This window comes from Winogradskyella aurantiaca, assembly GCF_003362725.1.
GTDB lineage: Bacteria > Bacteroidota > Bacteroidia > Flavobacteriales > Flavobacteriaceae > Winogradskyella_A > Winogradskyella_A aurantiaca.
Genome location: NZ_QKTV01000002.1, coordinates 173014 through 288356, shown reverse-complemented (window position 1 = coordinate 288356; position 115343 = coordinate 173014). Strand labels below are relative to the sequence as shown.

Genomic DNA, 115343 nt, shown 5'->3' with positions numbered 1-115343 from the left:
AATGAGGTTCAGGAAGTTTACCGTCTTCAAGGGGTGAAAATTAATGATAAGCACTTTGAGGTTGTTGTGAGACAAATGATGCGTAAAGTTCGAATTATAGATTCGGGTGATACTATTTTCTTAGAAAACCAATTGGTGCACAAATCTGATTTCATTGAGGAGAATGATAAGATATTTGGAATGAAGGTAGTTACTGAAGCCGGTGATTCTGAAACACTTAAGTCAGGTCAGATTGTATCATCACGTCAATTAAGAGATGAGAATTCTATTTTGAAACGTGAGGATAAGCAAGTAGTTGAGGCGCGCGATGCGCAACCTGCTACGGCCACTCCAATCCTTCAAGGTATTACTAGAGCATCACTTCAAACCAAATCGTTTATTTCAGCAGCATCTTTCCAAGAAACTACCAAGGTGTTGAATGAGGCAGCGGTTAATGGTAAAATTGACACACTAGAAGGTCTTAAAGAGAATGTTATTGTTGGTCATAAGATTCCAGCAGGAACAGGTGTTAGAGATTACGATAATATCATCGTAGGTTCTAAACAAGAGTTTGAGGAAATGATGAAGGCCAAGGAAGAAATGAATTTTAATTAAAGAGATTCGACTTTTAAATATATGAATCCCGAGACCATGTCTCGGGATTTCTTTTTTAACTTAGTCTTTTCAGAAATATATCCTAATAGAAAATGTCAGACGATCAAAATAAACCAAAGAAAGCTCAAATTAATATTGAATTAGATGAACAAGTAGCAGAGGGTACTTATTCAAATCTTGCTATAATCAATCATTCAGTTTCTGAATTTGTAGTTGATTTTGTCAATATTATGCCGGGTGCACCCAAGAGCAAGGTGAAATCAAGAATCATTTTGACCCCGCAGCACGCAAAACGTTTCCTTAAAGCATTGGGAGAGAACGTAAAGCGTTTTGAAAAAATGCATGGTGAAATCAAAGATTACGAGCAACCGCCAATTCCTTTAAATTTTGGCCCGACAGGTCAAGCATAATTGAGGTAGATGTGTTGCGAGAAATAGTTTTGTCGAGCAACCGTCAATTCCTTTAAATTTTGGCCCGACAGGTCAAGCATAATTGAGGTAGATGTGTTGCGAGAAATAGTTTAGCGAGCAACCACAAATCCCTTGAAATTTGGAGCTACAGATTAGGCCTTGGTAACGTTTCTAAGCAACATCTCTATCATGCAACAAATATTTAAGTGCTCCAGAGGGACACTTATTAATCTGTTCAATAATTTTGGATGTTTCGGCAGCTTCCAGATTAATCCAGGGTATGACAGACGTTCTAAATACGTCTGCTAATTGCTTTGCACATTTACCGCTATTCATACAGCATTTAGGACTATAAGTAACGGTTATTTTTTTGTTACTGTAGGAGTTGGTATTTGGTTTCATGATATGACGATTTGGGGTTCATCAGTTTCATAATTATATGACTAAGATAATTAAACATCGATAAAATAACAAATAATATCGATGAAATACATTATTAACGAAATTATTGGAATTCTGATGTTAAGTGAAAAGTGAGACTAGGATACTTTTGTTCACTCATTTGTAAAGAAAATTGTGAATCTGCAAGAAATACCAATTGGCCAGCTTTATCTTGAGCTAAGTAGCGCTGCTTAACGCGCTTAAATTCTTTGAATTCCTCACTGTTTTCATCTTCAGCTTCTACCCATGCGGCCTTGTATACATTTAAGTTTTCGTAGGTGCATTTGGCTCCGTATTCATGTTCCAATCGGTATTGTATAACTTCATATTGCAGGGCTCCAACTGTTCCAATTACCTTTCTTCCATTCATTTCTAGGGTGAAAAGTTGTGCAACTCCTTCATCCATTAGTTGGTCTATACCTTTGTATAACTGTTTCGATTTCAGTGGATCGGCGTTGTTGATATATCTAAAATGTTCTGGTGAAAAACTGGGAATACCTTTATAATGAAGAATTTCACCCTCTGTTAGGGTATCACCAATTTTAAAATTTCCCGTATCATGTAGACCAACTATATCGCCAGGATAAGAGGTCTCAACGATTTGTTTCTTTTCGGCAAAAAAGGCGTTAGGGCTCGAGAATTTTAATTTTTTGTTGTTGCGTACGTGCAAATATGGGACATTGCGTTTAAACTCACCAGATACAATTTTGACAAAAGCCAAGCGGTCTCTGTGATTGGGATCCATGTTGGCATGAATTTTAAATACAAATCCTGTGAATTTACTTTCTGTCGGCTCTACCAAACGTTCTTCGCTTTGTTTAGGTCTCGGTGACGGTGCTATATTAATGAAACAATCAAGTAATTCTCTAACTCCAAAATTATTTAAAGCTGAACCAAAGAATACAGGTTGTAATTCACCATTGGAATAGGCTACTTTATCAAATTCTGGGTAAATTCCAGATACCAATTCAATTTCTTCTCTAAGAGTGTTCGCAGAAGATTCCCCTATTAACTCATCTAATTCAGGATCTTCTAAATCTGATATTTCAATAGTTTCCTCTATATCCCTCTTGCTATCACCAGTAAATAAATTAATGTTCTTCTCCCATAGGTTATAAATACCCTTAAAGTCATAACCCATACCTATAGGAAAGCTCAAGGGAGACACCTTAAGACCTAATTTTTGTTCAACTTCATCAAGTAGATCAAAGGCGTCTTTACCTTCACGATCAAGTTTGTTGATGAAAACAATCATGGGAATGTTTCGCATACGGCAAACTTGTACAAGTTTCTCCGTTTGCTCTTCAACTCCCTTAGCAACGTCTATTACAACAATAACACTATCTACAGCTGTAAGGGTTCTAAACGTGTCTTCAGCAAAATCTTTGTGACCCGGAGTGTCCAGGATATTAATCTTGTTACCTCTATATTCAAATGCTAATACAGAGGTTGCTACAGAAATCCCACGTTGACGCTCAATTTCCATGAAATCACTCGTGGCGCCTTTTTTTATTTTGTTGCTTTTTACAGCACCTGCTTCTTGAATGGCCCCACCGAATAGTAGTAATTTTTCAGTAAGGGTTGTTTTTCCAGCATCAGGATGGGATACAATTCCGAAGGTTCGTCTTCTGTTGATTTCAGCCGTGAAACTCATAATTTTAATTAAGGTGCAAAAATATTATTTTATTAGGCTCATGACAGATTTTTCAAATCAATTTATGTTGATTTCCTTCGAATTTTAAGGGTTTTTAAGATTATGGAGTAAGTTTTTAAAAATTAACGATGTAATTTCGCTTCATGGAAAAAGAAATGGTAATTCTAGTTGATGAGAATGATATACAACTAGGGTTAATGGAAAAAATTGAAGCTCATGAAAAGGCTTTATTACATAGAGCGTTTTCAGTCTTTATTTTCAATGATAAGGGTGAGTTAATGTTGCAACAACGGGCACTGCACAAGTACCATTCTCCTGGTCTATGGACCAATACATGTTGCTCACACCAAAGAGATGGGGAATCTAATATTGAAGCAGGTAAACGGAGACTGCAGGAGGAAATGGGATTTACAGTAGAACTTACCGAAACAACATCTTTCATTTATAAGGCGCCTTTTGATAATGGTCTTACTGAACATGAGTATGACCATGTCATGTTGGGTAATTACAATGATGAGCCGGAAATTAATCTTGATGAGGTGGCTAGTTGGAAATGGATGCCTTTGCCAGAAGTCAAAGATGATATTGCCTTAAATCCACATCTCTATACAGAATGGTTTAAGATCATTTTCGAGAAGTTTTACGCAAAATTGAACCAATCAGCATGAGAGTTACAGTTCACAGAAAAGCACATTTTAACGCCGCACACAGATTATACCGTAAAGACTGGGATTTTGAAAAGAATGATGCGGTTTTTGGTAAATGCAACAATCCTAGTTTCCACGGCCATAATTACGAGCTGATAGCCAGTGTTACTGGTGAAATAGACCCTGAGACTGGTTATGTTATTGATGTTAAAATATTGAAGGATATTATTAAATCTGAGGTTGAAGATGCTCTGGATCATAAGAACCTTAATATTGACGTGCCTGAATTTGCAAATTTAAACCCCACTGCTGAAAATATTGCGGTTGTTATTTATAATAAAATCAAAGCTAAACTCGATTCAAAGTTTCATTTAGAAATCACACTTTATGAAACTCCGCGTAACTTTGTAACTTATTCAGGAAATTAATTCATGAGTTTTATAAACTATCCGATTAAGTTTCACCCAATTTTAAAACCAAAAATTTGGGGAGGCAACAAGCTTAGAACAGTCTTAAATAAACCAACCTTTACCAATAATATTGGCGAGAGTTGGGAATTGAGTGGAGTAAACGGTGATATCTCAGTCATAGCAAATGGACCCTATGCAGGACAATTGTTAACGGAATTACTTGATTCGTATGGGACTCAAACTTTGGGAGATCGTCTCTACTCACAATTCGGAAATCAGTTTCCGTTATTAATAAAATTTATCGATGCAAAAGAGGATCTGAGCATTCAACTGCACCCCAATGATGAATTGGCAGCTCAACGTCATGATTCGTTTGGTAAGACAGAGATGTGGTATGTAATGCAAGCTGACCACAATTCAAATTTAATTGTTGGATTCAAAGATAAGATTGACTCGGCTACCTATTTAAGGCATTTAGAAGACAAGACACTTACAGATATCATGAATTTTGAACCTGTTGAGCCAGGAGATACCTATTTTATTGAAGTAGGCCGTGTACATGCCATTGGTGCTGGGGTTATGCTGGCTGAAATTCAGCAAACTAGTGATATAACCTACAGGGTTTATGATTGGGATAGGGTAGATGACCATGGGCAAGCTCGAGAATTGCATAATGATTTGGCCATAGAGGCCATTGATTTTGATATGCCTAATGATTTTAAGGTTAACTATGAGACCCATACTAATCATACTAATTCCATGGTGGAATGCCCTTACTTTAAGACTAGTGTCATTCCATTACAAGGAACAGTGACTAAAGAAAACACCTTTGATTCCTTTCTTATATACATATGTGTTGCTGGAGAAGCCTCTGTCTCTGTTAATGGATATACTGAAGTTATTAATACAGGAGAAACCCTCTTAGTCCCGGCAAATGCCGTTGAAATTGTATTACAATCTCAGAATGCAAGACTCCTAGAGGTATATGTTTAGGTAATAAAATTTCACTTTTAGAAGTAGCTAATTTTGTTACATTTGTTTAAACAAAATATGTAGTTATGGCAAACAGAAGAGACTTAAAAAGAGATATCAATAATGTGCTTGGCGATATACTAGATGCGGTCGTATTATTAGAACTGGATAAAAAACCATCAAAAGAAAGTGAAGCCATCTATGACGATGCCATTGCCACATTTGATGAATTAATATCTAAGGTTAGTGCCAAAGACGTAGATAATAAAAAAGCTCATTTTAAGGCTATCAGTGCCGAGCTTGAAGAAAAAGGGCAGGCCTTAATTGATCGCTTAAATAAAATCGCTTAGAGGTGGTTTATTGATCGGCGACGGCCGCATCTAAAGCAGTTTTAAGTTGCTTACCATAAAAAGAATTCTTAATAGGATTTTCAAGGTTATTATAAATGCTGTCTATATACCTTATGTTAGTGTTTGGGATTTCATACATCGCTAGATAAGGTGCTACTTCAGAATCTTTGTGCAATAGAGCAAAATTTATAGTATAAGCATATTTGCGTTTAAATAAACGATCACTTTGAACTTGTAAGGAATCAACCTTTATAGAGTCTTTATCTTTTTGTGCCAGAAATGTTTCCTGAATTAAGTCAAGGTTAGCATTATTGAAATTGGCCATCATATCTAAATATTCATCTAGTATTTCTTGCTGCTTTGAACCAGTAATTGTGGCTTCAAAACTAAAATTGTCTAGAGATGAGGTGAGGTACATCTCACCCTTATCGGCAAAAAATGGTACATAATTCTCCTCTCCATCATTCTTAAAGAGTTTCAAGTACAATACTCTAGGTTCCTCCAGGTTGGTTTGCAACAGAAATTCGGGTTGCCCCTTAACCTCCATTGAATCTAATGTTATTATGGAGGAGTCACCATCTTTCTGAAGATAAACCACCCCCTTTTTAAGACCTGATATTTGACCTTTTAAAACAAAGTTAGATTTTGGTTCTTCATTACAGGACCATAGAACAATTGCAAATGCTAAAGAAGTTAGAAATCTATTTTTATACGACATTAATTTCAAGCTTGAATAATTGACGGCAAATATCAACTTTTAATATTGGAAAAACTAGCCTCCAGCGGCTAATTGCATTAAGATTGTACAGCCAATGGCTGCTATGGTTCCAACAGCATAACCTAGAACTGCCAATAAAACTCCTACGGTCGCCAACGATGGATGAAATGCCGATGCAACCACCGGAGCAGACGCCGCTCCACCAACATTAGCCTGACTTCCTACAGCCAAAAAGAAGTAAGGAGCCTTGATTATTTTGGCAACTAGAATAAGTAGCAGTGCGTGAATACTCATCCATATAATTCCTACCGCAATTAAACCAGGAGATTCAAAAACGGATCTTATATCGATTTTCATACCTATGGTTGCCACTAAAATGTAGATAAAAACGCTACCAAATTTACTAGCTCCTGCACCTTCATAATTTCTGATCTTAGTATAAGATAAAAGAATGGCAATTATAGTAGCAATACTGATCATCCAGAAAAACTGGGATCCTAAGAATGTAAGCATGTTACGCACTTGAGCTGAGTCTATTGTGGATACCTTTGCTTCAAAAAACGGGCCTAAATAGGTAGCTCCAAGATGTGCCAGACTAACAGAGCCGAACGCAATAGCAGCTAAAATCATTAAGTCTGTCAAACTAGGATTACGCTTTACACTTTCAGAAAAAGAGGATACTTTATCTTTTAATTCTTCAATTGACGAGGTGTCACCTTTTAGCCATTTATTAATTGCTGTACGCCTTCCAATTCCAATTAGAATAATGGCCATCCAAACATTAGCTACAAATATGTCAACAAAAACCATTTTACCATATTCTGCTTGATTGTAGCCATAAATTTCAAGCATAGCTGTTTGATTGGCACCACCACCAATCCAACTTCCAGCCAGAGTAGATAGCCCTCGCCAGACCGCATCAGGACCAACTCCACCAACCACCTCAGGAGCTATCATTGAAACTAATAGGATGGCAATTGGTCCACCAATAACAATTCCTAAGGTTCCTGTGAAAAACATGATTAAAGCCTTCCAGCCTAAGTTAAATACTGCCTTTAAATCGATGCTTAGAGTCATAAGAACTAAAGCAGCTGGTAGAAGGTACCTGCTGGCTACATAGTATAGATTAGAACTGTGTTCTGTAACTTCACCACTTTCTGAAACTGATGTCCATTCTGCGGCTATTAAGCCAGAGGTAGTTAATAATGCGGGTACCATGTAGGCCATAAATAGACCTGGAATTATCTTATAAAATTTACCCCAAAATCCCGTTTTAATAGATTCTGTGTAAAAAACAAGACCTAACGCCAGCATTAAAAGTCCAAAAATTATAGCATCATTGGTAAAGAGTGGTTGGGTGTTCATAAATGTAAATTTCAAGCAAAATACGAAAATCTCTAACTAAAAAAAGTGCCCCCTTAGGCACTTTAATTCAGTCATCGTTTTTTTTTGATTTGGGCTCCCGCTTATGCGTTTTAAGACTTTTCATTAGCATCCATTCAATTTGACCATTGGTACTCCTAAATTCATCCGCCGCCCATTTTTCAATGGCTTTTAGCATGTCTTCATTTATTCTTAGCGCAAATGCTTTTTTCTTTGCCATAATCCTTTACTTATCAATAAATTCCACCAAGGTGGTAACTAATTCTGAAGAAAGAGGAAAGTTTTCCTGGCTGTAGGAGCTTAAATTATCCGAATCTTTCTCGATAGTTTTTAATACATGATTCATATTCTTAATAATTATCAATTGGGATTGGGGATTACCATGGTGAATGTTTTTGGCATCCGAAATCTCAACCTGAATATCTTTATCTCCATTCAAAATCAAAATGGGGCACTCTACTCTCTGTATCTCAATTGAGGGATCAAAAGCCATGTAGGACTTTAAAAAGCTGAAGTTTGCTGGTGCAAATATACTGGCAAGCATAGGGTTAACCTGATCGATAGTTCCTGTCTCTTTTAATTCTTCAAAATGTGATTTGGCTATTAGACCAAATTGCTCATTTTGATTGCTTATCTGACGAACAATGGTTTTATTGACTGGTTCTCCAATACCCGCAAGGGATACATATTTATCAATAACATTATTATAGGCCAACATGCCAACCAAAGAACCTTGGCTATGTCCAATTAATACTATCTGATTAAAACGAGAATCGTTTTTAAAGTTGTCAATGGCGACTAGGGCATCATCGACTAGCATTTCAAAGTTAAAGTCATCAACAAACAAGGGTATATTACTTTGGGTAACATTGCGTTTGTCGTAACTGTAAAAGGCAATCTGCTTACTATTTAAGCTGTCCCTAAGCTGCTTTATGTAATTGGCTTTTACTCCTTGTGCTAATTGATTCCCATTTCTATCTGGGTTTCCAGATCCTTGAATAAAAATTACGAGAGGCTGCTTGTTTTTTTCAGAAGAATAGGTAAGTGTACCAGGTAGTTGAATACTGTCATTGTACAAAACTAATTCTTCTGAAATAATTTGCTCCTGACCATAGGCCAAGTACAATGTTAAATGAATGATTAAGAAGGATAAATACTTCATCACTTGATTTTGTTTTGATAAATTATAATTACAATGGGAAGTAGAATACTTCCGCCTAACACAGTAAATAGAAAACCAGTTCCTAAACTGCTTTGATTACTTGCGGCACCAGCTAGAATATGATAGTTGATATACGCAAACATGAGTACACATAAAAAATTTACCACACGTAAAACGGTTACCCCAAATCGGTATTGTCTTGTTGCATTTTCTTCGGTTATTGTTACCATGTAGTTATGCAAATGGGGATAACGTGTTAGGGCCAATAAGCCTATATACATAACTGTTGTGGTTATTGGGATAAAGAATAGAAAAGCTTTTGAACTAAATCCATCGGCTTCCCCAGCGGCATTAAAATGCGAAGGTACTCTATCTGGAAGTCCACCAAATTCAATAATCAAATGTGTCCAAATAAATACAATGAGTGCTATCGATAAACATTCAATAATGATATCGAATGGTGTATAGGGTACTGAATGTTTGGGCCTATTGCTGTGAAACATCCTACCGGTTCTTATCGCGTTCAAAAATAACCATTGAAGAATTTGGAACAATATGTTTAACTACCCATCCTTCTCTAGCATATTGATTCAGGAAGTCTTCATACTTGGTAATTCTATTTCTCAATCCAAGTTTTGGCATTACTACTTTATACTCTTTCATTTTTATAGTTGTTTTTGATTTAATGGCTTAAAGTTCCTGTGTTAACAACAGGAGCAGCCTCTTTATCTCCACAAAGTACTACCATAAGATTGCTTACCATTGCAGCCTTGCGTTCTTCATCAAGATCAACAATGTCGTTTTTATTCAGTTCTGCAATGGCCATCTCAACCATACTCACAGCACCTTCAACAATTTTATGTCTGGCGGCAACAATAGCCGTAGCTTGCTGGCGCTTAAGCATGGCATTGGCTATTTCCTGGGCATATGCCAAATAACCTATTCGCGCTTCTAAAACCTCGATACCAGCAATGGATAGGCGTTCGTCGATTTCTTTTTCAAGTGCCTCAGAAACCTCATTGACACTTGATCGTAAAGTGATGTCTTCGTCATGTCCTTCATCAGCGAAGTTATCGTAAGGATACATACTGGCGAGCTTGCGAACAGCGGCATCGGTTTGAACACGAACAAAATTTTCATAGTTGTCGACATCAAAAGCTGCTTTGTAAGTGTTTTGGACACGCCATACAAGAATTGTAGAGATCATGACAGGATTCCCCAGTTTGTCATTGACCTTTAAACGTTCACTGTCAAAATTACTAGCACGTAAAGAGATTTTCTTCTTTGTATAAAAAGGATTAACCCAATAAAAACCATTTTTTTTAATGGTTCCGACGTATTTACCAAATAGTAAAAGTACTCTTGAGCCATTTGGTTGCACCATGACAAACCCAAATAGTATAACAAGAGAAATGAATATACTTAGAGCGGGCCAAGGGGTTTTTATAGTTACAATAGTTACTATGCTCCCAATAAACAGTATTAAAAATACAAACAGCATTAAGTAACCATTTGCTGGAACAATTATTTTTTCTTCTTTCATGATCTGATTAATTAAGTGATATTAAAATGATATCATAAAGATATAAAAATAAATTGATTTTACAAAATTTACTACCTTACATAAGTTTGGCACACAAATTGCTTAGGTTATGGTGTAATGTCGTAGTGTTAATTGTTTAAACCTGTTATCTTCTATAAGACATTACAATTGGTTGGTTAGTTAGTAAAAAAAGCATCTCGAATGAGATGCTTTTTTTTATGCTTTGAAATTTGAGAAACGCTATTTTATAAAAGCACTTATTGCTTCTATTAGTCCCTCAGAAATCTTGAAACTGGTATCGTTATAGGATTTATAATTTTCCAATTCATCACCAGCAATATCAACTAAGACATGATTCATATTTTTTATAGTTGCAAGGTCACTGTTATTGTTTGCTCTATGCAATTCTTCCGCTTCCGCTCTTGGAATCTGTAAATCTTTTAAACCTTGTATTATGAGAGTCTTAGTTTCTATAGTTTTGATGACTTCTGTTGGTGTATAAGCCATCCAACTAATAAGAAATGGTTGGGTTTCTATATTAAATGCCGCCGCCAAAGCCTGAGGATAATTATTGGTTGTTTTTCCTGTTTTAAGTTGCGCTATCACCGCTTCCGTGGCAGCAGTGTATTCAGGAATGGATTTGCTAACCTGATCAATTATGGTCTCTCCAATATTTTTAGCAGGGCCATTTAAAGAAATGAATCCTTCTATATCTGGATCCAATGCTAGCATACCAACTAAAGATCCCTGACTATGACCAATGACATAAATATGTTCAAATTGGTTCATATTTTTTACGTAGCTAATGGCATCTTTAGCATCCGTTATAAAATCATCAAAGCTAGTATCATTGTCTATGATACCAGATTGTAGTTGCTTTACAGTTCGCTTGTCATAACGTAAACTAGAGATGGAGAGATCAGCTAACCTAATTGCCAGCTTCTTTAAATAATTATTTTTTGAAAAATTTTGATTGCCATTCCGATCGATAGGCCCAGATCCCCCTATTAGTATAGCAATAGAGGCAGATCCTGGAACAGTAATGACTGTACCATCAACCTGAATATTAATAGTTACATCCTGGCTTGTATAATTTTGCCCTGTTAATGAACTGGAAATTAGTAGAAAGAATAAACAACTAAATTGCAATTTGGTCATATGAAAAATTAAGTACTACTAGGTTGTAAAATGAGATCTTAAAATTACCTATTTATTTGGATTTTTAGTTTAGATCGCATCGCTTTTAAATTGCATTTTATCGTTTAAATGCAGCTTTTCATCTTAAAATGTTAAAATAAAGTGTATTTCATCGATTAAATAAGTTTTTAAACGTCATAATTAAAACGCAATTCTATATTTGTCATGTACTAAAATTTAGTTTTTAGTTCAATGGATTAATTAATTAATATTTGCATTATGTTGTTGTTTAGAGACCCTGAATCTACATCATAATAAAAAAGCAAATGAGGAAAGCCGGGATTGAGGGATCCCGGTTTTCTGTTTTTATATTAACGTCCTAAAGGTTAGATTTATTCTCGGTTTAATAATCCTTTTTGTCTTGGCTATTTGATGCACCCAATAATGCTGCATCTCTCCACCCATTAGCAACAAACTACCGTGATCAAGTAGCAATTTATGGCGCTGTTCTTTTATGGTTCTATGCTTGAAATGAAACGGACGTTCAGCTCCCAAACTTAAAGATGCTATAACAGGATTTCTTCCCAATTCTTTTTCGTTATCCGCATGCCATCCATTGCTATCAGAACCATTGCGATAAAGGTTAAGAAGTAGTGTATTAAACTTATGATTAGTAAAGTGATTCACCTTTAACATTAGATTCTTTAATTCGTGAGTTAAAGGATTCGGATGCATGGTAATATTCGAATAGGAATAGGGTTGATCATTTATTGAATAAAGGGCTGTTAATCTTGGTTGTGGATAGGTTTTTCCAAAAACAGTGATGTCATCATGCTGCCAGTTGGTTTGATTAAATAGCACTTCATAAAGAGAATCGGCTTCAGGTTTATTTAAGAAGGACGGAATGTAAGTCAATTGTGCGTTAGGCAAATTGAATTCTTGGTTCTCGTTTTTAAATAGCATTTTATTTTTTTACTAATTTAGAGATAAGTCATGAGAAATAGATTAAGCGTTATTTTCATTGTTTTAGTTGGTTGGTTGTTATCGTCACAACAGCAGAAGCCTACTGAATTTGTTTTGGTTTCCAAACAAATACCATCATTAAAGATAGAATTACGCTATTATTCTACTAATAATTTCATCGGTGATACCATAGATGGGTACCGCGCTAATAAGTTGTTTTTAACCCAAAAAGCGACAGACCAATTAAGAAAAGTACAAGATCATCTGAATAAACAAGGGTATGGTCTCAAGGTTTTTGATGGCTATAGGCCTCAAATAGCGGTGGACCATTTTGTACGATGGGCAAGAGATTTCAATGATACTTTACAAAAGGCTGATTATTATCCAGAGGTCCTTAAACAACACTTGTTCAAAGAAGGCTACATTGCTTCCAAGTCAGGGCATAGTAGAGGCAGCACCGTAGATCTTACTATTATCAATCTTTCATCAAACGAGGAACTAGATATGGGCAGTCCGTTTGATTTTTTTGGTCCAATATCCGGGTTAGACAATCAAAATCTCAGTGAAGAACAGAAGGCCAATCGAACATTATTAAAGGAAACTATGAATCGTTTTGGATTTAGAAGTTATAACAAGGAATGGTGGCATTTTACTGTGAGAGACGAACCGTTTACAGAACGATACTTTAACTTTCCAATTGAATAATTGCTAATCAATCCCTAAAGGTCTTTAAAGTCACTCCAATGCCATAATTAGCAAATCCTTTATCTAATAGCCTGGATTCAATACCATAATTGGGGACAAAGGCTTTCCATTGGTTACCATTAATAAAGGCTCTTTTAGTAAAGGTTCTGTAATCTGGCCATTCATCTGTAAATGGTAGTAATGGTCTAAAATTGGTGGGTATTTTTACCATACCATTGCGCCCTTTGATTTCCTTATACTTCTTATTGGGCAAGAGTTTTCCTTTTTTGTCGGCGTAACCTAAAACCTGAAAGCCTACAAATAAGCCATTGTCAGGTAGTATAAGGTTCAAGTTATCTACATCCAATTCATAATAATCTCCATGAGTTTCAGTGATAAGAATTACAATGGTTTCACTGGTCATTCTTTTCCCAGGCAGGCCTTCCTCATTTCTATAAAACTGAACTTTATAGAGTGTGGAAAATTTAGGTCCTGTTGATGAATTTCGAGACTTGTTACGATATTGTGCTTCAAGAGCAATGGGAAATTGTACCTTAAACAGTTGTTGATCTTTAGTTTCTTGTTTAGGAACAAAAACGGCAATTTCAGATTCTATGGTGGGCAACCAACATTGATCATAAACGTCATGAATAACCGGTTTGTGTTTGATAATTTTAAATTTTCGCTTGTCTGGGACTGAAATAATTACCTCATCTAACTGGTCTGCTTCAATTTGAAGTTTGATGATTTTGGGGATGCCATTAGTACTCAACTGTATTGATTTATAACCTAATGCAGAAATAAACAGACTGTCTACATCTGGATAAAGTTTCTTGGTAAAAACAAACATTCCCTCGTCATCTGCAAAAAGACCATTGCCATCTCCAAATGAGACTGTAGCATAGGAAACAGGGTTTTTAGTCTCTGAATCCTGAATAATAATTTGACTGTGGGATAGGGAAGTGGTAAAAAGGATTAGAAATATCCAGGGCCGCATGGTGCATGATTTAGACATAAATATAATTCAAAAGAAAACGCCCATTGCAAGAATGGGCGTTGAATTAAGTAATTGAGTTAGGGTGGTTAGTCCTTATCAAGGTTTTTGGTCATGTTAAACCCTACAAAAAGTCCTGCTCCTGCCATAAGGAATATTGTTCCTGGATAGGCAACTTCATCGTCGACACCTAAGCCATATTCCAAAATAGACGCGATAAAAATCCCAGCTCCAATCCCCATTAATAATAGGGCAAAGTTTAAAATAAAAACTTTCCAAAAAGGCGCGGTATGCATTTTACCCTTAACGAAAATACTGGCATCGGCTCCTTTTTCTATAAGGGCCAGGCGCTCCTTATTTCGGGTTGAGAAGTATAAGTATACAATCCCGAAAATAGCGGCAAACATTGTGATTGGTATTAAAATTTCTTCATCCATAATTTCTATTCGTTTTATTGATTATTTTTAATTGTTTGTTGCTTATGACGAAGCATTTCGAATTGAGGTTACACTTTTCAAAAAATATTTTTTTCTTGTAACCTAAATAGAACAATTGTCGTCTTACCAATAGAATGACCACCAACGAAGAAGCATTATTAGTAGCTAGCATATTAAAGGGTAATACCGCCGACTATGCAAAATTGGTAGACCAGTACAAGGATTTGGTCTATACATTGGCCATACGCATGCTTAAAAATAGAGAAGAAGCAGAAGAAGTGTCACAAGATGTATTTATAAAGATATTCAAGTCTCTGGCTTCGTTTAAAGGAGATTCCAAACTGTCAACCTGGGTATACAGAGTTACTTATAATTGTTGTTTGGATCAGATTAAAAAGAATAAAAAGCACTTAAACGATGTGCCTGTAGATGCGTATAATTACAATAAAATTGATACCATAGATAATGCCCTTGAAGGCTTAATAAAAGAAGAGAAGCAACAATTGATTAGATCCTGTGTAAATAGGTTGCCAGAGGAGAGTAGTGCGATTATTACGCTTTTTTACTTTGATGAATTATCTCTAGATGAAATCTCAGGTATCACTGGAATCGAATCAAATACAGTGAAGGTGAAACTATTTAGAGCTAGAAAAAAGCTCGCAAAAATAATGGAGCAGTATATGATTCCTAAAAACAATTTGAATTATGGAACATGATAATGAGAAATTAGATGCTATGCTCGAGCGTTTAATGCGTGATGAAGCATTGGAGTCCCCATCTGTAAATTTTACAGATAAGGTAATGGATAAGGTATATGCAATTGAAACCTCTACAGTGACGGCTTATAAACCCTTAATTTCTAAACGTGTTTGGTTGTTAATTGTGTTGTCATTTACATTCCTCGTGGCCTTTGTAATGTTAAATAATGGTTCAGCGGATGGCCAATGGCTGTCTAGTTTTGAATTGCCACGACCTGAGTTTACACTTTTTGACAATATCAACTTCCAACTCTCTGGAACTTTTAAATACGCAGTGCTATTTCTTGCAATAATGATTGGCGTTCAAATGACGGTGATTAAATCATACTTTGGAAGACGATTAACCTATTAGTCATTGTAATACCAAAAAGGAATACTTCTTAGTGTAGAAATTATAGTATCACTATTTCTTATACGTTTTCTCATAATGTTGAGCATATGTTTGCCCTGAGAGATTTTACTTGTTGGAACATATGTTTCAAAACCAAGCTGTTTCTGGACGTTATGCCCCATGATAAATTCAGCAGGAATATTAAGTGTATCAATGCGCACACTGTAAATGGAATTGAAAGTTTCTAAATATTGCCTTCTTTGACGACCAATTTCCCCCCAATCCATATCTACAAAGGCCATTGAGGTTATTCCACGACCATCCTCTTCTGGCTTTAGATCTGGGCTAAATCGAAATACATTATTTTCAATACTATCATCAAAGTTTATAAATACCTTAATATAGGGCTCAGTAATAATCTTTGAATGAATAGATGCCGTTTCAGTTAATTCATCTTTTTCAATCAATTGGTCCTCATAATCACGTGGATTACCATAGTACTGGCTTGAGTTAAATCCTAATTGATCATCAAAATAATTAGACTTTTTATCTACTATAGAACTTGCAAAAAGTAACAGGAAAAACAAGGGTAAAAAGAAAAAGCTAATGCGTCTTCCAAACTTGTTGTCTAAAAAGTTGTAAACAAGTGGTCTGTATAGAAAGGAGAGTGTAAGAAAGCTGAACACCCAGTAAACTGGGAAATAAATCCTGCTAATCCATTTTTTACGTTTTAACCATCCTTGTGTAATAAAATCAATGAAGGTTAATAACATACCAATGGCTACAAAAACTAATAGTGGTACACCAATTGAAAGCCTCCAACTCTCCTGAATATTGTCGTTGTCTATTATGTAATTTGAAATAAGAACAATAGCCAGAATACAAAACGTTAGGGCCAGAAAATAAAAGATTAGTAAAAATGAAATGGCAAATATGATGCTACAATAATTCTCAAGAGTAGCAATGTACTTATCAAAAGAGCCAATTTTTTTACTGAGATACTTGGTGAATTTTGGACTATATCTCAACTCATCATAATCAATATCACCAGAGACATAGCGAAGTCCAAGAGCACCAATCCACAAGCCTCTTAAAACCACATGAAGTAATAAATTAAAAATGAGAATAGCGCAGGATACGATGGCTACCGTGAAGAAGATGACTTCGTAGATATTTTCTTCGTTTTCCGCCGTTTCAACACCTATTCTTAGCTCGCTAAAAGCAGATACCAACCCAAAAATGGCAAAACCAGAGATAATTAATTCCAATTGCCAGCTCTCCTCCTGAAGCTTTTGTAGTAATTTTTTAAAGGCTGGATTTTTATACGCGTCGCTCATAAAATTTAAAAATATGAAAAAAAATAAGCCACTTAAAAACTAAGTGGCCTATATATATTTAATCTTCAGCTTCTTCGAGATTTACCAAATTATCATCGGGAATCCTATCAATCATTTTATTGTAAGGATCAATACCAGCCTTTAGTGGTTTATCATTTACCACATAGGTGAATTTAGATTTTCCTGGTTTTACCCATTGCTTTTCAATGAGAATAGGAGTTTTGGTTGTCATGCCTAAATCATTCTGACCATCCTCTCCAAAGATGGCAATGTCCAAGTAATTGGCATTAGTGGGTTCTTCCAATAATTTACCGTTTCCGTCAAAATAGCGTTTAATACTCTCTACTTCCAAGGATACTTCGTAAGTACCATCATCTAATTCTTTATAGGTGGCATTTTCAACTTTATTAGAATACAGTGTAATATTCTCAAAACTATCTTCTAAATAGTAACGCAATGAATCAGGTGTAACCTCATTGATGTGTCTGTACCATTCCGTTGTTGTTGTAAATGGTGGTTTGGGTCTAAAGGCCGCTGAATCAATGTAGCGTTTAAAAGCTGTATTCAAATTCTCTTCCCCAATAAGATCTTGAAGGCCATACATGATTAATCCTCCTTTTCGATACCAGACATAACTTTGGGTATCATTATCCAGAAGAGTTTTCTCAAATTTACTTTCACCAGCTCGCCCGGTTAAATATCTGTCAAGTTCTCGCTTTAAAAAGTCTTGCATGGCATCTATGCCATATTCTTTCTTCATAACCATTAAAGACGAATACTCAGCCATTGACTCAGAAATTTGATTAGATCCACGAGTAGCCGAAGGTGTTATTTGATGACCCCACCATTGATGCGCTACCTCATGAGAGGTTACCATAAAAATATAGTCTAGGTCATTAGGGTCACTAAAATCTCCTACCCATCCAAAACTCTCGGCAAAGGGTACCGTATTTGGGAACGATTGAGCAAAAGTTGAATATCTAGGAAACTCAATGATGCGCATTTGACGGTATTGGTAAGGTCCGTAGTACTCAGTAAAGTAGTCCAATGATTTTTGAACTCCATTGACCAACCGATCAATGTTGTATTTGTGACTTGGGTGATGGAAAATTTCAATATTAACCTGTTCTCCGTCTTTTCCAGTCCATAATTCACGATGAACATCGTAACGGGCCGAAGACACATTATAGAAGAAATCCAATTCTCCTTCCATTTTATAATGATAATACTTTCGTCCGTTTTCTTCCCATTCCTTTTGAAGATAACCAGGCATAATAGCTAATTGATCGGGTGCTGTACTAACCACACCCTCAAAGGTGATGTAGTCCGCATCGTCATTAAACAATAAGTTACTAAGGCCCCACTCATCTTGTTGGTCAGGTAACTGGTAGTCTTTTACAGGTAGTTCATATTCCCTTCGGTCCTGATCACTGCTTAATTCCCCTTGGGCACTGTAGCCAAAAGAAGGGAAAAAACCGTCATTGAAAAAGGTGCCATTGTATACTATGGAGGAACCACTGCCTTCATTAGGGAAGCCTTTAAATCCACCCCATACCGTCATCTCGAGCATGACTGTATCCTGCGGTTGTAGGGCCTCATTAAAAGCGTAGATTTCATAACCAAACTTATCATGACGTTTCCCAAGTTCAAGTTCCTGTCCATCAACAGTCAATGATTTAAGCTCTTTGTGAAAACTATTGGGTGCACCCCAATTTAGATGCAAGGAGTCTATTACCTCATTAGATTTATTGACCAGTTGCATTTTGGTGGTGACTGTAGTCGAGCGCTCCTCTGGCATAAGATCGGCCTTTACATAGACGTCTACAACTTTTGGCTGCGCAATCCTATCATATTGTCCTAAGGTCTTCTCATATTCTGCCTGACCTGCAGTTCCTTGATCTACGGTAGCATATTTATTAAGTGTCTTAGTGTTGTAATTAATGTAGAATCCAGAACCAACAAACACAGCTATACATATCACCAGGAGTAATACAGTAGAGGTAACTAGGCGTCCTCTGGCGATTTGAAAACGTGACTTTCTACCAGAGTCGGTACCACGTTTCCAAAATAAGAACCCAATAAAAGTTAAAAATGCACCACAGGCCAACCAGTACGTTCTGAACCAAAATAGTGATTCTCCAAAATGGCCAAATCCATTCATATCAGATATGGTATATCCTGGTGAATAGCCATACAGATATAGATTGTTATTGACATCTGCCAGGCTGTTTAGTCCAAAGAGAAATACCCATATGGCAATGGCTAAAACGTGCCCTGGAAATTTTTTAGTCACTATGGAGTGGACAAAGAATGCCAACATTATAAAGATGATGTATCTCGGGAACTCGATGAGGTAGAGGTCTGTAAAGTACATACCAAACTCAAAGTTGAAATAGCCCTTCATAACTTGATTTAAGACTCCACTAATGAGTACCATATTCACCAGGAAGAAACTCACAATCACTAAGGCCAAGAATTTAGAGCCATAGATAATTCCGTTTGGAATTGGGAGGGAGCCAAAAATTTGATCGTACCTAACACCGCGCTCTCTATGTAATACCTCTCCGGTCATAAATACAATTAGGATAAATATGAGAATGACATATGTAAAGTCTTTTACTTCCAGCATATAATAGGTCATAGGTAAAGACGGAGTACCGTAAACCGGGAAGCCAAACCAGGCATCGAAGAACAAAAAGGCGACTGCCGCAAGGAATATGGCTCTGAAAAAATTATCTCGTGTAATATTCTTAACTTCCAGAAGCGCTAGATTCCACAATAGCTTAAAGTTTAAAGCACCTGAGAATACCTTTTGAACTTTAGGTATGGCGATACTGGCCGGATCAACATCCTCTTCACTTTCAGTCTTCTTTTTCTTTTTAGACGAGTAGTTTTTATTCAAGAATCTCTGGAAATCAAATCTAAATAAGGTGATAAAGAATAAGAGTAATCCAAGCCCAAGCCAGATAACCCTATTCCATACAAGTATCCCAGCAAGTGGGACCATACGGGTGTTTTGTTCTTCAGGTGTCCAGTACTCAATAATATTACCATAGGTTCCTAAGGCAAATGGATCTAATAGACTTACTAAATTCTTGTTTTCAATGTCTTGAGCAAGTGTTAAGGTCACCAGATAAGCTATAAATAACAAGGCACCTCCAGCATAGGCTAACATGACTTTTTTAGTGAGACTTACTATTGCAAAAAAGATACATCCCGCAAAGAAAAAGTTAGTCCAGTATAGAACTAAAGTGGGTTGTATGTAATGCCATAGGTTAAGGGGAGCAAATCGATCTGCAGGCTCAAACTCAAAAATTGGCCCCAAAGAGAATCCAATAATGAGTGCTATTTGAAAGCCCAAGCTAACAAAAAACAATACTGCCATGGAACCAAAAAACCGACCCATTAAATAACCTTTTTCGGTGATAGGGTAAGAGAAATAATAATTCTCAGTTTTGTGTTCAATATCCCTGTAAACAGGAACGCCCATGATAGCACTTGATAACATAATACCAAAAATGCTGATGATTGAAAGCATATTGGCAATGGCCGTTGGTGAGTTTACAAATACTTTTTCGGAGGCTGGGGTGTCTCCAGAGATTCCAACAATAATTCCAAACAAAAAGAGGATTCCAAAATAGGCCCAGGTCGCTGGACGCTTAAGCCTGTATTTTATTTCAAATTTGAATATTTCTTTAAACATGATGTAGTGTGATTTAGTGTTAGGTGTTATTAAACTAGAGCAGACTCCATACGTGAGGTGATCTCTGCAAAATAAACATCCTCTAAATTGGCACTACTTGTTTCAAATGAGGCATCTGGTTTGTCATCACTAATGACATGAATTATTGTTTGTCCCGCCTTTAAATGGGTGGAAATAACTTGCATTTCGTTCTTATAATCTTCTAATTGGTGGCGATCAATGGCCTTTTTCCAAATCTTACCAGCGACTTGATTAGTTAGATCGGCAGGATTCCCTTTTGCTACCACCTCACCTAAGCAAATGATGGCCATATTATGACATAGGTTAGACACATCTTCAACTATGTGTGTAGAAAGTATTACAATAGTGTTCTCACCAATTTCGCTTAAAAGGTTGTGGAATCGAACACGCTCAGCAGGGTCCAATCCTGCTGTTGGTTCATCCACTATAATTAATTGTGGATCGCCTATTAAAGCCTGGGCAATACCAAAACGTTGTTTCATACCACCAGAATAGGTACCTAAACTTTTATTTTTTACATGCCAAAGATTGGTTTTGGTCAATAAGGACTCAACCAAATCTTTACGTTCTCCCTTATTTGAAATCCCCTTTAACGAAGCAATATGATCAAGCATATTATAGGAGCTTACCTTGGGATACACCCCAAATTCCTGTGGTAAATAACCGAGTATTTCTCTCACTCTAGACTTATCCTTCAATACGTCAATGTCTCCAAGCGTGATACTTCCAGAGTCTGCTTGTTGTAATGTGGCTATCGTACGCATTAATGACGATTTACCGGCACCATTAGGGCCGAGTAGTCCAAACATTCCGTTGGGTATAGTTAAGGACACGTCTTTTAGGGCTTGAACTCCATTGGAGTAAGTCTTATTTAAATTCTCGATTTTTAATTCCATGATTTAGCTTGGTTGTTAGAGTAGTAATGTTTTTTTAAAGTTACAATTTTTAAACAAGTGGTTAATGATCAGTAGAATAGGGTAGGACATCCATATGACGACTCAATAAGTATTAAGTTACAAATGGAATCCAATTAAAAAGACGACCACCTGTAAAGAATGGTTGCCTTGAGCTTAAAACTTATTTTTTATAAGCCTTCCAAAGGTCGAGCAGGGCTTGTTCTCGATTGTGAAATTCATTTGAATTTGATTCGTATGCCGCTTTGCGTTTTGGGTCAACAGCATCGGATTGCCACCAGTTTAAAGTGTCTTTAAAAGTTGCTTCCAGAGATCGGTATTGTATACCACCGGCCAATGCATTTTTGGTTGAAGTACGAGCACTACCGTAATGCGTCTTATCAGCCATAACCCATGGAATGGCATATAAGACCTGTTGTTTTTTTAAAAAGTCGTAGTCATCAACTAAAATTGGATTAATCTCTTTGTTGAAAACCTTAGCTCCAGCCTTGACAAACTCAAGGATGGTCTGTTCGGATTTTGGCCCGACTCCATTGAAGATTCCGGAGGTTTTATTCTCGGCCAATCGTATAAACCATTCCGCTACGTCCCTTACGTCAATATACTGTACTAAATCTTCCTTTTTTCCGGGAACTAGTGTTGTTCCCCCCTGACTTAATTTCAAAGGCCAATGCAAGAATCTATTGGTACGGTCACCCGGCCCCAACATATACGTAGGTCTAATAACAATGGTGCGATCTTTACCGAAAGCTCTTATAGCCTCCAGTTCAGAATTGGCTTTCATGACTCCATAGTCCTGTTCATATTTTTCATCTTCAGACAAGTGATCAGGAGTTTCTAAAACCAGTGGAGTATCTTCGGTAAGATCACCTTTTAAATAGGGGTAATATACTCCAGTGGAGGAGGTATACATGTACATAGATACATTGTCCTTTAACAGCTGGGCTGTGTCTTTGGTCCATTGCACACGACGTCCTGAATTATCAATTACCACATCCCATTGTCGATTTTCAAGCACTGTTAAGTTATATTCGCGATCTCCAATGAGTTGTTCAACATTTTTAAAAACCTCGGGATGGATTTTTGGAATGGTTTTGCCCCTAGTGAAGGTGGATACGGAATGCCCACGTTTTAATGCGTAAGCTATTTGATGCGGTCCTAAATAACTCGTCCCCCCGAGAATGAGAATTTTTAAGGGTTTTACGGCTTTTGTACTTAATAAGGGAGAGTTCATACTCATGAGCCCTGAGCCAACCAAAGGCAAGGCCGTGGCCGCTAATACCCCTTTTTTTAAAAATTGTCTTCTAGTCTGTTGTTTTGACATATATTGTTTTTTATGGGGTGGTGAAGCTTAAAGGTATAAAAAAACCACCTTTAAAAAGGTGGTTCAGTTTAGTTGACCTTGTCTAAGCTCATATAATGATTGTATTGAATGCCCTCCGAGACTGTCGTGAATCTTATTGAAAGGTCGCCAAGCATATCACCATTTCCGTAAATCGCATTGTAGATAATTTCACCTCTAAAAAGTTCATTTAATTGAAAATCACCATATACAGAGTTACAACAATATGCTTCGTTAGTATAAGTTCCTGTTAAAAGTTCAGAATCGGAACAGTCGGAATTAACTCCATAGTCATTAAAAACAATCTTGCCATTAGATGTAAACTCAAAGGTGCTATTTAGATCACAATCGGTTATGAGTTCTTCAAGGCAACAACCTCCTGAAACAGGAACTTGAAATCGTTCATAATATATAGGTTCATATATGCCAATTGGATTACCCGGAGGATCCGCACCACCGCCGTCAGCGGTTGCTGCTTCGCATGACACCAATACTATCCCTAACCATAACAGGGATGCATAGAGAAAAAAAGACTTCAAATTTTGTTTCATTTTATTGTAGGTTAATTATTGCAATTTCCGTTTAATAGATCTTCTATAGTAGGATCAAAGGCATTCTGAAAAAAGCTGTAGGATTGAGGGCCATTTCCATTAGAAAGAAGATTCGTAAGCGCACAATAATCAGAAAGAAATTGGTTTTGATTAATATAAAGATTAGTAATAGTATTAAGATTGTCCAATCCGTCTAATGTCATCAAATTTGTTTGAAATAAAGAAATTTCAAATACGTTGACAATACTTTCCAGCCCATGAAGCGATTGAAAGCCGTTTTCATATGCTATCTCGAGGTACTCCATTTCCAAAGTACCAGTGAAACTGGGTAGCGTGTTCAATTGTGGATTAGCATGTATGGCTAATGACGTAATTCTGTTTAATCCTATAATGGCACTTATATCTGTGAGGTTTTGATTTCTATTGATATACAGGTACTCTAATTGATCAAGATTTTCAATTCCACTTATATTATTGAGGCTGTTATTCTCATTAATAACCAAAGACTCAATATTGTTTAAATTGTCTAACCCAACAAGTGTTGAAAGGGAAGGGTTTAAATTTAGACTCAATACTTCTTCTATGGTTTCGATTGTATTTAACCCTTCAAGACTCTGTAAATTTTGATTATAAGATATATCCAAACGGCCACTAATCCTCTCAATGTCTGGAAATCCAATTAAATTGGTTAAGGCATCGTTTCGTTCAATTTTCACATCTCCAATTATGGTAACCACACTGGTCAAACCAGACATATTTGAAAGATTTGAATTATTAGTAAGTACAAATTCATATCCAATTTCGGTTAGATTACTAAGGCCTTCTAAATTCGAGAGATTGGTGTTGTCAATTTCTAGAGTGTTTCCTAAAATATAAAGGTCTTGAAGAGGAGAAAGATCCGTAATATTTCCAGAGAGTTTCAGGCTTCCTGCAATGGTATTGTAACCAGCAAAGCCAAGATGATTTAATTCTTCTTGACTGTTAATTTCAACGCTGTCGTAAAGCGTTTTATTTCCAGAAGTACTTATAATAATTTCATTACTATAGGCAGTTAGAACTGGATTAGTGGCATAAGCCACAAGATAGTATACTTCAGGATCGTTAGGTAAATCTGTTTTGGTCCAAGTGTAGGATCCTGATAAGTTATAGGACAAAACGATTTGATCCTCATAATTTTCAAAGGATACATCTGGTGTAGAACTCACTAAGATACCCGTTTCAAAAACATCAGCCTGCTCCTGGTTATTTGAGGAATAACTCACTGTATAGGAAAATGGCAACAATTCGTCAACATCATTTAATATGATTTCAGGAGTGAAAAAGAGTTGATCGCCCAAAATAAAATTGTCAGGCGAATCGTCCTTATCACAAGATAAAATAGTTGTAAATCCAACTAAAAGTATCAAAATTAAGGGGTTATGTTTGAAATTTGGGACAGTCATAACACAATGATTTTTTGTAAGATATATCTGCTAAAATAAAATAAATATTGAAATAAAAAAACCACCTGATTCAGGTGGTTTTATCTGCGAATATTAAGTTTTTACTATTTAATCATTTCAAAACTACGTTTGATAAAATTGGTAAGCTCTTCACCTTTAAGAAGTCCTTGTGACAAACGTGCCAGATCCAAACTCTGGTTGATCAAGCGCTCTTGCTTTTTCCGTGTTTTGGTATTTAATATATCGCCTACTAATTCTGAATTGGTATTCACAACAAGGTTGTACATTTCCGGCATATTACCCATGCCAAACATGCCCCCACCACCTGTGGCTTGCATCTCCTTCATACGTCTCATAAATTCAGGCTGCGTAATTAAAAACGGTGCAGCTGCACTATCCATGGCTTCTAATTGAACCATAAATTTCTCTGAGGGTACTACTTCTTTTAACAGCTCCTCTAAAGAGGTTTTTTCGTCATCTGATAATTTTGAAATGGCTGCATCATCCTTCTTAATAAGATTGTCAACATGATCTGCATCCACTCTGGCAAAAGAGATATTCTCTTTACTTGTTTCGAGTTTCTGCATTAGGTGACTTACAATTGGCGAATCTAGTAACAACACGGTATAACCTTTAGCTTTGGCAGCTTCTATATAACTGTGTTGCTCGTCCTTATTGGACGCGTAAAGAATTACCAGTTTATCATCCTTATCAGTCTGATTGGCTTTTATCTTGTTATACAATTCGTCATAGGTAAAGAATTCACCATCAACAGTTGGGTACAATGCAAAAGCCTCTGCTTTTTCAAAGAATTTCTCCTCAGAAAGCATTCCATATTCGATGACGATTTTAATATCATCCCATTTGGCTTCAAAATCCTCTCTGTTATTATTAAAGATGGATTTAAGCTTGTCTGCCACTTTTCTTGTGATGTAAGATGAAATCTTTTTTACGGCTCCGTCAGCTTGTAAATAGGAACGTGAAACGTTTAATGGAATATCTGGTGAATCAATAACCCCTCTCAACATGGTCAAGAATTCTGGTACGATTCCTTCTACGTTATCAGTAACAAATACTTGGTTTTGGTATAATTGAATTCTGTCTTTTTGAATGTTGAGGTCATTTGTCATTTTAGGGAAGTAAAGTATTCCCGTTAAATTAAATGGGTAGTCCACATTCAAGTGAATGTTGAATAATGGTTCCTCAAATTGCATAGGATACAATTCACGGTAGAAGCTTTTGTAATCATCTTCCTCTAAATCCGTAGGCTGCTTGGTCCAGGCTGGATAAGGGTTGTTGATGATGTCGTCCACAGTAATTTGCTTATGAGGCTCTGTTGTCTCCTTGCCTTCCTCATCTGTAGTTGTTTGTGGTGTGAAATCTGGATCGTTAACTTCCTTAGTTCCAAACTTAATTGGAACAGGCATAAACTTATTGTACTTATTCAGTAACTCACGAATCCTGGAATCTTCAATAAACTCAGTAGAATCATCAGCAATATGGAGTATGATTTCTGTTCCGCGATCGGTTTTGTCGCTCTCAACTAATGTGAATTCCGGCGAGCCATCACAGGTCCAGTGAGCTGCAGGGGCTTCCTGATAGGATTTAGTGATAATTTCAACTTTATCTGCTACCATAAAGGCTGAATAAAACCCTAATCCAAAGTGTCCAATGATACCAGAATCTTTGGCGGAGTCTTTGTACTTATCCAGGAATTCTTCAGCACCAGAAAACGCCACTTCATTGATATACTTATTGACCTCTTCAGCCGTCATCCCTAACCCCTGATCAATAATGTGTAATTTTTGATTGTCCTTATCTATTTTAACTTCAATCTGAGGATTACCATATTCTACTTTGGCTTCTCCAATATTGGTCAGGTGTTTAAGTTTTAGTGTTGCATCTGTGGCATTACTAATTAATTCACGAAGAAAAATTTCGTGATCACTATAAAGAAACTTCTTGATTAATGGAAAGATATTCTCTACTGATACGTTAATATTTCCTTTTGTCATGATTTGTAAGTTTTATTTCTAATAATATGTTCAACGTTCTGGCCTGTATATCTTCAAATAAAATACCAAGCCTAATAAAATGACAAGATGGCATAAAAAAAGCCATCCCTTTGGAATGGCTTTTAATCAAAGATTCAATTATTTAATCTTTTAGTGCTTTGGTCTTATTGTCCTCGGAAACCGTATCACTTCCCTTATTTTTTACATACTTATCCAACCATTGATCCTGTTCCCACAACATGTGCATGATGGATTCTTTGGCTCTATAACCATGACTTTCTTTAGGTAGCATTACTAATCTCACCGTAGCCCCGAGGCCTTTTAAAGCATTAAAATAACGTTCACTTTGTAGTGGGTAGGTGCCAGAGTTGTTATCAGCCACACCATGGATTAATAATAATGGTGTTTTCATTTTATCGGCATGCATAAATGGTGACATATTATAGTAGATGTCCGGTGCTTCCCAATAACTGCGCTCTTCACTTTGGAAACCAAAGGGTGTTAAGGTTCTATTGTAAGCTCCACTTCTGGCAATTCCAGCTGCAAATAAGTTGGAGTGTGATAAAAGATTCGCTGTCATAAAGGCTCCATAACTGTGACCGCCTACAGCTACTTTTTCTCTGTCGATATAACCCAGTTTATCTACGGCATCAATGGCAGCTTTACCATTAGCGACTAATTGGGTTCTAAAGCTATCATTTGGTTCTTCACTGCCTTCTCCTACAATGGGAAATGCCGCGTCGTCAAGCACAACATAGCCTTTAGTTACCCAGTAGATTGGTGAGCCCCAGTATGGATAAACAAATTCATTAGGATTCGACGTACTTTGAGAGGCACTGGCCTTGTCTTTGTACTCTCGTGGATAGGCCCATAAAATCATTGGATATTTTTTGCCTTCCTCGTAATCTAATGGCAGATACAGTGTACCGTCAAGATCTAATCCATCCTCACGCTTGTAATTAATAACCGTTTTTTGAATGTTTTCTAAACTTTTAAAAGGGTTCTCAAAATCAGTTATTTCAACTAAACTATTCTTCTTATTAATATTCCTTATGTAATAGTTGGGGTATTCGGTTGGAGATTCAATTCTAACCAAAACCTCACCTTTTTTCATGTTTAAGGCAGAATTTAATGTTTCAACCTTATCGGTATATTTAGATTGGTAAATACGCTTGGAGGTTTTGGTCTTTACATTGTATTCATCAATAAATGGAAATTGCCCATCTTTGGTATAACCATCACCCATTAAATACAATTTAGAGCCATCCATCTCAAGAGTGTAGCGACCATACTTATTCTTACTAGAAACAAAATTTCCTGGATCACTATATACATCCTGATAGTTTCTGTCCCAAAGGATCTCAGGTGTTTCATTACTGTGAGATGGATTGAATTTATAGATTTTTAGATTTCTGGTATTCCACCAGTAATCATAGGCAATAGCCATATTGTCATCTCCCCATTCAATACCAGAAAAGCGTTGTTGTGTTTTTAGAATCAGGGTAGGATCACCATTAAAAGGTGCTTTTATTTGGTAGACAGCATCCCTAAATTCTACTTCATTAGCAGGGTCTCCACCGTCAAGTGCTTCAGCATAGACTAAAGTAGCAGGATGATCAGCTCTCCAGGACATACTGCGTTTTCCAAGTCGTGTGGCCATAAACCCTTTTGGTCGAACTTCATCCAGTGGTACATCGTTTACCTGAGTAATAAAGGTTCCTTCATTGTTATAAATATTGGTTTCGTAAGGAAAGCGACCATAGGTTACTAAATAGGAAAACGGCTTTTTAGTTTTTGTGATCATCAAATAGGATCCATCAGGTGAAAAGCTAATACCACGATACATAGCCGATGGTAAAAAGTCATTTATATTTCCATCTAGGTCAACTGTTTTTAACTCAGAATGCGCTAAGGTTTCAAAGTTAGCCTCATCATTCGGAGTCTTTAATAAATCCTGATAGGTCCTGTTTTGGGCTTTAGAACCATCACTTACAGAAACCGTAGGGCCTGTTGGTACGGCACTAGCCGTATTTATGAGTGAGGATCTGTCTGCTGGTAATGTTTTTATAAGGAGTTTGGCGTCATCCTTAAACCAACTAAGACCACTACCCATATTCGCATTGATGATAGGAGCTGTTAATTTTTTGACTGAAGCAGATGCAATATCCAGAACCCATACTTCAACACCAGTTGAGGTAGTATTTAAACAAGCAATCATTTTCTCATCGTGTGACCAGCGGAAACCAGATAATCTTGGGTTTTTTGGGAGCCCTGTTACCTGCTTAGCAGTCTTGTCCTTTGTTTTTTTAACCTTTAAATTGGTGATGTAATTGGTTCGGCTTCCAATATTCGTTACTGGATTGATTCTAAGACCGGCAAGACGCATCTCGGTCTCGGAGAGTTCTGCTATGGACTTGTATTGATTTCTATACAGAAGAACCATATTGTCTCCTTTAGAGTCCATTTGAACACCTGGTGCTAATTCAACATCGGCGAGTTCAAGTATTTCTTCTGATGGGATTTGATAACCCAAATTCTGTTGTCCGAAGGATAGCAGACTCAGACAACAGGATAAATAAAGAATGATGTTTTTCATGTGAGATTAATTTAATTGGTCAAGGCTGTGAATATACTCATTATCGAAGGCTTTACTTACTTCGTTTTTGTTATAAGAACGTTAAAAACCCTCGTATTTGTTATGCATGCATAGCGATTGAAAATAGTGACAAATCTTCTTTGTAGTGAATTGGCTATTTTTACCCGATTGTATGTTTGGGTCTTAAAATATAGACCCCAATATGCACATTCGCAAATAGCTAGATTTTAAACTACAGGATAAGAATGTACAATTCAAAAATTACAGGATTAGGGAAATATGTTCCTGAAAATGTTGTCACCAATGAAGATTTAAAAAAATGGATGGACACAAGCGACGAGTGGATTCAGGAACGTACCGGAATTCAGGAACGTCGATGGATAGATCCAAAAACCAGTGACGACACTACCTCAATAATGGGTGCTAAGGCGGCCCAGATAGCCATGGATAGAGCGGGTCTTACTAAAGATGATATCGACTTTATCATCTTTGCTACCTTGAGTCCTGATATGTACTTTCCAGGTGGGGGAGTCAGAGTTCAGGAAATTCTAGAGATGCCTACTATTGGTGCTTTGGATGTGCGTAATCAATGTTCGGGATTTATTTATGCGTTGTCCGTTGCAGATCAGTTTATTAAAACGGGTATGTACAAAAATGTCCTTGTTATTGGAAGTGAGAATCACTCTGGTGGTTTGGAACGATCTACAAGGGGAAGAAATGTTACCGTTATATTTGGTGATGGGGCTGGTGCAGCCATTTTATCTAGAGAAGAGGACAACTCCAAAGGAATATTATCAACACACCTTCATTCTGAGGGACAATACGCCAAAGAACTTGCTTTAGAAGGGCCTAGCACGGGTAGGTGGGTAGATGCCATAATGGAAGACAATGATCCGGATGATGTGTCTTACTACCCTTATATGAATGGACAGTTTGTCTTTAAACATGCTGTTGTAAGGTTTAGTGAAGCTATTATTGAAGGATTAACTCAGAACAATTTATCCAAGGACCAAATTGATATGCTTATTCCACATCAGGCCAATTTGAGAATATCGCAATTTATCCAGAAGAAGTTTGGTCTTTCGGACGATCAGGTCTATAATAATATAATGCGCTACGGTAATACTACTGCAGCTTCCATTCCAATTGCCTTAACCGAGGCGTGGGAAGAGGGTAAAATTAAAGAAGGCGATAATGTTGTACTAGCAGCTTTCGGAAGTGGATTTACCTGGGGAAGTGCTATCATTAAATGGTAAAATGAAAAAGCCGAAATTCTAGAATTTCGGCTTTTTCAGCTATTAACCAACCTAACTAACACTTAATTATATCCAGAACGGATATAACAATAATTACTTAAAACTTACTTATTAGACGAACAAACTCTCTTTTTATTGCAGAGAGTTGGATATTTAACGCTTAATTAACAAAAACCCAGAGACTTAGCTCTGGGTTTTCTAAATAGAACCAGTGGCCTAAACACTAACCATCAAATTATTTAGCCATTGATTCTCGGGTATATATTAAAGGAAACCACCACCAGATTTTTCATCATTATCTCTGCGTTTTCTAGATTTAGCTCGGTATTTTCCGCCACCGAATCTATAAGATAGACTGCCGTAGATAGTACTAAATTCTGGCTGAAACATAGCTTCTTGAAGAAACGGACGCTGACCGGTTATGGCAATTTCCTGAGTGTTTAAAATATTATTGAAGTTTAAACTGAAGGTCGCTCTATTGTCGGATAAGAAGTTATATCTAAAACCGGCATTGACAAAGTACATAGGAGCCATTTCAAACTGTAGTCCTTTATTTCTTCCTCGGTAAAGTCCAAATAAAGAAAAGGATACTTTTTCACTGACCTTAAAATTGTTGAACATTCTAAGGTTGTAAATCACATTGGTTACTTCGACTTCTTCAACCACAATATCATCTTCCTCTGGGTCTGGAATGGTTGGGTCCAGAGTTTCGGCGAATCCTTTTTGAGATTGGGAATACAAGTCAAAACTAGCATTAAAGTTCCACCATTTCGTTGGTCTGTAGTTACCAGAAAGTTCTAGTCCATACGCACTTGTGGTATCAAAATTTTCCCAAGTAAGAATAATGCGTCCTGTTCCCAGGTTTGCTCTGTCTATTAACACCGCCTGATTTATTTCGTCTTCGATTATTCTGTAGAATACACCACCAGTGACGCTCCCTTTCTCAAATTGTCGGATGTAATTAACTTCTAAAGAATTGGTAAATTGTGGCAACAGTTCCTGATTACCAAACTGAGAAATTAGAGGGGTATTCCACTCAGGAATTGGATTGACCTGGCCAACTCCTGGTCGGTCGACCCGACGGCTGTAAGAGAATTGATAACCATTTTTTTCGGATGGATTAAAGGTCACAAAGACGCTAGGATAAATACCTATATAATCATTTTTAAAAGGGTATTCAGTGCGCTCACCGGTTGACAAATCTGTTTCTTCTGCAAGCGTTTCTACAGAAACCGTTTCGGCTCTAAGCCCTATTTGATAGGTCCATTTTTCCTGGTTATTGCCATAGCTGGCATACAGCGAGTATATATCGCGCATGTAGTTATAGTTGGTACTCGTTGGAATATAGTCTCCATCTTCGTTTTGAACTCTGGCATCTGAAACATAGTCAATGACATTATTGAAAATCCTTGCCTGTGCTCCAGCTTCTAACTTACTTTTTTCGTTAAGTGGAATAATATAGTCTAGGTTTATTGTGGTTCTGTCGCGATCAATCCGAGTAAGTTCGTCAAAATTAGGCCTCAGATTCTCACCGGAAAAACGGTTAAAGGTCTCAATGGTATTATCAAAAATATTATAGTCAGCCTCCAACTCAAGGCTTTGCCCAGCCCTTCCAAATTCAAATTTATAATCAAGATTGTACTGTGATGTTGAGTTGCTACTGTTATTATTTAGTACTTGAAGCTCTCCATTTTCATCACTTGTTTCAAAAAAGATCTCAGTCACCCCTTCAGTTTCTCCATTAAAATCATTTTGATTGGTAAAAAATGAGACGGTGTGTTTTTCATTTATGTAATAATCCAAACCAAGCTTGTATAGATGTGATTGTCGTCCATCTTGAAAATCAAAGGTCTGAGTTGTATTTACCTGAGGTTGCGAAATAAATCCAGTAGTCACGTTATCTGATATGTTGTTTCCATAGTTTCCATAGAAATTGAGCTTGCCATTCCTGTAGTTCATGTCTATAGAACTATTGAATTTTGGTTCCAATTCATAACCAAGTCCCACATTGATATTTCCATTGAAACCAACATTAGCATTTTTGTATAAAATGATATTGATGATACCACTCATGCCATCAGGGTTGTATTTAGCCGATGGGTTGGTTATTAATTCTATTTGCTTAATAGAGGTGGATGGGATCTGTCTAAGCAATTGCTCTGGTGCAATATTGGTTAGTTTGCCATCTACCATGATCTGCACGTTTTGATTGCCTCTCATGGAAATTTGACCTGTTTGCTGATCAACATTAATAGAAGGTAGATTATTGAAGATGTCAGCTGCAGTTGGGCCGGCAGTCGTTAAATCCTTTCCAATAGTGATAACCTTCCTGTCAACTTTTTGTTGGATGGTAGAAACTTGGGCAACTACTGTAACTTCATCAAGTCCCTCGGCACTTTCAGTAAGCATTATATCCCCTAGATCTATTTTGTAGTTATTTTTCCCAAGTGTCACCGATTTAGAAACCACTTCATATCCCATATAACTGATGTCCACAACAACGGCTCCTTCCGGGATTTTATTAATAGAAAACTTGCCATCTTCTGTGGTAATGGCACCGGTAATAATGTTTCCTATAAGGTCTTTTACAATGATATTGACATAGGGCAGTGGTTCTGTAAGTACAGAGTCCATAACACGACCATTAATAGATCCAGTTCTTACATCATGAGACGCACTGGGTTGGGAGAACATGGCAACTGATGAGATTGCCATGCACAGGGCAAAAAAGAATTTCATTTTTTAATTGATTTATTTGATTGATGAACATTAGTTGTTAGGTAGACGACTATTTTTGAACTCTGTTACTATATTATTTTTACTTAACACTAAATTAACAGATGTCAAAAACCACACTTGTACTGGGAACTTCCTTAAAACCAAACCGTTACTCCAATTTGGCCGTTAAGAAATTAAGAGCGAAAAATTTTGAGGTCAAAGCATTTGGATTAAAAGGCGGAACTATTGATGATGTCACCATTGATACCGAACGGATTGCTTATCCGGATATTCATACAATTTCCTTGTATTTAAATCCTAATGTTCAGAAAGGCTATTACGATTATATTCTTTCTTTGAATCCTGAGCGTGTCATTTTCAATCCTGGAACAGAGAATATGGAATTGGTAAGTCTATTAAAAGACTATGGTATACCTTCGGAAATAGCCTGTACCCTCGTTCTACTATCTATTGACCAGTACTAGCGAGTTTCTTTTCTTTAAAGAAGCTAATTTTTGAATTGGATAGTTCACCAATCTTAATACCTTGAGATAGACCTTCAACTACCGCTGCTTTGTAGTGAATTCCACCATACAATCGGCTTATTGCTGCTTCTTGGGCTGCTGCTCTAAAAGATTCGAAAACGCGCATGGGGAGTCCATAAGGCAATTCCGTTGTATCTTCAAAATAGAAGTTATCACCAAAGATATCTGTCAAAACTTCTGAAGAGGCACCAGACACCACTGAGTGACCACTGGTATACTCAGGAAATGGAGGAGTTTGCAATATAGGAGCCCAATCCAGGTCAATATATTTATTAATTAAGGTCTCAGGTCGTACCAAATTACTCCGGTATTTTTCATCCCAGCAACTTATAAAGGCATCTGCAATGGCCATGGATGTTTTGGTATATGCAAACACTGTTCGGCTAAAATCTGCTTCAGTTTGTTGACAGGCTATTTTACAGATGCCGATCCAATGTGCACCTGGTGTGATCTTTTTCTCTGCAAACATAAAGTGACCCTTATTGACAGAAACAAAAGGGTTACAGTCCCAAAATCTAGCTATAGCAATCTCAACAGATTCATCCCCTTTCTCTCGTATTTCGTTGTTAAGGTCATATACTTCCTTTAACTCCTTATAAAAAGGGGTGTCTTCTTCTAATGAAAAGTCTGGATGACGAATAGGTTTAAACTGAGAGGCAGAATCCAAGGCAAATGGTCTAATGGTATTCCAATGAGGCTCAATACCTTTCATATAAGCCGGCGGTGTCGGTTCCCAGCGAGCAGGACTCTTGTCATAGATGTTATAATCAGGCAAGGTCCTTGATTCAGCATAACCATCTTTATTCATCCATTTAATAACCTGATCAGATATGGAAAGACCGTATGATTTGGATTTAAGGAAACTGTCTGCGTTTTTTAGTTCCCATTCTGCATACAAACTGTCCCTAAAATCTGTCATCATCTCTTTAGAGAATACCAATTCTTTAGCAACATCCATATAAGCAATTAGAGCAGCTAGCTCCTTGTTCGCTTGAGTTTCGCCAGTGGTCTCGCTGATAGTAAGGTCTTTCAACTGCCCAGATAAGGATTTAAAATAGTCATCATTTTGATTGAGAACTTCATAGGCGGCAACATTTGGATACACATACAATCGGCTGGCAACCGGCGGCGAAAAGATATCATGAACCATGATCTCCGTAAGTTTATCAACAGCCTTATGGTAGTCGGTGGCTGAAATTTCAATCGGTTCTGTTTTCGTATTACAGTTTTGTAATATTAATAGGGTGATAATTAAGAAGCGGTATGTAAATCTCATTATCTGTTATTTATCAAATTGGTAACTCTTAACACTATCGTTATTTGCAACGACTAATAATACACGATTGTCTTTCATATCTACAATAACGACGTCCTTTATCTGCTCATTTATAGGATCAAGCCCTTTATTTGATGCAGGTACGATCGTATCATTAGAAACATCCCAGAAATACCCTTTCAATGAAGAGTAGGAACCATGATATGTGTTGAATCTATAGGTGTTTCCGGTGATCAACAATTGCTTATTGTTGCCTAGTTCAAAAGATTCAAAATCATAGATCGGGCCAAGCTGTAAACTTGAATCAAACGGTACAAACGTATTAAATTCATTATTGTCATTGTGTAAATAACCTGATGTTAAAGTAGCTGCCTCATACTTGGTGGCTTTTTTTAAAGTACCACTCTTCAAGGCATCGACCATTGATTTTCCAGCATAGGCTGCATGAGATGTATATATCTTGTTGATAATATTCATCTGTGCAGCAAGTTCATCTTTTGTATTTAGTGGATAATAAGTGCCATTTCTATTGTATGCAATCATCGTTTCATTAACTCCATTTTCATCAAAGTCGGAGTAATAAAGTTGTAAGGGTCCATCGAAATACAAATTGAATTTTGAATTAAGCCCCAAATTACCTAGTAGGATGTCTTGATCGCCATCATTGTCTACGTCGGCAACGGTAATGCTCTGCCATAATCCACTTAATTCTTGTGGTAAATTAATAAGATCAAGAGATGCATTTTTATTTAGATAGACTTTAGGTTGATCCCATTCTGTAGCCACTAACAGGTCCTTTATACCATCATTATCAATATCGGTCCATTCGGCATCCATGATCATGCCGTTCAGTACAAAGTTTGGGTCTTTGCTAAAGGAGCCTTTTCCATCATTTTTAAGGATATAAGAGGCCTCCATTTTTCCAAAACTATTTGGGTTGCTCCTTATCCCAACAAAAAGATCCATATCCCCATCCTGATCGTAGTCGTACGAATTAACAGTTGAAGTAACCATTGGATTTTGAGGTATCGCATTGGTTCCCCTAATGAAGTCTCCGTTATTATTTATGTAAAGTCGATCATAATTTAAAGTCTCAGCATTAATTTCACTGATACCCGATCCAATGTAGAGATCTAAGTCTCCATCCATGTCTGCATCAAAGAAGGTGGCACTATTGTCTTCGTATGCCGCATCAGCAGCAAAAGAAGATATGGCAACTGATTTGAAATCATTCCCCGAATTCATAAAGAGTTGCCCGGATTTACCTGATGCACCACCAATATAAATGTCCTCAAAGCCATTGTTGTCAACATCACCAACCGCAACAGCTGGCCCCATGGTTGATACCTTATATGGTATTAATTTTTCTTCAACAAAATCGTTATAGCGATCTTCTACATGAGTGAAATCTATAAGATTTGATTTTTCAAAAATTGCCGTTTCCTGCCTTGCAGACTCTTGACCATCTTTGATATTTGATTCATCGTATACTAACTGGATACTAGAGTTGATTGTTGGATTGATAACCGTTTGAATCTTGTTATTTGGCCATGTGATTACAAGAGAATCCACCTTAATACTAGAGTCAAGACCAAAATGTAAACTTCCATCAATTGAAGACATAAAACCTCTGGACTTAAAAACCTGCTTAAGTTGACGTTCACGATCGTTATAAAGTTCCACCTTTGTTCCAAGGCCTTCTATATTCTGGTCTTTATATTTAAGACTAACGTTAATTGAGTTAGTCTCTGATGTGTTGTTTTGGTAGATACTGGCAACCTGATTGAAATTATTAGTAACAATGTCCAAGTCACCATCATTATCTAAATCAGTGTAAATAGAAGCATTTGAGATTTTTGGAACATTGCTAATCCATTCTCCGGTTTTATTACTGAAATCACCATTAATGCCTTTATAGATTTGATTACTGACATTACCATCAGGCATTTCCCCAATGGCATTGTAGAGCCAATTTAATCCTTCGGCTTCTGATTTTCCCTTAAAGGCACTGGAGACGTATTTCTTGAAATCAAGACCATTAGGTCTTTTAGGAATTCCATTTGAAATGAAGAGGTCTTGCTGACCGTCATTATCAAAGTCAGCAAATAATGGGGCCCAACTCCAGTCAGTATCTGCAATCTGGTTTTTTAAGGCTTCTTCATGAAAATACTGTCCTTGATGAGAAATTTGTAGCATATTTCTACTGTACTGATCTTTATAACCAAGATTTGATAAATGCACTTGCATGTTGAACATGGCATCATCACCCTCAGTCTCCTTTAGTACTTTTTCGTCCCAGGGAAGCATATCAAGGGTTATAAGGTCTTGATAACCATCATTGTTGATGTCCGCTGCATCGCTTCCCATAGAGAAGCGACTGATCGTGTTGAATTTAGACCCCAGAGTTTCAGTAAAGGTCCCATCATGATTATTCACATAAAAGTAATCGTCTTCATGAAAATCGTTACAGACATAAATGTCGTCCCATCCGTCGTTATCAAAATCAGCGATTGTTGCACTTAAACCATAACCGTTAACTCCTCCGTAAATATTAGCATCCTCACTAACGTCTATAAAGCTTCCGTCATCATTCTTAAAAAGGACGTCTCCAACAAGAGGGGCTCTTTCATTTCTGAGACTTGCTTTTCCATGAGACAAGTTGGTATGAACGGCGTGGTTAACTAAGTACATATCCAAATCTCCATCCTTATCATAATCAAAGAAGTAAGACTGCGTAGAATAACCTTTAAAATCCAGTCCATAGCTTGAAGATTCTTCACTAAAGGTGTTGTCTCCGTTATTAATGTATAATTCGTTATGACCTTTAAAATCCAGTAACCCTGAAACCGCACAGACATAGATATCGAGATAGCCGTCTGCATTGATATCTACCATGGTAACACCTGTATTCCAATCGGAATTTCCGTTAATGTTTGCAGAAGCTGAAATGTCCTCAAACTTCATATTTCCTTTGTTGAGGTACAATTTATTGTCATGCTCGTTGGAAACAAAAAATAGATCTTTTAGGCCGTCGTTATTAATGTCTCCTACGGCAACACCTGCTCCATTATAAAAGTAGATATAGTTAATAATACTGTGTTCAGGAGTATCTTCAACCATGTTCATAAAGTCTACCCCTGTAACAGCTGAATCAAGTTCATTAAACAGATACGATTGTTCTTGTTTCTCCTCTTTATTACAGGAAATAACAAGAAAGGCCAGCATCAATAAACCGCCTAAATATTTCATAAAATTTTCTTAAAGGAATCAATTCGTAAATATAAAAATTAATCCTTGATAGACCAGAAAAATACTGGTTACCTTGGCTCCTGTCAATTTTAAGATTTTCTAAGTCGTAATAGCTGAAGTCCCAGAAACATAAGGATCCCGTTGATGATTAAAATTTCGAAGCCAATTTTATAACCATTGAATAATTCAGCAGAATAACTATTAATCAAATAGGCAATAATAGGAGACAGAATTGCAATTACCCACACCCACTTATCTTTAATCTGTGTTCTAGTGAATAAACCAAATGCAAATAAGCCTAATAGTGGTCCGTAGGTATATCCAGCAGCCTTGAATAATTCCCATATCACAGAGACGTCTTTAAATAAAAGATCAAAAATTATGATGACAATTACCAGCACAATACTAAAACCAATATGGACCTTTTTACGAATATTCTTTTGCTCAACATCGGGCCTTTCATTGATTCCAATGATATCGATGCAATAAGAAGTAGTTAGTGAGGTTAAGGCTGAGTCTGCACTTGAGTAAGCAGCAGCTATCAACCCAAGAATGAAGAACGCTGAGGTGACTTGACCAATTTCTGGGAGCATGGCAATGGTGGGGAACAAACTGTCTTTTTTGGCCTCTATTCCATTTTGTAGGGCATATTGTGTCAATAATAAACCCAAGGCTAAAAACAAAATGTTCACGAAAATGAGCACCACACTAAAGGAGATCATATTTTTTTGAGCATCCTTTAAGTTTTTGCAAGTCAGATTTTTTTGCATCATATCCTGGTCCAGGCCTGTCATGGTAATCGTAATAAAAATACCAGATAAAAAACTTTTCCAGAAATATTGCGGATCGTTGGTATCATCAAAAAAGAAGACTTTACTCATGGCATCAGACTTAACATAGTTCACCATTTCTGATAGGCCATTTAGTCCAAGTGAAGACGCTAAAAAGATGACAGTGACTATTACAGAGATTAGCATGAATAATGTCTGAAGCGTGTCGGTAAAAATGATAGTTTTAATACCACCCTTATGAGTGTATAGCCAAATTAAGGCAATTGTTATAATAACCGTAATCGGGAAGGGGATGCCGAAACTGTCAAAAACTAGTAGCTGTAATACTTGTGCTACCAGGAAAAGTCTGAAAGCTGCTCCAATTGTTCTGGAAATTAAGAAAGCACTAGCACCGGTTTTATAACTCACCCTACCAAATCTCTCCTCCAAGTAGGTGTAGATAGAAGTGAGATTCATACGGTAATACAGTGGCAATAAAATGTAGGCTATGACTAAATAACCAAAGAAATACCCAAAAACCACTTGTAAATAGCCAAATTGATTGGTTTCAACAGCACCCGGTACAGAAATAAAAGTCACCCCCGACAAGGAGGCTCCAATCATACCAAATGCTACCAAATACCAGGGGGCTGATTTATTGGCTCTAAAAAATGCCGAATTTGAGTCTTCCTTACCCGTTAAATATGAAATAATGATTAGAACGAGAAAGTAAAGGCTAACAATACCAATAATGGTAGTAGGAGACATAAAATGGAATTAAATTAAGACCAAAATAAACTATTTATAAAACATCTGAACTAAGATTGTCCTTCAAAAAATAAGTAACTTCGCTGACATGGAATTACCCTCAAAACTTCTCGACAATGCTGTCAATGAAATAGCTTTACTTCCAGGAATTGGAAAGCGAACAGCACTTCGTTTGGTGTTACATTTATTAAGACAGCCTAAAAATCAATCAGTTGATTTGTCTGAGGCTATTAAAGAACTTCGATTGCATATAAAATATTGTAAATCCTGTTATAATATTAGTGATGAAGACATTTGTACTATTTGTGCTAATAAGAGTAGGAATTCTGAGTTAGTCTGCGTGGTAGAAGACATCCGTGATGTGATGGCGGTTGAAGCGACAAGCAGTTTTAATGGCCTTTATCATGTTCTTGGGGGGAAAATTTCGCCTATGGATGGTATTGGTCCTCATGATTTAACCATTACCCCTTTAGTGGATAAAGTTAAACGAGGGGATGTCAAAGAGTTAATTTTTGCTATGAGCCCAACTATTGAGGGTGATACGACCAATTTTTATATTTACAGACAATTGCAGGATACAGAGGTTAAAATGTCGACAATAGCTCGTGGGGTTGCGGCTGGAAGTGATTTGGAGTATACAGATGAAATAACACTTGGTCGCAGTATCATAGATCGTGTACCATTTGAAACCTCTTTAAAAAGTTAAACAGATTATTGAAGCTTTCTGTAATAATTCTCAATTATAACGTATCTGCTTTTTTGCAACTCTGCTTGCAAAGTGTGGCTAAGGCACTCGATCCTATCGACGGTGAGATTATTGTAATCGATAATAATTCTACGGATGACAGCTGCCTCATGGTGGAAACCCATTTTCCACAAGTGGTACTAATAAAGAACACCGAAAATTATGGTTTCTCCAAAGGAAATAATATTGGTGTTCGTAACGCTAAAGGGGAGTTTGTTTGCATTTTAAATCCCGATACGGTAGTGCCTGAAAACTGTTTTACAGACTTGCTCAAATTTGCTGAAAGTAAGCATGAATTAGGTGCTGTTGGTTGTCAGCTTTTAGATGGTCGAGGTCATTTTTTACCTGAAAGTAAGCGTAATATACCAACACCATGGGTTTCTTTTAATAAGTTGATGGGGCTGAATCAATTGTACTATCATCTTGATGTCTTGCCGGATAACACTTCTGAGTGTGAAATACTTGTGGGGGCATTTATGTTGATGAAAAGAGGTGTGTATAATAAACTCGGCGGATTTGATGAAGATTTTTTCATGTATGGGGAGGATATTGATTTATCCTATCGTTTACTCAAAGCAGGTTATAAGAACTATTATGTTGGAGGTACCTGTGTTATACATTTTAAAGGGGAGAGCACTTTAAAAGATAAGAATTATACCCAGCGCTTTTATGGGGCCATGCAAGTGTTCTATAACAAGCACTTTAATTCGAATATATTTCGCGATGCTGTTGTCTCATTTGGAATCAAATTAGCATACCTACTCCGATCCAGGGAAGAGGACTCTGGTATTGTGGTGGACACTGTAACAGTGGTTTCTGAGAAACCTATTATATCTGAACAAATTTTTGACAAGGAGGTAACTTCAGTTGCTAATATTGATAGCTTGAATATTAGTCCTGCTGCCATGATTGTTTTGGATTCTGAGACACTAACGTTTGGATCAATAATCCATTTTATGAAATCGCATGGTCTACAGAAAGGATTGTTTTTTAGGATTAAACCCAAAAACTGTAAATTTATCTTAGGGAGCGACCATAGTTCTAAGCGTGGAACCGTCACTCCAATCAAGTCTTAATATTGAATTAAATCTAACAAAATAGATTATATTTTATTAATTTTGCAATCGAAATAAAAATAAGCACCTTCAAATTACAGATATGGCAAAGTTTGAGCTGAAATTACCGAAAATGGGTGAAAGTGTTGCAGAAGCAACCATCACGTCCTGGTTAAAAGAGGTAGGCGATACCATTGAGGCGGATGAAGCCGTTTTAGAAATAGCAACAGATAAAGTAGATAGTGAGGTTCCAAGTGAGGTGGATGGTGTACTTGTTGAAAAGTTATTTGATGTAGATGATGTGGTGCAGGTTGGTCAAACCATTGCAGTAATTGAAACGGAGGCATCAGCTGAAGTTAGTGCTCCAAATGTTGAAATTAATACCCCAACCCCCGAGCCAATTGCTCCAAAACCGGTTGAGCCAGCTGCTGTAAAAGAAGCAGCAGAGAGGGTAGTGGCTGCCCAAGCAACGGTAGCTACACCAATTGTATCGAATGGAGATCGGTTTTATTCTCCTTTAGTTCGCAATATTGCCAGTAAAGAGGGTATTTCTCAAACAGAATTGGATACTGTTCCAGGAACAGGAAAAGATGGACGCGTTACAAAGAACGATATAAAGGCCTATTTGAAATCTCGTGCAACACAAATGCCAGTGGAGGAAGTTAATATTCCTGCTCCTAAGGTTGAATCTAAAGCAGTTAAAACTTCTGTATCAAAGGCTGAGATTCCAAAACAGGAAGTTGCCAAATCCGCAACCCCGGTTGTTACTGCACCTGGTGATGAAATTATCGAAATGACTCGGATGGGCAAGTTAATTGCCAAGCATATGGTTGATTCGGTTCAAACTTCAGCGCATGTGCAATCTTTTATTGAAGCTGATGTTACCAATATTTGGAATTGGAGGAAGAACAATAAGGATAATTTTAAAGAGCGCGAAGGTGAGAACCTGACTTTCACTCCAATATTTATGGAGGCGGTAGCCAAGGCGTTAAAAGACTTTCCTTTAATGAATATTTCTGTAGAAGGGGATAAGATCATAAAGAAACGCGATATTAATCTAGGTATGGCAGCTGCTTTACCAGATGGAAATTTAATTGTTCCAGTCATTAAATATGCAGATCAACTGAACCTTTATGGTATGGCTAAGCGCGTCAATGATTTAGCTAGTCGCGCCAGAGAGAATAAATTGAATCCTGATGATATTCAAGGCGGAACTTACACAGTTACTAATGTGGGGACCTTTGGAAGCATTATGGGGACACCAATTATCAACCAGCCTCAGGTAGGTATTTTAGCTTTAGGGGCTATAAGAAAAGTACCAGCGGTTATAGAAGGTGCTGAAGGAGACTATGTGGGTATCAGATATCGTATGTTCTTATCACATTCTTATGACCATCGTGTAGTCAATGGAGCTTTAGGAGGACAGTTTGTAAAGGCGGTTAAAGATTATCTGGAAGCCTGGGATATAAACAGGGAGATTTAGGGTGACATAAAAAGTAAAGTTAAAGGCGTCGTTAATTGCACGGCGCTTTTTTTATGGCTGAAACCGTTTAAACATAGTACCTTTGCCAAAATTTAATTTGCATGCAACTCAAACTGAATAAACCCATCTGCTTTTTTGATTTGGAAACGACTGGAATCAATATTTCAAACGATAGGATCGTTGAAATTTCTATTTTAAAAGTACATCCAGACGGAAAGGAAGAGCGCTATACCAAACGTGTTAATCCAACCATACCCATTCCTCCAGAAGTAACAGCTGTTCACGGGATTTCAAATGAGGATGTGGCCGATGCTCCTACCTTCAAGCAAATTGCAAAAGAAGTACACCAGTTAATTAAGAATGCAGATCTGGGAGGGTTTAATTCCAATCGATTTGATATTCCGCTATTGGCTGAGGAAATGCTTCGCGCAGAGTTGGATTTTGATATGAAAAACAGATTGGCGGTAGATGTGCAAACCATATATCATAAGATGGAGCAACGAACGCTTTCCGCCGCCTATAAATTCTATTGCGACAAAAATCTTGATGACGCTCATAGCGCAGAGGCAGATACAGTTGCTACTTATGAAGTTTTAAAGGCACAATTAGATAAGTACGATACGCTTGATAACAGTACCAAATTCTTAGCCGAATTCAGTTCGAGGCGTAAGTTTGCTGACTTTGCTGGTTTTATTACTTACAATGATAAAGATGAGGAATGCTTCTCCTTTGGCAAACACAAGGGTAAGCGCGTGTTGGATGTTCTTAATCAAGAACCTGGCTATTTTGGTTGGCTCTTAAATGCCGACTTTCCGCTGTACACCAAAAAAGTATTGACAGGAATAAAGCTAAAAGCTTTGAACAACAAATTCTAGCTATGAAATTGATCTGTATTGGCAGAAATTATGCTAAGCATATCGAGGAACTGGATAATGAGCGGCCTGAAAACCCGGTGGTTTTTATGAAACCAGATTCTGCTATTCTTTTAAAAAAACAGCCGTTTTTTATACCTGAGTTTTCTAATGATGTTCACCATGAAGTAGAAATTTTGATTAAGATTAAGAAGATTGGTAAGTACATTGAAAAGCAGTTTGCGCATAAGTATTATGATGAGGTGGGTTTAGGTATCGATTTTACAGCAAGAGATTTACAGTCTAAATTAAAGGCTAAGGGCTTGCCATGGGAGAAAGCTAAAGCATTTGATGGTGCTGCAGTCATAGGACAATGGTTGCCCAAAACTCAATTTAAGAATGTCGACAACATTGGTTTTTCGCTTCAAATTAATGGGCAAACCGTTCAGGAAGGGAATACGAGTCATATGTTGTGGAAGATTGATGAGATAATAGAATATGTTTCAAAATATTTCACATTGAAAATAGGAGATATTATATTTACTGGCACTCCTGCTGGGGTTGGACCAGTAAAACCAAATGATCAAATGATTGGATTGATTGGAGATCAGGAAATGTTCAAAATAAAAGTAAAGTAATGAGTGATTTTTATAAACTAGATCGCGTTCGAGAAATGGCCGATAATGATGAGGATTTTGTAGTGGCTCTTGTTGGAGCATTTTTGGAAGAAGTTCCGGAAGATGCAGAACGACTAAAGAATGCTGTAGCCGAAAAGGATTATCACGAAGCCTATCAGGCAGCGCATAAAATGAAACCAACAGTTGATCTCTTCGAATTAGGTGTTTTAGAGACCCTTATTGAGGTACAGGATTGGGGTAAATTTGAACAGACAGATAAAAATGTAGATGCTCAATTAACCACTGTACTCGAAGCTGTTGAAAATGCATCCAATGATTTGAGAAGCGAATTCGGACTGTAGATGTTTGCTGAGATCATTACCATAGGCGATGAGATTCTCATTGGCCAAATCATCGATACCAATTCTGCATTTATATCCAAAGAACTTAATAAGATTGGCGTATCGGTTTTTCAAATAACCTCTGTTCAGGACGATAGAGAGCATATTATCAAGTCCTTAAAAGAAGCTGAAGAGAATGCTGATATCATCATTGTTACTGGTGGGTTGGGACCTACAAAAGATGATATTACCAAAAAGACCTTTTGCGAGTATTTTGATGATGAAATGATTGAGAATCCCGATGTTCTCAAACATATAGAGTACCTTTTTAAAAAGTACATTTCCACTCCTATTTCTGATATGAATCGTCATCAGGCCATGGTGCCATCTAAGGCAAAGGTGATGATGAATGACTTTGGTACGGCGCCAGGTATGTGGATGGAACAAAATGGCAAAATCTTTATTTCCTTACCAGGAGTGCCTTATGAAATGAAGGCTCTAATGAAAAATCATGTGCTACCAGGATTAAGAGAAGCTTACAATTTCCCCTTTATTAAGCACAGAACCTTATTAACCTATGGTTTAGGTGAAAGTGCTATTGCGGAACGATTGCACGAGTTTGAAGAGCGTTTACCCTCATTTATCAAATTGGCATATTTACCAAACCTTGGCAGAGTGCGGCTAAGATTGTCAGCTAAGCACGATAATAAAGATGTTGTCACCAAGGAAATAGAGAAGCAGGTCAAAAACCTAATACCTCTGGTAGAAGATATATTTACGGGTTTTGAATCGGATGGACCAATTGAAGCTCAAATTGGAAAAATGCTAGTTAAAAAGGAATGGACGCTTAGTACAGCTGAAAGTTGTACGGGAGGAAGAATAGCCCAAATGTTAACAAGTATTCCTGGTGCATCACACTATTTTAAGGGGGGTATAGTAACCTATGCTACAGAAACTAAAACAGAATTGTTAGGGGTTAATCAAGATTTGATTGAAGGACATTCTGTAGTAAGTAAAGAGGTTGCCGAGGCAATGGCACTTGGAGCCTTAGAAAAGTTTAAAACGGATTATGCTGTAGCCACTACTGGCAATGCCGGGCCTTCTAAAGGAGATTCCGATGCTGAAGTAGGAACTGTTTATATTGCAATTGCCTCAAATGACGGGGTGTATTCGGAATATTTTAAGTTTAGTAATCATCGCGAAAAAACCATTCAAAAGGCTACAAATAAGGCCTTTGAAATGCTTCAGAAAGAAATTTTAAAAAAGTAGGTTTTAAGTTTGCTGAGAACTAAAGATTTACTAAATTTGCACCCTGTTTTAAAAGAAGATACTTAAAGTTTAGTAACGATGTCAAGAGTTTGTGAATTAACTGGAAAAAAAGCAATGGTAGGGAACAATGTTTCTCACGCCATGAATAAGACTAAGCGCAAGTTTGATGCTAACCTTATAAAAAAGCGTTTCTATATTCCAGAAGAGGATAAATGGATCACTTTAAAGGTTTCGACATCTGCATTAAAGACTATCAACAAAATTGGTATTTCTGCAGCGTTAAAAGAAGCAAGAGCTAAAGGCTTCTACAAATAAGAATAACAACGGCTAAAGAGCACAGTAATGGCAAAGAAAGGTAACAGAGTTCAAGTAATATTAGAGTGCACAGAGCATAAGTCTTCTGGTATGCCAGGAACTTCAAGATATATTACTACTAAGAATAAGAAGAATACACCAGACCGTTTAGAGATTAAGAAATTTAATCCTATCCTTAAGAAGATGACGGTTCATAAAGAGATTAAGTAAGACTGTAAATTAGGAAATCATGGCAAAGAAATCAGTAGCATCATTACAAACAGGATCTAAGCGTTTGACAAAAGCTATAAAAATGGTAAAGTCTCCTAAAACAGGTGCTTACGTTTTTGTTGAGTCTGTTATGGCTCCAGAGTTTGTAAAAGACTTTTTAGCAAAGAAATAATTTAAGGAACATTATAAATGTCCTGAAACTGCTTTCATTTGAAAGCAGTTTTTTTATGGCTATCTTTGACGTCTTTGCTGACAATGTTTCAGTCTGAACCCTTCGGCAAGTGTTTTGCTGTCGTAAAGAAAACCGATTAGAGCATGAGCTTTTTCAAAAAAATATTCTCCTCAGAAAAAAAGGAAACACTTGATAAGGGATTAGAAAAATCCAAAACCTCATTTTTTACCAAATTAAATAAAGCAGTTGCCGGAAAATCTAAAGTTGATGATGATGTTCTTGACAACCTTGAGGAAGTTTTAGTAACGAGTGATGTAGGAGTAGATACGACGCTTAAAATTATTGAACGTATTGAAGAGCGTGTAGCAAGAGATAAATATTTAGGAACTTCTGAACTCAATCAGATTCTTCGTGAGGAGATTGCGGGCTTATTGTCAGAGACCAATAGCGGGGAGGAACGGGAAATATCCATTCCCATAGATGTGAAGCCATACGTCATCATGGTAGTAGGTGTTAATGGCGTAGGTAAAACAACTACCATTGGTAAATTAGCCAATCAGTTTAAAAATAGAGGTCTTAATGTAGTGCTTGGAGCTGCAGATACCTTTAGAGCAGCGGCCATCGATCAGTTGCAAGTATGGGCAGATCGGGTAAGCGTACCTATTGTAAAGCAAAAGATGGGAAGTGATCCCGCTTCGGTCGCCTTCGATACGCTTCAAAGTGCAGTGACACAGAATGCGGATGTGGTTATAATTGATACTGCCGGGCGACTGCATAACAAGGTTAACTTAATGAATGAGTTAACCAAGGTGAAACGAGTGATGCAGAAGGTGGTTCCAGACGCTCCCCATGAAGTACTTCTGGTATTAGATGGTTCTACTGGACAGAATGCTTTTGAGCAAGCTAAGCAATTCACTGCCGCAACTGAGGTCAATGCCTTGGCTGTAACAAAATTAGATGGTACTGCCAAAGGGGGAGTCGTTATAGGTATTAGTGATCAGTTCCAAATACCAGTAAAGTATATTGGAGTAGGAGAAGGAATTGAAGATCTGCAAGTGTTCAATAAATACGAGTTTGTAGATTCATTTTTCAAAGCCTAGCTTCGTTTCCAATTTCATTCTTGCGTCATGGTTTCGTATTTTTAGAAAAAATACCAACTATGAAACGATTTACTTTCCTATTGTTTGTTTTAATTGTATGTTCTTGTAAACAAACAAATTCTAACCCCACTGCATCAGAGTCCCCTGAGGAACCAGAAACAGTAGAGAAAGACTCATCCCAAACGGATGATCTTAAGGATATTTCTACAAAAGACTTTAGAGAATTTAAAGTTCTGGATTCAGAACATTTATCAAAAGAGGGGATTTGGGAGACTGTCAATCCTCAGATGGCAGATTTTACCCAGGCCGATCATGACCGACTTAAGTCAATGATTTTAGAGCAGGACATCCCAACATTACAAGCCGCAGTTTCTAACGGTGATTTCTCTTATGAAGAACTGACTAAGTTTTACTTGTTTAGAATTAGAGCTTTTGATAGAGAAAATAACATTTCTCTAAACTCGGTTATTTCAATTAATCCAGAGGTTATAGAAAAGGCGAAAGAAATGGATGCCGCAGTACCATCCGATAAAAACCACCCCATTTATGGCATGCCCCTTCTGTTAAAGGATAACATTAATGCCGCTGGAATGGTAACTACTGCTGGTGCAGTTGTACTTAAAGATAACGTAACGGATGACGCTTTTATGGTTACCAACTTAAAATCTAAAGGGGCACTTATTTTAGGAAAGGCAAATCTTAGTGAGTGGGCTTATTTTTTCTGCGGGGATTGTCCAAGTGGGTACAGTGCCGTTGGTGGGCAAACCTTAAACCCTTATGGACGAAGAATTTTTGATACAGGTGGATCTAGTTCAGGAAGTGCAGTGTCTGTAGCTGCTAATTTCTGTGCGGCTGCCATAGGAAGTGAAACCTCAGGTTCTATTTTATCACCAAGTTCACAAAATTCAGCAGTTGGATTAAAACCAACGGTTGGTTTGATTAGTCGATCAGGGATTGTGCCCATTTCATCTACCTTAGATACAGCCGGACCAATAACCAAAAATGTAGTCGATAATGCCATTGTACTTGACGCGGCCTTTGGTGAAGATGAATCCGATAGGAAGTCCTTCATGATTTTATGGGATTCAGGTTTTTATTATCCAGATCTTCCACAAGCCAGTCTAGCTGGCAAACGATTTGGTGCTCCAAAACGATTAATGGAAGATAGCTTATTTGTGGTTGCTATTAATGACCTCAAACAGCTCGGTGCCGAAATTGTGGAGCTCGACGAATTGGAAATTGGTTTACCTAAGTTTATCAATTTGCTGAATTTAGATATGAAACGAGATTTACCAGTATACATGGAAAAATACGCCAATGACAGTATCAGCCTGAGAACAGTAAGCGACATGGTAGCTTTTAATGCAGCCGATAGTGTTGCTACAATGCCCTATGGCCAACGTTTGTTTAGAGGAATTGTAGCTGATATGGGAACAGATGAAGAGCTGCAACAGATAAGGGATACCCTAAAACTTAACGGTAAGACATTCTTTGACACACCAATGCAAGCGCAGCAACTTCATGGATTCTTGTCAATAAATAATTATCATGCCGGCTATGCTGCTGTTGCTGAGTATCCAGCCATCACAGTGCCAATGGGCTATGAACAGGATGGAAAACCAAAAGGCCTAACCATCATTTCTGGACGTCTAAAAGAAAAAATGTTGTTAGAATGGGCTTATGTTTACGAACAAGCTACGAAGCATCGTAAGACTCCCTTGGATTTTAACTAGTTCAATCCGGATCTAACATTCTTTACTATTTAAGTTAAAGCGGAGTCTCAATTTACTGGCTCCGCTTTCTGAATTCTAATTATAAATAAAAGGTGTATTAATCATTTATGGCGATTTTCACGTATTCGATCGTGCCATTAAATTGGTTTTTTGGACCTACGGCATAATCTTCACTCACAGGACTTGAATCATCCCATCCCACAGAGGCACCTTCAGAGGTGGAATAAACAAACGGCATTGTTTTTCCTACCGATCCTCGTCCAACCACTTCGTTATTCACTCTTAAAGTAACTTGTCCTCCCTTCCCAACTCCATCTCCTTCATATTCAAATTCCATTTCAACTAATTGCCGTCCTTCTTTTAATTCTGAGGTCGCTAACGTTTCATATTTTTCATCACCGAGATAGTTGTAGTTGTAGCAGAGTTTACCATCTTTTGCGTAAAAGACGTATCCGCCAAAACGTCCACCCATGGCTAATATCACGCCTTCTGCTCTATCCGTTACAGTGACTTCAGATGTGATTTTGAAACTTGTATTCTTAGTATTAATAAAAACATTTTCAAATAAATGATCCATACCTGAATAGACTGTTAGTTCTTTTCGGCCGAACATTAAATCTGGTCGTCCAGCTATTTTGGGGTTAATACGTTCCACCACTCTGTCATCTAAAGGATATACGTTGTTAGCAATAGCTTCTTGGTCGAATAATTTTTTCATTTCGTTAAGCTTCTCAGGCATCTTTTTCGCGAGGTCTTTACTCATTGAAAAATCATTTTTAAAGTCGTACAACTCCCATATGTCGTCTTGAAATGATCGTCTTGGCTTTTGTTCCCATGCAGCCTTGTGTATCACTTGAGCATACCAGCCATCATGGTATATTGATCTGTTTCCAAAACCTTCAAAATACTGAGTCTTGTGGTTACTTGTTAGGTTGGGATTTTCAAATGAATAAGCCATACTTTTTCCTTGCATGGGAATTTGCTTAGCCCCATTAACATGGGTTGGCTCCGGGAGCCCGGCTAACTCAAGTATGGTTGGTGCTACATCAATTAAATGATGAAATTGGTGTCGCACTTCACCTTTAGCCTTAATTTTATCAGAATAGCTAATAATTGCACCAACAAACGTTCCACCACCAGAGGCTACCTGTTTCGTCCATTTAAATGGGGTGTTAGCAGCTACTGCCCATCCTGATGAATAAATTCCATTATAATCTTTTCCACCGAAACCATCTATTTCCCCAGCTCTTGAAGCTGTATCATCTAATACATTGTTGTAGTAGTAGTTAATATTCACTAAACCGCTTATGGTACCCTCGGCACTTGCGCCATTATCACCCATGATGTAGATAATCACTGTATTATCTAGTTCACCCAGTTTATCAATAGTTTGCACAACTTTCATAACTTGGGCATCAGCGTGTTCTATAAAGGCAGAACCTACTTCCATTTCTTTTTCATGAACCCTTTTTTCTTGAGTACTTAGGGTTTTCCAATCTACGATGTAAGGCTCTTTTTTAGCCAGCACTGTATTTCGATCAACAATACCTAATTCTTTTTGATTCTTCAAGGTGGTCTTTCTTAATTCATCCCACCCATTTTTAAATTTACCCTTGTATTTATCAATATATTCCTGAGGTACCTGGTGTGGTGCGTGTGCTGTACCTGTTGAAAAGTACATGAAAAATGGTTTTGCCGGATTCAATGATTTTTGACTTTGAATCCATTCTGCAGCCTCTCGTGCAAAATCTTCTTGTAAATGAAAATTAGGATCTTCATAGTCGATATCCACAGCTGTGGTGCCATCAAAAATAGCCGGATACCATTGGTTTTGCTCGTCCCCTATAAAGCCGTAGAATTTATCAAATCCATTTTGAGTTGGCCAATAGTCAAAGGGGCCAGAAGCACTTACTGTCCAAGCAGGGGTTTCATGATTTTTTCCTATATACGCCGTTGCATACCCGTTCATTTGCAGCATTTCGGCCAATAGAGCAACGCTTTTTGGACGTTTGCCATCATAGCCGGGATAGGACGTAGCTACTTCAGAGACAGCGCCCTGATGTGCAGTATGAGCGTTTCTTCCAGTCATTAATGCCGCCCTTGAAGGGGAACACATGGGATTTACTGAAAAGTGCGTGTATTTTAAACCGTTTCGTGCTACCATCTCAGCGGCAGGCATGTTTACTGGTCCGCCAAATGTGCTTGAGTGGGCATAACCAACATCATCAAGCATTACTACCAAGACATTTGGTGCACCTTCTGGTGCTGAAACATCAAATGCTTCAGGCTGTGTGGTATTCCGGGCATCAAGTTCTGTGAATTTTGGCGCCGGGGGCGGAACAATAGGTAATTTTGTTCGGTCCAATTTCCATTCGGTTTTCTCAACCGAGTTATTTTGCGCATAACCCATTGATAATGATAGGCATAAAATCGAAAAAGCTATAATATATTTCATAGGACGACTTTTAATTATCTATGTTTTAAGTTAATTTCATAAGATTAAACAATGAGAAATTATCGATGAAACCCCATGTATCTGTCGATGAATAGTACTTTTGAAATGATTTCGCGAATTGAGGGTGTTAAAGTGATTTTAAGAGGCTTGATTTAGCAATACTATATACTCTGTATCAATGTACCGTTTATATTGACCAGTATTATTAGAGGATTTACTTCCTTTAATAGTCTTATAGACTTATGTATTTATAAATAATTTTCTGAAGGATCCCCGTTTATTGTACAACGTTCAAGTTTACGTTATGTATCTTTGCGCTCTTCTAGACGATTAATGCAATTGCTAGCAGGTATAATATAACTATATGAGAACCAAAACTTTAAAAAAGAATAAGATTAATGTTGTTACCTTAGGTTGTAGTAAAAATGTTTACGACTCGGAGGTGTTGATGGGTCAACTAAAGGCTAATGGAAAAGAGGTTGTTCATGAACAGGAGGGTAATGTAGTTGTTATCAATACTTGTGGTTTTATTAATAACGCCAAAGAAGAGAGTGTCAATACCATATTGGAATACATGCAGAAGAAGGAAGAAGGGGTTGTTGACAAAGTATTTGTTACTGGATGTTTAAGCGAGCGCTACAAGCCGGACCTAGAAAAAGAAATTCCTAATGTGGATCAATATTTTGGAACCACTGAATTACCATCACTCTTAAAAGCTTTAGGAGCTGATTACAAACATGAACTTATAGGTGAACGCTTAACTACCACACCTAAAAATTATGCCTATTTAAAAATAGCCGAAGGTTGTGATCGCCCCTGTAGTTTCTGTGCTATTCCATTAATGCGTGGAAAGCACAAGAGTACCCCAATAGAGAAATTGGTGATTGAGGCAGAGAAGTTAGCAGCCAATGGGGTTAAGGAGCTAATCTTAATTGCTCAGGACCTGACTTATTACGGTCTGGACTTATACAAAAAACGAAATCTTGCAGAATTACTGGAGCAACTTGTAAAAGTTGAGGGTATAGAATGGATCCGTTTGCATTATGCATTTCCAACAGGGTTCCCGATGGATGTATTGGAAGTTATGAATCGAGAACCCAAAATTTGCAATTATCTGGATATTCCTTTACAGCATATTTCGGATAGCATTCTGAAAAGTATGCGTCGTGGTACTACCAAAGAGAAAACCACAAAACTTTTAAAGAAATTCAGGATAACAGTTCCTGACATGACCATAAGAACTACTTTAATTGTTGGATATCCTGGTGAAACTGAAGACGATTTTCAAACTCTTAAAGAATGGGTTCGAGAAATGCGTTTTGAACGCTTAGGTTGTTTCACCTATTCTCACGAAGAGAATACCCATGCTTATAATCTTGAGGATGATGTGCCTGAAGCGGTGAAAATCCAACGTGCCAATGAGATCATGGAACTTCAATCGCAAATATCTTGGGAGTTAAATCAAGAGAAGATTGGTAAAGAATTTAAAGTAGTAATCGATAGAAAAGAAGGTAATTATTTTGTTGGGCGAACTGAATTTGATTCCCCCGATGTGGATAATGAAGTCCTAATACCAGCTGAACAAACCTATTTAAAAACCGGTGAATACTATCAGGTTAAAATAAAGGAGGCTGAAGACTTCGACCTCTATGCTGAAGTACTATCTTAAAGTGATGCCTTAATCTTTTCAAATTCAGGAAGGTTACCCATGCATTCGAAAGGATGAAATCGAGAGAACAATTCTTCGGAATACCAGCCTAATTCTCTAGTTTTTTTTACCATGGCAGCATGTTTATCATTCTTATAAGCGTAATCCATCATAGCCTTGCCGTCTTTCCATAACGAGTAGGTTGCTTGCATAAAAATGGGATATTCGCCTATACCTTTTGTAAATAAAAGATCCTCGTATGCATCCATAGACTTTGAAACGCTGGGCACATGACGCCAGAATTTATGAGCAAGTTTTGGTTTTATGGTTGCTCTGGTAATAACTGCAACTGGTCGGGTGGGATCAAAAGAGGCACCAGCTAAAAAAGGTTCTTGTTGGCTCCATTGGCCATGTGCTTTAATAGTATGCATTAATACATGCCCAAACCCCGAAGCCTTTTCTGTGTAAGGCTTAAGATATTCCGATTTAAGAAAAGCCTTAGCTCTATTTTCCGAATCAAATACACTTAATAAGGCGAACATTGAAAAGTCGGGCCAAATGGAAAATCCATTCCCACTGCCAATACCTAATGGTTTCCAAAAACTAAGGCCTTCAATGGTCTTATCGGCTATGGGTGGTCTACCCATACGGCCCAATGCTCGCCATTTGTTTTTTCGTCCGTGGTACTTAAAAAAGCTTATTATTGTGGTTTGTGCCACTCACTAACAATTGAGTAGGCTAAGATACGACCTAAATATGGTTAAACGTGCTGATCTAATAAAATGGTATTGCCATCCGGATCCGTTAAAATGGCACTCGCCGGGCCCTCAGAATCAGGGTCTGCTTCTTGAATAAGCGATACCCCATTAGACTTTAAGTGCTCCTGAATGGCCCTGATATCCTCATAACAATCAAGGGTCTGTGCATTTTGATCCCATCCTGGATTAAATGTGAGAATGTTGTTTTCAAACATACCCTGAAACAAGCCAATGATGCTATCTCCATTCTTCATAATGAGATAGTTCTGTTCCATATATCCTGCAAACTGCTGAAATCCCAGGTGCTCATAAAACGTTTTTGATGCTTCTAAGTTTTTAACTGCTAAACTCACTGAAAAGGCGCCTAATTTCATAATGATCTGATTTAGTTACAGTTAAAAATACGTATTTGTTATAAAACCGGGATGCAAAAATCTACGATGGCGATACCATCGGGGTGTTCATTAAAGTTGTTATGGTAGATTTCAAATGGATCTTGAGCTGATTTTTTATAGCCATTGTCATTCATCCATACAAACAAGCTAGTCCAAGATTTTTCAAAGTCTTGAACCTTAATTTCTAATCGTGCCCTTATGCATTTACCTGGTGTCATTGATTTTACAGCAACTTCACCATCAGGAGTTGCAGGTTCTGGTGTCCAAATTGATGCGCTCATACGCACTTTTTCGGGGGAGGTAAACTTGAAACTGTCATGATATACCGTCATTACTTTATTGGGTTCAAGATGGAGACCTTTTGGGATGGCCCATTGCAATAATCTATGAAATGTAGCGCTGAGATTTTGTGGGCCCATGGTATCTATATAAGCCAAATTCATACTGTCGAAAGTTGTAATGTCAATGTTTGCGTTCATGTGTGTCCATTTTTTTAATTCGTCTATTTTGCTAAAGTATTGGTCATTATTGAGATATTCTTGACCATTCTTGCTCACAAGTTGACGAATCTTGCTATGTTTTTGGGTGTTTGAAGCAATGAAGGCTTTGGGACTTATGCCGTAGAATTTTTTGAAACTTCTGCTAAATGTAGAAGGGTCCTTAAAGCCCCATTGATGCCCAGTCTCTGAAATGCTTAAATTTTTATGTAGTAAGCTGTCTGCCGATTTTTCAAGACGTTTTCGCCTAATATAGGTGTTAAGTGTTTCCTGAGTAATGAACTTAAAGATGCGATGAAAATGAAAGGGCGAAAAATGGGCAACCTCAGCTATTTGCTCAAGGTTGAGGTCATTTTGTAAGTTCTCATCTATAAACTGGAACACCTTCGAAAGGCGTTTACGGTATTCTATTTCCAATAAGGTCTATTTAATTGATGTCTGAAAGTTCTAATTCTTTTAAATCTGAAGCAATATATTTTTAATGGGTTTATGTAGCCTTTGTATAATTTAAAATGATCATAGAAAAGAGGTACAATGGAATAAAGACGCACCATAATAGGCCTAATAAAAATATCTCATAGGCGTATTCAAGGAAGAAGCCAAATCCGACGGCTATTTTTAAGAAGACAACGGGAAATATTGATAAGATGACAATTAATAGTTGAAGCGCACTGTTCTTTTTGAATTGTAATTGCCTTACCTGATGATTGAAGATTAAAAACAAATGATAAAATCCAAAAATACCACATGAAATTCGCCAACTGGTTTCCATAGAGGTCCAGTTGTACAATAACTCAGGGATAAAAGGGAAAATCAAGGCCCCTCCAGTAGTGCCAAAAATGGTAACTACGGCAAGTCTTGAAAAACGTTTGTCACCTTCTTGTAGAGCCACTAATACAGCAATGAAGCCTGTTAAGGTAATAGCAATTTGGGCGATGGTATAAAATGAAGAAGGATTATAATCCATACGGTAATAATTAATACCACCAAGGTACAGATAATTAAAGGTCAAAAAAAAGCACTGCCCAGCAGTGCTTTTTTAATTGTTATTGCTTAAGAGGCTCGGGATTGAGCATGATAATTGGCAACCCCAATTGCTCTAGTTTATCAACTTGTGTGGCTGCATCTCCTACAACAAGATAGATCATTTGATTGGGTTTGAGGTAGGTTTTTGCTAGCTCTTTTACCTGGTCTACTGTCAAATCCTTAACCTGTTGCTCACGTTGCAAGGCATAATCAGCAGGCAGATCATAGTGGCTCATATTAGATAGCATATTTAATTTTGCTCCAAGCGTTTCAAAGGCTCTTGCATTGCTTTTAATGTTGAAACTTTTGGTTACGTCAAGGTCATTTGAATTAAAGTTTTTACCATAATTTTCTAGAATATCTTTTACCAAAGCAGTAGCTTCATAGGTGACATTGGTACGTACACCACTGCTTATGCTAAAGCGACCTGCAAATTCGTCGCCACTAAATCGCGAACGAATACCGTAAGTGTAGCCTTTACCTTCACGCAGTTGTTGAGTCAGCTGAGAAGCAAATCCACCACCTCCAAGACGGTAATTCATAACACCAGCCAAATAATAGTCCTCATCTTTTGCTTTAAGGGCTGGATAGCCAAAAGACAACACCGATTGTTTGGCATTGGGTACATCATAAAAATAAACGGCAGCCGATTCTGGCATGTCTGCCATCGTTACTTCTGGTAAGGTTAGATCTGGTGTTTGCCAGTTAGCATCAATCGTTACTAGGCCTTTTAAAACGGCCTCTTTAGAAATATCACCAACCACATAATAACTACTCAATTTAGCGGAGAGATTCGTATTGTAATAATTCTGAAGATCTTCAATGGTCAAATTGCTTACAGATTCGGTGGTTCCTTGTCTGTTGTTAGCCAATATCTCATCTTCGGCATAAATTAGTTTAGCAAACTCATTGGATGCTATGCTGTTTGGACTGGCCAGTTGGGCTTTAAGAGAATTGACCGTACTTGTCTTTAATAATTCAAACTCCTCGGCATCCCATCTAGGTTCTAGCAAAATTTCACTTACCAGCTCCATTGTTGCAGGGTAGTTTCTTGAAAGGGTATTACCGCTAATGACGACTCCCGTTTGAGTGGCATACATAAAAATGGAGGCTCCAAGACTTTCAATAGCCGCTTCCAATTCTTCTGGACTTTTAGTTTTTGTTCCTCTGGTCATCAAATTGGCCATAAGATTTGAGCTTCCAAGTGTTTCAGGAGTTTCAAACATCTGACCTCCCTGAATTTCCATTTCAAACTGTACTAAAGGCACCTCATCATTTTGTATGCCGAACACTTTAATGCCAGAATTTAACTGGTCTTGCCAAACTTCGGGCACTTTTAGGGAGGGACTTTCACCATAAGGCGGTTCAACCGTTCTGTCGAAGGAAGAAGGGCTTCTGTCATATTCAGCCGCTATACTAGCGTCAAACGTTTCTTCTACTCCATCAATGATCTTTTCTTCTTTAATAATGGCTTCTGTTGAACCTGCTAAGATCAAATTAGTTTGACCCTTAGGAACAAAACTCGTAGCTATAAAATTCTTATCCTTTATATAGGTGTTGTAAACACGCATGACGTCTTCTGGCGTCACAGATAAGATACGTTGGACATCTTCATTCACATAAGCAGGGTCGTCTGCAAAGATCTGGTACTGAGCTAATTGAAATCCTTTACCTAAAACGCTTGATAAACTGTTATAAAATGCAGTTTCTTGCCCGGCCTTTATCCGGTCAAGGTCAGCTTGGGAAATGCCATTTTCTTCAAATTGTTCAAAAGCTTTATTAATACCGGCTGCTACAGAATCTAAAGCTACCTGATCGTATCCGGTGACTGTAATGCTTAACTGACCTGCAACTTCAGAATTGTATTGCCCCATTCGAACACGATCAGTCAATTTATCTTCATCAACGAGTACCTTATTTAAAGGAGCCTTTTTACCTTGACTTAAATACTCACTCAATACACTCAGAGGATACGAATCCGGATGGTACTGATATACTCCCGGCCAAACCATGGTTAATTGTGGCAGTCTGGCAAAATTATCTTCATAAAACAACTTTTTACTGATATCCAGTGTCACAGGTTGTTTTTCCATAGTTGGTATATCCTGGCCTCTTGGTATTTCTTCAAAGTATTTTTTAACCCAGACCTTGGTCTGTTCAATGTCTAAATCTCCCGCAATGGTTAGGGTTACATTATTAGGTACATACCAGCGGTTATAAAAGTCCTTGACATCTTGTAATGTGGCATTTTGTAAATCTTCAAGAGATCCAATCACAGTCCAACTGTAAGGGTGTCCCTGTGGATACAATTCTTCACTAATAACGGCCTGAGTGTGTCCGTAAGGTCGGTTGTCAACAGATTGCCGCTTTTCATTTTTAACCACTTGTTTTTCTTTGGCTAAAACGGGTTCGGAAACGGTATTAATAAAGTAGCCAAGTTTGTCAGCTTCGGCCCAGATCATTTTCTCAAGGGCATCTTTAGGTACTGTTTGAAAATAATTGGTGCGGTCCCTACTTGTTGAGCCATTAGCACCAGAACCTCCGATACGAGCACTCATTTTGTCAAGACCTCCCTTACCAAGGTTTTCAGATTCTAGGAATAACAGGTGCTCAAATAAATGGGCAAATCCTGTGCGCCCTTCAATCTCTCTTGCAGATCCAACATGTGCTGTAAGTGCCACGGCAACAACAGGGTCGGATCGGTCTATATGTAGGATTACCTTTAGGCCATTCTCTAATTCATAAGATTCAAAGTCCACATTAAAGGAGTTTTCCTTTTCTTCAGACTTGGTTTCTTGTTGGCAGCCAAGGGTGGTAAGACCGATAACTAGCAACAACAATAGTCGCAATTTTACTGTCATAATTGTATTGTAAATGATGATATTATAATTCGAATGCGTTGTGATTCACAAAGAAAATAGCATTGACTAAAAAGAGCTTGCCATTGTCCCAAAAACTTCTAAACAGTGGATTGTCCACCATATAAACCAGGCTCCCTGATCCCTTGCGTTCTTCCCCAAAAACTAAGGTGCCATTTAGGTTAGCAACAGCATTTTGCCCTGCAAAACCAGAATAAACCTCATTGGACTCGAGATACCCGACGTTAAATCCACTGTCCATGAGGTCGTAGGCCGAACTACCCAACTTTAATGAAAAGTAGTTATTTGGGTAACCAAAGGCCAAAGGATGTGTATTATCTAAAGTGGTCTCGAAAATAGCTCCTGTAATGAGGTTGTTGGCGTAAGCACGTTCACGATCCGCGTAGGGGGTCAGTACATTATCGTCTCCATTACCTTGCCCATCTTTGTATTTGAGCGCAAAACCGTCTTTTCCAGCAAAACTGCGAAGCGCAGAGCTAATTGCAATTATTTTGCCACCATTAGATACCCAGTCATTCAATTTCTTTTGAACGTTGTCGTTGACAACCCGACTGTAATACCCATCCGGCATGATGAGTACCTGATATTTATTGAGATTGGTACCATTGAGGTCATCTGTATTAATAGAGGTCAAAGGGTAGTGTAGTTCATTTTCAAAGAAATGCCAAATAGATCCATAGCTTAATGAGGAGGTTCCTTCGCCAGAAAGTATAGCTACATTAAGCTTATTCAATAACTTAATATCAGGTGATCCAATGTCTGGTGTTGTTTGAGAAAATCCTGAAGCAATGGTACTAAGGATTTGCTTATGCTTTTGAGCAAGGACGTTCAATTCTGAAACAAAATCAGACTTCCGTTGGTTATCTCCACGTGTAATTATTAAAGAACCACGATCAAATGTTTGCCCATTGGATTGAAAAGGTTTTTCAGTAAAACGTACACGAAAATCAGCTTTTAGCAAAGCCGACAAAAACTGAGCATCTTTCATCGATGTCCATTTGCTTACATAACCATAAGCGTTTGTAAGAGCTGGAATTGTTGAGGTTTCTTTAAACTTAATTTCACTGCCTATTCTAGAGGTGCTGGCAACTGCATCCAAACCGTAAGCATACGGTAAACTCCAGGCTGTTATGTCATAGGTGAGTGAATCAGATAATTTGGCGTCAGGTTCAAATAATACCTTAACCATTTTTCCTTTGGGTTGATTGGTATGAACCACCATGCTCTGATCGTTAAGATCAATACTACCTTGAGACTTGATGCTGTATTTGTAACCAGAAGCCTTAGATCCTGTTGCACTCTCATATTGTATATCGTGTTTGTCTAGTAAGCTTTTAAGGCGTTCGATTTTATCCGAATCACCCGAAAGTGCGTAGCTCTTGTATTTTAGTCCAGAATTGTCAAAAAACTTCTCAAACTCTTCATTCAGGCGTTCTGCATTTTGCGATGCAATTTCAACTGTTGAGAGGGCCGTGGTTGTGTGATGTGTTAAACGGTCATCAAGAGTTAAGATCTCACCTTCATCTGTTTTTACACCCAGGCCTGCTCGTCCATGACCTCCTTGTTCGTATGTCATACCAATGGCACCCATATAGGTTGGGTAGGTGTCACCATAGCTAGGGTACAATAAATCAAAGCGCTCTCTAGTAAAAAACAACCAGCCTTCTTTGTCAAAATACTTTGCGTGATTTTTACCAATTGCCGTCTGGAATTCCCGTTGCCAGTCTGTAATAATCTCATGGAAAGGTTCTGCTGCAGGAGCAAAATAGTAAGGTTCGTTATAACCTTGCTCATGAAAATCTACATGGATATGAGGCATCCATTTATTGTAGACCTTGAGACGTTGCTGTGTTTCTACCTGTGTGGCCCAAGCCCAATCACGATTGAGATCAAACAAATAATGGTTAGGGCGCCCACCCGGCCAGGGCTCATTATGCTCACTAGATTCAGCATCAGTATTGTAAGGTGTACTTTTAGTCTGATTATACCAGTTGACATAGCGATCACGTCCATCAGGGTTTATGGAGGGATCAATAATAACCACCGTATTTTCTAGCCATGCTTGTTTTTCTGTAAGTAATCTATAGAGTGTAAGCATTGCTGCTTCTGAACTGGAGGCTTCATTACCATGAACATTAAAACTAAGCCAAACAACAGCAAGATTAGAATCTGTAGCATCTCCTTCTGCCATTCCCGTCCGGCGCAAATGATTGTTACGAATCTCTTCTAGTCGATTCATATTTGAAGGGCTGGAAACATAAGCCACATACAAACCACGTCTTTCGTTAGTCAAACCATATTGTTCCAGTTGCACCCAATCCGGGACCTCATCAGCCACTGTTTTAAAATAATCAACAACTTGATGGTGCCGACTAAACTGCGTTCCAATAGGATAGCCTAATGTGGTCTCTGGACTTGAAACTTGTTGGGAATTAGAAAGTTGAATGGCTAGAAAAAAAGTGAAAACACTTAGAAACAATTTGTTCATGAAAATGTACTTTATTTGAAAGGTTGGTAAAGATAGTAGCTAGACCTTAAATTACCTATAGCTAATGAGAAAAGCACGCATTGCGCCATTAACGAATTATTAGGACTTAAAATAAGGAAGTGATGTATCTTTACGCCTCAAACCGAACAACCTTTATGCCAACCGAAACCCTGACTTTTAGAGAAACTGGTTATTTTTCAAGTTTAATTTGTGACTATTTAGATCAAAAGGAAGAATTGAATTCTTTCTACAACCGTTTTCCAAAACTTGAAAATTTTAAGGATCAGATACTAGAAAAGTCGAAATCCTACCCCTTGGAACATAGAGATGTGTTGGCCTCAGTTTTAGAAAAACAGTATGCTGGTTTGGAAATTTCTGAGACTACTTCTAATCATATAGAATTGCTTAGGTCTGAGGAAACCTATACTATTACAACAGGTCATCAGTTGAACCTTTTTACCGGGCCCTTGTATTTTCTTTACAAGATTATGTCTGTGGTCAACCTGAGTAAAAAACTTAAAGAAACCTATCCAAAACAAAACTTCATTCCTGTATTTTGGATGGCATCAGAAGATCATGATTTTGAAGAGATTAGTTTTTTCAATTTTCGCGGTCAAAAGGTGCACTGGAACAAAGAAGCTTCAGGTGGTGTTGGGCGATTGAATACCCAAGGTTTAGACGAGGTATATAGTGTGTTTGCGGCTCAATTAGGTGGTAGCTTTAAAGCCAAAAAGGTAAAAGACTTATTTCAGAAGGCTTATTTGCAACACGATAATTTAGCGACTGCTACCCGATATCTTGCCAATGAATTATTTAAAGATTATGGACTGGTTATTATTGATGCGGATGACTCCAACTTAAAACGCCTGTTCTTACCGCAGATTAAGAACGAGCTGTTAAAGAAGTCAACGTTTAAGGCTGTAAATGAAACCAATCAAGAATTGGAATCTTTAGGTTATAAGGTTCAGGTAAATCCAAGAGAGATCAATCTGTTCTATCTTAATAAGGGATTGCGAGAGCGCATTATCCAAGAAGGAGACCGCTTCAAGGTTAATAATACAAGCATCCAATGGACAGAAGAAGCACTTTTAGAGGACTTACAAGCACACCCAGAATGCTTTTCGCCTAATGTACTTATGCGCCCATTGTACCAGGAGGTCATTCTTCCTAACCTCTGTTATATTGGTGGTGGCGGTGAGATGGCTTATTGGTTTCAGTTGAAGGAAAGTTTTAAGGTACAAGACGTTACGTTTCCTATACTGCTACTACGGGATTCAGTGTTGGTGCGCACAGAAAAGCAAAAAGAGAAACAAAAGGCCTTAGAAATTTCTAACCGCGATTTATTCCTAGAAAAGAATGCCTTTATTAATAAATATGTTCGACGCATTTCAAATATTAATATCGATTTCCAACCACAAGAAGATTTTCTGAAACAGCAGTTTGCCGATCTCTATCAACTGGCCGAACAAACCGATAAATCATTCATTGGAGCGGTTAAGGCACAGGAGGTAAAACAATTAAAAGGCTTAAAACATTTAGAAAAGCGTTTGCTCAAGGCTCAGAAAAAAGTGTTGGCCGATAAAATTGAACGCAGTACTTCACTTAAAGATGCTTTGTTTCCAAATGGGAATTTACAAGAACGCAACCTAAATTTTTCTGAATTATTCTTAGAGCATGGACAGGAACTGCTAAGTCATTTATCAGATCATTTAGATCCTCTGGATATGCGTTTTCTACTGTTGACAATTTAAAATAAAAATTAAGGTCTCTAAAACGCGTGTCTCAAATCAATTAGTATTTTTGCGCATGCAACATCAGAAGGTACTTATTTTAGATTTCGGATCGCAGTATACACAGCTTATTGCGCGCCGTGTGAGAGAGCTCAATATTTATTGTGAGATCCATCCATTCAATAAAATTCCAAAGGATTTAGATTCGTATGAAGCCGTAGTTTTATCTGGCAGTCCCAACTCGGTGAGAGGGGAAGACGTACTGCACCCAGATCTTAACGGAATACGTGGAAAAAAACCACTTTTAGGTGTCTGTTATGGCGCTCAGTATCTGGCACATTTCTCTGGTGGAAAAGTAGCTGAATCCAGTACCCGAGAATACGGGCGTGCTAACTTGGCCTACATTAAAGACGGGGAAGATTTTCTAGAAAACATACATGAAGGGTCGCAGGTTTGGATGAGCCATAGCGACACTATTAAAGAATTACCAGATGGGGCTGAGTTACTTGCCAGTACGGCCGATGTTGAAAATGCTGCCTATAAAATAAATGGAGAGGTAACTTATGCCATCCAGTTTCATCCAGAGGTATATCATACAACTGATGGGCATCAGTTACTACACAACTTCCTCATTAAAATTGCGGGGATCAATCAAGATTGGACCCCACAATCTTTTGTGGAAGAAACAGTTGACGAACTCAAGGCTAAATTGGGGAATGATAAAGTAGTACTAGGATTGTCAGGTGGGGTTGATTCTTCTGTGGCAGCCATGCTCTTGCACAAGGCTATTGGGAAGAACCTCTATTGTATTTTCGTTAATAACGGTTTACTCCGCAAGAACGAATTTGAAGATGTCCTGCATCAGTATGAAGGTATGGGTCTTAACGTAAAAGGAGTGGATGCCTCTTCACGTTTTCTTGGTGCCTTGGCAGGAAAAAGTGATCCCGAGGAAAAACGTAAAACCATTGGTCGCGTATTTATTGAAGTGTTTGATGATGAAGCTCATCAGATTCAGGATGTGAAATGGTTGGCACAAGGGACTATTTATCCAGATGTGATTGAAAGTGTTTCTGCCACAGGTGGCCCGAGTGCCACGATTAAGAGTCATCATAATGTTGGAGGGCTACCTGATTTTATGAAATTACAAGTCGTAGAACCTTTAAAGACTTTGTTTAAAGATGAGGTAAGACGCGTTGGCGCCTCGATGAACATGGATTCTCATTTGCTGGGTAGGCATCCATTCCCAGGTCCAGGGCTTGCAATTCGAATACTTGGAGATATTACAGAAGATAAAGTAAAAATCCTTCAAGAGGTTGACGCCGTATTTATTAATAACTTGAAGTCATGGAATCTTTACGATAAAGTTTGGCAGGCAGGAGCCATGTTGTTACCCGTAAATAGTGTTGGAGTGATGGGTGATGAGCGTACTTATGAAAAATGTGTGGCTTTAAGAGCTGTAGAAAGCACCGATGGTATGACGGCAGATTGGGTAAATTTACCCTATGAGTTTTTGCAAAAAACATCGAATGAAATAATAAATAAGGTTAAAGGCGTTAATAGAGTAGTATACGATATTAGTTCTAAACCACCTGCCACCATTGAGTGGGAATAAGGTTTGGCACAAGAATTGAACCTTAAATCTACCGAAATCAATATATGAGATACGTTCTAGTACTATTTTTTTTGTTGGCGAGCTGGACAATAACGGCCCAGTCTCCCAAGACCCATAAGGTTCAACAAGGTGAAACAATTGAAGAAATTGCCAAGTTATATTTGGTGAGTCCTTATGATATCTATGCCTTAAATCCGGATGCCCTTCAGGATTTTAAACCCAATATGGTACTGGTCATACCAAATTCCCGGGTTAAAAACGAACCACAGCCAGAGGAAACTAAGCAAGTTATAGGATATCGTAACCATCGCGTAAAGCGTAAGGAAACCTTATACAGCATTTCTAAGGATTATGATGTTTCAATTGATGATATCAAGAAATACAATGAGCGTCTGTATTCAGAGCAACTTAAAAAAGGAGATCGTATTAGAATCCCACGTTTTAAGACCATTGTGAGTGAGGTTACTTATGACAATACCATCAAAAAATATGCCGTAAGACCTAAAGAGGGTAAATGGCGCGTAGCCTACAAGTTCGGGATTTCAGTTCCAGAGTTGGAGGCCTTAAATCCAGGAATGAATGAGGTTTTGCAACCTGGAGATTTGTTAAACGTTCCTAACATTGCTACCAACGAAGAAAAGCTGTTTGATGCCGCTTACAATTACTATGAAGTACAACCTAAAGAAGGCTTCTACAGATTGGAGATAAAATTAGGGCTTACACAGCAGCAATTAGAAGAGTTAAATCCTGAATTACTGGGTGATGGCCTAAAAGCAGGGATGATATTAAAGGTGCCTTTAGAAACCGAAACCTCCTTGTCTGAAAGTGACTCCCCTAAGGTTGATTTAACTAATGAATTGATCAACACCTCAGAAAAACGAATTGCAGTTTTATTGCCGTTCCAACTTCATAAAATAGATACGGATTCTATTGGTGAGACCAAAGATATGATGAAATCGGACCGTGTTTTAGGTCTTACTCTGGATTTTCATGCGGGGATTTTGATGGCCTTGGATTCTTCCAGCCGATTGGGAATATCAACCAAACTTGATGTTTTTGATACCAAGTACCAGATTTCGGAGGTTACCACTTTGGCCAACCAAACGGATTTTTCGTCCTATGATGCTGTTATTGGACCCTTGAGTACAAGAAACTTCGATCGATTGGCTTCTATGTGTCAGTACGATTCTGTGGCCGTTATAAGCCCATTTTCAAAACCTGGTAAGCTGTATAAAAATACTGTTCAAACGCGACCTAAGGATGAGTTTTTGGCGAAACAAGTGGTGAGTCATATTAAAAAAGATTCGCTTATTGACAAAATTGTGATTATTGCAGATCGCAGTCATAAGGAGGTGAGTGATAATTTAAAAAAACAATTTCCGGCGGCTAAGCAGGTATTTTCAAACTTAAATAAGGACAAGCAGGATGCTTACTTCATAGTACCTCAGGACTTGGAAGAGGTCTTTGTTGAAGGTCGAAACATGGTGTTTTTAGAAACAAAAAATCCAGCCTTTGCATCTAATGTGATAAGTATGCTAAATGGGATTGTATTTATTGATGAAGAAACTGAAGAAGCACTGGACATAAGCATCGAACTCACTACCACCAATCATAACAGAGCATTTGAAACGGAAGATGTGGATAACAATCATTTGTCTAAGCTAAAATTTGTTTACGCCAGCATTAATAAATATTTACCTTCTCAAGAGCCTAATAGTTTTGTAATGGCCTATAAAAAACGCTATGGTGTCAATCCAAGTAAGTATGCCATAAGAGGCTTTGATTTGATGTTGGACGTTCTACTGCGACTTGCAAGTTCAGAGGGTAAGTTGATCAAAAATCTAGATGCTTCAATTGCAACTGAGTATAATGAGAATAAGTTTAGTTATATGCAGGATGCCTTTGGAGGATTTGTAAATCAATCCGGTTACATTATACAATACCAGGACCTTGAAATAATTGAAGTAGGACAATGACATCTAGAGTAACATACTTATCAGATCTAAGAACAGAATGCGAACATCTTAAATCGTCTAATACCTTTATTACAGATGCTCCTACGGATAATAATGGAAAAGGAGAAGCCTTTTCACCAACAGATACTGTGGCCACAGCCCTGGCAAGTTGTATGTTAACAGTTATGGGGATTAAAGCCCGGGATATGGATCTTAAGTTAGATGGTAGTACGGCGGAGGTGACTAAGGTCATGGCAAGTAATCCAAGACGGATTTCGGAAATTAAGGTGGTACTGCATATGAATCTTGCGGTGGATGAAAAGCAACGTACTATTTTGGAACGCACAGGACATACTTGTCCTGTTCATTACAGTTTGCACCCAGACATTAAAAAAGACATTCAGTTCAACTGGAAATGAAAGGCTTTCTTCAAACAAGTTTGATCCTACTGTTGTTGTGGACACCCCTGCCGGCCCAGGAAATGATTGCCTGGAGTGCAACAGATTCACTGGTTTGGGCCAATTTTAAGGCCACTCCCAATGAAAAGATGCAAGCGGTGGCTTTAACTGCCTCTGGATTAACATTTGGCTATTCAGTTAAACAAACCAACAACCTTATTGTTAGTTTTAGTGCGGAGGTCTATGCCCATTTCTATCCAGATAAGTCCTGGGTAAAACAAGATCGTGAGACCAATTATATTTTAGGGCACGAACAGCTGCATTTTGATATCACCGAGTTGTTTGCGCGGATGCTCAGAAAAGAGCTCAGTGAGTTGCGCATCACCAATAACCTGAAACGCCGGGTGCAACAAATTCACAATCGCATCAATATGGATATGGATAAAATGCAAAATCTATATGATCGTGAAACCAACCATTCCATTAATGTAGAGGCACAACGCCGCTGGGAAAAGGATGTAACAGAAGCACTCAAAGCTCTGGAAGCCTATACCAGCCCTTATATATCCGTGGGTACTTCCTAATTGCAATTAATCCTTTATTTTTCGTGGGTAACTAAGCTTGAAAAAAGCGCTATTACTCGTTTAATTTTGTAAATTTGCCTGCGTTTAATAACGCATCATGTCAGCATCTACAAAGTACATTTTTGTTACCGGCGGAGTGTCATCATCACTAGGAAAAGGCATTATTGCCGCCTCTCTTGCCAAATTATTACAATCACAAGGATATAAAACTACCATTCAAAAACTGGACCCGTACATCAATGTGGACCCCGGTACTTTAAATCCTTATGAGCATGGTGAGTGTTACGTTACAGATGATGGTGCTGAAACTGATTTGGATTTAGGGCATTACGAGCGATTTTTAAATGTACCTACGTCACAAGCTAACAATGTCACCACAGGAAGAATTTATCAAAGTGTTATTGAAAAAGAACGCAAAGGAGAGTTCTTGGGAAAAACAGTTCAGGTAATTCCTCATATTACCGATGAGATCAAGAATCGCATCCAAATATTGGGGAATTCTGGCGACTATGATATCGTTATTACCGAAATCGGTGGCACAGTTGGGGATATTGAGTCGTTACCTTATATAGAATCTGTGAGACAGTTGCAGTGGGATTTGGGTGAGCAAAATACCTTGGTGATTCACTTAACTCTGGTGCCTTATTTGTCTGCAGCAGGTGAGTTAAAGACCAAGCCAACACAACACAGTGTCAAAACCTTAATGGAGAGTGGGGTGCAGGCTGATATTTTGGTTTGTAGAACCGAACATGAATTGAGCGATGGTATTAAAACCAAGCTAGCACGTTTCTGTAATGTCGAAAAGGAATCCGTGATACAATCTATTGATGCTTCCACCATTTACGATGTGCCTAATTTAATGCTGGATGAAGGACTTGATAAGGTGGTTCTTAAAAAACTTGGACTACAATCTCATGAGTGTAATTTAGAAGGTTGGAATGCCTTTTTAACCAAGCACAAGAACCCGACTGCTGAGGTAACCATTGGTTTAATAGGTAAGTATGTGGAACTTCAGGATTCCTATAAGTCCATCTTAGAAGCGTTTATTCATGCAGGAGCTTCTAACGAGGTGAAGGTTAAGGTAGAACCTATTCACTCAGAGTATTTAACAGCTTCCAATGTGGTTGATAAGCTAAAAGGGTTGGATGGAGTATTGGTAGCTCCTGGATTTGGTGAACGTGGTATTGAAGGAAAGATTAAGGCCGTACAGTATGTGAGAGAGAACAACATTCCGTTTTTAGGCATCTGTCTGGGCATGCAAATGGCCGTTATAGAATACGCTAGAAATGTCTTAAACCTGGAAGGAGCCAATTCTACAGAAATGGAGGAAGGCACACCGCACCCAGTGATTGATTTGATGGAATCTCAAAAGACGATTGTTGATAAAGGTGGCACCATGCGTTTAGGAGCCTGGGCTTGTAATCTTTTGCCAGATAGTATTGTGTCTGAGGTTTACGGTGAAGCTGTCATCATGGAACGTCACAGACACCGTTACGAGTTTAACAATAGTTATATAGAGGCGATTGAAGCTGCTGGAATGGTTGCTACAGGTGTCAATCCGGAAACCAATCTTGTTGAAATTATTGAACTTCCTAATCATGACTGGTTTGTAGGAGTGCAGTACCACCCCGAATATAAAAGTACAGTAGCCAACCCACACCCGTTATTTGTAGCTTTTGTCGGCGCCGTTAAAAAACACCATCAACAGAAGAAAAGTGCCAGTATGGCATAATTTATATCTTGGTAGGCTTCTTGAGTACAGAAGACCAAAGCGAGATAGCTTGGCTGTAAGTTATTGCAGCGTTAATTTTTGAACATGGAAGAAAAGAAACTAGACTTAAATTCAGTAATAGGATTCATATTGATTTTTGGAATCCTTATCTGGATTATGTACCAACAGGCACCAAGTCCTGAAGAGATAGAAGCCCAAAAGCAAGCCGAACAAGAGCAACTGGCTGTTGAGCAAAAAGCTAAAGAGGCATCACAGGAGGTCAAGCAGACAACAGCCGCCGATTTCTCAAATAACGGTGCCATGGACTCGGTTCAGCGAGCAGCCATACAAAATAAATTGGGGGCCTTTGGATATTCATCTACGCTATCAAGCGCCAAAGATGTGCAAACCACAGTGGAGACCGATGTTTTTGAATTAAAATTTAATAATAAGGGAGGTCATTTAGCTGAAGTGCGCCTCAAGGAATTTGTAGATTATGATGCGGCGCCTATTTATTTGGTAAAGGATGGAAATTCCAATTTCAATATCAATTTTGGGACTTCCGATAACCGTACACTCAACACACAGGACCTTTTCTTTCAGCCAACTGTAACCGAGCAATCAGGTAGTACGGTGGTTTCTATGAAACTTAAGGTGTCCGAATCTGCCTATTTAGAATACCGATACGAGTTAAAGCCAGGGGATTACATGATCGATTTCTCTATCAGATCTCAAGGGCTTGATGGAGTGTTTAATACCTCTCAAGCAATTAATCTGGAATGGGCGCAAAAGGGCTTTCGCAATGATAAAAGTATCACCTATGAAAACCGCTATACCCGTTTAACCTATTTGCACGATAGCGATAAGGTGGATAAGTTGGGGCAGATGGGGGATGACGATGAGATTGAAACAGATGTGTCCTGGTTCTCTTTTAGACAGCACTTTTTTAGTTCCATTCTAGTCGCTGAAAATACCTTTAAGGAGGTGGCCATGACCTCTCAGGATTTGGTTGAGGATGAGGAAGTGGACACGGTTTACACAAAAATGTACACTGCCAAATTACCATTAGAGTTTAGAAATGGTGGTTTGGATACCAAGTTAGGGCTGTACTACGGGCCAACGGACGCTAAGGTTTTAAAGCAATACGACCGTGGTTTGGAGAAAAGTATACCATTTGGTTGGGGCATTTTTGGGTGGATTAATAAAGCCGTCTTCATCCCATTATTCTCATGGTTAAGTGGCTTCCTGCCTTATGGTATTGCCATTATTGTTATGACCATTCTGGTGAAGCTCTTACTGTCTTTTGTGCAGTACAAACAATTCTTGTCTCAGGCCAAGATGCGTATTTTAAAGCCAGAGCTGGATGCTATTAGAGAAAAGTACAAAGACAACAAGCTAAAGGCACAGCAGGAAACTATGGCTTTGCAAAGTAAGGCGGGTGCTAGCCCCTTGAGTGGTTGTTTACCAGGCTTAATGCAGATCCCAGTGTTCTATGCCTTGTTTATGTTCTTCCCATCGGCTTTTGATTTACGACAAAAGAGTTTCTTATGGGCGGACGATTTAAGTTCCTACGATACCGTATTGGAGCTGCCCTTCCATATCCCATTCTATGGGGACCACGTAAGTTTGTTCCCAATATTAGCAGCCGTTGCTATTTTCTTCTATATGAAAATGACCACTGGACAGCAGGTACAGGCACAACCAACTCAGGAAGGGATGCCAGACATGACCAAGATGATGAAATACATGATTTATTTCTCACCTTTATTAATGTTGGTTTTCTTTAATAACTATGCCTCTGGATTGAGTTTGTACTACTTTATTTCCAACTTGATTTCCATTGGTATCATGCTAGTCATCAAAAACTACATTATCGATGAAGATAAGGTGCTTGCTAAGATTGAGGTGAGTAAGGCCAAGCCTAAGAAAGAAAATCGCTTCCAGCGAAAAATGAAGGAGATGATGGAACAAGCGGAGCAGCAGCAAAAACTGCAACAGAATCAAAAAGGTAAAAAGAAGCGCTAAACGCTATATAGAATTACAAAGCCACTCTTGCGGTGGCTTTTTCGTTTTTAATATGTTATAATTTGATGCTATTTAATTTCAACAATCGCATCAATACTGGCCTTAAAGTATAGTACCTGCCGATTCTTAGCCAAACCATGTTCGATACTAAATTCTTTGGTCTGTTCATCTTGATGACCCCAAGCTAGGAATTTAGGATTAAGAAAGGGGCCTACTTCAAATAGGCTTTGCTTGGGCTGTTCGTCAAATTCTGTAATGGCAAATAATAGACTGTGTGATACCTCAGAACTTGCAAATCCAGCACTAGCTGTGCCATTATCGATGGCATAAATTCTAACACCTAAATAGAAATCCCGGTTTTCATCTAGTAACTCTGAACTGTTTAAAACATGGATAAGGCGTTTATCATTTAGGCTGTTTATTTCAATGTCATTTTGCCCTTGAACTAAAAGGGTACTAATGCTGGCCAACCCCCAGAAGACTAAATACTTCATTTATATGAATTCAGAATTTTGTTGATTTCACTAGGGTTCATGCATTTATTGGCACTAAAAACAAAATCAACCTCGCCTTTAAATGCCTGACCTGATGAATAGTCTTGAATTGTCAAGTTTTTAGCAGATCGCCATTCTCTTGGAAAGTAAAAATCACTAGGTATATCAATAATAGTTGGTTCTTCATCATTAACCGCAATTGATACCTTATGATTAGGAATATCCCATGAAAGATATAGTAGATTGAACGAGTCTGGTTTGATAGTAAGATTATTGATCTCAAGCCCTTTATTTGGGATAGAAAAACGTACATTACCATTGAAGGAGAGCTGGATTTTGTTCGATTTATTCAAATTTATACGAAGCCATCTGTAAGATCGACCGCCAACAAGTATTGGTTGGGATCGAGGTGAATTGGCATGCCAGTCAAAATTTGGTTTGAATTTGATTGCTAAACTATGTGTTTCAAAAGATAAACCTTGAGTTCTAACAATGGCCCTTTCTGCTTCAAAATCTCCTGAGTTTTCGTAAATCCCGTCAGATATTAAAGTCGAATCACTAAACTCTATTCGAGAAGTATTCCAGTCATTGTGATAAGAATTTTCATTAAAACCATTTCCCTCAAACAACCACAGGTCATAATCCATATTATCTTTAGGGGTAACTTGAATTAATTTTGATGAAGTAACGGCATTGTGAAAATCTTTAAAATTAATTTCTCCGTCTTCATTTAAATCCCTGAATTCCTCTTTTTGCACTGAAAGTGTTACACTATGGATTTTAGCCTCCCTGAATCTATGAGACGGATGTTGTTCAAATGAGTAATTACCATCGTCAAAATCCCAATAGAAAAAGTAGGATTCTTTTGAGCAATTATTGAATTTAATGGTTTGACCTGACCTAATGGAATCTTGGCCTTTAATTGTAAAACAAGACAGTTCGGTTTCGTCGTGATTTTGAGCTCTACATATTGAGGCTGTAAGTAATACTAAAAGCAAGGTAAGATTTTTCATCATAAGTAAATGTAGGAAAAATTTTCAAATGAAATAGACAAGTATCAACCCACCTTACCTAGCCAAGGGGAGAAGGCTGCTTTATAAGTTTTGTTGTGTTTTTCTAATTTTTTTCATTAGAGCATCAAAAAACCACCTCTCAGAGGTGGCTTGTTTGGATTTGATTGTGCATCAGTGACTAACCTAATGACTGTTTTTTGATTGACAAGTCAAACTTAAGGCATCGTGTCCATAGTAGCAGCATGCCTTAACACTAGATAACAGAGTTTAACGTCTTGTTAAAAGGTCTTTAAGGGTTACTTGGGTAGCCAAATACATAGTAGCCTGCCTTTTTACCGTTGGCTTTTTTGGCTTGTTGTATGTCCCAGATATAATCTGAAGGTCTTTGGTTACCAAGTAGCTCTTCTATGTCCTTAAGTGTATAGGTGCGCATTAAAGAGGCCTGACCATCCCAGGCGTATATGATAGGGATGACAGGTATGAGGTAGGTGAATATTACCTGCTTAAGACTAAGAGGTCTTACCTTAAGTGTCATCACCAATGCCATGATGATGAGTATGACCAAGGATAAGGGTAGGAGCAAACACCAAAGTAGAAAAGGTACATTGTTTTCAGCAATCTCATAGATAAGGAGAGGCTCCTTGCTGGTTTCGGCCGATTTTAAAATATTCCGGGCCGTATCAGGATCCATATGATGAAAACTGGCAATCATGGTTTTTAAGCCTTTTGGAGTATGGTCAATTTCTTTAGCGTCTATGGATTGGTTGAAATAGGAGAGCTGTGGATCATTTAAGGAGTTAATGTCATCCACCACCGTCTGGTTGGGGAATTTATCTGTTAGGACTAAAGTGAGCTGGTTGTTTTCAGATAATTGACCGTTGAGTTGCTTCAATACTTGGGGCATGGCCCCACCAGACCCAGAACCCAGATCCACAATTTGATTGAAAGGCACCTTAACTCTGCACGCTTCAATTAGGTTAGCTAGCACCTCATTGGTTCCCAGCATGCCGTGCAATACTTGTAAGAGTTTGGTAATGCCATTACGGACGGTTTGAGGTAACCATGAAAAGTCTTCAAATTCAAAAAGTGCTTTACGTGTCATAAGTCAATACCGTGATTAATTTGGTACACTATACAAAGCTACTCAGAAATACAGGTAATAAAAAAACCCCTCATTCGAGGGGTTTCTTACTAACTAAATCAATCAATATAAAAATGAGGTAATCAGCCTCGATTTTCAAACTTTAATTATTCTACAGCTGCTCTAATAACATAGTCAACCGCATGAACAACACCATTAACTGCCTGTATGTCTACTAACTCAGCTATGATATTAATATCATTGCCATCTCCATCAGTTAGTACAAGTCCGTTAATAGTAATATCTCCTCCTAGTGTTGGTATGGTACCACTACTTGGTAAATCTGTAGATCTTACGTTTCCACCAGTAATGTGTAATAAAATTAGATCGTAAACAGCGGCAGGGTCAACCTCATCTAAACCGCTTACACCAAGATCACTCAACAATACATCAAAAGCTGGATCCGCTGGTGCGAATACCGTAAGAGGATCGATGGTTGGGTCCGAAATAACATTCCCTAGATTAATATTATTTGTTCCTTCGTCTGCTCTTGTAATAGCAGCAACTAAACCACTTAATGCTGGATTAGAAGTTGCAAAAGTTGCAATAGTTGGTAACCCAATTACTGCGTTAACACCATGAATTACTCCATTAGTTGCAACGATATCAGCAGCCTCAACAGTTGATACTCCATTGAAGCTTACCCCCTCAGAAGTATTAAAATATAAACTTAGCACGTCTTCGTCTGCATTTTGCGCAAGGGTAGTGGCATAGCCAGCCCCTAAGTCAACTAAGTCTGTAGAAGTAATTGACGCACCTAATACGTGATTCAATAATATATTTTCTAATGTTGCATCGTCAACATCTTCAGGATCTACACCGTCACCTAAGAATGCTGTAAAGGCATCGTTATCAGGAGCCAAAACCGTTAATGGTCCTTCACCCTGGACAGCTCCTACCAAACCTGCCTCTCCAAGAGCTGCAAGTAAGGTTGTATAATTTCTATTGGCAATGACATGATCTGCAATATCTGGAAGATCTAAAACCGCGTCAATTTTGTGAATAGTTCCATTAGATGCAGTAATATCGGCTCCGTCTGAAGTAACGTTTCCTGCATCGTTAAACCGTACCCCACTTGAGGTATTAAAATAAATAGAAACAAATAGGCCTTGCGCGTTAGGTGAGGATCCAGGTACATAACCTTCTCCTAAACCAACTAAATCAGAGGCTCTAAAATTTCCTGAAATAACATGGTTTAATAAAATTGCTGCTAGATCGTCAGGATCCACATCTTCAATTGGAGTACCGCCTAAAAAGCCTGCGAATGCAGCGTTGGTCGGTGCCAATACCGTAAATGGTCCAGGTCCTTCCAGCACACTGGTTAATCCAGTAATTTGAAGAGCTTGAACTAAAGATGTTAATTGTGGATCGTCTAAGGCAATCTCCACGATATTTTGTGGATCAGCTGGTGTCTCACCACCATCGTCGTCATTACTACAGCTATTTAAGCCTAAAACCAAAACAAAAATAGATAGTAATGTTAGTGTTTTTGAAATAAGTTTCATCATTCTTTGAGTTTAAATTGTTTTACAAAAGATTCGTTTTGTTTAACAAATCTAACTAAAACATTAAACAAAAATTATTCATTGCTTTTATTTTAAAACAACTTTAACAGTTCCTCTTTGATTTGGCTAGGTTTAAAAAAACCCCTCATCCGAGGGGTTTCTTACTAACTAAATCAATCAATATAAAAATGAGGTAATCAGCCTCGATTTTCCAATTATAGTTCCGGTAGAATCACTCTGTCGATAACATGAACAACACCGTTAGCTCCTTGAATATCAACAAGCTCAATAACAATATTACTCTCTCTACCATTAGGGTCTTCAATGGTTAGTGCATTAGCATCTAACTGTACGGATCCCCCTAGTACAGGCACTGCGCCGGTACTTAATTCTGATGAACGTACGTTATCAGCAACCACATGCATTAATAATACATCTTCCACTAAGGCGGCATCTAAGTCTCCTAAACCATCAACTTCCAATTCCTGCAAAAGATCTGCAAAAGCCCCATCGGTTGGTGCAAATACTGTAAATGGCCCTGTGCCAGAAAGCGTCGGTGTTAATTCTGGTGATGGGTCTTGTCCATCGGCTGCACCTAAAGCCGCAACTAAGTTTGTTAATGCAGGATTTGCTAGAGCAAAATCGACAACTGTAGGTGGTAATAAAATTTTATCAATTACATGAATAACACCATTGTCAGCCCCAACATTAGGGGTGGTAACGTTGGCTCCTACGGCAGATGAAGAACCGCCATTAAGTTGTACCACATCATTAACAACATTGTAATACAAACTCAAATTGGCTTCATCTGGGCCTATAGCGGTTGTATTGGTGTATCCAGATCCGGCTTGGATTAGGTCCTCAGCCATAACCTCAGCTCCAACAATCACATGGTTCAGTAACACATTAGTCAGAACATCGATTGGGATATCAGTCAAAGCACTCCACTCATCATTACTATCTAATAAGTCCTGGAAGGCTTGGTCGCTTGGTGCGAATACAGTGAAAGGACCATCGCTTTGTAATAAGGACACTAAGTCGTTTTCTGTCTGATCTTCTACCAAGGTTAATGCTTGTGCAAGAATAATGAAGTCATTGGCAATAGCGACGTCGATAATATTGTTACTCATTTCCAATTCTGGAAGCACTACTTTGTCAATAACGTGCACAACACCATTGGCGCCTTGAATGTCCACTAGAGATACAATAATATTGCTCACGCGACCATTAGCATCGGTAATCGTTAAATTGTTGGCATCAAGAGTTACGTTGCCCCCGAGAGTGGTTAAAGTGCCACTTGATAGGCCTGTAGAGCGCGTATTTGATGTTAGTACATGTAATGTTAGTACGGTGTCAACTAATCCTGGATCTAAATCACCAAGTCCTGTCATCCCACTAGGGTCAAGTTCCATCAATAAATCGGCAAAGGCATCATTGGTTGGAGCAAATACCGTTAGAGGACCAGCTTCTGAACTGGAAACTGTACTTATCCATGGTACCGTTGGGCTGTCACCAGTATCAGCCAATGCTAAGGCACTAACTAGATTCTCAAGCGCTGGATTGGCTGTGGCAAAGGTGGCAATGGTAGGCGGTAAAATAACTTCATTGACAATATGAACGACACCATTGGTAGCTTCGTTGTCAGCATTAGTTACTTCAGTCGATCCATTAATAATAACACCATTTGAAGTATTGTAATACAAACTTAAATTAGACTCGTTGGGTCCAACACCTGCTGTGATCGCATAGCCTTCTCCCGCAGTTACTAGGTCTGATGAGCTAATATTAGATCCTATAATCACATGATTTAATAACACATTGCGTAATAAGCTGGGATCGATATCTTCTAATCCATTCCATGCAGGATTTGAGTCTAACAAATTCTGAAACGCCGTATCCGTTGGACCAAATACGGTGAAAGGTCCTGTACCCTCAAGGGTGGTTACTAAATCAGCACTTATAAGTGCTGCTGCTAAAATGTTTAGGTCATTGTCAAGAGCCACATCCACAACAGTGGTGGTTTGCACCCCTGGGCCCATGTTAAGTTCATCGTCATCACCACATCCAGTTAGTCCTAAAACCAACAGAAAAACCGGTAGCAGTTTTAACATTTTTGAAATAATTTTCATTCTTTTGAGTTTTAATTGTTCAACATTACAAACGGTTAGTTTGTTTAACAAAAATATTAAATGATTAAACAAAATAGAATTGTCATTTTGTTTTTTACCATATGTTTAACAGTCGGGTTTGCTGAAGGGCAGGTAAATCAATTTGATACTAATGGGAAACGTCACGGTCTATGGACAAAGAACTTTGAAGGGACTGATCAGATAAGATACTCAGGTGAATTTAATCATGGTAAAGAGGTAGATACTTTTAAATTTTATACGCTATCTGAAGGCAAAAGTGTCCTCAGTGCGGTGAGAGTATTCAGTTCAGACAGTCCAATTGCGAAGGTCTCATTTTATACCAGTACTGGTGGTCTTATAAGTGAGGGACGTATGAATGGTAAGATCTACATTGGTGAATGGACTTATTACCATAAAAATTTAGATGTTAAAATGATTACCGAGAATTATAATGATTCTGGTGAACTCGATGGGCCTAAAGTGGTGTATTATAAAAATGGTAAAATTGCGGAGGAAAGTACTTATAAAAATGGAAAGCTTCAGGGTCGGGTGTCATGGTATAGTGAGAGCGGTAATTTATTTAAGTTTTTAACCTATAACCAGGACCTGCTGGAAGGACCTGGTGAGTACTACGATCCCAATGGTAATTTGGGTTCCAAAGGCTCCTATTCTGCAAATAAGAAGATTGGTGAGTGGTTGTATTATAAAGGGGGAAAGCTCTACAAGAAAATTAACCACGATACCAATACAGTTACAAAAATAGACTAGGTACCTGACTACCATTATTTACCTTGATTTTTTGTAATTTTGCCCCACTTTTTCGAACCTAATAGTTCGATTAATTCAGTTAGTTATGAAACGCGTTGTTGTTGGACTTTCAGGAGGGGTAGATTCCAGTGTCACGGCCTATCTATTAAAAGAACAGGGCTATGAGGTCATTGGTCTTTTTATGAAGAACTGGCATGATGATTCAGTCACTATTTCTGATGAATGTCCTTGGTTGGAAGATAGCAACGACGCCATGCTAGTTGCTGATAAATTGGGGATTCCTTTTCAAACGGTAGATCTCTCGGTGCAATATAAAGAGCGTATTGTTGATTATATGTTTAAGGAGTACGAAATGGGTAGAACCCCAAATCCCGATGTGCTATGCAATCGCGAGATCAAGTTTGATATCTTTTTAGATATGGCCTTGCAACTAGGGGCCGATTTTGTGGCTACTGGGCATTATTGTCAAAAGGATAGTTTTGAGGAGGATGGAAAAACCATTTACCAATTAAAAGCTGGGGCTGATAAAAATAAAGATCAATCTTATTTTCTTTGTCAGTTGACGCAGGCACAATTGTCCAAGGCGCTTTTTCCAATTGGTCATTTACAGAAAGCTGAAGTGCGAGCTATCGCTAAGGAGCAGGATCTCATTACTGCTGAGAAAAAGGACTCGCAAGGCTTATGCTTTATCGGGAAAGTGAGATTGCCCGAGTTTTTACAGCAACAGTTAAAGCCAAAAATTGGAGATATTGTTGAGGTGCATGAAAGCCATGAAGTATTCAAGGAGGAACAGCCAGAATTTAAGAGCAAATTGGAAGCGCTCAAATTTTCAGCTCAGAAACCAATTTTAGACCCCACCTTTGGCAAGGTAGTTGGGCAGCATCAGGGAGCTCATTATTTTACAAAAGGCCAGCGCAAAGGACTTGGAGTAGGAGGTACCGTTGAACCCTTATTTGTTATTGATACTGATGTCGATACCAATACCATTTATACAGGTCAGGGTAAAGCGCACCCTGGATTATACCGTTCTGTATTATTTGTAACCGATCAGGAATTGCATTGGGTTCGTGAAGATTTGGCCCTTGAGGTTGATGAGACCATGAATGTCATGGCACGAATTCGTTACAGACAGGCCCTACAAAAAGCAACCTTACACAAAGTGGATGGCGGTTTATACGTGGAATTTGAGGATCCACAATCGGCCATAACTGAAGGGCAATTTGTGGCCTGGTATCAGGAAGATGAACTTCTGGGTTCAGGTGTGATTTCGTAGTTTATTCAAGTTATTTTTTTGGTACATTGCATAGGCTCAAGTAGAGCCTTATAATTCTTAATTAGCCTATATCATGCCAAATAAAATAACAGACCTTTTTCATATTGAATATCCTATAATCCAGGCAGGAATGATCTGGAATAGCGGGTGGCGCCTGGCCTCAGCAGCCAGTAATGCGGGTATTCTGGGTTTGCTTGGTGCAGGATCAATGTATCCGGAAGTGCTACGTGAACATATTAAGAAATGTAAAGCCGCAACCAACAAACCTTTTGGGGTTAATGTGCCCATGCTCTATCCAAACATTGAGGAGATCATGAACATTATCGTAGAGGAGGGTGTGACCATCGTCTTTACATCGGCTGGTAATCCTAAAACATGGACCAGTTGGTTACAAGAACGGGGTATCACCGTGGTACATGTGGTGAGTAGTTTAAAGTTTGCCTTAAAAGCTCAGGAGGCGGGTGTCAATGCTGTGGTTGCCGAAGGTTTTGAAGCAGGTGGGCATAATGGACGCGATGAAACTACCACTTTAACCTTGATTCCAATGGTTAAGGAACAGCTTCATATTCCATTGATAGCTGCTGGTGGTATTGCCACTGGGAGGGCCATGTTGGCCTGTATGATTTTGGGAGCCGATGGAGTTCAAATTGGAAGTCGATTTGCAGCTAGTGAAGAATCCTCTGCTCATCAGACCTTTAAAGAGGCTATTGTGCAAGCTAAGGAAGGTGATACCCAATTAACCCTAAAAGAATTGGCACCGGTAAGACTTATTAAGAACAAATTCTATAATGATGTTCAGGATTTGTATAAAACGGGTCCATCTGTTGAACAACTAAAAGAACTACTTGGACGCGCCCGTGCCAAGCGCGGTATGTTTGAAGGCGATCTTGAAGAAGGAGAACTGGAAATCGGACAGATTTCTGGATTAATTGATGACATTCTTCCTGTGCGCTCAATAGTTGAGGACATACTTTCAGAGTTTAAAGAGGCCCAAGTGGAAATAGCAGATATCGCCTAAGATTCATGGCCCTCTCTGAATATACCAAAGAATTTAAATACAACCTAAAACTGGCATCTCCTGTGATGCTGGGTATGTTAGGGCATACCTTTGTGAGTTTTGTAGACAATATTATGGTTGGCCAATTAGGTGCTGCCGAATTAGCCGCGGTATCTCTTGGTAACAGTTTTATTTTTATTGCCATGTCTTTAGGAATTGGCTTTTCAACGGCCATAACCCCCTTGGTTGCTGAGGCTGATTCTGAGGGCAACTTCTCTAAGGGCAAATCGGTATTTAAACATGGAGTGTTTTTATGCACCGTGGTAGGGCTCTTGTTATTTGGTTCCCTGCTTTTAGCAAAACCTTTAATGGAAGTCATGGATCAGCCTGAAGAGGTCGTGGTATTGGCCAAACCCTACTTGGATCTCGTGGCATTTTCACTGGTGCCCTTGATCATTTTTCAAGGCTTTAAGCAGTTTAGTGACGGCTTGTCAATTACCAAATATCCCATGTATGCCACCTTGTTGGCTAACATAGTCAATGTAGCTGTCAACTATGTCCTCATTTTTGGTAAATGGGGATTCCCCGAATTAGGCATCGTAGGAGCAGCCATTGGTACCTTGGTAAGCAGATTTATTATGCTTGGCTTTCTATGGTGGTTGCTTGCCAAAAAGAAAAAAAGTAAAGCCTACGTCACCAATATTAAGTTTCTGGACTTATACCGGCAGCCACTTAGAAAACTCACCAATTTAGGATTTCCAAGTGCCATGCAAATGTTCTTTGAGGTAGCGATCTTTACCGCTGCCATTTGGTTGAGTGGACTTCTTGGAAAAAATGCTCAGGCTGCCAATCAAATTGCTCTAAACTTATCGAGTATGACCTTTATGGTAGCTACAGGGCTAAGTGTAGCGGCCATGATCCGGGTGGGAAATCAAAAAGGCTTGAAAGACTATAAAGCACTAAAACGAATAGCGGAGTCAATATTTTTCTTAGGTACCATTTTGGCCGTTGTTTTTGCCTTATTATTTGTGCTTGGCCATCAGTGGTTACCTAAGTTATATGTTAACTCTGAAGATCTTTTAGTATCTGCGGATTTACAGGAGGTCGTTGAAGTTGCTTCTATTTTACTTTTAACCGCCGCAGTTTTTCAGATTAGTGATAGTCTACAGGTAATTGCTTTAGGTGCCTTAAGAGGACTTCAGGATGTTAAGATACCAACGCTTATGACCTTCATAGCTTATTGGGTTATTGGATTTCCCATAAGCTACTTTTTAGGTACGGAAGACCAGTTAGGAAGTATGGGAATTTGGATAGGTCTTATTGCTGGGCTAACATCAGCCGGAATCATGCTCTTTTTTAGGTTCCGATACCTGACACGTCGTTTAATTAGCAACACTTAGGTTAAGGATGTTTTTAGTAATTTGCGCCGAGTAATTAGTTAAGACCATGGCCTTACCAAAGTTTATTTTAGGGGACAATACTGATTTTCCAAATGCTACATTTATTGTCCATACAGAATTTCCACGTTTTATCATCAACCTTGAAAATGATGAAGTTGAATGGTTGGAGGAGTTTGATAAGGAAGATCAAAAAGAGTTAGAGGCAGAAGCTGAAAACTACATTAAAGCTGCTAACGATTTTTATGATAGGGAAGTAGCACGTTACGAAGACGAATAAATGCAGGAACTCTTAAATCTGGATACAGAATTATTTCTGTTTTTAAATGGTCTGGGAACTGAAACCTGGGATGGTTTGTGGTTGGTAATTACCAATAAGCTAACCTTTATTCCGTTATATGCCCTACTATTGTTTTTTATTTATAAGCATCTGGGATTAAAACCCATGCTCTATCTTATTTTTTTAATTGCTTTAATGATCACCTTTACAGACCAGATTACTAATGTCTTCAAGCGGGGCTTTATGCGTCCAAGGCCCTGTGGAGCAGAGGACATTATGGATCAGGTACGGTTTATAGCTCCACGCTGTGGATTGTATGGGTTTTTCTCAGGACACGCGTCAAATTCTATGGCTGCAGCAGTTTTAGGAGGTTTACTTTTAAGACCGTATTATAAAAATCTGATTTTCATTCTTATTTTCTGGTCCTTTATTGTGGCCTACAGTCGCATTTATGTTGGTGTACACTATCCACTTGACATCATTTGTGGGATGGCATTTGGAGGGATATCAGGTTTTGGATTTTACAAGCTCTGGCAGTTTCTATCAGTTAAATACCAATGGTATTCCTAAAGTTATCGTAGCTGATACTTGATATAACGGCGTCGCATCCATATAAATACTAAGCAATCCACTAAGGGTCCTACACTTCTATTCAGGAGATTAAATTTTGATTTACCAGCAGTACGGGGAAAATGTTGCACCTCTATTTGTTTTACAGACCCTCCATGCAATTGAATGAGAGCCGGGATAAATCGGTGCATACCCTTAAAGAGCATGAGATTTTCGGCGTAAGATCGCCTCATAAGTTTTAAAGGACAGCCAGTATCCTTAACACCATCTTTAGTAAATAACTGTCTGAACCAATTGGCAAATCTGGAGGATAGACGTTTTATGAAACCATCATTCCTACTAGTCCGTATTCCTAAAACCAAATCAAAGTCCTCCATGAATGGAAAAAACAAGTCGAAATCTTCAGGAACGGTTTGAAGATCGGCATCTATATAGCCAATCCAATCAGAGGTTGCATGGTCTATTCCAGCTTTTAAGGCAGTGCTCAGACCATAGTTGTTGTCCAAAGATACCAGAGTCGAATTAGGATATTCTTTGATTGAGGCTAAGAGATTTGCCTCACTGGAATCTAATGAACCATCATTCACAAAAATTAAATGAATGTCATGCTCACATGTTAAACTGTAGTCCTTTAACCGTTGAAAACAATTGGCTATAACCGCTTCTTCATTAAAGAAAGGCACAATTATGGATATGCTATATGGATGTTGATTTGTTGCCACCTATTCAAGAGAAAGGAGGTGTTCTGCCGCTGCAAAGGGTGTCGTCTTTCCAGTCTCGATCAGAGCTATTTGCTCCTGAAGGGCTGCTTTCATAGTAGGTTTATTAAAAAAGTCTGATTTCAGGCGTTCTTCTATGGTTTGCATGAGCCAATAGGCATTCTGGTCACGACGATTGGATTCAAAATAACCACTTTCAACTACCGTGGATTTATAGGTTTCAATCATTTCCCAAATCTCAATGATGCCCACTGCATGCAAAGCACTGCTCAACAAAACCTTTGGGGTCCATCCAGAAGACTTTTGCGGATATAAATGTAAAGCACGATTAAACTCCACTTTAGCCAGTTTCGCTGCTTTTAAGTTGTCCTTATCGGCTTTGTTAATCACAATCGCATCGGCCATTTCAATAATACCACGTTTAATGCCTTGAAGTTCGTCGCCAGCACCAGCGAGTTTCAGTAGTAAAAAGAAATCAACCATGCTATGTACTGCCGTTTCCGATTGGCCTACACCAACCGTTTCAATTAAGATGACATCAAACCCAGCGGCCTCGCATAGTATTATGGCTTCACGTGTTTTTCTGGCAACCCCACCAAGGGAATTGCCCGATGCGGATGGTCTGATAAACGCATTATTGGTTTTTACCAAATCTTCCATTCGGGTTTTATCACCAAGAATACTCCCTTTACTTAACGTACTACTTGGGTCTACGGCCAATACGGCCACCTTCTTACCTCTTGCTACTAGTTCTAAACCCAGGGCTTCAATAAATGTACTTTTTCCAACTCCGGGGACACCAGTTATTCCAATTCTTATGGATTTGTTGGCAAAAGGAAGCGCTGATTTTACCAAAGCATTTGCCTTTTCAGAATCGCTAGGATTGGTACTTTCAATAAGGGTAATGGCTCGACTTAAACTACTGCGGTCCTGTTGTTTTAAACCATGAAGTAACTCGTTGATTTCAATCTTCTTCTGACGTCTGGCCTTTATCGCGGCAGCAGATTTAGAACTAATCATAGCAGGTTCTTCAACCCCAGGCTGTTCGTTTAAAGCAGATTTTTTATTGGATTTGGACACGTTATTCTAATAAGACGTAATAGGAATGGCAATTTTAGTTTGATCCCAAGCCATTGTTAATTCTAATTCCCCGGTAGTATTATCAAAGGCAATGGTAAATTTTTCTACAGTCTTGTCAAGGTCCTGAACAGGTACTTCTAGATTAATGTAGTCATAATTGGGGTCCCACATGGGTTCCATCTTTTCATTAACTCCCCAATCGTACTGCTGGGTATTAAACATCACAGTCCAGCTGGAATCTCTGGGTACCGTCCATAAGGTATATTTGCCTTTTGGTAAAAACAGACCTTCTATTTTTAAATCTTGATTACACTCAAATGTAGTGGCTTCATTGGCACCCGTTCTCCAAACCTTGTTGAAAGGTACCAGGGCTCCAAAAATTTCCCGATCGCGTTTGGAAGGTCTGTTGTATTTGACTTCCAACTTTAAATCGTTCAATTCAATTTTGGCAGTATCTTTAGGACTCAGGCGTGGAGCAAATATATTTTCAACAAAAACCGAATAACACAATAAGGCCAGAGCTACCAGGCTTAGAATAATTAAAATACGCTTGAGGAATAAATTCATAGTTAAATTCACATGTTGAAAAAAACAAACTAAAGATAATTCAATTCCCTAAATCAACGGAGATCAAAGCTGTAAATTATATTAAGGTTCCATTTCAAAAAAAAATTAAATTTTTTGTCACACAGGAAAAAAGGTCTCGTCTTTAGAGTAACTAATCAAAAAAACCAAACACTGCATGTTTCAAATAGAGCTAATTGAAAAGTGCAAACAAAATCACCGACCGTCGCAACTCAAACTTTACGAGCAGTATTGTGATGCTATGTTAATAGTGGCCAAGCGATTTGTAAAGGATGTGATGGAAGCTGAGGATATTGTTCAGGAAGCGTTCATAAAAGCGTTTATGAAACTCGACCAGTATAAGGCAGAGGTGACGTTTGGGGCTTGGTTAAAACGAATTGTCATCAATAAAAGTATTGATGTTCTCAAATCTAAAAAGCAACGCTTGATAGATTTGGAAGATGTTCATATGAGTGTTGTCGATGAGCCTATGGAATCTGCATGGATGGTGGAAGACCACGTCACTGTAGTAACAGTAAAAGAGGCCATAGCCAGTTTACCTGATAAATACCGCTACGTGGTCATGTTGTACCTCATTGAAGGGTATGATCATCAGGAAATATCAGAAATACTAAATATTTCTGAGGTGGCGTCAAGAACACAACTCTCAAGAGGAAAAGCAAAATTAAAGGACCAGTTAAAAGAACAACGTTATGGCACAAGATCTTAGAGAATTATTCAAGAACGAAACCCTTGCTAGTAATGTAAAAATGTCTGAAGGACACAAGGATCGATTTTTAGAAAAACTGGATAAAGAACTTCCGGTTGCCAAAAGATCCAATTCCTTTAAGATGTGGCGAGTGGCTGCTAGTGTGGTAATATTATTAGGGCTGTCCTATGGAGCGCTGCAATTTGGTAGTACGGAACAACCTGTAGTACCTAAAGAACAGGAAACAGCTAGCCTTACCACCTTAGGTGATGTGTCCCCAGAGTTGAAGAAGGTTGAAGATTTTTATTTAGCCAGCATCAACCTTGAATTATCAAAAATCAAATTGACTCCTGAAAACAAAGAGTTATTTGATGGCTATCTAAATAAACTGGAAGAGTTAAATAAAGAATATCAGAAACTCACTGAAGAGTTGACTGAGAATGGCCCTAATGCCTTAACGGTAGATGCATTAATCAACAATCTAAAATTGAGACTCAATTTGTTAGAGCGCTTACAAGACCAAATAAGAGCACTTGAAACAGAGTCCGATAACAATGCAACTTTATAAATAAATCAACCATATTATAAATTAAAATCAAAAAACGAACATGAGAACGCTAAATTTAAAAATGATCCTTTTGTGCCTTTTTGCCATGAGCCTCAATGCCCAGCAGAAAGTGAACAAAACAAAACAAACATTGGAGGTTAATAAAGATGTGACCATCGATCTTAACACCAATTATGTAGAAATTGAAGTGGATACCTGGAATAAGAATACAGTTCAGGTAGAAGCCTATCTGGAAAGCTCGGAATTGAGCCAGGAAGAACTTGAAAAGGTTGCTAAGAACTGGGACCTTGATGTCAACGGCTCAATGGATAAGGTAACAATTAGATCCAACCGAGTTGTCACTGGATATGTACATAGAGACGCTGATTATGCAGTGTATTTACAAGATCTTGAAATGGAATTGGCCAAAATGCCAAAGATGCCAAAGATGGCCAAAATGCCAAAGATGCCAGAAATGCCCGAAATGCCAGAATTACCTGAGCTACCTGAATTCCCAGAAGGTGTTCATAGTATTGAATTTGACGTGGATGCCTATAAGAGAGACGGCGAAGCTTATATGGAGAAGTGGAGTAAAGAGTATGAAGAGAAGTATGGTAAGGACTTTAGACGCGAGATGGAAATCTGGGCAAAGAAGTTTGCCGATTCTGAATATCAAGAGAAGATGGAAGCCTGGGGAAAAGAGTATGCCAAGCGATTTGAAGGCGAATGGGCTAAGGATATGGAAAAATGGGGAGAAGAATTTGGTGAGCAATTTGGCGAAGAATGGGCTGAAAAAATGGAAGCCTGGGGAGAACGATTTGGTGAGCAGTTTGAACGTGAAATGGAAGGCTGGGCAAGACGCTACGAGCGCGAAATGGAGCGTACCGCAAGAGATATTGAGCGTCAGGCCAGAGAAATAGAGCGTGAAGCACAAAGAGCCGAAGGTTATCAAAGAAGAGAAGAAGTTCGTGCTCAAGCCATGGAAGCTAGAGAAGCGGCAAGAGCGGCTCAAAGAGAAGCGAGGACTGTTAGAGGGTATTATGCCCCAAAATCTGATAAGGTGAAGAAGGTGATTAAAATAAAGATCCCTAAAAAGGCCAAGCTAAAAGTGAATGTAAGACATGGTGAATTAACGTTTGCCTCCGTCATTCACGATTTAAAAGCTGATGTCGCCTACGCACCTTTTACAGCAACAGAAATTGATGGAGGATCTACCTCCATCAATATCTCTTACGCGCCAGTCTTAGTTGAAAACTGGAAGCAAGGAGAGTTGATTTTAAAGTATGTTGATGAGGCAATCCTGGATTCAGCAGAGCGATTAATATTGACATCTAATTCATCCAATGTAGAATTGGCAAATCTCTTGGGTAGTGCCATGATCGATGGTAGCTTTGGCGATTTGGATATTTTAAATATTGCCGATTCGTTTAGTAATCTGACACTTATTGTTGAGAACTCACAAGCGCGTATCGCATTGCCAAAAGCAGCATACAGTCTTCAGTATAAAGGAAACAGATCTAAATTCTCACATCCAGATCAGCAGGGTGGAAGCGGGTCTTCCTATAATCTTGGCGATTTAAGTAGCGGTAAATCCATCGTCTTAAATGCAAAATTCAGCCAGGTGTTTATGCAATAAAACTAAGTTTTCCCCAACACACCTGGCTTAATTTCTTCCTCTAAGATTTGTATTTTTGATTCAAATCTTTTGTTATGGATACAGCTCAATTCCGAGCCTTTTTACAATTACTTTCTAAGAATGTTTTCCCTGTCCTGGGAGCCAGTTTTCAAAAACAAGATTATTGCCCTTTAAATCTTTCTGTTTCCAATCCAGAATTAGATGGAGTGGATGTTTCCAATACCTCTAAGTTAGAATCCTTCGTAAATAGTGAAATAAAACGACAAGGTGCTAAGATTGCTTTTGGCGGATACCTGGAGCAACGTGGTATTTACCAACGCAGCACCTATTTTAACCAATCCAACCCTGAGACCGAACGGAATATCCATTTGGGACTGGACCTTTGGATTGAGGCAGGTACACTAGTGTATGCACCCTTGGATGGAATACTTCACAGTTTTAAAAACAATACCAATTTTGGCGATTATGGACCTACCTTAATTATTGAGCATAGGATAGACGATATGAGTTTCTACACCTTGTATGGGCATTTGAGCTTAGAATCCTTAGAAGGTAAAAAGGAAGGGCAATCGATTAAAAAAGGAGAGGTCATTGCTACTTTGGGGGAAGCGGCGGTTAATGGTAGTTACCCACCACATTTGCATTTTCAGATCATGCGAAACTTACAGGGAAATAGCGGGGACTACCCGGGTGTGACCAATTTACGCGATCTTGAGTTTTATAAGCAAAATTGTCCAGATCCTAATTTACTTTTGGGTATAGCATAAAAAAAGACCTAACAGTAAGTTAGGCCTTTTAGCTTAATCTATCTAGATTTTATTCGTCAATCAGAACCCAATCCCCCTTATCAAGAAGTGGGATGGCTTGCTTGTACTTTACGGTTTTGTTTTCACCACTCATCACATGCTTGATGGTAACACGATCGTTTCTACCGATCTTAGGACGCTCTCTTACGATGGTCTCAACCACTTCTCGAGAGGGTCTATTAGTATTACCAGAGGCCGCTCTGTTCTGTGCTTCTCTTTCGTCAAGATTTGGAATCTCTTCTTTGCTAGTCTGCACTTTTTCCTGTCGCCTGGTTCTGGCTTCCTGAATGGTGTTGGCCGTTTCCTGTGGAATCTCACCTTTAAATAAGAAAGAGATCACATCCTTATTCACTTGGTCGATCATGGCCTTAAACAATTCAAAGGCTTCGAATTTATATATTAAAAGTGGATCCTTTTGTTCATGAACAGCTAATTGAACAGACTGCTTTAACTCGTCCATCTTACGCAAATGCGTTTTCCAGGCGTCATCTACAATGGCAAGCGTTATATTCTTTTCAAAATCATTAATTAGTTGTTTACCCTTGGTTTCATAGGACTTCTCTAAGTCGGTGACCACATTCAGGTTTTTAACACCGTCTGTAAATGGTACTACGATACGCTTAAACCGATCACTTTGATTTTTGTACACATTCTCAATAACAGGATAAGCTAAGTCCGCTGCACGCTGCATTTTGTCTTTGTAATGCTCAAATGCTGCCTTATAGATAATACTTGAGATTTCCTGTGGACTCTTTGAGGCAAATTCCTTTTCAGTCAATGGTGATGGCATTGAGAAAAATCGGATTAATTCGAACTCAAAATTCTTGTAATCATTCGCCGCCTTGTTGGTCTCAGCAATGCCTTCAGAGGTATCAAAAATCATATTGGCAAGGTCAACACGTAAGCGTTCTCCCTCTAGTGCATGACGACGTCGCTTGTAGACTACTTCACGCTGCGCGTTCATGACGTCATCGTATTCTAAAAGTCTTTTACGAATACCAAACTGGTTTTCTTCAACTTTTTTCTGGGCACGCTCAATGGACTTAGAAATCATACCATGCTGAATTACCTCACCTTCCTTAAGGCCCATACGGTCCATCATCTTAGCAATACGTTCGCTACCAAAAAGACGCATCAGATTGTCTTCTAAGGATACATAGAATTGCGAACTTCCCGTATCCCCTTGACGACCAGATCTACCACGTAACTGACGGTCAACACGTCTAGAATCGTGTCGTTCTGTGCCAATAATGGCCAATCCACCAGCAGTTTTTACCTGATCGGAAATTTTAATATCCGTTCCACGACCTGCCATGTTAGTTGCAATGGTTACCTGACCAGGACTACCGGCTTCAGCAACGATATCCGCTTCTTTCTTGTGCAGTTTCGCATTAAGAACGTTATGAGGAATTTTTCTAATATTGAGCATTTTTCCTAAAAGCTCAGATATTTCAACAGAGGTAGTACCAATAAGTACCGGTCTTCCAGCTTGAGAAAGTGCCGTAACCTCATCAATAACGGCGTTGTATTTTTCGCGTTTAGTCTTGTAGACCAAATCGTCCTTGTCATCACGAGCAATAGGCTTATTTGTTGGAATCTCTACCACATCCAGTTTGTAGATCTCCCAGAATTCACCAGCCTCTGTTACCGCAGTACCCGTCATACCGGATAGCTTGCGGTACATTCTAAAGTAATTCTGTAGTGTTATGGTAGCGAAGGTTTGGGTAGCATCTTCAATCTTTACATTTTCCTTTGCCTCGATAGCTTGGTGTAATCCGTCTGAATAACGACGACCGTCCATAATACGACCGGTTTGTTCGTCAACAATCATTACTTTGTTTTCAATGACAACATATTGGGTGTCCTTTTCAAACAAAGCATAGGCCTTCAAGAGCTGATTAAGTGTGTGGATGCGTTCCGATTTTACTGAAAAATCACGGAATAGTTCTTCCTTTAAATCAGCTTCCTCTTCTGCAGAAAGTCCCTGACTCTCAATTTTGGCAATTTCCATTCCCATTTCAGGCATGACGAAGAAGTTAGGATCGTCCTGACCAGAAAGGTACTCAACACCTTTATCAGATAGTTCTACCTGATTATTTTTTTCATCAATTACAAAATACAACTCGGCATCAATCTTTGGCATTTCCCGATTGTTGTCCTGCATATAGAAATTCTCTGTTTTCTGAAGCAGCTGCTTAATACCCTCTTCACTTAAATATTTGATGAGTGCTTTATTCTTAGGAATACCACGATATACACGTAACAGTTTGAAACCACCTTCTTTAGTGTCTCCTGCAGCGATGAGTTTTTTAGCCTCAGCTAATACACCAACCAGATATTTGCGTTGCTCTTCAACCAGTTGGCTCACTTTTGGTTTCAATTCTGTAAATTCATGCTCATCTCCTTTTGGTACTGGACCAGAAATAATTAAGGGAGTTCGAGCGTCATCCACCAATACAGAGTCTACCTCATCCACAATGGCGTAGTGGTGTGGTCTTTGAACCAGGTCGTCAGGCGAGTGTGCCATATTATCACGCAGATAGTCGAAACCAAATTCATTATTAGTTCCATAGGTGATATCAGCGTTATATGCTTTTATTCTTGCAGCAGAATTAGGCTGATGGTAATCGATACAATCCACGCTTAAGCCATGGAATTCAAAAATAGGAGCCATCCAGGCACTATCACGTTTCGCTAGATAATCATTTACCGTTACCAGGTGCACCCCTTTTCCGGCTAATGCATTTAAATAAACAGGTAGGGTAGCCACCAGGGTTTTACCCTCACCAGTTTGCATCTCAGCAATCTTGCCCTGGTGCATGGCGATACCACCAATTAATTGAACATCGTAATGAACCATGTCCCAGGTCACTGGTTTTCCGGCAGCATCCCAGGAATTAGCCCAAACGGCATTATCACCATTTAAAGTAATGTAAGCTTTCTCACCTGATAATTCACGATCAAATGCACTAGCTTCTACAGAAATGCTGGTATTGTCTTTAAAGCGCTTAGCCGTTTCTTTAACAACAGCAAAGGCCTCGGGTAGAATATCATTTAAAACGCCTTCAACAACCTCGTAGATCTGATCATTGAGTTTATCGATCTGTTGGTACATGTCTTCACGCTCGTCAATATCTTCAGTGGTTTCAGCTTGTTGATTTAAAGCATCAATTTCGTCTTGCAGGCTTTTCTTAGCATCTGCAATTTTATCTTTAAAGGCAGTGGTTTTTTGTCTTAAGGCATCATGAGAAAGTCCTTCCAGTTCTTTCTCAAAAGATTTGATCTTATCTACCAAAGGCATAATGGCCTTGACGTCTTGTTTGGATTTGTCTCCAACAAACATCTTTAAGACAGAATTTAGTAAACTCATGTTACAGTATTTTTGGTTTTAGGGCAAGGCCCGTCTGCAGTTCAATTTGAAGCATTATAAGAACTTCAAATATAGTGCTAGTTATATGTTTAATAAAGGTTCAGCAAAAAAAAAGTCTCAAACCTGTTATGCACAGTCGAGACTCTTTAATATGCTGTAAAACCTAATGTTTTAATATTCGTCCTCGTTCCAGAGGTAATCTTCATCAGTAGGATAATCCGGCCAGATTTCTTCGATAGAATCGTAAGAATCACCTTCATCCTCAATGGCTTGCAAATTTTCAACTACTTCTAACGGAGCACCAGTTCTGATGGCATAATCAATTAATTCATCTTTGGTAGCTGGCCAGGGCGCATCACTTAAATACGATGCTAATTCTAGTGTCCAATACATTCGCTTAGCGGTTTATTTTTTTGCAAAAATATATTTTTCGATTAAAAAGTCAAGAAAAAAATAAATTATTTCAAAATCACTCAAAGAACGTCAATTTTTGAGGGAATTTTTTGGGAATCTGATACATTATAATTTTTCAGGCACCCATTTAATTTCCTCAGCGTTTAAGTCATGAGACAACTTCCGTGCCAACACAAAGAGGTAGTCAGATAGGCGGTTTAAATAAGTAAGTGATTCTGGTTGAAAGGGCTCTATACTATGAAGATGACTGGCCAGACGCTCGGCGCGTCGGCAGACACAGCGCGCAATATGACAGAATGACACCGTTTGATGGCCTCCAGGAAGAATGAAGTGCGTCATAGGAGGTAAACTCTCGTTCATGAGGTCCATTTCCTGTTCCAGCTTTTCGATGTCGGATTCAGAAATTTTAGGAATATTCAAACGTTCCTTTCCGCTTTTTAGGGTTGCTTTTTCAGGATCTGTTGCTAAAATGGCTCCTACTGTAAACAGGCGGTCCTGGATTATAGCGATAGTATGTTTGTAGACAGGGTTAATGTCTTGGTCACGAATAAGTCCTAAATGCGAATTTAGTTCATCAACAGTACCGTAACTTTCAATTCTTATATGATGTTTAGGAACTCTGGTACCGCCAAATAGAGCGGTTGTGCCTTTATCCCCGGTTTTAGTGTAGATCTTCATGGTTTGCTTTTAAGGCAAAGATACGTATCCAAACTTTTAAAAAGGAGTTGTTGAGAACTAGAAAACTATGATGTTGTGCTATGCTGTAGTAAGCTGCTCTTGATAAGTGTCACTTTCAATCATCCCATCGCGTAATCTAATCACACGTTGAGCATGAGCAGCAATATCCTCTTCGTGCGTTACCATGATTACCGTATTACCAGCTTTGTGTATTTCGTCAAAGAGTACCATGATCTCGTTAGAGGTTTTGGAATCCAGGTTTCCGGTTGGCTCATCAGCCAAGATGATAGAAGGTTTATTGACGAGTGCACGGCCAACAGCCACACGCTGACGCTGACCTCCTGAAAGCTGATTTGGTTTATGGTCCATACGGTCCGCTAATCCCACATCCGTTAAAACCTCCGCAGCGCGTTCTTCACGAGCTTTTTTAGAGGCCCCGGCGTAGATCATGGGTAAGGCCACATTGTCTAGAGCGGTAGTTCGCGGTAATAAGTTAAAGGTCTGAAATACAAAGCCAATCTCGGTGTTTCTAATATCAGCCATTTCATCATCGCTCATCTGACTTACATCCTGACCATTGAGGATATAATTTCCACCTGTAGGAGTATCCAAACATCCCAATAAGTTCATTAAGGTCGACTTACCAGAACCTGAAGGTCCCATGATGGCGACATATTCGCCACGAATAATATCTAAATCTATACCCTTAAGTACATGTACAGTTTCCTGGCCCAATTTGAAATCTCTAATGATACCTCGGATTTCAATAACGTTATTATCACTCATAGTTGTGGGTTGATCACCTGCAAGGTGTCATAACTTTATAAAATTATCAGTTAATAAGACGTTAATTTAAGGTCTTTGTTACAACCTTATTGAAAAATGCTCCTTGGCTTGTCCTTTTCTGAAAAATACCAAGCCCCAAAAAAAGGTGTCGACCGTCACCGTCACTTTTGGATGGGCCTTAATTTGATTCCAGGCTTCCTGCATGCCTTTTGACCAATTAATGTCATCAATTATAATAAGTGTATCCTCGTGAGTAGCAGGTAATAGCTGATTAAAATAGTTGAGTGTAGCCTCGTTATCATGATGTCCATCCATAAAAATCAAGTCCCAGGATTGGTTTTGTAAATCGGGTAGGACCTTATTAAAGCTACCATTAATTAGCTTAATATTGGTATACGGTTGCAACTTTTGATCAGCGTAGTTATATAAACTAGGGCAGCCTTCAACGCTTGTCACCTGAGTATTCGGATTAAGTGCCAATGCCTGGGTACCTATGCCAAGATTGGTACCCAACTCCAACACTTGCCTAGAATTTAAGTAGTTGGTGAGTCTGTAGAGCATCTTGCTGCGCTTCATGGTGCTGGCACTTTGCCTGACGATCTGATCCACCCTACGAATATTGCTCGAATTTACTCTGGATCCCGCACCCAGATCGGTCATCGTAATGGTTTGTTTATCCTTTAAGAGGGCCGATCGGTATTTGGTAAGGGTCTTATAGTCGCTGTAGTTCTGAGGATCTTTTAAACACTGCTGTTCCAATTGGTAGACAAAAGGAGAGTGGATACCATGTAAATGATAGGAATCTAATAAGAACTTCAGATATGAACTTACCTTAGACATTTGCTATTGCGATTCGTACTTTTCTGCTAATTCAAACCAGCGTAGTTCTTTTGTGTTTAAGTCATCAATAAGCAGTTCCAATTGGGAAGACAGTTCATTAATGGCCTCTTGGCTTAATTCCGGATCATTAAATTTGGTTTCCAAGGCTTTTTTATCCAATTCCAGAGATCGAATTTTAGATTCTAAATTTCTGAATTCTTTCTGTTCGTTAAAGGATAGTTTCTCTGCATTAGAACTGTTGCTAACCTTAACTTTTGGTGTTGTTGTTTTATTACTAGAAGGTTGGCTACTCTCATAGGCGCGATAATCCGAATAATTTCCCGGAAAATCCTGTATGCTGCCATCACCCTTAAACACAAACAAATGGTCAACAATCTTATCCATAAAATACCGATCATGAGAAACCACAATCAATACTCCTGGGTAATCCAATAAAAAATTCTCCAGCACGTTAAGCGTCACTATGTCCAGGTCATTCGTGGGCTCATCGAGGATTAACACATTGGGGTTTTGGATGAGTACAGTACAGAGATAAAGCCGTTTTTGTTCGCCACCGCTTAGTTTTTCAACAAAATCATACTGCTTTTTTCGGTCAAATAAGAAGCGTTCCAAAAGTTGTTGGGCTGAAATCTGCTTACCCTTGGTCAGCGGAATATAATCCCCATAGGCTTTAATCACCTCAATGACTTTTTGCCCAGGGTTAATAGTGATGCCGCTTTGGGTATAGTAACCAAGCTTAACGGTATCTCCCAATACCACCTTTCCCGAATCTGGATGTATAGACTTGGTTAATATGTTGAGAAACGTGGATTTACCACTTCCGTTCTGGCCAATCAAACCCACCCGTTCACCTTTCTTAAAGACATAATCAAAATCTTTAAAGAGTTCTTTTGCCTCGAAGGCTTTGGACACGTTATGAAACTCAATGATCTTAGAACCCAGACGCTCCATTTGCAACTCCAATTGTACTACATGATCCTGCCGACGTTTGTGCGCTTTGGACTTGATTTCATGAAAATCATCGATGCGACTCTTGGATTTGGTGGTGCGGGCTTTGGGCTGCCGGCGCATCCATTCCAATTCCTTTTTATACAGCTGTTTGGTCTTGCTTAACTCAGCTGCCTCAATATCCAGACGTTCCTGTTTCTTTTCTACAAAATAGGCATAATTACCATTGTAGGTGTATATGGAACCTTCGTCCAATTCAATAATGCGATTGCAAACCCGATCTATAAAGTAGCGATCGTGGGTAACCATAAAAATAGTCAGTTCTGTCTCCTTAAAATGGTTTTCCAGCCACTCAATCATTTCCAGGTCCAAATGGTTGGTAGGTTCATCCAGAATCAACAAATCGGGTTGTTGAAGTAAGGCAATGGCCAGTGCCAATCGTTTCTTCTGCCCTCCAGAAAGTGACGCAACCTTTTGATCCAGATCCTGCAGTTTTAAGCGGGATAAGAGCTCTTTATAGCGCGCGTCGAAATCCCAGGCATTTTGGCTGTCCATAGCTTCAAAAGCGGCCTGATACGCCTCGGTGTCTTCTGAGGATTCCAGAGCCTTTTCATAAGTCTGAATCACTTTTAATATGGGTAAGTCGGCAGCTAATATGGCCTCTTCTATGCTTAGGTTCGCCCCCAATTTAGGTTCCTGATCCAGGAACGCCAGGCGAATGCCTTTACGCATCACCACCTGACCGGCATCTGGTTGCATTTGACCGGAAAGTATGTTGAGAATATTGGTTTTACCAGCACCATTTTTGGCTACAAAGGCAATCTTATCGTCCTTGTGAATGCTAAAAGACAGGTTTTCAAATAGATTACGTTCCCCGTAGGACTTGGCTATATTTTCGGCGTTGAGGTAGTTCAATTCTCTGGATTTTTGCAAAGATGGGGAAATTGCTAAAAAGCCGGGCAATTATTTTGTTATTGAAGACGTTCAATTATATTTGTGAGCAACCACTTTACTGCTATGCGTCAATCATTATGGATCCTTTCTTTACTGGCTTTAGTAATGGCCAGCAGCTGTATACCCAATAAGGATCTCGTATATCTTCAAGACAAGGATAAAGCCTCGGACAGCTTGCAATTTGCTCAGGAAGTCCAGAAACCTTACCGGGTGCAGATCAACGATATCCTGCAAATTCGTGTAAAGGCCCTGGATCAGGATGAAATGCAGATTTATAATCCCTTAGAGGATGCGGTTAATAATGGGGCTGTAAACGAGCAGCGCTTGTATTTTGAAGGCTTTAACGTGGATTTACATGGTAACATACGGGTTCCGGTGTTGGGCTACATTAATGTTTTAGGCTATACTGTTGCTGAAATTGAAAAGATTATAGAAGAGCGATTGTTGAAAGACCAGTTTAAAGAGGCGGCAAATCTCTTTGTAACTGTTAAATTAGCGGGTCTAAGATTTACAGCCTTGGGTGAAGTGGGCAATCCTGGGCAGCAGGTGATTTATAAAGATCGTGTCAATATTTTAGAGGCAGTGGCTCAATCTGGGGAGGTCAACTTTGTTGGTAATCGCAAGGAAGTAATGATCATTAGACAATACCCTCAAGGTCAAGAAATACACAGAGTTGATCTAACAGATCTGGCCTTAATGGAGTCGCCCTATTATTTTATTCAGCCCAATGATATGATCTATGTGAAGCCCCTCCCTCAAAAATCTTTGGGAACAGGAACAACTGGTTTCCAGACCATTATTAATGTTGCAGCCGTCATTTCAGTGGCTATTTCTACTTACTTGCTAATTTCCAATTTATAAATGCGGAATTTTGATGACGATATAGAAGATATTGATTCGGGACGACTTAGTTTCGATTTCAGAGGGTTTTTGTTTAAGGCACTAAACTTGTGGAAAGTGGTCGTCTTGTGTATTGGCTTAGCGTTAACGGTTGCCTACTTTATCAATATTAGAAAGCCCAACGTGTATCGTTTAGAAACGATTATGAGTGTGGAGAATGAACAAAGTCCCTTTTTCAGTTCTACAACCAGTATTCAATTTAACTGGGGTGGAGTATCAGGAAAGGTCAGTAGGGTGATGACTGCAGTTGCAACAAGGACCCATAACGAACTGGTTGTGGATTCTTTGCAGTTTTTTAAGTCATATTTAAGGCAGGGAAAGTACCAATTAGAGGACATTTATAATAGAGCGCCGTTTGATTTTCAAATTAGTAGAGAGTACCCACAAATACTAAATAAGTTAATTGAAATACAGTTCAGAGATAAGCATTCTATTGAAGTTCGAATTCCTGATTTAGGTAGTTCTGTATTGGCTCAGACCTATTCGGGTGAATACCCAACAGTCAATGTTTCCGTAGATCAATCTGGACCATGGTTGTTTAAAATAGGAGAGTCTGTTGAATTACCTATTTTAAATGGTAGATTTGAGAGAAGGAAAAAAGTATTGGTAGATACCTCTGTGGTGTATTACCTCAGATTCAGAAGCTTTGATGCGGTGGTGAATAGGTATAAAGGTGCCGTTCAGGTATCTTCTTTTAACAAACAGGCGTCCAATGTATTGAGACTATCAATGATAGGTCTAAATAAGGCCAAAATTGTAGATTATTTAAATTCTACCACGGCTATTTTAAGTGAAACCGAATTACGGCAAAAAAACCAATTCGCTACCAATACCATTCGTTTTATTGATTCGAGCTTGAATTCTGTTAATGCTGACTTATCAGATGTAATTCAACAAATGAATGAATTTCGGCGTAACAATCAGGTTTTTAATGTTGATGATGAAATAAATTTCAAGCTCTCTCGTATGAAGGATTTGGACTTGCAATACGAGGGTGAAAAACTAAAGTTAGAATATCTAAATACCTTAGAAACCTATTTAAAGAATAAATCAGATTACACCAAAATTGCGGCACCTACTTCTGTCGGAATTAATGAACCTAATGTTACGAACAGTGTCAGAAAAATAACGGATCTGGCGATTCAACGCCAGAATCTGGAGTACACTACCCAGCCTGAAAATATCCTATTTAAGGATGTAGATCGGCAAATAGATGCTGAGAAAAATGTCCTGTTGGAAACCCTAAAAGCGACTCGAAACACCATTAATGTTCAGTTAAGTAGCATTCAGTCCAAAATTGCTCAGATGGAGGCTGAGTTAAGAGACTTACCAGAAGAAGAGCAGGAATATTTAAAAATCCAGCGCAAGATTAATATTTCTCAGCAGGCTTACGATGTTTTTCTGGCAAGGCGATCGGAAGCCGCGATCTCCAAGGCAGCCAATGTATCCGATATTAAGGTGATTGACTCGGCAAAGGACATTGGTGGTGGTCAGATTGGGCCTAATACGACCCTCAATTATATGATGGCGCTCATGATTGGTTTTTTTGCTCCCATGTTCCTTATTTTTATTGTCTTTTTACTAGATAATACGATCCATGGGTCCGACCAGGTCACACAATTGTCCTCGATTCCCATAATCGGTCTTATTGGGAAATATCCCTATAAAAACAATTTGGTGGTTCTTGAAAAGCCTAAATCGGCTGTAGCTGAGTCTTTTAGGGCTGTTCGATCCAGTTTACAATTCATTTACCAGAATCAACAAACTCGGGTCGGTGGGAAGACCCTTATGGTGACCTCCTCAGTGAGTGGAGAAGGCAAAACCTTTACCTCCATTAACGTATCTACGGCCTATGCCTTATCGGGTAAGAAAACCATTTTATTAGGATTGGATCTTCGCAAGCCTAAAATCTTCGGAGATTTTGATGTCACTAATGATTTAGGCATTGTTAATCATCTCATTGGCGATAATACTCTGGAAGAGGTGAAGTTTCAAACATCTATTGAGAATTTAACTATCATTCCTTCCGGTCCTGTACCCCCAAATCCTTCGGAACTATTGGCTTCGGTCAATTTAACAGCAGTAATCAACCAATTGCGTAAGGATTATGACATGGTGATATTGGATACCCCGCCAATTGGATTGGTAGCCGATGCCATGGAACTGTCCCATTATGCTGATGCGACCCTATTTATGATACGGTTGGATTACACCCGTAAGGGCATGCTGCAATTAATTAATGCCAAGTACCGTACGGGGCAGATTAAAAATGTCCATTTTGTACTTAACTTCTACCGTCACAAGGCCAATTCCAATTACGGATATGGCTACGGATATGGCTATGGCTACGGTTACGGTTATGGTTATGGTACCTACGGCCGGGCCTATCTGGAAAACGACGCGAAATCCAGATTTAAACTTATCTGGCGTTGGATTCGACATAACCTGTAACATGCTTAGTCAAAAACAAAGGCTTATAAAACGTGGTTTTGATGTTCTATTATGCATGGTGGTTTTACCAGTTTTAGTAATTCCCTTTACGCTCATCTTTCTTTTGATGGCCATAAGTCTAAATCGCTGGGCCTGGTTCCAACAGCTACGCATAGGTCAATATGGTCGTCCTTTTACTTTGTATAAGTTGAGAACGCTAAGAGGGGAATTGCACGAGTTTGGATTGGAGACTGAGGATACCAATAGTTTAGGACGTTGGGTACGAAACACCCACATCGATGAGTGGCCACAATTATTAAATATTTTAAAAGGAGACATGAGTTTTGTGGGGCCGCGCCCTGATTTGCCTGGCTATGCCGATACATTACATGGAGAAGATCGACTAATACTTGATGTAAAGCCTGGGATTACAGGTCCTGCTAGTCTTAAATATAGAAGTGAATCAAGGATATTAAAAAAACAGAGTAATCCTCATGTCTACTACCATAAGGTCATATGGCCAGACAAAGTACAAATCAATAAAACCTATGTGAAGAATTACTGTTTTTCATTAGATTTACAGCTGCTTTTTAAAACATTTGTTTATGCCTTCAAATAAGGATGTGATTGCCATTATAGGCTTGGGTTATGTAGGCTTACCCCTGGCAGTGGAATTAGCCAAACAGTACGAAGTGATTGGTTTTGATATCAATGCTCAGCGGGTTATGGAATTACAAGGGGGAACCGATCACACACTGGAGGTGGAAGATTCCGATCTAAAAAAGGTATTGGTGACTGAAGCGCATCAGAGAGGCTTGTATATTTCAAATCAATCCCAGCATATTGCCCATGCCAACATTTATATTGTAACAGTACCAACGCCAACCGATCATTTAAACCATCCGGTATTAACCCCATTAGAGAAAGCCAGTGCTACTGTTGCTCAGGTGCTTAAACAAGGAGATATTGTTATTTATGAATCCACGGTATATCCTGGGGCTACGGAAGAAGTCTGCGTACCTATATTGGAGGAAATATCGGGGCTTGTTTTTAATACTGATTTTTACGTGGGTTATTCTCCAGAACGTATTAATCCAGGAGACAAAAAACATACGGTCACCAAAATATTAAAGGTGACTTCGGGTTCCACACCTGAAATTGCCAAACGAATTGACGACTTATACCGCTCTATAATAACTGCAGGGACTCATTTGGCCCCTTCCATTAAAGTAGCGGAGGCGGCGAAAGTGATTGAGAATTCACAACGCGACATTAATATTGCCTTTGTTAACGAACTGTCTAAAATCTTCAGAAAATTGGATATTGATACTAAGGCCGTACTGGAGGCTGCTGGTACCAAATGGAACTTTTTAAAATTCTCACCAGGGTTGGTCGGTGGGCATTGCATTGGGGTAGACCCCTACTATTTGGCGCAGAAAGCGATTGAGGCAGGTTATGATCCGGAAATAATTTTAGCTGGCCGAAAGCTCAATGATTCTATGGGGGGCTATGTGGCTCAGGAAACGGTGAAGATGATGATTGAGAAAGGGGCAACCATTAAAGGGGCTAAAACCCTGGTATTAGGGATTACCTTTAAAGAGAACTGTCCCGACATTAGGAACTCAAGGGTGATAGATATCATCAACGAATTACAATCTTACCATATGGAGGTGGATGTGTTTGACCCCTGGGCTTCCGCCGATGAGGTGCGGGACGAATACGGTCTTGATCTCATCAGCGAAGCTTCCAATCTTTCAGAATCTTATGACAGTATTATTATCGCGGTGGCCCATCAGGAGTTTAAGGACATGGACCTTAAGTCTATGAAACAGGCCCAAACCGTGGTATTTGATGTTAAGGGCTTATTGCCAAAAACGGAGGTGGATGCCAGATTATAATTCGCATATTAAAGCTTCGAGCATTCTTGTTACTGGTGGGGCCGGTTTTATTGGCTCCAATATCGTTGCTTATTTACTAGATAAAGGAGTTAAGCATGTGAGGGTATTGGACAATTTGTCTAATGGCTATCGACATAATATTCAAGAGTTTGAGGATCTTCCCAACTTTGAGTTTATGGAAGGTGATATACGTGATCTGGATACCTGTAAGCAGGTAATGGAAGGCATGGATTATGTGAGCCATCAGGCAGCATTGGGTTCTGTACCTAGATCCATTGCCGATCCCTTAACCTCTCATAACGTAAACGCGACAGGTTTCTTAAACATGTGTGTTGCCTTGAAGGAGTCCAAAACCGTGAAGCGTATGGTATATGCAGCGTCTAGTTCAACCTATGGGGACCATATAAGCTTACCCAAGGTTGAAGATCAGATTGGTAATCCCTTGTCTCCTTACGCCGTCACCAAATACCTCAACGAGTTGTACGCGGATGTGTTTGGAAGGACCTATCAAACAGACATGATCGGTTTACGGTATTTTAATGTGTATGGCCCCAAGCAGAGTCCTAATGGTCCTTATGCAGCGGTGATTCCCTTATTTATGCAGGCACTAGTGGATGGTAAAGCACCAACCATTAATGGAGATGGTGAACAAACACGGGATTTTACTTATGTCGCTAATGCGGTGCAAGCGAATGTCAAAGCTATGTTTGCTGATAAAGCAGCGGCCAATCAGGTCGTTAATGTAGCCTGTGGAGAACGGATTTCGGTCAACCAATTATGGCAGTACCTATCTGAGGCCTCTGGAAAGTCTATAAATCCCAAATACGGACCATCACGGCAAGGAGATGTACGAGATTCGCTGGCTGATATCTCCAAAGCACAGCGATTGATGGGGTATCAACCCGAAGTATCCGTCCGCGATGGATTAAAACTTAGTTGGGATTGGTTTTCAAAAAATCAGTAAGCATACTGTTCATTAACTGGAACGTCATTTCGAGCAAAGCGAAGGAATCTCAAACTACATTTAATCGCCATCCATTCACATTTATCAATTACTATTACTTAGAAGGCTAAAACATATATGTTTCGATTCAACCGAAAATCATCCATTCAAAACTAGAGTTTTTATACCCTTTTTCTAATTCCTCAAAATTAGATACCAGCTGTTTAACTGTTTCTTTGTTTTGTTTGGTATTAACAACTTCAACCTCTGCGTACGGTACCTTAAGAAATTCATATGCCTGAGCAATCTCTTTTAAGTGGTCCTTTTCCAGGTCTTCATAAAAAAGTTCGTGCATGCTATGTTCTTTGAATTGACTGTCTGTTTTATTCTCGTATGTAATAATTTCTTCAATTGCTTTTTTACTCTCAAGTACGTCTATACTCACTAATTTATCTTGAGTGCTTAAATTATGAGGCTTGTATTTACTTTCAGTCCATTGTTTTGTTTTTAACCCGATACGCTGTGATAAATAGACCCTAAACTGGTTCTTTCTTTTCAAGTGAATAATTTTAATTGTTTTATCCTTGAGTAGATAGTCCCAAACGGCTTGATCATCCTCATAAGGGTGAAAATAGAACAATTTAAACCCAACTTGTTTTATAGACTTGGGTCTTTTAGAAAACAACGAATTCCATATGTTGAGACAGGACTTTCCATTAAGTTTTTTGAATACTTCGCCTTCACAAATAATGTTAGGATGCTTATTTAGCAGAGACATTAAAAAGGTAGAACCAGTTCTTGAGGTGCTTATAATCACGAATTTATGATAGTCTTTATATCCAAATAGCTGATTAGTGGTGCCTGTTTTGAAGTTCAGAATCTTACGATAAATCTTTTCTAATTCTAAAATGATAGTTCCTTTTTTAGATTTCACAATGCTGTTAATTAAATAGTAATTAGAATGAACAAATAAGGATAGAAAGATATTAATAATTCCCTGCTACATGCAAACTGTTTAACTCGATTTTGGTATTAGTCTAGTGACAAACTTTTTTCAATTTTAAGATTAGATGCTTTAATAGTACCTAGTAATTATTTTGATTTAATTCCGAATTTTTAGGTTTATATGTTATATGTTACCATCTTTCTAGATTTGAGTTATTAAGGTTTTTTATTATCGTAAAAACCCTTAGATTCGTAGCATCAACCTCTAGGTTTACGCATGAGTACCTTTTTAATAACAGGAGGGGCAGGTAATATCGGTTCAGCATTAGCCGAGTCTCTGGCTTCTGATCCTGACAATGACATTGTGATCATTGATAATTTGTCCACAGGACATTTGAATAAGATTCCCAAAGCGGAAAACATACGCTTTATCAATGCCAATGTCAATATTTATAATGACATAGTTCCAGTATTCGGACGCTTTGAGTTCGACTATGTCTTTCATTTGGCGGCGGTGGTAGGAGTACAACGCACATTGGCCCATCCAATTGCAGTGCTAGAGGATATTGAAGGTATTAAGAACCTATTATCCTTGTCTAAAAATTCTGGAGTGCAACGGGTGTTTTTCTCCTCCTCATCTGAGGTTTATGGGGAACCCTTCGAGATCCCACAGAATGAGAATACCACTCCATTGAATTCCCGCTTACCCTATGCGATTGTAAAAAATGTAGGAGAAGCTTTCTTTAAGGCCTACCAGAAGGAGTACGGGCTTGATTATACCATCTTCCGTTTTTTTAATACCTATGGTCCTAAGCAGAGTGAGGATTTTGTGATACCCAGATTTCTCAAAGCAGCCCTAAGAAATGAGCCTATTACCATTTATGGGGAAGGTTTACAAACCCGTTCCTTTTGCTATATTGATGATACCGTTGAAACCGTAGTAAAAGCGCTTCATTCGGCTAATTGTATTAATGAGGTTTTAAATGTGGGTAACGATAAGGAAATGACCATTTTAGAATTAGCACACCGCATTATTAAACTAACCAATTCTAAGTCAGAAATCATTCATAGAGAAGCGCTTGAGGAAGGGGACATGCGGAGACGCTGTCCTGATCTTTCAAAAATGCGAAGTATCCTTGGAAAAGAACTAACAACCCTTGAAGAAGGACTCACTCAATTGATGGATATTGCAGTGCAATCATAAGGATGAAAGGTAGTAGCTCCGAACATCAGAATAAACTTCATTACGATCAACTTTACAGTAAGACAGGGATAGAAGGACATCTCAAGTTTCTCAAAAACCGCGATGAGTATTTTAAGGAGTATGTATCAACACACATCAGTTGGCATGGCTTTTATTATAAGAATTTTCAAGATACCCTGAACGGAAAAACTGTTTTAGAGTTGGGTGCTGGTGACGCATTGAATGCTGCAGTGATGGCTTCCTTTGGTGCTAAAGTGTTAGCAAACGATATTTCGGCTAAAACAGGGGAGCTCATAAATACATTGAATGCCGACTATCCTTTTAAGCATCCCATAGAATTTATTGGGGATGATTTTTTGTTAGCTGATATACCGGAAGACTCTGTTGATTTGGTGGTTGGGAAAGCCTTAATTCATCACTTGGACCATCAATTAGAAGAACAATTTATTAAGAAGATAGTTACAATTCTGAAGAATCATGGCGAAGTTCGTTTTTTTGAACCTGCTGTTAACTCAAAATTATTGGACGAATTGCGTTGGGCTACTCCAGTACCAGGAAGGCCCTCTAAATGGTTTCAGCCCAAAAAATTTAAGGCCTGGGAAACCAGGGATCCTCATCCTCACCGTGATAACAGTTCTAAACATTACGAGACAATTGGAAGAAAATATTTCCGTGAGGTTTTAGTGGAGCCTTTTGGTATATTTGATCGGTTCTACAGAGTATTACCAATAACCGGAAGAACAAAAGTGAAGTTTCGACAAAGTGTATTGAAGTATGAACGTATTATACCAAAATGGCTGCGGCGCAAAGGGGCAAGGAGCCAGTTAATTCTCTATAAGAATAGATAATCTTATGAGATACTCACTTAGATTTTCTTCTGAATTTGAGAGATTTAATTTAATTATTACCCTATGTTTTTATGTCTAAACACGAACATTGGCTTTATACCATTTCATCTGAACACAAATGGTTTGATCTTAATTTAAGAGAAACTTGGCGCTATAGAGATTTACTATTGTTGTTTGTGCGTAGAGACATTGTAACGGCCTACAAGCAAACTATTCTAGGACCCTTGTGGTTTTTAGTACAACCTTTATTTACCTCATTAGTTTTTACTTTGGTGTTTAATAATTTGGGGCAAATACAAACTGATGGAGTACCCCCATTTTTGTTTAATCTGGCTGGTATTACCGCCTGGACCTATTTTAAAGAATGCTTGACAAATACGTCCAACACCTTTAGAGCAAACCAAAATATATTTGGCAAGGTGTATTTTCCAAGAGTAATTGTGCCATTATCCAAGGTAGTAGCTAATTTATTTAAGTTTGGTATTCAGTTGTTTATTTTCATTCTTTTTTATCTATTTTTTGTTTATCATGGCTATGAATTATCTCCAAGTTTGAATCTTTTATTAATGCCACTTTACCTATTTCTGATGGCAAGTTTGGGGCTGGGTTTAGGTATGATTATCACGGCTATGACCACTAAATACAGAGATTTGACTGTTTTGGTAGGTTTTGCTACCTCTTTATTAATGTACTTGTCTGCAGTCCCATACCCTTTATCCGAAGCGCGCCTGAAGTTTCCAGAGTGGTTAATTCCATTTGTTGAGTTTAATCCATTAAGTCAAATGATTGAAGGATTTCGCTACATGCTCTTGGGGGAGGGAAGCTTTTCTCTTTGGGCGCTAATGTATACTTGTGGGATTAGTTTGGTTATTTTTTTAATGGGTCTCTTACTGTTTAACAGGACTGAGAAAAGATTTATTGATACGGTTTAATTATGGGTAGTATTCTTAAAATAGAAAATTTATCAAAACAATACCGGTTAGGATTGGTAGGTACGGGGACCTTGCGAGATGATTTGAAACGTTGGTGGTATAACATTCTAGGGAAGGAAGATCCTTTTTTAAAAATAGGTGAATCCAATGATCAAACAATTAGGGGAGAATCCAATTATGTCTGGGCACTTAAGGATATAAATTTTGAAGTTGAACAAGGAGAAGTTTTAGGCGTTATTGGTAAAAATGGGGCTGGTAAGTCTACTCTATTAAAAATTTTATCAAGAGTGACTAGTCCAACCATCGGGGTTGTTAAGTCTAAAGGACGTATTGCGTCCTTACTGGAAGTAGGTACTGGGTTTCATCCAGAAATGACCGGACGTGAAAATATTTATTTAAACGGGGCTATTTTGGGGATGACTAAGGCTGAGATTCGGGGTAAAGAACAAGAAATTATTGCTTTTTCAGGATGTGAGCGCTATATCGATACACCTGTGAAACGCTACAGTTCTGGAATGCGGGTGCGTTTAGCCTTTGCAGTAGCAGCTCATCTAGAGCCAGATGTTTTGGTGGTGGATGAAGTACTAGCGGTTGGAGACGCGGAATTTCAAAAAAAGGCCATTGGTAAAATGAAAGATATTTCTAAAGGTGAAGGTAGGACTGTATTATTTGTATCCCATAATATGGCAGCAGTTAAGAGTATATGTTCAAAGGCACTTGTTTTGGAAAATGGTCAGAAAGTATTTGATGGAGGCACAGATGAGGCAGTTACCTATTATCTAAAAGGAAATAATAATCAATTAAATTCAAGTAGCTTTCAAACAGAGTTTGACACTGAATTATATTGTTTGAGATCTATTGAAGTAAAAAACGATAATAAGGTGGTTGGCGAGCCAATCGTAGAGGATAAGGAAATTGTGATTAGTACAGATATTGAAATTAAAAGTTCTAGGCCTGAAAGGTATCATATTACCTATCACCTTAGAAGTGAGACTGGAGAGCCCTTGTTTTCAATTTCACATAGAAGGTCTGGATTACTGTTAAAAAAGGGGGATAATAAAATTCATTGTGTTTTCCCAAAGTCATTTTTGCAACCTGGTCAATTTTTCCTCTCAATTTATCTCATAGAAGACCGGCGGCAGGCGATTTTTATTGAAAAAGATATTGCCAACTTTCTAGTGGTTAATGGGGCTAGAGAGTTAGGTGTATTCATGGGTAGAGAACCTGGTTTTATTAGACCGCAATTTGAATGGTATGAAGGCTAAAATAAACGTCACCAAGACCTTCTTGCCCTCACAGGAAGAATATCAGTCAATTTTAAAACGGGCTTGGGATACAGGCTGGATGACTAATAGAGGGGTTTTAGTGAAAGAACTGGAATTAAAATTAAAAGAATTCTTAGGGGTGTCAAATATTATTGCAATGACCAATGGTACACTCCCAATACAAATTGCAATTAAAGGCTTGGGACTAAAAGGCGAAATTATTACAACCCCTTTTACTTATGTTGCCACTACAGCGGCTATAGTCTGGGAATCTTGTACCCCAGTTTTTGTGGACATTCATCCAACGTATTTAACAATAGACGAAACAAAAATAGAAGCCGCAATTACCTCTGAGACTTCTGCTATTTTGGCAACCCACGTTTATGGGAATCCCTGTCATGTAGAAGAAATAGACCGCATTGCAAGAAAGTATGATCTTAAAGTGATTTATGATGCAGCTCATTGTTTTGGGGTTAAATACAAAGGGGAATCTATTTTTAATTATGGCGATGTAAGTACCTGCAGTTTTCATGCCACCAAGTTGTTCCACACTGGTGAAGGTGGTGCACTATTTTGTAAATCTGAATACTATGATCAGTTTTTTCAACACCATAATTTTGGACACGAGGGTCCCGAAGCTTTTTATGGATTAGGCATTAATGCAAAAATGTCTGAATTACAAGCGGCCATGGGGCTAGTTGTACTACCATATATGAGTGAAATTATGGATCGGCGTAAAAGGGTAATTAATTTGTATCAAGAGTGTTTAGGTGGTTCAAATATTGATATGTTTCATATTCGAGATAAGGCCATTTGGAATTATGCTTATTTTCCTGTAATGTTCGAAAGTGTAAAAAAATTACTCGAGGTAAAACAAACACTTGAGATTAACAATATTTATCCTAGAAGGTATTTTTTTCCAACCATGGATACCTTACCATATCTAAGGCAAAGTAGTTGTTACATTGCAAGAGATGTTTCAAGGAGAATTCTTTGTCTTCCATTACATGATAAATTAACAGAAAGTGATATTTTAAGAATTACAAGTCTAATTGTATGAGATATTCTCTCAACGCAGCCTAATTACTTTTGCTAAGTCATATCAAAAAATATCGTTTTATACTGTTACCAATTTTACTGTTCATAGTTGCAGCTAATGTTGTTCAGAGTATGCAAGAACTCGGAATCGATATTTTTGAAAGTTGGAGACGAACAGTCTATTATTCTTCACAATTAATTTTTTTGTTTTTAGGTGCTTTTTCTTTAATCTGCTCTTCAAGGTTCAAAGACCAGATAAGAAAAATTAAGAATCTTCCAGTTCCGACTGGGGTCAAATTGGCAGTGCTAGTTGTGATATTAGGAAACTCAATCTGTATTTTACTTGGAAAACCAAATTATCCTTTTTATGATGTTGGGATGTTTAGATGGTCAAGCCCATTTATTAATAAACCAAAAACCGTCTATTTCCCGAAATATTATTATTGGTTAAATAATGAACCAAAGATTCTTGAACTAAGAAAGGAAGGGACATTTTTTATGGCGGAGCACTTTGGATTGGGATATACCCACGAGTATACATTTGCTACAACTTTTCATAATAAATCTCAGAGGGAGAACTTCGAATTTCTACTTGAACATTTGCAAGATGACGGTATTGACACATTATGGGTAGGAATCCATGCTGTAAACTATGAAACAAAAGAAGTGTGGTTCGATCCAGATATTTGTAAAGCCATTGAAATAAATATCCAGAAGCAGATTCATTATGGTCCTATTTTTATTCCGGAATATCAATTGAAAGAGTGTTATGCAGATTGATTATTCAAACAACCATATTTTAGAAAGAATCAAACGACCTGGATCAGCAAGACAATTGGCGGTATTCAGAATTTTATTGGGACTTCAAATTTTTTACTCTGCGAGTAGTGAATTATTGAATTTGCTTCAAGTTGTCAATGGAACTGAAAAGCCGACAATATTCCCACAGTTTATGGATAATTTAATTGCAGAATTTTCAGTCCCATATTTGCAGGTTATAACACAAGTTCTCAGTGTGTTTTTAATATTGGGCTTATTTGGCCGCCTAGTTAAGCCCTTGCTTTTTACTTCATTTTTGTTATTATTCAGTTTTTGGTATAGTCATTTTGATGCACCGGTTCCGTGGTTGTATTTATGGTTTCCTTTATTGATTTTAATGTTTGCTCGATCAGAGGATGTATTATCTCTTGATAAATATTTTGGTTTTATAAAAACCGAATCAGAATACAAGAATACTTATCGATGGCCCGTAGAATTAGTTTCAGGTTGGTTTGTCTATATATATGTTGCCGCTGGACTAGCGAAAATAATCCCTCTTTACAAAGGTGTCAGTTGGTTAGATGGGGGAACTAGCCAAGGAATTATTTACGATAGGTTTTTAAACTCAATTTGGTTTTACGTTTTTAAGGAGCCAGTATTTGATTTTACAACTAATGGTTGGCTATTTGCGTCCTTGTCTATAGGTTCTTTACTTATTGAATTATTTTGTATTATTATTTTTTTCACCAACAAGTTTAACATTTTAGTAATATTTTTAATTGTAAGCATGCACTTTTTTTTATATCTCGCAGGCGTTCCGGGTTTTATGCAGACTGCTCTAGTTTTGAGTGTTTGTCTTTTACCTATCAAATATTTTGAAAAGAAAATACGATAATGCGAATCCTCTACGTCACGAGACATTTTAATTACAGTGGATATGCCATTTTACAAACTCTAATAGAAAATAATTTTGATTTAATTGGAGTGGTGTTGAAAGATGAGGAACCAAAGAGGCATGATTCTTTGGCGTTTCATCTCAGTAGAATTTCCTATTATTTATCATCCAAACTTTTAAATTTTGAACGAATAAAAAATTTTAATTCAGAACAAAACCTTGCATTGAAAAATCATATTCCAATTGTAAGAATAGATTCTATTAAAAGTGAGATGTTCTTTGAAAGACTTAAAATTTTAAATCCTGATATAATAGTTCTTGGTGGCGGTTGGTATGAGCTGCTTCCGGAAAGAGTGTTTGGTTTTCCAAAATATGGTTGCATAAATACGCATCCTTCGCTGTTACCCGAATTTAGAGGAACTTCTATAACAAGGTGGCAAGTTTTGCATGGTGTGATAAAAAGTGGTTCTACTATACACTATGTCAATGAACGATTTGACACAGGCGGCATTATAGATCAATTAGAATTAGATATTCCATTCCCAAATTCATATTCTCCACAACAATTATTCAATTTACTTGGCCAAAAAGGTGCGCAATTAATGGTACCGATTTTGAGAAATATTGAATCTAGAAGTGGCTTTCTTGAAGAAAGACAAATTGACCATAACCCTGAGTTTTATAAATACTTTAAAAAATGGCAATGGAAAAAAGATGATTTGGTAATTGATTGGACAAAGCCTCTCGATAAAATTTATAATTTCGTATTGGCTTCAACACAGGAACATTATAAATATCTAGGTCCAATGTTTAATTTCAATAAAAAAGTATATTTTCTCAGAAAGGTAACATTAATAGTAAAGAAAAAACCAAGTGACTTCGCATCAGATTCGTTATTTGTAGTCCTCACTGGTAAACGAATGATTGGGTTAACAAGTAACAACTCAAACTTTATACTTCAATTGGATAAAATTCAAAGGTATGATTCTAAGCCATTAATATTAAGAAGAGCTTTTAATCCCTATAGATTATTTGAATCAAATTTAAATCAGTTATTTATTAATGAATAATCCAACTCGTAAAAATCAGGAAGAGGTTTACAGGAACCTTTATGAGAACCATAAAGGTACCTCAATGGCGGTTAGCAGCGAGTCCCAAGCTCACAAAAGACTAAGATTTAATGAGATATGTGGAATATTTGAGAACGAACAAGAGAAGTTTACTGTACACGATGTTGGAATGGGCTTGGCACAACTTTATGAGTTTATGCTGGCTAACTTCTCAGACTTGAACTGGGAATACAGTGGGACGGAAATTTTACATGAATATGTTACTGAATGTCGGAATAAGTATCCTGACATTAATTTTTATAACAGGGATTTGGCTGTGACACCAGGTGAAGATTATTATGATTACCTTTTACTTAGCGGCGTTTTCCATCAAAGACGCGAATCCAAAATTGGGGATTGGGAGAGGTTTAGCCAGAACATATTGAGGAATGCCTTTCATATGTGTAAAAAAGGAATCAGTTTTAATTTTATATCACCTTTTGTTGATTTTTATCAAACCCAAGTGTATTATGCCAATCTTCCAAAACTATTGAATTTTATAATTGATGATCTGGGTAGATTCTTTGTTTTAAAGCATAATTACGCTTTATATGAATTTACGGTTTATGTATATAAAGAGTCATACATAAAAGGTCTTCATCCAGACAGTGAATTCAAAAAGTATTTTAAAGTTGAAGAATGAATGTATTACTCACTAGTAGTGGAAGAAGAGGGTACATGGTTAATTACTTCAAGAAGGTATTTAATCCGATAGGAGGAAAAGTCCACACATGTAACTCAGAACGCCTTTGTTCATCATTTAAGGCGGCAGATGCCTATATAGTAGCACCGAAAATATATGACGATGGATATATTGACTTTATTTTGTCCTATTGTGCCGATAAGAATATTAAACTCATTGTACCATTATTTGATGTTGATCTTTTAATTCTGGCAAAATATAAAAGCATAATTAAATCTCATGGAATTACGGTAGTTGTTTCAAATGAAGAAGTTGTAAGAATTTGTAATGACAAATGGTCTACTTACAAGTTTTTAAAATCTCAGGGTGTGGCCGTACCAAGAAGTTTTATTGATGTGGACTCGGTAATCAAGGCTAATCAAGATGGTATTCTGGCATTTCCCCTAATGCTCAAACCAAGATGGGGGATGGGTTCTATAGGAATTAGGAAGATCCATAGTGTAAGTGAGTTGAAGTTTTTTGATGATTATGTTAAAACTGAAATTAAGAATTCCTATTTAAAATATGAATCGGCAATTACCCCAGATCAACAAATCATTTACCAAGAATATATTGAGGGTGACGAGTATGGTCTAGATATTGTGAATGATTTAAATTCTAATTATTATTTTACTTATGTTAAACGGAAATTAGCCATGCGATCAGGCGAAACAGATATTGCTGTTTATGAGGATAACAAAGATTTAAGAACATTAGGCCAAGAGATTGCATCATCCCTTAAACATATTGGTAATTTGGATATGGATGTTATAACTTCTAATGGGTTACATTATGTTTTGGATTTAAATGCAAGATTTGGTGGTGGTTATCCATTTACTCATGCTTTGGGGGTTGATCTTCCAAGATTAATAATGGAATGGGTTTTGCAAATAAAACCGACAGATTTTAAATTTAAGGATTTGAGCAATGATGTATTTTTTAAGGATATAATTGTGAGCTAATGGTTCGATTACCTCTAGTTAGTGTAGTTTGTACCGTTTATAACAATGAAAAATATTTGCGGCAGTGCCTGGAAAGTTTAGTTACTCAGAATTGCACATTCGATTACGAGATCATCGTTCATGACGACTGTTCCACTGATTCATCACAAGAAATTATAAGGGAATTTGAAAATAATTATCCAGAGTTCATAAGGCCAATATATCAACCAAAAAATATTTATTCTCAAAACATAAAGCCATGGCCAATATGTTTTGAAAAAGCAAGGGGTAAGTTCATTGCTATCTGTGAAGGCGATGATTATTGGACAGCACCCTATAAATTACAAAAACAGGTAAGTTTTTTAACAAAAAATCCAGAATTCGGAATATGCGGACATAATGTGAAAGAACTAAACTCATTTAATGGTAAGCAGCGTATCTTACCTGGGATCAATGAGTACATGACATATTCTATAATTGATTATGTAGACAGAAATTATACCGCAACATGTTCCATAGTTTTTAGAAAGAATTGTCTCAATTTGCCTCATCCTTTATTTAAATATTCACCCTTTGGCGATTGGGCAATATCATTACTCATTATGGATAAATCAAATGGTAAAATACATGTCTTAGATGATGAAATGGGCTGTTACCGAATTCATGCTGATGGTAGTCATGGTAGATTTCATAGAAATAGAAATTCATTAGTTCATGCATACAGGCTTCATTTGATTTTTATTAGAACTGTTAAGAAGTATTTATTAACACAAAAGGTTTATGAAAGACCAAT

General features: G+C 38.2%; 104 protein-coding genes (2 of these 104 only partly in view). 57 read left to right on the top strand and 47 right to left on the bottom strand.

Annotation, left to right across the window (positions count from 1 at the left end; translation table 11 throughout):
* Together rpoC and DN064_RS05470 are read left to right on the top strand one after the other, a co-directional pair.
* A protein-coding gene (rpoC, locus tag DN064_RS05475; RefSeq protein WP_115461623.1) for a DNA-directed RNA polymerase subunit beta' crosses the window boundary here: on the top strand, positions 1 to 594 show its final stretch. 3708 nt of this gene lie to the left of the window's left edge; 594 of the gene's 4302 nt are visible here — the last part of the coding sequence; its start codon lies beyond the left edge, outside the window; it ends in the stop codon at positions 592 to 594.
* A 92-nt stretch (positions 595 to 686) separates the two neighbouring features.
* Entirely contained in the window at positions 687 to 1004 is a 318-nt protein-coding gene (locus DN064_RS05470; protein ID WP_115461622.1) for a DUF3467 domain-containing protein, read from the top strand.
* 171 nt (positions 1005 to 1175) lie between these two features.
* Here the strand turns inward: DN064_RS05470 and DN064_RS05465 are convergent, their stop codons facing one another.
* A complete protein-coding gene (locus DN064_RS05465) occupies positions 1176 to 1406 on the bottom strand; it encodes a (4Fe-4S)-binding protein (protein WP_115461621.1) in 231 nt (76 codons plus the stop codon).
* Positions 1407 to 1509: 103 nt separating this feature from the next.
* Positions 1510 to 3099, bottom strand: a complete 1590-nt coding sequence (locus DN064_RS05460; RefSeq protein WP_115461620.1) for a peptide chain release factor 3 — start codon at positions 3097 to 3099, stop codon at positions 1510 to 1512.
* Between the two features lie 143 nt (positions 3100 to 3242).
* Here DN064_RS05460 and idi point away from each other — a divergent pair, with 143 nt between their 5' ends.
* The 4 genes from idi (at position 3243) to DN064_RS05440 (ending at position 5478) form a co-directional block, all read left to right on the top strand.
* Positions 3243 to 3767 (top strand): isopentenyl-diphosphate Delta-isomerase, encoded by a 525-nt coding sequence (idi, locus tag DN064_RS05455; RefSeq protein WP_115461619.1) that lies wholly within the window; start codon positions 3243 to 3245, stop codon positions 3765 to 3767.
* Positions 3764 to 4174 carry a 6-pyruvoyl trahydropterin synthase family protein gene (locus tag DN064_RS05450; protein ID WP_115461618.1) on the top strand — a complete coding sequence of 137 codons (411 nt, stop codon included), beginning with the start codon at positions 3764 to 3766 and terminating at the stop codon, positions 4172 to 4174. The genes idi and DN064_RS05450 overlap by 4 nt, the downstream gene beginning before the upstream one ends.
* Positions 4175 to 4177: 3 nt before the next feature.
* Entirely contained in the window at positions 4178 to 5149 is a 972-nt protein-coding gene (locus tag DN064_RS05445; protein ID WP_115461617.1) for a type I phosphomannose isomerase catalytic subunit, read from the top strand.
* A 65-nt stretch (positions 5150 to 5214) separates the two neighbouring features.
* Complete coding sequence (locus DN064_RS05440) at positions 5215 to 5478, top strand: hypothetical protein (protein WP_115461616.1); 264 nt, start codon at positions 5215 to 5217, stop codon at positions 5476 to 5478.
* Between the two features lie 7 nt (positions 5479 to 5485).
* Here the strand turns inward: DN064_RS05440 and DN064_RS05435 are convergent, their stop codons facing one another.
* The 9 genes from DN064_RS05435 to DN064_RS05395 all read right to left on the bottom strand — a co-directional run bounded on the left by DN064_RS05435 (position 5486) and on the right by DN064_RS05395 (position 12384).
* Positions 5486 to 6196 (bottom strand): DUF4369 domain-containing protein, encoded by a 711-nt coding sequence (locus DN064_RS05435; protein ID WP_115461615.1) that lies wholly within the window; start codon positions 6194 to 6196, stop codon positions 5486 to 5488.
* A 54-nt stretch (positions 6197 to 6250) separates the two neighbouring features.
* Positions 6251 to 7561, bottom strand: a complete 1311-nt coding sequence (locus tag DN064_RS05430; RefSeq protein WP_115461614.1) for a DUF819 family protein — start codon at positions 7559 to 7561, stop codon at positions 6251 to 6253.
* A 67-nt stretch (positions 7562 to 7628) separates the two neighbouring features.
* The gene (locus DN064_RS05425; RefSeq protein ID WP_115461613.1) at positions 7629 to 7799 is read right to left on the bottom strand and encodes an Arc family DNA binding domain-containing protein; all 171 of its coding nucleotides are present in this window, start codon (positions 7797 to 7799) and stop codon (positions 7629 to 7631) included.
* Positions 7800 to 7805: 6 nt separating this feature from the next.
* A complete protein-coding gene (locus DN064_RS05420) occupies positions 7806 to 8741 on the bottom strand; it encodes an alpha/beta hydrolase family protein (protein WP_115461612.1) in 936 nt (311 codons plus the stop codon).
* Entirely contained in the window at positions 8741 to 9244 is a 504-nt protein-coding gene (locus tag DN064_RS05415) for a DUF1648 domain-containing protein (protein WP_115461611.1), read from the bottom strand. The genes DN064_RS05420 and DN064_RS05415 overlap by 1 nt, the downstream gene beginning before the upstream one ends.
* A 1-nt stretch (position 9245) precedes the next feature.
* Positions 9246 to 9404: a DUF4177 domain-containing protein gene (locus DN064_RS05410; RefSeq protein WP_115461610.1), complete on the bottom strand. Its 159-nt coding sequence runs from the start codon at positions 9402 to 9404 to the stop codon at positions 9246 to 9248.
* A 19-nt stretch (positions 9405 to 9423) separates the two neighbouring features.
* Positions 9424 to 10284 carry an SPFH domain-containing protein gene (locus tag DN064_RS05405; protein ID WP_115461609.1) on the bottom strand — a complete coding sequence of 287 codons (861 nt, stop codon included), beginning with the start codon at positions 10282 to 10284 and terminating at the stop codon, positions 9424 to 9426.
* A gap of 240 nt (positions 10285 to 10524) precedes the next feature.
* On the bottom strand, positions 10525 to 11442 hold the full coding sequence (locus DN064_RS05400) for a serine aminopeptidase domain-containing protein (protein WP_115461608.1): 918 nt from the start codon (positions 11440 to 11442) through the stop codon (positions 10525 to 10527).
* 345 nt (positions 11443 to 11787) lie between these two features.
* Positions 11788 to 12384, bottom strand: coding sequence for an alpha-ketoglutarate-dependent dioxygenase AlkB family protein (locus DN064_RS05395; protein ID WP_115461607.1), 597 nt, complete (start codon positions 12382 to 12384; stop codon positions 11788 to 11790).
* A 30-nt stretch (positions 12385 to 12414) separates the two neighbouring features.
* Between DN064_RS05395 and DN064_RS05390 the strand changes: the two genes are divergently transcribed.
* Positions 12415 to 13089, top strand: a complete 675-nt coding sequence (locus DN064_RS05390) for a M15 family metallopeptidase (RefSeq protein ID WP_115461606.1) — start codon at positions 12415 to 12417, stop codon at positions 13087 to 13089.
* Positions 13090 to 13096: 7 nt separating this feature from the next.
* On the opposite strand, the gene DN064_RS05385 is transcribed toward DN064_RS05390, so the two are convergent.
* Both DN064_RS05385 and DN064_RS05380 read right to left on the bottom strand, forming a co-directional pair.
* Positions 13097 to 14065, bottom strand: a complete 969-nt coding sequence (locus DN064_RS05385; protein WP_115461605.1) for a hypothetical protein — start codon at positions 14063 to 14065, stop codon at positions 13097 to 13099.
* Positions 14066 to 14151: 86 nt separating this feature from the next.
* Positions 14152 to 14499 (bottom strand): DUF6249 domain-containing protein, encoded by a 348-nt coding sequence (locus DN064_RS05380; RefSeq protein ID WP_115461604.1) that lies wholly within the window; start codon positions 14497 to 14499, stop codon positions 14152 to 14154.
* Between the two features lie 134 nt (positions 14500 to 14633).
* Here DN064_RS05380 and DN064_RS05375 point away from each other — a divergent pair, with 134 nt between their 5' ends.
* Both DN064_RS05375 and DN064_RS05370 read left to right on the top strand, forming a co-directional pair.
* Positions 14634 to 15215, top strand: coding sequence for an RNA polymerase sigma factor (locus tag DN064_RS05375; RefSeq protein ID WP_115461603.1), 582 nt, complete (start codon positions 14634 to 14636; stop codon positions 15213 to 15215).
* Positions 15205 to 15609, top strand: coding sequence for a hypothetical protein (locus DN064_RS05370; protein ID WP_115461602.1), 405 nt, complete (start codon positions 15205 to 15207; stop codon positions 15607 to 15609). Before DN064_RS05375 ends, DN064_RS05370 begins: the two co-directional genes overlap by 11 nt.
* Here DN064_RS05370 and DN064_RS05365 read toward each other — a convergent pair.
* The 8 genes from DN064_RS05365 to DN064_RS05330 all read right to left on the bottom strand — a co-directional run bounded on the left by DN064_RS05365 (position 15606) and on the right by DN064_RS05330 (position 29509).
* Positions 15606 to 16925 carry a hypothetical protein gene (locus DN064_RS05365; protein WP_115461601.1) on the bottom strand — a complete coding sequence of 440 codons (1320 nt, stop codon included), beginning with the start codon at positions 16923 to 16925 and terminating at the stop codon, positions 15606 to 15608. The two genes, DN064_RS05370 and DN064_RS05365, sit on opposite strands and share 4 nt — an antisense overlap.
* Before the next feature lie 58 nt (positions 16926 to 16983).
* Positions 16984 to 20628, bottom strand: coding sequence for an ABC transporter permease/M1 family aminopeptidase (locus DN064_RS05360; RefSeq protein WP_115461600.1), 3645 nt, complete (start codon positions 20626 to 20628; stop codon positions 16984 to 16986).
* Positions 20629 to 20657: 29 nt separating this feature from the next.
* A complete protein-coding gene (locus DN064_RS05355; protein ID WP_115461599.1) occupies positions 20658 to 21545 on the bottom strand; it encodes an ABC transporter ATP-binding protein in 888 nt (295 codons plus the stop codon).
* Positions 21546 to 21726: 181 nt separating this feature from the next.
* Entirely contained in the window at positions 21727 to 22887 is a 1161-nt protein-coding gene (locus DN064_RS05350) for an NAD-dependent epimerase/dehydratase family protein (protein WP_115461598.1), read from the bottom strand.
* A 68-nt stretch (positions 22888 to 22955) separates the two neighbouring features.
* Positions 22956 to 23456 carry a hypothetical protein gene (locus tag DN064_RS05345; RefSeq protein WP_115461597.1) on the bottom strand — a complete coding sequence of 167 codons (501 nt, stop codon included), beginning with the start codon at positions 23454 to 23456 and terminating at the stop codon, positions 22956 to 22958.
* 11 nt (positions 23457 to 23467) lie between these two features.
* Complete coding sequence (locus tag DN064_RS05340; protein WP_115461596.1) at positions 23468 to 24898, bottom strand: hypothetical protein; 1431 nt, start codon at positions 24896 to 24898, stop codon at positions 23468 to 23470.
* Between the two features lie 104 nt (positions 24899 to 25002).
* Positions 25003 to 26913, bottom strand: coding sequence for a molecular chaperone HtpG (gene htpG / locus DN064_RS05335; protein WP_115461595.1), 1911 nt, complete (start codon positions 26911 to 26913; stop codon positions 25003 to 25005).
* A gap of 142 nt (positions 26914 to 27055) precedes the next feature.
* Positions 27056 to 29509 carry a prolyl oligopeptidase family serine peptidase gene (locus tag DN064_RS05330; RefSeq protein ID WP_115461594.1) on the bottom strand — a complete coding sequence of 818 codons (2454 nt, stop codon included), beginning with the start codon at positions 29507 to 29509 and terminating at the stop codon, positions 27056 to 27058.
* 245 nt (positions 29510 to 29754) lie between these two features.
* On the opposite strand from DN064_RS05330, the gene DN064_RS05325 reads away from it, so the two are divergent.
* Positions 29755 to 30765, top strand: a complete 1011-nt coding sequence (locus DN064_RS05325) for a 3-oxoacyl-ACP synthase III family protein (protein ID WP_115461593.1) — start codon at positions 29755 to 29757, stop codon at positions 30763 to 30765.
* A gap of 264 nt (positions 30766 to 31029) precedes the next feature.
* Here DN064_RS05325 and DN064_RS05320 read toward each other — a convergent pair whose 3' ends face one another.
* Positions 31030 to 33504: an outer membrane beta-barrel family protein gene (locus tag DN064_RS05320; protein ID WP_115461592.1), complete on the bottom strand. Its 2475-nt coding sequence runs from the start codon at positions 33502 to 33504 to the stop codon at positions 31030 to 31032.
* Between the two features lie 101 nt (positions 33505 to 33605).
* Between DN064_RS05320 and DN064_RS05315 the strand changes: the two genes are divergently transcribed.
* Positions 33606 to 33968 (top strand): CoA-binding protein, encoded by a 363-nt coding sequence (locus DN064_RS05315; RefSeq protein ID WP_115461591.1) that lies wholly within the window; start codon positions 33606 to 33608, stop codon positions 33966 to 33968.
* Here DN064_RS05315 and DN064_RS05310 read toward each other — a convergent pair.
* The 3 genes from DN064_RS05310 to DN064_RS05300 form a co-directional block, all read right to left on the bottom strand.
* Positions 33952 to 35304 carry a vanadium-dependent haloperoxidase gene (locus tag DN064_RS05310; protein WP_115461590.1) on the bottom strand — a complete coding sequence of 451 codons (1353 nt, stop codon included), beginning with the start codon at positions 35302 to 35304 and terminating at the stop codon, positions 33952 to 33954. The two genes, DN064_RS05315 and DN064_RS05310, sit on opposite strands and share 17 nt — an antisense overlap.
* 6 nt (positions 35305 to 35310) lie before the next feature.
* On the bottom strand, positions 35311 to 38553 hold the full coding sequence (locus DN064_RS05305) for a VCBS repeat-containing protein (RefSeq protein ID WP_115461589.1): 3243 nt from the start codon (positions 38551 to 38553) through the stop codon (positions 35311 to 35313).
* An 89-nt stretch (positions 38554 to 38642) separates the two neighbouring features.
* Complete coding sequence (locus tag DN064_RS05300) at positions 38643 to 40091, bottom strand: sodium:solute symporter (protein WP_115461588.1); 1449 nt, start codon at positions 40089 to 40091, stop codon at positions 38643 to 38645.
* A gap of 88 nt (positions 40092 to 40179) precedes the next feature.
* Between DN064_RS05300 and recR the strand changes: the two genes are divergently transcribed.
* From recR to DN064_RS05240, 12 genes are all read left to right on the top strand, one after another.
* Positions 40180 to 40797 carry a recombination mediator RecR gene (gene recR / locus DN064_RS05295; protein ID WP_115461587.1) on the top strand — a complete coding sequence of 206 codons (618 nt, stop codon included), beginning with the start codon at positions 40180 to 40182 and terminating at the stop codon, positions 40795 to 40797.
* 8 nt (positions 40798 to 40805) lie between these two features.
* Positions 40806 to 41912: a glycosyltransferase family 2 protein gene (locus DN064_RS05290; protein ID WP_115461586.1), complete on the top strand. Its 1107-nt coding sequence runs from the start codon at positions 40806 to 40808 to the stop codon at positions 41910 to 41912.
* A gap of 82 nt (positions 41913 to 41994) precedes the next feature.
* Complete coding sequence (locus DN064_RS05285; RefSeq protein ID WP_115461585.1) at positions 41995 to 43374, top strand: dihydrolipoamide acetyltransferase family protein; 1380 nt, start codon at positions 41995 to 41997, stop codon at positions 43372 to 43374.
* A 101-nt stretch (positions 43375 to 43475) separates the two neighbouring features.
* A complete protein-coding gene (locus DN064_RS05280) occupies positions 43476 to 44249 on the top strand; it encodes a 3'-5' exonuclease (protein ID WP_115461584.1) in 774 nt (257 codons plus the stop codon).
* A 2-nt stretch (positions 44250 to 44251) separates the two neighbouring features.
* Positions 44252 to 44863, top strand: coding sequence for a fumarylacetoacetate hydrolase family protein (locus DN064_RS05275; protein WP_115461583.1), 612 nt, complete (start codon positions 44252 to 44254; stop codon positions 44861 to 44863).
* Positions 44863 to 45204, top strand: a complete 342-nt coding sequence (locus DN064_RS05270; protein ID WP_115461582.1) for an Hpt domain-containing protein — start codon at positions 44863 to 44865, stop codon at positions 45202 to 45204. The genes DN064_RS05275 and DN064_RS05270 overlap by 1 nt, the downstream gene beginning before the upstream one ends.
* A complete protein-coding gene (locus DN064_RS05265) occupies positions 45205 to 46452 on the top strand; it encodes a competence/damage-inducible protein A (protein WP_115461581.1) in 1248 nt (415 codons plus the stop codon).
* A gap of 78 nt (positions 46453 to 46530) precedes the next feature.
* A complete protein-coding gene (gene rpmB, locus DN064_RS05260; protein WP_115461580.1) occupies positions 46531 to 46767 on the top strand; it encodes a 50S ribosomal protein L28 in 237 nt (78 codons plus the stop codon).
* Positions 46768 to 46794: 27 nt separating this feature from the next.
* Entirely contained in the window at positions 46795 to 46977 is a 183-nt protein-coding gene (rpmG, locus tag DN064_RS05255) for a 50S ribosomal protein L33 (protein WP_115461579.1), read from the top strand.
* 19 nt (positions 46978 to 46996) lie between these two features.
* Entirely contained in the window at positions 46997 to 47149 is a 153-nt protein-coding gene (locus DN064_RS05250; protein WP_115461578.1) for a DUF4295 domain-containing protein, read from the top strand.
* Positions 47150 to 47292: 143 nt separating this feature from the next.
* Positions 47293 to 48249 (top strand): signal recognition particle-docking protein FtsY, encoded by a 957-nt coding sequence (gene ftsY, locus DN064_RS05245; RefSeq protein WP_115461577.1) that lies wholly within the window; start codon positions 47293 to 47295, stop codon positions 48247 to 48249.
* A 59-nt stretch (positions 48250 to 48308) separates the two neighbouring features.
* Complete coding sequence (locus DN064_RS05240; protein ID WP_115461576.1) at positions 48309 to 49982, top strand: amidase family protein; 1674 nt, start codon at positions 48309 to 48311, stop codon at positions 49980 to 49982.
* Positions 49983 to 50079: 97 nt separating this feature from the next.
* Here DN064_RS05240 and DN064_RS05235 read toward each other — a convergent pair whose 3' ends face one another.
* Positions 50080 to 52437 (bottom strand): arylsulfatase, encoded by a 2358-nt coding sequence (locus DN064_RS05235; RefSeq protein WP_115461575.1) that lies wholly within the window; start codon positions 52435 to 52437, stop codon positions 50080 to 50082.
* Positions 52438 to 52801: 364 nt separating this feature from the next.
* Between DN064_RS05235 and rimO the strand changes: the two genes are divergently transcribed.
* Positions 52802 to 54106, top strand: a complete 1305-nt coding sequence (gene rimO, locus DN064_RS05230) for a 30S ribosomal protein S12 methylthiotransferase RimO (RefSeq protein ID WP_115461574.1) — start codon at positions 52802 to 52804, stop codon at positions 54104 to 54106.
* Here the strand turns inward: rimO and DN064_RS05225 are convergent.
* The 6 genes from DN064_RS05225 to DN064_RS05200 form a co-directional block, all read right to left on the bottom strand.
* Positions 54103 to 54804: a hypothetical protein gene (locus tag DN064_RS05225; RefSeq protein ID WP_115461573.1), complete on the bottom strand. Its 702-nt coding sequence runs from the start codon at positions 54802 to 54804 to the stop codon at positions 54103 to 54105. The genes rimO and DN064_RS05225 overlap by 4 nt on opposite strands.
* Before the next feature lie 41 nt (positions 54805 to 54845).
* Positions 54846 to 55217, bottom strand: a complete 372-nt coding sequence (locus DN064_RS05220) for a VOC family protein (RefSeq protein WP_115461572.1) — start codon at positions 55215 to 55217, stop codon at positions 54846 to 54848.
* Between the two features lie 38 nt (positions 55218 to 55255).
* The gene (locus DN064_RS05215; RefSeq protein ID WP_115461571.1) at positions 55256 to 56152 is read right to left on the bottom strand and encodes an AraC family transcriptional regulator; all 897 of its coding nucleotides are present in this window, start codon (positions 56150 to 56152) and stop codon (positions 55256 to 55258) included.
* Positions 56153 to 56222: 70 nt separating this feature from the next.
* Positions 56223 to 56702, bottom strand: coding sequence for a hypothetical protein (locus tag DN064_RS05210; protein ID WP_157962244.1), 480 nt, complete (start codon positions 56700 to 56702; stop codon positions 56223 to 56225).
* A gap of 79 nt (positions 56703 to 56781) precedes the next feature.
* Complete coding sequence (locus DN064_RS05205; protein ID WP_115461569.1) at positions 56782 to 59622, bottom strand: M16 family metallopeptidase; 2841 nt, start codon at positions 59620 to 59622, stop codon at positions 56782 to 56784.
* A 22-nt stretch (positions 59623 to 59644) separates the two neighbouring features.
* The gene (locus tag DN064_RS05200) at positions 59645 to 62128 is read right to left on the bottom strand and encodes a M14 family metallopeptidase (protein ID WP_115461568.1); all 2484 of its coding nucleotides are present in this window, start codon (positions 62126 to 62128) and stop codon (positions 59645 to 59647) included.
* Positions 62129 to 62250: 122 nt separating this feature from the next.
* Between DN064_RS05200 and bshC the strand changes: the two genes are divergently transcribed.
* From bshC to yidC, 7 genes are all read left to right on the top strand, one after another.
* Positions 62251 to 63879, top strand: a complete 1629-nt coding sequence (bshC, locus tag DN064_RS05195) for a bacillithiol biosynthesis cysteine-adding enzyme BshC (protein ID WP_317047361.1) — start codon at positions 62251 to 62253, stop codon at positions 63877 to 63879.
* Between the two features lie 55 nt (positions 63880 to 63934).
* On the top strand, positions 63935 to 65470 hold the full coding sequence (gene guaA / locus DN064_RS05190) for a glutamine-hydrolyzing GMP synthase (RefSeq protein ID WP_115461566.1): 1536 nt from the start codon (positions 63935 to 63937) through the stop codon (positions 65468 to 65470).
* A 44-nt stretch (positions 65471 to 65514) separates the two neighbouring features.
* Entirely contained in the window at positions 65515 to 67446 is a 1932-nt protein-coding gene (locus DN064_RS05185) for a LysM peptidoglycan-binding domain-containing protein (RefSeq protein ID WP_115461565.1), read from the top strand.
* The gene (locus DN064_RS05180) at positions 67443 to 67844 is read left to right on the top strand and encodes an OsmC family protein (protein ID WP_115461564.1); all 402 of its coding nucleotides are present in this window, start codon (positions 67443 to 67445) and stop codon (positions 67842 to 67844) included. The genes DN064_RS05185 and DN064_RS05180 overlap by 4 nt, the downstream gene beginning before the upstream one ends.
* On the top strand, positions 67841 to 68407 hold the full coding sequence (locus DN064_RS05175; RefSeq protein WP_115461563.1) for a DUF922 domain-containing protein: 567 nt from the start codon (positions 67841 to 67843) through the stop codon (positions 68405 to 68407). Before DN064_RS05180 ends, DN064_RS05175 begins: the two co-directional genes overlap by 4 nt.
* A gap of 97 nt (positions 68408 to 68504) precedes the next feature.
* Positions 68505 to 70139 carry a CTP synthase gene (locus tag DN064_RS05170; RefSeq protein WP_115461562.1) on the top strand — a complete coding sequence of 545 codons (1635 nt, stop codon included), beginning with the start codon at positions 68505 to 68507 and terminating at the stop codon, positions 70137 to 70139.
* Between the two features lie 84 nt (positions 70140 to 70223).
* Positions 70224 to 72143, top strand: coding sequence for a membrane protein insertase YidC (yidC, locus tag DN064_RS05165; RefSeq protein WP_115461561.1), 1920 nt, complete (start codon positions 70224 to 70226; stop codon positions 72141 to 72143).
* A 68-nt stretch (positions 72144 to 72211) separates the two neighbouring features.
* Here yidC and DN064_RS05160 read toward each other — a convergent pair whose 3' ends face one another.
* The 5 genes from DN064_RS05160 to DN064_RS05140 all read right to left on the bottom strand — a co-directional run bounded on the left by DN064_RS05160 (position 72212) and on the right by DN064_RS05140 (position 78425).
* Entirely contained in the window at positions 72212 to 72637 is a 426-nt protein-coding gene (locus DN064_RS05160) for a hypothetical protein (protein WP_115461560.1), read from the bottom strand.
* Positions 72634 to 73653 carry a PKD domain-containing protein gene (locus DN064_RS05155; RefSeq protein WP_157962243.1) on the bottom strand — a complete coding sequence of 340 codons (1020 nt, stop codon included), beginning with the start codon at positions 73651 to 73653 and terminating at the stop codon, positions 72634 to 72636. The genes DN064_RS05160 and DN064_RS05155 overlap by 4 nt, the downstream gene beginning before the upstream one ends.
* A 286-nt stretch (positions 73654 to 73939) precedes the next feature.
* Positions 73940 to 74752, bottom strand: a complete 813-nt coding sequence (locus DN064_RS05150; protein ID WP_115461558.1) for a hypothetical protein — start codon at positions 74750 to 74752, stop codon at positions 73940 to 73942.
* Between the two features lie 146 nt (positions 74753 to 74898).
* Complete coding sequence (locus tag DN064_RS05145) at positions 74899 to 76299, bottom strand: fasciclin domain-containing protein (RefSeq protein ID WP_115461557.1); 1401 nt, start codon at positions 76297 to 76299, stop codon at positions 74899 to 74901.
* A 212-nt stretch (positions 76300 to 76511) separates the two neighbouring features.
* Positions 76512 to 78425 (bottom strand): fasciclin domain-containing protein, encoded by a 1914-nt coding sequence (locus DN064_RS05140; RefSeq protein ID WP_157962242.1) that lies wholly within the window; start codon positions 78423 to 78425, stop codon positions 76512 to 76514.
* A 60-nt stretch (positions 78426 to 78485) separates the two neighbouring features.
* Between DN064_RS05140 and DN064_RS05135 the strand changes: the two genes are divergently transcribed.
* The 6 genes from DN064_RS05135 (at position 78486) to DN064_RS05110 (ending at position 83710) form a co-directional block, all read left to right on the top strand.
* On the top strand, positions 78486 to 79193 hold the full coding sequence (locus DN064_RS05135) for a toxin-antitoxin system YwqK family antitoxin (protein WP_115461555.1): 708 nt from the start codon (positions 78486 to 78488) through the stop codon (positions 79191 to 79193).
* Between the two features lie 85 nt (positions 79194 to 79278).
* Positions 79279 to 80466, top strand: coding sequence for a tRNA 2-thiouridine(34) synthase MnmA (gene mnmA / locus DN064_RS05130; RefSeq protein ID WP_115461554.1), 1188 nt, complete (start codon positions 79279 to 79281; stop codon positions 80464 to 80466).
* Between the two features lie 73 nt (positions 80467 to 80539).
* Positions 80540 to 81484, top strand: a complete 945-nt coding sequence (locus tag DN064_RS05125; RefSeq protein WP_115461553.1) for an NAD(P)H-dependent flavin oxidoreductase — start codon at positions 80540 to 80542, stop codon at positions 81482 to 81484.
* Between the two features lie 5 nt (positions 81485 to 81489).
* Complete coding sequence (locus DN064_RS05120; RefSeq protein WP_115461552.1) at positions 81490 to 82863, top strand: MATE family efflux transporter; 1374 nt, start codon at positions 81490 to 81492, stop codon at positions 82861 to 82863.
* Positions 82864 to 82909: 46 nt separating this feature from the next.
* Positions 82910 to 83140 (top strand): hypothetical protein, encoded by a 231-nt coding sequence (locus DN064_RS05115; RefSeq protein ID WP_115461551.1) that lies wholly within the window; start codon positions 82910 to 82912, stop codon positions 83138 to 83140.
* On the top strand, positions 83141 to 83710 hold the full coding sequence (locus tag DN064_RS05110; RefSeq protein ID WP_115461550.1) for a phosphatase PAP2 family protein: 570 nt from the start codon (positions 83141 to 83143) through the stop codon (positions 83708 to 83710).
* Between the two features lie 2 nt (positions 83711 to 83712).
* Here the strand turns inward: DN064_RS05110 and DN064_RS05105 are convergent, their stop codons facing one another.
* From DN064_RS05105 to DN064_RS05095, 3 genes are read right to left on the bottom strand one after another with little or no spacing between them, the layout of a single operon-like run.
* Complete coding sequence (locus tag DN064_RS05105) at positions 83713 to 84432, bottom strand: glycosyltransferase family 2 protein (protein WP_115461549.1); 720 nt, start codon at positions 84430 to 84432, stop codon at positions 83713 to 83715.
* Positions 84433 to 85509 carry a methylmalonyl Co-A mutase-associated GTPase MeaB gene (gene meaB, locus DN064_RS05100; protein ID WP_232827391.1) on the bottom strand — a complete coding sequence of 359 codons (1077 nt, stop codon included), beginning with the start codon at positions 85507 to 85509 and terminating at the stop codon, positions 84433 to 84435.
* Positions 85510 to 85515: 6 nt separating this feature from the next.
* A complete protein-coding gene (locus DN064_RS05095) occupies positions 85516 to 86076 on the bottom strand; it encodes a DUF2911 domain-containing protein (protein ID WP_115461548.1) in 561 nt (186 codons plus the stop codon).
* 175 nt (positions 86077 to 86251) lie between these two features.
* Here DN064_RS05095 and DN064_RS05090 point away from each other — a divergent pair, with 175 nt between their 5' ends.
* The 4 genes from DN064_RS05090 (at position 86252) to DN064_RS05075 (ending at position 89732) form a co-directional block, all read left to right on the top strand.
* Entirely contained in the window at positions 86252 to 86803 is a 552-nt protein-coding gene (locus DN064_RS05090) for an RNA polymerase sigma factor (protein WP_115461547.1), read from the top strand.
* Positions 86787 to 87350, top strand: coding sequence for a hypothetical protein (locus tag DN064_RS05085; RefSeq protein WP_115461546.1), 564 nt, complete (start codon positions 86787 to 86789; stop codon positions 87348 to 87350). The genes DN064_RS05090 and DN064_RS05085 overlap by 17 nt, the downstream gene beginning before the upstream one ends.
* A gap of 40 nt (positions 87351 to 87390) precedes the next feature.
* Positions 87391 to 88965: a hypothetical protein gene (locus tag DN064_RS05080; protein ID WP_157962241.1), complete on the top strand. Its 1575-nt coding sequence runs from the start codon at positions 87391 to 87393 to the stop codon at positions 88963 to 88965.
* A 74-nt stretch (positions 88966 to 89039) separates the two neighbouring features.
* The gene (locus DN064_RS05075; RefSeq protein WP_115461544.1) at positions 89040 to 89732 is read left to right on the top strand and encodes a peptidoglycan DD-metalloendopeptidase family protein; all 693 of its coding nucleotides are present in this window, start codon (positions 89040 to 89042) and stop codon (positions 89730 to 89732) included.
* A gap of 49 nt (positions 89733 to 89781) precedes the next feature.
* Here the strand turns inward: DN064_RS05075 and secA are convergent, their stop codons facing one another.
* The 6 genes from secA to DN064_RS05045 all read right to left on the bottom strand — a co-directional run bounded on the left by secA (position 89782) and on the right by DN064_RS05045 (position 97722).
* Positions 89782 to 93141 (bottom strand): preprotein translocase subunit SecA, encoded by a 3360-nt coding sequence (gene secA, locus DN064_RS05070; protein ID WP_115461543.1) that lies wholly within the window; start codon positions 93139 to 93141, stop codon positions 89782 to 89784.
* A 171-nt stretch (positions 93142 to 93312) separates the two neighbouring features.
* Complete coding sequence (locus tag DN064_RS05065; RefSeq protein ID WP_008272287.1) at positions 93313 to 93534, bottom strand: DUF2795 domain-containing protein; 222 nt, start codon at positions 93532 to 93534, stop codon at positions 93313 to 93315.
* A 126-nt stretch (positions 93535 to 93660) separates the two neighbouring features.
* Positions 93661 to 94233 (bottom strand): cob(I)yrinic acid a,c-diamide adenosyltransferase, encoded by a 573-nt coding sequence (locus DN064_RS05060; protein WP_115461542.1) that lies wholly within the window; start codon positions 94231 to 94233, stop codon positions 93661 to 93663.
* A gap of 78 nt (positions 94234 to 94311) precedes the next feature.
* Positions 94312 to 95019 carry an ABC transporter ATP-binding protein gene (locus tag DN064_RS05055; protein WP_115461541.1) on the bottom strand — a complete coding sequence of 236 codons (708 nt, stop codon included), beginning with the start codon at positions 95017 to 95019 and terminating at the stop codon, positions 94312 to 94314.
* Positions 95020 to 95097: 78 nt separating this feature from the next.
* The gene (locus tag DN064_RS05050) at positions 95098 to 95859 is read right to left on the bottom strand and encodes an O-methyltransferase (RefSeq protein ID WP_115461540.1); all 762 of its coding nucleotides are present in this window, start codon (positions 95857 to 95859) and stop codon (positions 95098 to 95100) included.
* Between the two features lie 3 nt (positions 95860 to 95862).
* Entirely contained in the window at positions 95863 to 97722 is a 1860-nt protein-coding gene (locus DN064_RS05045) for an ABC-F family ATP-binding cassette domain-containing protein (protein WP_115461751.1), read from the bottom strand.
* Between the two features lie 102 nt (positions 97723 to 97824).
* On the opposite strand from DN064_RS05045, the gene DN064_RS05040 reads away from it, so the two are divergent.
* From DN064_RS05040 to DN064_RS05020, 5 genes are read left to right on the top strand one after another with little or no spacing between them, the layout of a single operon-like run.
* Complete coding sequence (locus tag DN064_RS05040) at positions 97825 to 98622, top strand: polysaccharide biosynthesis/export family protein (protein WP_115461539.1); 798 nt, start codon at positions 97825 to 97827, stop codon at positions 98620 to 98622.
* Entirely contained in the window at positions 98623 to 101112 is a 2490-nt protein-coding gene (locus DN064_RS05035) for a GumC family protein (protein ID WP_115461538.1), read from the top strand.
* 1 nt (position 101113) lies between these two features.
* Positions 101114 to 101710 carry a sugar transferase gene (locus tag DN064_RS05030; protein ID WP_115461537.1) on the top strand — a complete coding sequence of 199 codons (597 nt, stop codon included), beginning with the start codon at positions 101114 to 101116 and terminating at the stop codon, positions 101708 to 101710.
* Positions 101697 to 102989, top strand: a complete 1293-nt coding sequence (locus tag DN064_RS05025) for a nucleotide sugar dehydrogenase (protein WP_115461536.1) — start codon at positions 101697 to 101699, stop codon at positions 102987 to 102989. The genes DN064_RS05030 and DN064_RS05025 overlap by 14 nt, the downstream gene beginning before the upstream one ends.
* A complete protein-coding gene (locus DN064_RS05020) occupies positions 102976 to 103953 on the top strand; it encodes an SDR family oxidoreductase (protein WP_115461535.1) in 978 nt (325 codons plus the stop codon). Before DN064_RS05025 ends, DN064_RS05020 begins: the two co-directional genes overlap by 14 nt.
* A 127-nt stretch (positions 103954 to 104080) precedes the next feature.
* On the opposite strand, the gene DN064_RS05015 is transcribed toward DN064_RS05020, so the two are convergent.
* A complete protein-coding gene (locus DN064_RS05015) occupies positions 104081 to 104866 on the bottom strand; it encodes a sulfotransferase domain-containing protein (protein WP_115461534.1) in 786 nt (261 codons plus the stop codon).
* 288 nt (positions 104867 to 105154) lie between these two features.
* Between DN064_RS05015 and DN064_RS05010 the strand changes: the two genes are divergently transcribed.
* From DN064_RS05010 to DN064_RS04960, 11 genes are all read left to right on the top strand, one after another.
* Positions 105155 to 106081 (top strand): NAD-dependent epimerase/dehydratase family protein, encoded by a 927-nt coding sequence (locus tag DN064_RS05010; RefSeq protein WP_115461533.1) that lies wholly within the window; start codon positions 105155 to 105157, stop codon positions 106079 to 106081.
* A 2-nt stretch (positions 106082 to 106083) separates the two neighbouring features.
* Positions 106084 to 106929 carry a class I SAM-dependent methyltransferase gene (locus tag DN064_RS05005; RefSeq protein WP_115461532.1) on the top strand — a complete coding sequence of 282 codons (846 nt, stop codon included), beginning with the start codon at positions 106084 to 106086 and terminating at the stop codon, positions 106927 to 106929.
* Positions 106930 to 107000: 71 nt separating this feature from the next.
* On the top strand, positions 107001 to 107861 hold the full coding sequence (locus DN064_RS05000; protein ID WP_115461531.1) for an ABC transporter permease: 861 nt from the start codon (positions 107001 to 107003) through the stop codon (positions 107859 to 107861).
* Between the two features lie 2 nt (positions 107862 to 107863).
* Complete coding sequence (locus DN064_RS04995; RefSeq protein ID WP_394347477.1) at positions 107864 to 109126, top strand: ABC transporter ATP-binding protein; 1263 nt, start codon at positions 107864 to 107866, stop codon at positions 109124 to 109126.
* The gene (locus tag DN064_RS04990; protein ID WP_115461529.1) at positions 109116 to 110186 is read left to right on the top strand and encodes a DegT/DnrJ/EryC1/StrS family aminotransferase; all 1071 of its coding nucleotides are present in this window, start codon (positions 109116 to 109118) and stop codon (positions 110184 to 110186) included. The genes DN064_RS04995 and DN064_RS04990 overlap by 11 nt, the downstream gene beginning before the upstream one ends.
* Before the next feature lie 275 nt (positions 110187 to 110461).
* Positions 110462 to 110944 (top strand): hypothetical protein, encoded by a 483-nt coding sequence (locus DN064_RS04985; protein WP_157962240.1) that lies wholly within the window; start codon positions 110462 to 110464, stop codon positions 110942 to 110944.
* On the top strand, positions 110934 to 111818 hold the full coding sequence (locus DN064_RS04980; RefSeq protein ID WP_115461527.1) for a hypothetical protein: 885 nt from the start codon (positions 110934 to 110936) through the stop codon (positions 111816 to 111818). Before DN064_RS04985 ends, DN064_RS04980 begins: the two co-directional genes overlap by 11 nt.
* A gap of 95 nt (positions 111819 to 111913) precedes the next feature.
* Positions 111914 to 112888: a methionyl-tRNA formyltransferase gene (locus DN064_RS04975; RefSeq protein WP_157962239.1), complete on the top strand. Its 975-nt coding sequence runs from the start codon at positions 111914 to 111916 to the stop codon at positions 112886 to 112888.
* On the top strand, positions 112881 to 113570 hold the full coding sequence (locus DN064_RS04970) for a hypothetical protein (RefSeq protein WP_115461525.1): 690 nt from the start codon (positions 112881 to 112883) through the stop codon (positions 113568 to 113570). Before DN064_RS04975 ends, DN064_RS04970 begins: the two co-directional genes overlap by 8 nt.
* Positions 113567 to 114571 (top strand): ATP-grasp domain-containing protein, encoded by a 1005-nt coding sequence (locus DN064_RS04965; RefSeq protein WP_115461524.1) that lies wholly within the window; start codon positions 113567 to 113569, stop codon positions 114569 to 114571. The genes DN064_RS04970 and DN064_RS04965 overlap by 4 nt, the downstream gene beginning before the upstream one ends.
* Positions 114571 to 115343, top strand: the 5' portion of a protein-coding gene (locus DN064_RS04960; RefSeq protein ID WP_115461523.1) for a glycosyltransferase family 2 protein. Its footprint extends 124 nt past the window's final position; only the first 773 of its 897 coding nucleotides appear in the window; its start codon is at positions 114571 to 114573; its stop codon lies beyond the right edge, outside the window. Before DN064_RS04965 ends, DN064_RS04960 begins: the two co-directional genes overlap by 1 nt.

What these genes read in the sequence shown, in the direction of transcription:
- DN064_RS05365 (WP_115461601.1), bottom strand. Translation starts at nt 16,925, where the DNA reads ATGAGCGACGCGTATAAAAATCCAGCCTTTAAAAAATTACTACAAAAG.
- DN064_RS05440 (WP_115461616.1), top strand. Translation starts at nt 5,215, where the DNA reads ATGGCAAACAGAAGAGACTTAAAAAGAGATATCAATAATGTGCTTGGC.
- DN064_RS05265 (WP_115461581.1), top strand. Translation starts at nt 45,205, where the DNA reads ATGTTTGCTGAGATCATTACCATAGGCGATGAGATTCTCATTGGCCAA.
- DN064_RS05435 (WP_115461615.1), bottom strand. Translation starts at nt 6,196, where the DNA reads ATGTCGTATAAAAATAGATTTCTAACTTCTTTAGCATTTGCAATTGTT.
- yidC (WP_115461561.1), top strand. Translation starts at nt 70,224, where the DNA reads ATGGAAGAAAAGAAACTAGACTTAAATTCAGTAATAGGATTCATATTG.
- DN064_RS04990 (WP_115461529.1), top strand. Translation starts at nt 109,116, where the DNA reads ATGAAGGCTAAAATAAACGTCACCAAGACCTTCTTGCCCTCACAGGAA.
- DN064_RS05030 (WP_115461537.1), top strand. Translation starts at nt 101,114, where the DNA reads ATGCTTAGTCAAAAACAAAGGCTTATAAAACGTGGTTTTGATGTTCTA.
- DN064_RS05010 (WP_115461533.1), top strand. Translation starts at nt 105,155, where the DNA reads ATGAGTACCTTTTTAATAACAGGAGGGGCAGGTAATATCGGTTCAGCA.
- DN064_RS05380 (WP_115461604.1), bottom strand. Translation starts at nt 14,499, where the DNA reads ATGGATGAAGAAATTTTAATACCAATCACAATGTTTGCCGCTATTTTC.
- DN064_RS05355 (WP_115461599.1), bottom strand. Translation starts at nt 21,545, where the DNA reads ATGGAATTAAAAATCGAGAATTTAAATAAGACTTACTCCAATGGAGTT.
- idi (WP_115461619.1), top strand. Translation starts at nt 3,243, where the DNA reads ATGGAAAAAGAAATGGTAATTCTAGTTGATGAGAATGATATACAACTA.
- DN064_RS05080 (WP_157962241.1), top strand. Translation starts at nt 87,391, where the DNA reads ATGAGAACGCTAAATTTAAAAATGATCCTTTTGTGCCTTTTTGCCATG.
- ftsY (WP_115461577.1), top strand. Translation starts at nt 47,293, where the DNA reads ATGAGCTTTTTCAAAAAAATATTCTCCTCAGAAAAAAAGGAAACACTT.
- DN064_RS05370 (WP_115461602.1), top strand. Translation starts at nt 15,205, where the DNA reads ATGGAACATGATAATGAGAAATTAGATGCTATGCTCGAGCGTTTAATG.
- DN064_RS05110 (WP_115461550.1), top strand. Translation starts at nt 83,141, where the DNA reads ATGCAGGAACTCTTAAATCTGGATACAGAATTATTTCTGTTTTTAAAT.
- DN064_RS05345 (WP_115461597.1), bottom strand. Translation starts at nt 23,456, where the DNA reads ATGAAACAAAATTTGAAGTCTTTTTTTCTCTATGCATCCCTGTTATGG.
- DN064_RS05065 (WP_008272287.1), bottom strand. Translation starts at nt 93,534, where the DNA reads ATGTATTGGACACTAGAATTAGCATCGTATTTAAGTGATGCGCCCTGG.
- DN064_RS05060 (WP_115461542.1), bottom strand. Translation starts at nt 94,233, where the DNA reads ATGAAGATCTACACTAAAACCGGGGATAAAGGCACAACCGCTCTATTT.
- DN064_RS04980 (WP_115461527.1), top strand. Translation starts at nt 110,934, where the DNA reads ATGCAGATTGATTATTCAAACAACCATATTTTAGAAAGAATCAAACGA.
- DN064_RS05020 (WP_115461535.1), top strand. Translation starts at nt 102,976, where the DNA reads ATGCCAGATTATAATTCGCATATTAAAGCTTCGAGCATTCTTGTTACT.
- DN064_RS05055 (WP_115461541.1), bottom strand. Translation starts at nt 95,019, where the DNA reads ATGAGTGATAATAACGTTATTGAAATCCGAGGTATCATTAGAGATTTC.
- DN064_RS05085 (WP_115461546.1), top strand. Translation starts at nt 86,787, where the DNA reads ATGGCACAAGATCTTAGAGAATTATTCAAGAACGAAACCCTTGCTAGT.
- DN064_RS05415 (WP_115461611.1), bottom strand. Translation starts at nt 9,244, where the DNA reads ATGTTTCACAGCAATAGGCCCAAACATTCAGTACCCTATACACCATTC.
- secA (WP_115461543.1), bottom strand. Translation starts at nt 93,141, where the DNA reads ATGAGTTTACTAAATTCTGTCTTAAAGATGTTTGTTGGAGACAAATCC.
- DN064_RS05285 (WP_115461585.1), top strand. Translation starts at nt 41,995, where the DNA reads ATGGCAAAGTTTGAGCTGAAATTACCGAAAATGGGTGAAAGTGTTGCA.
- DN064_RS05460 (WP_115461620.1), bottom strand. Translation starts at nt 3,099, where the DNA reads ATGAGTTTCACGGCTGAAATCAACAGAAGACGAACCTTCGGAATTGTA.
- DN064_RS05465 (WP_115461621.1), bottom strand. Translation starts at nt 1,406, where the DNA reads ATGAAACCAAATACCAACTCCTACAGTAACAAAAAAATAACCGTTACT.
- DN064_RS05220 (WP_115461572.1), bottom strand. Translation starts at nt 55,217, where the DNA reads ATGAAATTAGGCGCCTTTTCAGTGAGTTTAGCAGTTAAAAACTTAGAA.
- DN064_RS05315 (WP_115461591.1), top strand. Translation starts at nt 33,606, where the DNA reads ATGTCAAAAACCACACTTGTACTGGGAACTTCCTTAAAACCAAACCGT.
- DN064_RS05025 (WP_115461536.1), top strand. Translation starts at nt 101,697, where the DNA reads ATGCCTTCAAATAAGGATGTGATTGCCATTATAGGCTTGGGTTATGTA.
- recR (WP_115461587.1), top strand. Translation starts at nt 40,180, where the DNA reads ATGGAATTACCCTCAAAACTTCTCGACAATGCTGTCAATGAAATAGCT.
- DN064_RS05115 (WP_115461551.1), top strand. Translation starts at nt 82,910, where the DNA reads ATGGCCTTACCAAAGTTTATTTTAGGGGACAATACTGATTTTCCAAAT.
- DN064_RS05005 (WP_115461532.1), top strand. Translation starts at nt 106,084, where the DNA reads ATGAAAGGTAGTAGCTCCGAACATCAGAATAAACTTCATTACGATCAA.
- DN064_RS05155 (WP_157962243.1), bottom strand. Translation starts at nt 73,653, where the DNA reads ATGATGAAAAATCTTACCTTGCTTTTAGTATTACTTACAGCCTCAATA.
- DN064_RS05445 (WP_115461617.1), top strand. Translation starts at nt 4,178, where the DNA reads ATGAGTTTTATAAACTATCCGATTAAGTTTCACCCAATTTTAAAACCA.
- DN064_RS05400 (WP_115461608.1), bottom strand. Translation starts at nt 11,442, where the DNA reads ATGACCAAATTGCAATTTAGTTGTTTATTCTTTCTACTAATTTCCAGT.
- DN064_RS05145 (WP_115461557.1), bottom strand. Translation starts at nt 76,299, where the DNA reads ATGATGAAACTTATTTCAAAAACACTAACATTACTATCTATTTTTGTT.
- DN064_RS05095 (WP_115461548.1), bottom strand. Translation starts at nt 86,076, where the DNA reads ATGAATTTATTCCTCAAGCGTATTTTAATTATTCTAAGCCTGGTAGCT.
- DN064_RS05135 (WP_115461555.1), top strand. Translation starts at nt 78,486, where the DNA reads ATGATTAAACAAAATAGAATTGTCATTTTGTTTTTTACCATATGTTTA.
- rimO (WP_115461574.1), top strand. Translation starts at nt 52,802, where the DNA reads ATGAGAACCAAAACTTTAAAAAAGAATAAGATTAATGTTGTTACCTTA.
- DN064_RS05395 (WP_115461607.1), bottom strand. Translation starts at nt 12,384, where the DNA reads ATGCTATTTAAAAACGAGAACCAAGAATTCAATTTGCCTAACGCACAA.
- rpmG (WP_115461579.1), top strand. Translation starts at nt 46,795, where the DNA reads ATGGCAAAGAAAGGTAACAGAGTTCAAGTAATATTAGAGTGCACAGAG.
- DN064_RS05450 (WP_115461618.1), top strand. Translation starts at nt 3,764, where the DNA reads ATGAGAGTTACAGTTCACAGAAAAGCACATTTTAACGCCGCACACAGA.
- DN064_RS05430 (WP_115461614.1), bottom strand. Translation starts at nt 7,561, where the DNA reads ATGAACACCCAACCACTCTTTACCAATGATGCTATAATTTTTGGACTT.
- DN064_RS05150 (WP_115461558.1), bottom strand. Translation starts at nt 74,752, where the DNA reads ATGACACGTAAAGCACTTTTTGAATTTGAAGACTTTTCATGGTTACCT.
- DN064_RS05275 (WP_115461583.1), top strand. Translation starts at nt 44,252, where the DNA reads ATGAAATTGATCTGTATTGGCAGAAATTATGCTAAGCATATCGAGGAA.
- DN064_RS05305 (WP_115461589.1), bottom strand. Translation starts at nt 38,553, where the DNA reads ATGAAATATTTAGGCGGTTTATTGATGCTGGCCTTTCTTGTTATTTCC.
- bshC (WP_317047361.1), top strand. Translation starts at nt 62,251, where the DNA reads ATGTATCTTTACGCCTCAAACCGAACAACCTTTATGCCAACCGAAACC.
- DN064_RS05170 (WP_115461562.1), top strand. Translation starts at nt 68,505, where the DNA reads ATGTCAGCATCTACAAAGTACATTTTTGTTACCGGCGGAGTGTCATCA.
- DN064_RS05470 (WP_115461622.1), top strand. Translation starts at nt 687, where the DNA reads ATGTCAGACGATCAAAATAAACCAAAGAAAGCTCAAATTAATATTGAA.
- DN064_RS05420 (WP_115461612.1), bottom strand. Translation starts at nt 8,741, where the DNA reads ATGAAGTATTTATCCTTCTTAATCATTCATTTAACATTGTACTTGGCC.
- DN064_RS05425 (WP_115461613.1), bottom strand. Translation starts at nt 7,799, where the DNA reads ATGGCAAAGAAAAAAGCATTTGCGCTAAGAATAAATGAAGACATGCTA.
- DN064_RS05035 (WP_115461538.1), top strand. Translation starts at nt 98,623, where the DNA reads ATGCGGAATTTTGATGACGATATAGAAGATATTGATTCGGGACGACTT.
- DN064_RS05280 (WP_115461584.1), top strand. Translation starts at nt 43,476, where the DNA reads ATGCAACTCAAACTGAATAAACCCATCTGCTTTTTTGATTTGGAAACG.
- DN064_RS05325 (WP_115461593.1), top strand. Translation starts at nt 29,755, where the DNA reads ATGTACAATTCAAAAATTACAGGATTAGGGAAATATGTTCCTGAAAAT.
- DN064_RS05410 (WP_115461610.1), bottom strand. Translation starts at nt 9,404, where the DNA reads ATGAAAGAGTATAAAGTAGTAATGCCAAAACTTGGATTGAGAAATAGA.
- DN064_RS05120 (WP_115461552.1), top strand. Translation starts at nt 81,490, where the DNA reads ATGGCCCTCTCTGAATATACCAAAGAATTTAAATACAACCTAAAACTG.
- guaA (WP_115461566.1), top strand. Translation starts at nt 63,935, where the DNA reads ATGCAACATCAGAAGGTACTTATTTTAGATTTCGGATCGCAGTATACA.
- DN064_RS05205 (WP_115461569.1), bottom strand. Translation starts at nt 59,622, where the DNA reads ATGACAGTAAAATTGCGACTATTGTTGTTGCTAGTTATCGGTCTTACC.
- DN064_RS04965 (WP_115461524.1), top strand. Translation starts at nt 113,567, where the DNA reads ATGAATGTATTACTCACTAGTAGTGGAAGAAGAGGGTACATGGTTAAT.
- DN064_RS05200 (WP_115461568.1), bottom strand. Translation starts at nt 62,128, where the DNA reads ATGAACAAATTGTTTCTAAGTGTTTTCACTTTTTTTCTAGCCATTCAA.
- DN064_RS05175 (WP_115461563.1), top strand. Translation starts at nt 67,841, where the DNA reads ATGAAAGGCTTTCTTCAAACAAGTTTGATCCTACTGTTGTTGTGGACA.
- DN064_RS05240 (WP_115461576.1), top strand. Translation starts at nt 48,309, where the DNA reads ATGAAACGATTTACTTTCCTATTGTTTGTTTTAATTGTATGTTCTTGT.
- DN064_RS05180 (WP_115461564.1), top strand. Translation starts at nt 67,443, where the DNA reads ATGACATCTAGAGTAACATACTTATCAGATCTAAGAACAGAATGCGAA.
- DN064_RS05375 (WP_115461603.1), top strand. Translation starts at nt 14,634, where the DNA reads ATGACCACCAACGAAGAAGCATTATTAGTAGCTAGCATATTAAAGGGT.
- DN064_RS05385 (WP_115461605.1), bottom strand. Translation starts at nt 14,065, where the DNA reads ATGCGGCCCTGGATATTTCTAATCCTTTTTACCACTTCCCTATCCCAC.
- DN064_RS04995 (WP_394347477.1), top strand. Translation starts at nt 107,864, where the DNA reads ATGGGTAGTATTCTTAAAATAGAAAATTTATCAAAACAATACCGGTTA.
- DN064_RS05090 (WP_115461547.1), top strand. Translation starts at nt 86,252, where the DNA reads ATGTTTCAAATAGAGCTAATTGAAAAGTGCAAACAAAATCACCGACCG.
- DN064_RS05140 (WP_157962242.1), bottom strand. Translation starts at nt 78,425, where the DNA reads ATGAAAATTATTTCAAAAATGTTAAAACTGCTACCGGTTTTTCTGTTG.
- DN064_RS05320 (WP_115461592.1), bottom strand. Translation starts at nt 33,504, where the DNA reads ATGAAATTCTTTTTTGCCCTGTGCATGGCAATCTCATCAGTTGCCATG.
- DN064_RS05330 (WP_115461594.1), bottom strand. Translation starts at nt 29,509, where the DNA reads ATGAAAAACATCATTCTTTATTTATCCTGTTGTCTGAGTCTGCTATCC.
- DN064_RS05185 (WP_115461565.1), top strand. Translation starts at nt 65,515, where the DNA reads ATGAGATACGTTCTAGTACTATTTTTTTTGTTGGCGAGCTGGACAATA.
- DN064_RS05390 (WP_115461606.1), top strand. Translation starts at nt 12,415, where the DNA reads ATGAGAAATAGATTAAGCGTTATTTTCATTGTTTTAGTTGGTTGGTTG.
- DN064_RS05405 (WP_115461609.1), bottom strand. Translation starts at nt 10,284, where the DNA reads ATGAAAGAAGAAAAAATAATTGTTCCAGCAAATGGTTACTTAATGCTG.
- DN064_RS05075 (WP_115461544.1), top strand. Translation starts at nt 89,040, where the DNA reads ATGGATACAGCTCAATTCCGAGCCTTTTTACAATTACTTTCTAAGAAT.
- DN064_RS05350 (WP_115461598.1), bottom strand. Translation starts at nt 22,887, where the DNA reads ATGTCAAAACAACAGACTAGAAGACAATTTTTAAAAAAAGGGGTATTA.
- DN064_RS05160 (WP_115461560.1), bottom strand. Translation starts at nt 72,637, where the DNA reads ATGAAGTATTTAGTCTTCTGGGGGTTGGCCAGCATTAGTACCCTTTTA.
- DN064_RS05235 (WP_115461575.1), bottom strand. Translation starts at nt 52,437, where the DNA reads ATGAAATATATTATAGCTTTTTCGATTTTATGCCTATCATTATCAATG.
- DN064_RS05125 (WP_115461553.1), top strand. Translation starts at nt 80,540, where the DNA reads ATGCCAAATAAAATAACAGACCTTTTTCATATTGAATATCCTATAATC.
- DN064_RS04970 (WP_115461525.1), top strand. Translation starts at nt 112,881, where the DNA reads ATGAATAATCCAACTCGTAAAAATCAGGAAGAGGTTTACAGGAACCTT.
- DN064_RS05360 (WP_115461600.1), bottom strand. Translation starts at nt 20,628, where the DNA reads ATGTTTAAAGAAATATTCAAATTTGAAATAAAATACAGGCTTAAGCGT.
- htpG (WP_115461595.1), bottom strand. Translation starts at nt 26,913, where the DNA reads ATGACAAAAGGAAATATTAACGTATCAGTAGAGAATATCTTTCCATTA.
- DN064_RS05000 (WP_115461531.1), top strand. Translation starts at nt 107,001, where the DNA reads ATGTCTAAACACGAACATTGGCTTTATACCATTTCATCTGAACACAAA.
- DN064_RS05050 (WP_115461540.1), bottom strand. Translation starts at nt 95,859, where the DNA reads ATGTCTAAGGTAAGTTCATATCTGAAGTTCTTATTAGATTCCTATCAT.
- rpmB (WP_115461580.1), top strand. Translation starts at nt 46,531, where the DNA reads ATGTCAAGAGTTTGTGAATTAACTGGAAAAAAAGCAATGGTAGGGAAC.
- DN064_RS05340 (WP_115461596.1), bottom strand. Translation starts at nt 24,898, where the DNA reads ATGACTGTCCCAAATTTCAAACATAACCCCTTAATTTTGATACTTTTA.
- mnmA (WP_115461554.1), top strand. Translation starts at nt 79,279, where the DNA reads ATGAAACGCGTTGTTGTTGGACTTTCAGGAGGGGTAGATTCCAGTGTC.
- DN064_RS05310 (WP_115461590.1), bottom strand. Translation starts at nt 35,304, where the DNA reads ATGAGATTTACATACCGCTTCTTAATTATCACCCTATTAATATTACAA.
- DN064_RS05270 (WP_115461582.1), top strand. Translation starts at nt 44,863, where the DNA reads ATGAGTGATTTTTATAAACTAGATCGCGTTCGAGAAATGGCCGATAAT.
- DN064_RS05300 (WP_115461588.1), bottom strand. Translation starts at nt 40,091, where the DNA reads ATGTCTCCTACTACCATTATTGGTATTGTTAGCCTTTACTTTCTCGTT.
- DN064_RS05040 (WP_115461539.1), top strand. Translation starts at nt 97,825, where the DNA reads ATGCGTCAATCATTATGGATCCTTTCTTTACTGGCTTTAGTAATGGCC.
- DN064_RS05210 (WP_157962244.1), bottom strand. Translation starts at nt 56,702, where the DNA reads ATGGATTATAATCCTTCTTCATTTTATACCATCGCCCAAATTGCTATT.
- DN064_RS05250 (WP_115461578.1), top strand. Translation starts at nt 46,997, where the DNA reads ATGGCAAAGAAATCAGTAGCATCATTACAAACAGGATCTAAGCGTTTG.